General features: G+C 66.3%; 100 protein-coding genes and 3 pseudogenes (2 of these 103 only partly in view). 64 read left to right on the forward strand and 39 right to left on the reverse strand.

All coding sequences use genetic code 11. The features are described 5' to 3' along the window. The 7 genes from J8I33_RS20575 to J8I33_RS20605 all read right to left on the reverse strand — a co-directional run. A protein-coding gene (locus J8I33_RS20575; protein ID WP_209938991.1) for an LWXIA domain-containing protein crosses the window boundary here: on the reverse strand, window positions 1-2,078 show its start. 11,443 nt of this gene lie to the left of the window's left edge; the window shows 2,078 of its 13,521 coding nt (coding positions 1-2,078); it begins with the start codon at window positions 2,076-2,078; its stop codon lies off the left edge, out of view. A gap of 252 nt (window positions 2,079-2,330) precedes the next feature. Next, window positions 2,331-3,119, reverse strand: a complete 789-nt coding sequence (locus tag J8I33_RS20580; protein WP_124556005.1) for a lytic transglycosylase domain-containing protein — start codon at window positions 3,117-3,119, stop codon at window positions 2,331-2,333. After that, complete coding sequence (gene sctR / locus J8I33_RS20585) at window positions 3,119-3,793, reverse strand: type III secretion system export apparatus subunit SctR (protein WP_006480865.1); 675 nt, start codon at window positions 3,791-3,793, stop codon at window positions 3,119-3,121. Before sctR ends, J8I33_RS20580 begins: the two co-directional genes overlap by 1 nt. A 3-nt stretch (window positions 3,794-3,796) precedes the next feature. Then, window positions 3,797-4,951, reverse strand: coding sequence for a type III secretion system cytoplasmic ring protein SctQ (gene sctQ, locus J8I33_RS20590; RefSeq protein WP_124556004.1), 1,155 nt, complete (start codon window positions 4,949-4,951; stop codon window positions 3,797-3,799). Window positions 4,952-5,363: 412 nt separating this feature from the next. Beyond that, the gene (locus J8I33_RS20595) at window positions 5,364-5,762 is read right to left on the reverse strand and encodes a winged helix-turn-helix domain-containing protein (protein WP_050015044.1); all 399 of its coding nucleotides are present in this window, start codon (window positions 5,760-5,762) and stop codon (window positions 5,364-5,366) included. A gap of 446 nt (window positions 5,763-6,208) precedes the next feature. Continuing rightward, entirely contained in the window at window positions 6,209-8,419 is a 2,211-nt protein-coding gene (locus J8I33_RS20600) for a xanthine dehydrogenase family protein molybdopterin-binding subunit (RefSeq protein WP_209938992.1), read from the reverse strand. A 2-nt stretch (window positions 8,420-8,421) separates the two neighbouring features. Next, a complete protein-coding gene (locus tag J8I33_RS20605; protein ID WP_209938993.1) occupies window positions 8,422-8,883 on the reverse strand; it encodes a (2Fe-2S)-binding protein in 462 nt (153 codons plus the stop codon). 181 nt (window positions 8,884-9,064) lie between these two features. Between J8I33_RS20605 and J8I33_RS20610 the strand changes: the two genes are divergently transcribed. From J8I33_RS20610 to J8I33_RS20645, 8 genes are all read left to right on the forward strand, one after another. Further along, the gene (locus J8I33_RS20610; RefSeq protein ID WP_050015052.1) at window positions 9,065-9,991 is read left to right on the forward strand and encodes an AraC family transcriptional regulator; all 927 of its coding nucleotides are present in this window, start codon (window positions 9,065-9,067) and stop codon (window positions 9,989-9,991) included. A gap of 1,772 nt (window positions 9,992-11,763) precedes the next feature. Further along, window positions 11,764-12,087: a hypothetical protein gene (locus tag J8I33_RS20615; RefSeq protein ID WP_050015054.1), complete on the forward strand. Its 324-nt coding sequence runs from the start codon at window positions 11,764-11,766 to the stop codon at window positions 12,085-12,087. A 111-nt stretch (window positions 12,088-12,198) separates the two neighbouring features. Continuing rightward, window positions 12,199-12,789, forward strand: coding sequence for a hypothetical protein (locus J8I33_RS20620; protein WP_050015056.1), 591 nt, complete (start codon window positions 12,199-12,201; stop codon window positions 12,787-12,789). Between the two features lie 72 nt (window positions 12,790-12,861). Further along, entirely contained in the window at window positions 12,862-13,143 is a 282-nt protein-coding gene (locus J8I33_RS20625) for a hypothetical protein (protein ID WP_050015058.1), read from the forward strand. 44 nt (window positions 13,144-13,187) lie between these two features. Then, window positions 13,188-14,726 (forward strand): chemotaxis protein CheA, encoded by a 1,539-nt coding sequence (locus J8I33_RS20630; protein WP_209938994.1) that lies wholly within the window; start codon window positions 13,188-13,190, stop codon window positions 14,724-14,726. Between the two features lie 153 nt (window positions 14,727-14,879). Continuing rightward, complete coding sequence (locus J8I33_RS20635) at window positions 14,880-15,464, forward strand: hypothetical protein (RefSeq protein ID WP_124595230.1); 585 nt, start codon at window positions 14,880-14,882, stop codon at window positions 15,462-15,464. A gap of 135 nt (window positions 15,465-15,599) precedes the next feature. After that, on the forward strand, window positions 15,600-16,997 hold the full coding sequence (locus tag J8I33_RS20640) for a sigma-54 dependent transcriptional regulator (RefSeq protein WP_209939022.1): 1,398 nt from the start codon (window positions 15,600-15,602) through the stop codon (window positions 16,995-16,997). A gap of 129 nt (window positions 16,998-17,126) precedes the next feature. Next, window positions 17,127-17,633 carry a hypothetical protein gene (locus J8I33_RS20645; RefSeq protein ID WP_124555998.1) on the forward strand — a complete coding sequence of 169 codons (507 nt, stop codon included), beginning with the start codon at window positions 17,127-17,129 and terminating at the stop codon, window positions 17,631-17,633. A gap of 71 nt (window positions 17,634-17,704) precedes the next feature. On the opposite strand, the gene J8I33_RS20650 is transcribed toward J8I33_RS20645, so the two are convergent. Further along, on the reverse strand, window positions 17,705-18,196 hold the full coding sequence (locus J8I33_RS20650; RefSeq protein WP_011547320.1) for a hypothetical protein: 492 nt from the start codon (window positions 18,194-18,196) through the stop codon (window positions 17,705-17,707). Between the two features lie 376 nt (window positions 18,197-18,572). Between J8I33_RS20650 and J8I33_RS20655 the strand changes: the two genes are divergently transcribed. Then, complete coding sequence (locus tag J8I33_RS20655) at window positions 18,573-19,250, forward strand: response regulator transcription factor (protein ID WP_050015069.1); 678 nt, start codon at window positions 18,573-18,575, stop codon at window positions 19,248-19,250. Between the two features lie 19 nt (window positions 19,251-19,269). Here the strand turns inward: J8I33_RS20655 and J8I33_RS20660 are convergent, their stop codons facing one another. Next, window positions 19,270-20,823 carry a methyl-accepting chemotaxis protein gene (locus J8I33_RS20660; RefSeq protein WP_089489539.1) on the reverse strand — a complete coding sequence of 518 codons (1,554 nt, stop codon included), beginning with the start codon at window positions 20,821-20,823 and terminating at the stop codon, window positions 19,270-19,272. 213 nt (window positions 20,824-21,036) lie between these two features. Here J8I33_RS20660 and J8I33_RS20665 point away from each other — a divergent pair, with 213 nt between their 5' ends. The 13 genes and pseudogenes from J8I33_RS20665 to J8I33_RS20725 all read left to right on the forward strand — a co-directional run bounded on the left by J8I33_RS20665 (window position 21,037) and on the right by J8I33_RS20725 (window position 37,611). After that, window positions 21,037-21,180 (forward strand): hypothetical protein, encoded by a 144-nt coding sequence (locus J8I33_RS20665; RefSeq protein WP_209938995.1) that lies wholly within the window; start codon window positions 21,037-21,039, stop codon window positions 21,178-21,180. A 150-nt stretch (window positions 21,181-21,330) separates the two neighbouring features. Next, window positions 21,331-24,083: pseudogene (locus J8I33_RS20670) on the forward strand (type VI secretion system Vgr family protein). 18 nt (window positions 24,084-24,101) lie between these two features. Continuing rightward, a pseudogene (locus J8I33_RS20675) lies at window positions 24,102-26,416 on the forward strand (hypothetical protein). Further along, window positions 26,413-27,894: a virulence factor gene (locus J8I33_RS20680; RefSeq protein WP_245172263.1), complete on the forward strand. Its 1,482-nt coding sequence runs from the start codon at window positions 26,413-26,415 to the stop codon at window positions 27,892-27,894. Before J8I33_RS20675 ends, J8I33_RS20680 begins: the two are co-directional and overlap by 4 nt. Before the next feature lie 60 nt (window positions 27,895-27,954). Next, window positions 27,955-28,212: a PAAR domain-containing protein gene (locus J8I33_RS20685; RefSeq protein ID WP_209939024.1), complete on the forward strand. Its 258-nt coding sequence runs from the start codon at window positions 27,955-27,957 to the stop codon at window positions 28,210-28,212. A gap of 134 nt (window positions 28,213-28,346) precedes the next feature. Continuing rightward, window positions 28,347-29,294: a 2-dehydropantoate 2-reductase gene (gene panE / locus J8I33_RS20690; protein ID WP_209938996.1), complete on the forward strand. Its 948-nt coding sequence runs from the start codon at window positions 28,347-28,349 to the stop codon at window positions 29,292-29,294. 237 nt (window positions 29,295-29,531) lie between these two features. Further along, window positions 29,532-30,491, forward strand: a complete 960-nt coding sequence (locus tag J8I33_RS20695; protein ID WP_209924809.1) for an AraC family transcriptional regulator — start codon at window positions 29,532-29,534, stop codon at window positions 30,489-30,491. Between the two features lie 128 nt (window positions 30,492-30,619). Then, window positions 30,620-31,561, forward strand: coding sequence for a substrate-binding domain-containing protein (locus J8I33_RS20700; protein WP_006485848.1), 942 nt, complete (start codon window positions 30,620-30,622; stop codon window positions 31,559-31,561). A gap of 62 nt (window positions 31,562-31,623) precedes the next feature. Beyond that, on the forward strand, window positions 31,624-33,144 hold the full coding sequence (locus J8I33_RS20705) for a sugar ABC transporter ATP-binding protein (RefSeq protein ID WP_089489766.1): 1,521 nt from the start codon (window positions 31,624-31,626) through the stop codon (window positions 33,142-33,144). Then, complete coding sequence (locus tag J8I33_RS20710) at window positions 33,131-34,144, forward strand: ABC transporter permease (protein WP_034175227.1); 1,014 nt, start codon at window positions 33,131-33,133, stop codon at window positions 34,142-34,144. The genes J8I33_RS20705 and J8I33_RS20710 overlap by 14 nt, the downstream gene beginning before the upstream one ends. A 46-nt stretch (window positions 34,145-34,190) precedes the next feature. Further along, the gene (locus J8I33_RS20715; protein ID WP_209938997.1) at window positions 34,191-35,279 is read left to right on the forward strand and encodes an alcohol dehydrogenase catalytic domain-containing protein; all 1,089 of its coding nucleotides are present in this window, start codon (window positions 34,191-34,193) and stop codon (window positions 35,277-35,279) included. 29 nt (window positions 35,280-35,308) lie between these two features. Then, window positions 35,309-36,856, forward strand: coding sequence for an FGGY-family carbohydrate kinase (locus J8I33_RS20720; RefSeq protein WP_209938998.1), 1,548 nt, complete (start codon window positions 35,309-35,311; stop codon window positions 36,854-36,856). Then, entirely contained in the window at window positions 36,853-37,611 is a 759-nt protein-coding gene (locus J8I33_RS20725; RefSeq protein WP_209924813.1) for an SDR family oxidoreductase, read from the forward strand. The genes J8I33_RS20720 and J8I33_RS20725 overlap by 4 nt, the downstream gene beginning before the upstream one ends. Window positions 37,612-37,661: 50 nt before the next feature. On the opposite strand, the gene J8I33_RS20730 is transcribed toward J8I33_RS20725, so the two are convergent. The 8 genes from J8I33_RS20730 to J8I33_RS20765 form a co-directional block, all read right to left on the reverse strand. After that, the gene (locus J8I33_RS20730; RefSeq protein WP_012339712.1) at window positions 37,662-37,802 is read right to left on the reverse strand and encodes a hypothetical protein; all 141 of its coding nucleotides are present in this window, start codon (window positions 37,800-37,802) and stop codon (window positions 37,662-37,664) included. A gap of 172 nt (window positions 37,803-37,974) precedes the next feature. Beyond that, window positions 37,975-38,559, reverse strand: coding sequence for a nucleotidyltransferase family protein (locus J8I33_RS20735; protein WP_124679392.1), 585 nt, complete (start codon window positions 38,557-38,559; stop codon window positions 37,975-37,977). Between the two features lie 102 nt (window positions 38,560-38,661). Continuing rightward, window positions 38,662-38,904 carry a M15 family metallopeptidase gene (locus J8I33_RS34545; protein ID WP_175976379.1) on the reverse strand — a complete coding sequence of 81 codons (243 nt, stop codon included), beginning with the start codon at window positions 38,902-38,904 and terminating at the stop codon, window positions 38,662-38,664. 108 nt (window positions 38,905-39,012) lie between these two features. Further along, window positions 39,013-39,408, reverse strand: coding sequence for a type II toxin-antitoxin system VapC family toxin (locus tag J8I33_RS20745; RefSeq protein WP_089489765.1), 396 nt, complete (start codon window positions 39,406-39,408; stop codon window positions 39,013-39,015). Then, window positions 39,405-39,644 (reverse strand): type II toxin-antitoxin system Phd/YefM family antitoxin, encoded by a 240-nt coding sequence (locus tag J8I33_RS20750; protein WP_021158157.1) that lies wholly within the window; start codon window positions 39,642-39,644, stop codon window positions 39,405-39,407. Before J8I33_RS20750 ends, J8I33_RS20745 begins: the two co-directional genes overlap by 4 nt. Window positions 39,645-39,729: 85 nt before the next feature. Further along, the gene (locus J8I33_RS20755) at window positions 39,730-40,413 is read right to left on the reverse strand and encodes a Fe2+-dependent dioxygenase (RefSeq protein WP_209924814.1); all 684 of its coding nucleotides are present in this window, start codon (window positions 40,411-40,413) and stop codon (window positions 39,730-39,732) included. Further along, window positions 40,410-41,165 carry a tetratricopeptide repeat protein gene (locus J8I33_RS20760; RefSeq protein ID WP_124555986.1) on the reverse strand — a complete coding sequence of 252 codons (756 nt, stop codon included), beginning with the start codon at window positions 41,163-41,165 and terminating at the stop codon, window positions 40,410-40,412. Before J8I33_RS20760 ends, J8I33_RS20755 begins: the two co-directional genes overlap by 4 nt. Before the next feature lie 3 nt (window positions 41,166-41,168). After that, the gene (locus tag J8I33_RS20765) at window positions 41,169-43,412 is read right to left on the reverse strand and encodes a TonB-dependent siderophore receptor (protein ID WP_209924816.1); all 2,244 of its coding nucleotides are present in this window, start codon (window positions 43,410-43,412) and stop codon (window positions 41,169-41,171) included. A 321-nt stretch (window positions 43,413-43,733) separates the two neighbouring features. Here J8I33_RS20765 and J8I33_RS20770 point away from each other — a divergent pair, with 321 nt between their 5' ends. Together J8I33_RS20770 and J8I33_RS20775 are read left to right on the forward strand one after the other, a co-directional pair. Further along, window positions 43,734-43,973: an Arc family DNA-binding protein gene (locus J8I33_RS20770; protein WP_060733370.1), complete on the forward strand. Its 240-nt coding sequence runs from the start codon at window positions 43,734-43,736 to the stop codon at window positions 43,971-43,973. Further along, on the forward strand, window positions 43,970-44,389 hold the full coding sequence (locus J8I33_RS20775; protein ID WP_124630709.1) for a type II toxin-antitoxin system VapC family toxin: 420 nt from the start codon (window positions 43,970-43,972) through the stop codon (window positions 44,387-44,389). Before J8I33_RS20770 ends, J8I33_RS20775 begins: the two co-directional genes overlap by 4 nt. A gap of 139 nt (window positions 44,390-44,528) precedes the next feature. On the opposite strand, the gene J8I33_RS20780 is transcribed toward J8I33_RS20775, so the two are convergent. Beyond that, window positions 44,529-45,824, reverse strand: a complete 1,296-nt coding sequence (locus tag J8I33_RS20780) for an aspartate carbamoyltransferase (protein ID WP_209924817.1) — start codon at window positions 45,822-45,824, stop codon at window positions 44,529-44,531. A 214-nt stretch (window positions 45,825-46,038) separates the two neighbouring features. On the opposite strand from J8I33_RS20780, the gene J8I33_RS20785 reads away from it, so the two are divergent. After that, window positions 46,039-46,173: an entericidin A/B family lipoprotein gene (locus tag J8I33_RS20785; protein WP_209924818.1), complete on the forward strand. Its 135-nt coding sequence runs from the start codon at window positions 46,039-46,041 to the stop codon at window positions 46,171-46,173. 94 nt (window positions 46,174-46,267) lie between these two features. Here J8I33_RS20785 and J8I33_RS20790 read toward each other — a convergent pair whose 3' ends face one another. From J8I33_RS20790 to J8I33_RS20800, 3 genes are all read right to left on the reverse strand, one after another. Next, window positions 46,268-46,816, reverse strand: coding sequence for a permease (locus J8I33_RS20790; protein WP_209938999.1), 549 nt, complete (start codon window positions 46,814-46,816; stop codon window positions 46,268-46,270). A 201-nt stretch (window positions 46,817-47,017) separates the two neighbouring features. Further along, window positions 47,018-47,950, reverse strand: a complete 933-nt coding sequence (locus J8I33_RS20795) for a DMT family transporter (protein ID WP_050017420.1) — start codon at window positions 47,948-47,950, stop codon at window positions 47,018-47,020. Between the two features lie 183 nt (window positions 47,951-48,133). After that, window positions 48,134-48,928 (reverse strand): AraC family transcriptional regulator, encoded by a 795-nt coding sequence (locus J8I33_RS20800; RefSeq protein WP_209939000.1) that lies wholly within the window; start codon window positions 48,926-48,928, stop codon window positions 48,134-48,136. A 170-nt stretch (window positions 48,929-49,098) separates the two neighbouring features. Between J8I33_RS20800 and J8I33_RS20805 the strand changes: the two genes are divergently transcribed. Both J8I33_RS20805 and J8I33_RS20810 read left to right on the forward strand, forming a co-directional pair. Beyond that, window positions 49,099-49,932 carry a molybdenum cofactor biosynthesis F family protein gene (locus tag J8I33_RS20805; protein ID WP_124652327.1) on the forward strand — a complete coding sequence of 278 codons (834 nt, stop codon included), beginning with the start codon at window positions 49,099-49,101 and terminating at the stop codon, window positions 49,930-49,932. Continuing rightward, complete coding sequence (locus tag J8I33_RS20810) at window positions 49,929-50,738, forward strand: SDR family oxidoreductase (protein ID WP_209939001.1); 810 nt, start codon at window positions 49,929-49,931, stop codon at window positions 50,736-50,738. The genes J8I33_RS20805 and J8I33_RS20810 overlap by 4 nt, the downstream gene beginning before the upstream one ends. A gap of 116 nt (window positions 50,739-50,854) precedes the next feature. Here the strand turns inward: J8I33_RS20810 and J8I33_RS20815 are convergent, their stop codons facing one another. Then, on the reverse strand, window positions 50,855-51,547 hold the full coding sequence (locus tag J8I33_RS20815; protein WP_124679386.1) for a dihydrodipicolinate reductase C-terminal domain-containing protein: 693 nt from the start codon (window positions 51,545-51,547) through the stop codon (window positions 50,855-50,857). Between the two features lie 379 nt (window positions 51,548-51,926). On the opposite strand from J8I33_RS20815, the gene J8I33_RS20820 reads away from it, so the two are divergent. The 5 genes from J8I33_RS20820 (at window position 51,927) to J8I33_RS20840 (ending at window position 56,740) form a co-directional block, all read left to right on the forward strand. Next, window positions 51,927-52,640, forward strand: a complete 714-nt coding sequence (locus J8I33_RS20820; RefSeq protein ID WP_124555980.1) for an SDR family NAD(P)-dependent oxidoreductase — start codon at window positions 51,927-51,929, stop codon at window positions 52,638-52,640. Window positions 52,641-52,729: 89 nt separating this feature from the next. Further along, window positions 52,730-53,443 (forward strand): two-component system response regulator CreB, encoded by a 714-nt coding sequence (gene creB / locus J8I33_RS20825; RefSeq protein WP_209924821.1) that lies wholly within the window; start codon window positions 52,730-52,732, stop codon window positions 53,441-53,443. A 15-nt stretch (window positions 53,444-53,458) separates the two neighbouring features. Continuing rightward, window positions 53,459-54,919 (forward strand): two-component system sensor histidine kinase CreC, encoded by a 1,461-nt coding sequence (gene creC, locus J8I33_RS20830; RefSeq protein ID WP_209939002.1) that lies wholly within the window; start codon window positions 53,459-53,461, stop codon window positions 54,917-54,919. A gap of 105 nt (window positions 54,920-55,024) precedes the next feature. Next, the gene (creD, locus tag J8I33_RS20835) at window positions 55,025-56,413 is read left to right on the forward strand and encodes a cell envelope integrity protein CreD (RefSeq protein WP_209939003.1); all 1,389 of its coding nucleotides are present in this window, start codon (window positions 55,025-55,027) and stop codon (window positions 56,411-56,413) included. A gap of 129 nt (window positions 56,414-56,542) precedes the next feature. After that, complete coding sequence (locus tag J8I33_RS20840) at window positions 56,543-56,740, forward strand: oxidoreductase-like domain-containing protein (protein ID WP_080334376.1); 198 nt, start codon at window positions 56,543-56,545, stop codon at window positions 56,738-56,740. A gap of 90 nt (window positions 56,741-56,830) precedes the next feature. On the opposite strand, the gene J8I33_RS20845 is transcribed toward J8I33_RS20840, so the two are convergent. Beyond that, complete coding sequence (locus J8I33_RS20845) at window positions 56,831-58,291, reverse strand: MFS transporter (protein ID WP_209939004.1); 1,461 nt, start codon at window positions 58,289-58,291, stop codon at window positions 56,831-56,833. Between the two features lie 147 nt (window positions 58,292-58,438). On the opposite strand from J8I33_RS20845, the gene J8I33_RS20850 reads away from it, so the two are divergent. Both J8I33_RS20850 and J8I33_RS20855 read left to right on the forward strand, forming a co-directional pair. Continuing rightward, window positions 58,439-59,311 (forward strand): LysR family transcriptional regulator, encoded by an 873-nt coding sequence (locus J8I33_RS20850; protein ID WP_209924824.1) that lies wholly within the window; start codon window positions 58,439-58,441, stop codon window positions 59,309-59,311. A gap of 59 nt (window positions 59,312-59,370) precedes the next feature. Beyond that, entirely contained in the window at window positions 59,371-59,691 is a 321-nt protein-coding gene (locus J8I33_RS20855) for a hypothetical protein (protein WP_050017431.1), read from the forward strand. A 32-nt stretch (window positions 59,692-59,723) separates the two neighbouring features. On the opposite strand, the gene J8I33_RS20860 is transcribed toward J8I33_RS20855, so the two are convergent. Further along, window positions 59,724-60,626: a LysR family transcriptional regulator gene (locus J8I33_RS20860; RefSeq protein ID WP_050017432.1), complete on the reverse strand. Its 903-nt coding sequence runs from the start codon at window positions 60,624-60,626 to the stop codon at window positions 59,724-59,726. 99 nt (window positions 60,627-60,725) lie between these two features. Between J8I33_RS20860 and J8I33_RS20865 the strand changes: the two are divergent. After that, window positions 60,726-61,703, forward strand: a pseudogene (locus J8I33_RS20865) (NAD-dependent epimerase/dehydratase family protein). A 131-nt stretch (window positions 61,704-61,834) separates the two neighbouring features. Further along, a complete protein-coding gene (locus tag J8I33_RS20870) occupies window positions 61,835-63,226 on the forward strand; it encodes an RtcB family protein (RefSeq protein WP_050017434.1) in 1,392 nt (463 codons plus the stop codon). Window positions 63,227-63,642: 416 nt separating this feature from the next. On the opposite strand, the gene J8I33_RS20875 is transcribed toward J8I33_RS20870, so the two are convergent. The 5 genes from J8I33_RS20875 to J8I33_RS20895 form a co-directional block, all read right to left on the reverse strand. Beyond that, the gene (locus tag J8I33_RS20875; protein ID WP_124638460.1) at window positions 63,643-64,344 is read right to left on the reverse strand and encodes a DUF2848 domain-containing protein; all 702 of its coding nucleotides are present in this window, start codon (window positions 64,342-64,344) and stop codon (window positions 63,643-63,645) included. A gap of 49 nt (window positions 64,345-64,393) precedes the next feature. Continuing rightward, window positions 64,394-65,713: an MFS transporter gene (locus J8I33_RS20880; protein WP_089489528.1), complete on the reverse strand. Its 1,320-nt coding sequence runs from the start codon at window positions 65,711-65,713 to the stop codon at window positions 64,394-64,396. A 57-nt stretch (window positions 65,714-65,770) separates the two neighbouring features. Continuing rightward, on the reverse strand, window positions 65,771-66,454 hold the full coding sequence (locus J8I33_RS20885; protein WP_209939005.1) for a DUF4286 family protein: 684 nt from the start codon (window positions 66,452-66,454) through the stop codon (window positions 65,771-65,773). A gap of 99 nt (window positions 66,455-66,553) precedes the next feature. Continuing rightward, a complete protein-coding gene (locus J8I33_RS20890) occupies window positions 66,554-67,597 on the reverse strand; it encodes a LysR family transcriptional regulator (protein WP_050017438.1) in 1,044 nt (347 codons plus the stop codon). A gap of 100 nt (window positions 67,598-67,697) precedes the next feature. Then, the gene (locus J8I33_RS20895; protein WP_209939006.1) at window positions 67,698-68,489 is read right to left on the reverse strand and encodes an SDR family oxidoreductase; all 792 of its coding nucleotides are present in this window, start codon (window positions 68,487-68,489) and stop codon (window positions 67,698-67,700) included. 416 nt (window positions 68,490-68,905) lie between these two features. Between J8I33_RS20895 and J8I33_RS20900 the strand changes: the two genes are divergently transcribed. From J8I33_RS20900 to J8I33_RS20950, 11 genes are all read left to right on the forward strand, one after another. Beyond that, window positions 68,906-69,787 (forward strand): neutral zinc metallopeptidase, encoded by an 882-nt coding sequence (locus J8I33_RS20900; RefSeq protein WP_124630717.1) that lies wholly within the window; start codon window positions 68,906-68,908, stop codon window positions 69,785-69,787. Window positions 69,788-69,949: 162 nt separating this feature from the next. Continuing rightward, window positions 69,950-70,678, forward strand: a complete 729-nt coding sequence (locus tag J8I33_RS20905; RefSeq protein WP_124555969.1) for a LuxR C-terminal-related transcriptional regulator — start codon at window positions 69,950-69,952, stop codon at window positions 70,676-70,678. A gap of 150 nt (window positions 70,679-70,828) precedes the next feature. Next, window positions 70,829-72,331, forward strand: a complete 1,503-nt coding sequence (locus tag J8I33_RS20910) for an aldehyde dehydrogenase family protein (protein ID WP_209939007.1) — start codon at window positions 70,829-70,831, stop codon at window positions 72,329-72,331. Between the two features lie 52 nt (window positions 72,332-72,383). Beyond that, complete coding sequence (locus tag J8I33_RS20915; RefSeq protein ID WP_124592955.1) at window positions 72,384-73,724, forward strand: aspartate aminotransferase family protein; 1,341 nt, start codon at window positions 72,384-72,386, stop codon at window positions 73,722-73,724. 238 nt (window positions 73,725-73,962) lie between these two features. Then, window positions 73,963-75,465 (forward strand): APC family permease, encoded by a 1,503-nt coding sequence (locus tag J8I33_RS20920; RefSeq protein WP_209939008.1) that lies wholly within the window; start codon window positions 73,963-73,965, stop codon window positions 75,463-75,465. Then, window positions 75,462-76,061, forward strand: coding sequence for a DUF3156 family protein (locus J8I33_RS20925; RefSeq protein WP_209924830.1), 600 nt, complete (start codon window positions 75,462-75,464; stop codon window positions 76,059-76,061). The genes J8I33_RS20920 and J8I33_RS20925 overlap by 4 nt, the downstream gene beginning before the upstream one ends. A gap of 70 nt (window positions 76,062-76,131) precedes the next feature. Continuing rightward, window positions 76,132-77,070, forward strand: a complete 939-nt coding sequence (locus J8I33_RS20930; protein WP_050017444.1) for a helix-turn-helix domain-containing protein — start codon at window positions 76,132-76,134, stop codon at window positions 77,068-77,070. Window positions 77,071-77,238: 168 nt separating this feature from the next. Further along, window positions 77,239-78,447 carry a porin gene (locus J8I33_RS20935; protein WP_209939009.1) on the forward strand — a complete coding sequence of 403 codons (1,209 nt, stop codon included), beginning with the start codon at window positions 77,239-77,241 and terminating at the stop codon, window positions 78,445-78,447. A 313-nt stretch (window positions 78,448-78,760) separates the two neighbouring features. Continuing rightward, window positions 78,761-80,005, forward strand: coding sequence for an ABC transporter substrate-binding protein (locus tag J8I33_RS20940; protein ID WP_124630720.1), 1,245 nt, complete (start codon window positions 78,761-78,763; stop codon window positions 80,003-80,005). A 40-nt stretch (window positions 80,006-80,045) separates the two neighbouring features. Beyond that, the gene (locus tag J8I33_RS20945) at window positions 80,046-80,915 is read left to right on the forward strand and encodes a sugar ABC transporter permease (protein ID WP_124555964.1); all 870 of its coding nucleotides are present in this window, start codon (window positions 80,046-80,048) and stop codon (window positions 80,913-80,915) included. After that, complete coding sequence (locus J8I33_RS20950) at window positions 80,912-81,772, forward strand: carbohydrate ABC transporter permease (RefSeq protein ID WP_050017508.1); 861 nt, start codon at window positions 80,912-80,914, stop codon at window positions 81,770-81,772. Before J8I33_RS20945 ends, J8I33_RS20950 begins: the two co-directional genes overlap by 4 nt. A gap of 32 nt (window positions 81,773-81,804) precedes the next feature. Here the strand turns inward: J8I33_RS20950 and J8I33_RS20955 are convergent, their stop codons facing one another. Further along, window positions 81,805-82,827 (reverse strand): LacI family DNA-binding transcriptional regulator, encoded by a 1,023-nt coding sequence (locus tag J8I33_RS20955; RefSeq protein ID WP_050017448.1) that lies wholly within the window; start codon window positions 82,825-82,827, stop codon window positions 81,805-81,807. A gap of 6 nt (window positions 82,828-82,833) precedes the next feature. Between J8I33_RS20955 and J8I33_RS20960 the strand changes: the two genes are divergently transcribed. Beyond that, window positions 82,834-83,754 (forward strand): phosphatidylinositol-specific phospholipase C, encoded by a 921-nt coding sequence (locus J8I33_RS20960; protein WP_160300530.1) that lies wholly within the window; start codon window positions 82,834-82,836, stop codon window positions 83,752-83,754. Between the two features lie 21 nt (window positions 83,755-83,775). Here J8I33_RS20960 and J8I33_RS20965 read toward each other — a convergent pair whose 3' ends face one another. Further along, complete coding sequence (locus J8I33_RS20965; RefSeq protein ID WP_050017450.1) at window positions 83,776-84,387, reverse strand: LysE family translocator; 612 nt, start codon at window positions 84,385-84,387, stop codon at window positions 83,776-83,778. Between the two features lie 102 nt (window positions 84,388-84,489). On the opposite strand from J8I33_RS20965, the gene J8I33_RS20970 reads away from it, so the two are divergent. Beyond that, complete coding sequence (locus J8I33_RS20970; protein ID WP_209939010.1) at window positions 84,490-85,017, forward strand: GNAT family N-acetyltransferase; 528 nt, start codon at window positions 84,490-84,492, stop codon at window positions 85,015-85,017. 18 nt (window positions 85,018-85,035) lie between these two features. On the opposite strand, the gene J8I33_RS20975 is transcribed toward J8I33_RS20970, so the two are convergent. Both J8I33_RS20975 and J8I33_RS20980 read right to left on the reverse strand, forming a co-directional pair. After that, window positions 85,036-86,097, reverse strand: coding sequence for an alkene reductase (locus J8I33_RS20975; protein WP_124638467.1), 1,062 nt, complete (start codon window positions 86,095-86,097; stop codon window positions 85,036-85,038). An 81-nt stretch (window positions 86,098-86,178) separates the two neighbouring features. After that, complete coding sequence (locus tag J8I33_RS20980; RefSeq protein ID WP_050017453.1) at window positions 86,179-86,487, reverse strand: helix-turn-helix transcriptional regulator; 309 nt, start codon at window positions 86,485-86,487, stop codon at window positions 86,179-86,181. Window positions 86,488-86,837: 350 nt separating this feature from the next. Between J8I33_RS20980 and J8I33_RS20985 the strand changes: the two genes are divergently transcribed. Both J8I33_RS20985 and J8I33_RS20990 read left to right on the forward strand, forming a co-directional pair. Then, the gene (locus J8I33_RS20985) at window positions 86,838-88,043 is read left to right on the forward strand and encodes an alpha/beta hydrolase (RefSeq protein ID WP_245172267.1); all 1,206 of its coding nucleotides are present in this window, start codon (window positions 86,838-86,840) and stop codon (window positions 88,041-88,043) included. A gap of 58 nt (window positions 88,044-88,101) precedes the next feature. Further along, entirely contained in the window at window positions 88,102-88,413 is a 312-nt protein-coding gene (locus J8I33_RS20990) for a 3-phosphoglycerate dehydrogenase (RefSeq protein ID WP_209924835.1), read from the forward strand. A 40-nt stretch (window positions 88,414-88,453) separates the two neighbouring features. Here J8I33_RS20990 and J8I33_RS20995 read toward each other — a convergent pair whose 3' ends face one another. The 3 genes from J8I33_RS20995 to J8I33_RS21005 form a co-directional block, all read right to left on the reverse strand. Continuing rightward, on the reverse strand, window positions 88,454-89,593 hold the full coding sequence (locus tag J8I33_RS20995; protein ID WP_209939011.1) for a patatin-like phospholipase family protein: 1,140 nt from the start codon (window positions 89,591-89,593) through the stop codon (window positions 88,454-88,456). Between the two features lie 150 nt (window positions 89,594-89,743). Next, window positions 89,744-90,085, reverse strand: coding sequence for a cupredoxin family copper-binding protein (locus J8I33_RS21000; protein WP_175976419.1), 342 nt, complete (start codon window positions 90,083-90,085; stop codon window positions 89,744-89,746). A gap of 19 nt (window positions 90,086-90,104) precedes the next feature. Next, window positions 90,105-91,049, reverse strand: coding sequence for a metallophosphoesterase (locus tag J8I33_RS21005; protein WP_209939012.1), 945 nt, complete (start codon window positions 91,047-91,049; stop codon window positions 90,105-90,107). Between the two features lie 254 nt (window positions 91,050-91,303). Here J8I33_RS21005 and J8I33_RS21010 point away from each other — a divergent pair, with 254 nt between their 5' ends. The 11 genes from J8I33_RS21010 (at window position 91,304) to tssJ (ending at window position 108,213) form a co-directional block, all read left to right on the forward strand. Further along, entirely contained in the window at window positions 91,304-91,489 is a 186-nt protein-coding gene (locus J8I33_RS21010; RefSeq protein ID WP_209939013.1) for a phosphate transporter, read from the forward strand. Between the two features lie 85 nt (window positions 91,490-91,574). Further along, window positions 91,575-93,329, forward strand: coding sequence for an ABC transporter permease subunit (locus J8I33_RS21015; protein ID WP_209924840.1), 1,755 nt, complete (start codon window positions 91,575-91,577; stop codon window positions 93,327-93,329). 11 nt (window positions 93,330-93,340) lie between these two features. Continuing rightward, window positions 93,341-94,687: a nitrate/sulfonate/bicarbonate ABC transporter ATP-binding protein gene (locus J8I33_RS21020; protein WP_209924841.1), complete on the forward strand. Its 1,347-nt coding sequence runs from the start codon at window positions 93,341-93,343 to the stop codon at window positions 94,685-94,687. 537 nt (window positions 94,688-95,224) lie between these two features. Then, the gene (locus tag J8I33_RS21025; RefSeq protein WP_209939014.1) at window positions 95,225-97,579 is read left to right on the forward strand and encodes a type VI secretion system tip protein VgrG; all 2,355 of its coding nucleotides are present in this window, start codon (window positions 95,225-95,227) and stop codon (window positions 97,577-97,579) included. A 76-nt stretch (window positions 97,580-97,655) separates the two neighbouring features. Then, complete coding sequence (locus J8I33_RS21030; protein WP_348522253.1) at window positions 97,656-100,025, forward strand: hypothetical protein; 2,370 nt, start codon at window positions 97,656-97,658, stop codon at window positions 100,023-100,025. Beyond that, a complete protein-coding gene (locus J8I33_RS21035) occupies window positions 100,022-100,654 on the forward strand; it encodes a hypothetical protein (protein ID WP_209939015.1) in 633 nt (210 codons plus the stop codon). Before J8I33_RS21030 ends, J8I33_RS21035 begins: the two co-directional genes overlap by 4 nt. Before the next feature lie 88 nt (window positions 100,655-100,742). Further along, a complete protein-coding gene (locus J8I33_RS21040) occupies window positions 100,743-101,003 on the forward strand; it encodes a PAAR domain-containing protein (RefSeq protein ID WP_209924845.1) in 261 nt (86 codons plus the stop codon). Further along, window positions 101,003-102,307 carry a hypothetical protein gene (locus J8I33_RS21045; protein WP_209924944.1) on the forward strand — a complete coding sequence of 435 codons (1,305 nt, stop codon included), beginning with the start codon at window positions 101,003-101,005 and terminating at the stop codon, window positions 102,305-102,307. Before J8I33_RS21040 ends, J8I33_RS21045 begins: the two co-directional genes overlap by 1 nt. Beyond that, window positions 102,255-105,839 carry an ImcF-related family protein gene (locus J8I33_RS21050; protein WP_245170140.1) on the forward strand — a complete coding sequence of 1,195 codons (3,585 nt, stop codon included), beginning with the start codon at window positions 102,255-102,257 and terminating at the stop codon, window positions 105,837-105,839. Before J8I33_RS21045 ends, J8I33_RS21050 begins: the two co-directional genes overlap by 53 nt. Further along, window positions 105,836-107,686 carry a type VI secretion system baseplate subunit TssF gene (gene tssF, locus J8I33_RS21055; protein WP_209924846.1) on the forward strand — a complete coding sequence of 617 codons (1,851 nt, stop codon included), beginning with the start codon at window positions 105,836-105,838 and terminating at the stop codon, window positions 107,684-107,686. Before J8I33_RS21050 ends, tssF begins: the two co-directional genes overlap by 4 nt. Before the next feature lie 17 nt (window positions 107,687-107,703). Next, window positions 107,704-108,213, forward strand: coding sequence for a type VI secretion system lipoprotein TssJ (gene tssJ, locus J8I33_RS21060; RefSeq protein WP_176015801.1), 510 nt, complete (start codon window positions 107,704-107,706; stop codon window positions 108,211-108,213). Window positions 108,214-108,333: 120 nt separating this feature from the next. Here the strand turns inward: tssJ and J8I33_RS21065 are convergent, their stop codons facing one another. Beyond that, complete coding sequence (locus tag J8I33_RS21065) at window positions 108,334-109,212, reverse strand: MurR/RpiR family transcriptional regulator (RefSeq protein ID WP_209924847.1); 879 nt, start codon at window positions 109,210-109,212, stop codon at window positions 108,334-108,336. A 367-nt stretch (window positions 109,213-109,579) separates the two neighbouring features. Between J8I33_RS21065 and ggt the strand changes: the two genes are divergently transcribed. Next, window positions 109,580-111,331 (forward strand): gamma-glutamyltransferase, encoded by a 1,752-nt coding sequence (gene ggt, locus J8I33_RS21070; RefSeq protein ID WP_050012003.1) that lies wholly within the window; start codon window positions 109,580-109,582, stop codon window positions 111,329-111,331. Window positions 111,332-111,484: 153 nt separating this feature from the next. Continuing rightward, window positions 111,485-112,813, forward strand: a complete 1,329-nt coding sequence (locus tag J8I33_RS21075; RefSeq protein ID WP_209924849.1) for a dicarboxylate/amino acid:cation symporter — start codon at window positions 111,485-111,487, stop codon at window positions 112,811-112,813. Window positions 112,814-112,816: 3 nt separating this feature from the next. Here J8I33_RS21075 and J8I33_RS21080 read toward each other — a convergent pair whose 3' ends face one another. Both J8I33_RS21080 and J8I33_RS21085 read right to left on the reverse strand, forming a co-directional pair. Then, complete coding sequence (locus tag J8I33_RS21080; protein ID WP_209939016.1) at window positions 112,817-113,206, reverse strand: DUF3331 domain-containing protein; 390 nt, start codon at window positions 113,204-113,206, stop codon at window positions 112,817-112,819. Between the two features lie 44 nt (window positions 113,207-113,250). Then, on the reverse strand, window positions 113,251-114,223 hold the 3' portion of the coding sequence (locus J8I33_RS21085; protein WP_209939017.1) for an NAD(P)/FAD-dependent oxidoreductase. Its footprint extends 320 nt past the window's final position; only the last 973 of its 1,293 coding nucleotides appear in the window; its start codon lies beyond the right edge, outside the window; its stop codon occupies window positions 113,251-113,253.

Here is a 114,223-nt window from a genome sequence, read left to right on the forward strand (position 1 = left end):
AACCCGTCCATCAGCACCTGCTGGTGCGACGTTTCGCTCAGCAGTTGCAGACGCTGTACCGCGTTGTCGGCCTGCGTGACGGCCGCCTTCGCCTTGTCGAGCTCGTCCTGATACAGGTTCGGACGCGGCGCCGACGGCGCCGGGATCATGTCGTCGCCCGAGACGGTGCGAAAGCGCATGGGCGGCGGATTCGCGGCTGCCCAGTCGTCGTACTTTTTCTGCACCGACTCGAGCGTGCTCTTCGCCTGCGTCTGCTTGATGTGCGCCTGCGACAGCGCGAGTTGGGTCGCGCGCTCGTTGACCGAATCCGACATCCGGCTGTCGGCCGCGCGGATCGCGCCCGCGACGGTCTGCATGCGCTTTACGTGGAGCATCGTCGGGCCGGCCTGTGCGGCGGTCGGGCCCGACGACTGCGGCAGCAGGAACGGGCGGTCGAGCAGCGGCGACGCGGGCAGCGACGATGCGTCATTGGACCCGGGTAACGTCGGCGAGGCCTGCGGCGACGCGCTGGGCAGCGTCGGCGTGCCGGTGGGGGCGGCCGACGTCGCCGTTGACAACGACGATGCCGGCACACCCGGCAGGCCGTTCGCGGTCGACAGCGACGGCGTCAGCAGCGGCGTTTGAAGCGTGGGTTTCGTGAAGATCGATTGCGCGTTCACCCGCGCCTTGAGCTGCGACGCCTGATCGTCGTACTGCTGCGCGAGCGTCGCGCCGTACGCGACGACGAAGCCGTCGTGCGCGATGCTCGCCTGCTGCTTCGCCTGATCGAGCTTCGCATACGCATCGCCGAGGTCCAGGTCGACCTGCGGATCCTTGATCATCGCGTGCGGATTGTCCTTGTGCCACGCGCTGGATGCGTCCTGCTTCTTCGTATAGTCGGCCTGCAGCGTGTCGACCTGCCGCTGCGCGGACAGCATCTGCAGATAGCCGCCGCTCGTGTTCGCGGCCGTCTGCGCGCGGGCGAGCGCGGTCTTCGCGTCCGACACCTCGTTCGCGACGACCACCGTCGGTCCTTCCTTGCCGCTGGCCGAATCGTAGCGCTGCTGCGCGTTCGTGAGCGCCAGGCTGTCGTTGGCCGCGCCGTACGCGGCGTTCGCATAGTTCGCATCCTTCGCGGCGGACGTGACGGCCTGCTGCGCGGCATCCTGCGAAGCGGGCGCATCGGGCATCGTGACCTGCAGCTCCAGCGGCTGCAACGCGTCGTTCAGCCGCCCGACGCCCGCATCGAGCGCGGCCTTGTAGTCCGGATCGGCCAGGTACGACTGGAACTGCGTATACGCGAGATTGGAATTCGCGACGTCCGCGAAGTATTTCGACGCACCCACGGCCGCCTTCGCGCTCGCGGTCTGCCAATTGTCGTAGAGCCGGATCTGCAGCGGGTTCTTGCAGTCGCCCGGTTGCGGCACCCAGTTCGGATCGTTCGCATGATCGGGGAAGGCGTCGAGCAGCGTCTTGAACTGCTGGTCGGCCGCGTGCTGCGCGTCGCCGGGGTCCGTCACCTTGCCGGAATCGTCGATCTTCATCCCGGCCGGCATGTCGGCGTTCGCCTGTTCGCCGTACAGGATCATGTAGCCGGCGTCGGTCGTCACGTTCAGCTCGCGCTGCGCGGTGTCGGCCGTCGTGCGCGCCTTCGCGTAGTCGGCCTGCGCGGTCTTGCGGTCGTCGGCCGTCGACTCGGGATCGCGGTTGACCAGATGCAGCACGTTCTGCGCGCCTTGCAGCGTCTGCGACGCGTTGTCGTATTTCGTCTGCGCGTCCTGGATCGCTTTCTGTACCGCGCGCGTCTTGTCGTTCTCGACCGTGATGTCGGGCGGCGGCGCCGTATATTGCGCGGCCATGCTCTGGATCAGCGACGTCGCGGACTGGATCTCGGCGTTGGTCGGCTTCGACGGATCGGTGGCCAGCGATGCGGTGACGGGAATCGGCGGCGCGGCGGTCGGGTTCGCGGGCCCGGCGGCCGGATCGTCCTTCTTCGGCGGAGGCGGGGGCGGGGGCGGCGGTGCAACGACCGGATTCAGCGTTTCCGACAGGAAGCGCTGCCAGTTGACACCCAGTCCCAATCCGTCGATCAACAGCATGCTCGTCTCCGTTGAGCCGCGCGATGCGCGGCACGCGCGGCGTCCTGCACGCCGCGACGTGATCGTTCGAGTGTACGGACGCACCCGGCGGCGGGAACGCCGCTGTTTCGTAGCGGCAGGAAGCGCTCGGCGCCCCGGCGTCGCGCGGGCTACGAGATGCGCGCGGCGTGCGGCAGCCATGCCGCGCGGCGTCGTTCGGACCCCTGAAAGCGGCGCGGACGCGCGCGCCCGGCGCCGCGCGCGATCATGCGATTACTGATCGAGACACCGCACGCACAGCCGCTTCGCCTGGCTCGCCGGCAAGCCGCGGCACATCATCACGACCGGGCGCGCATGGCACGACGGGGCGTCGGCGGACGCGGCCGGCAACGGCAGCCGGCGCGCGCGGTCGGGCGGCGTGGTCGCGGCCGCCTCCATGCGTCGCTGCCGCGCCGGCGGCGGCACGTCGCGCACGACCGGGATCGGCTCGATGCCGCCTTCGTGCGCGTTGCGCTGCGCGCTCGCGACGACGCGGCTCACGTAGCCGCTCGAGAAGCCGGTCGTGAAGTTGCCGCTGTAATAGCACGACAGCGCCGCGCGCAACGCGGCCTGCGTCGCGCGGCCGGTGCCCGACGAGCGCGCGAAGCATTCGGTCAGGATCGCGCCGCCGGCCCGCAGATTGCGGCACGGCTCGAACATCGTCGCTTCATCGAGCCCGTATTTCGCGAAATTGCGTTCGTTCACCTGCGCGAGACCGACGCTGTAGCTGAAGCCGCGCGACGACAGTGCGCGCGCGGTCGCGCGCGCCTCGTCGAGCGAGGCGGGCTGGCGCGCCAGATGCCCGCCGACCACGCCGATCGCATACGGATTGAAGCCCGACTCGGTGCGCACGAGGGCGGCGAGCGTAGCGGGGTCGACGTTCGGCGCGCACGCGCGAGCGAGTTGCGCGAAACCGGCGGCGCTGCCGGTTGCCTGCGCGACGCCGGGCTGGCCGCACGCGAGCACGAGCGCGACGAGCGCGGCAACGCACGCGGCGGCGGTTCGCAGGGCGCGTGCGCGCATCATCCGGCTCCGGCGACCCGATACGACAGCACGAGCCCGTGCACGAGCAGCGACCAGCCGTCGAGCGCGACGAACAGGAGCAGCTTGAACGGCACGGAGATCGTGGTCGGCGAGATCATCTGCATCCCTAATGCCAGCAGGATGTTCGCGACCAGCAGGTCGACGACGATGAACACGATGTAGATCACGAAGCCGATCTGGAACGCCTTCGTCAGCTCGGCGAGCGTGAAGCTCGGCACCAGCACGAGCAGGTCGTCGTCCTTGATGCCGTCCGCGCGGTTCTTTGGCCACACCGACGTCGCGGTGCGCACGAAGAATTCGCGATCGCGCTGCCGCGTATGCGAGACGAGGAAATCCTTGATCGGCGGCAGCGCGGCATCGGCGAGCGCGCCGATGTCCGACGTCGACAACTGTCCCGACGCATCGAAGTGGCGCGCCTGCAGCGCGTCGCGGATCGACATCCCGACGGGCGCCATGATGAACAGCGACAGGATCAGCGCGATGCCGTTCAGCACCAGGTTCGGCGGCACCTGCTGGATCCCGAGCGCGGAGCGCAGCAGGCCGAGCACGACCACCAGCTTCGTGTAGCTCGTCACCATCAGCGCCGCGAACGGCGCGATGCCGAGCGCGGCGATCACCGCGATCAGCGCGACCGGATTCGGCAGGTTGCCCATCGTTCAGCGCTCGCGCGGCGCGGGTTGCGTCAGCGTGACGACGCGTACGCCGAGCTTCTGGCCGACCGCGATCAGATGGCCGGTGCCGATCAGCATCCCGTTCGCGACGAGATGGATCACGCTCTGGTTGATGCCCTGCTGCAGCTCGATCACGGCGCCCGGCTGCAGCGCGCTCAGTTCGCCGAGCGGCATCGACGTGGGCGGCAGCTCGAAGCGCAGGTCGACCGCGAGGCCGTCGAGCGAGCGCGGTGCGTCGGCGGGCGGCGCGTCGTGCGTCGTCGTCGGCGCGGAGTCGGTGCGGGTCGGTTCCAAAGGCATCTCCCTGATTCGTTCGACGGTCAGCCGGTTGCCCGACGGCCGTCCGGTGATCTCCCACGCCGGCGCGGCCGGCAGCCGCGCGACGCACAGCAGGTTCTGCTCGTGCGCCTGCCAGCGCTCGATCGCGATGATGTCGCCGCCGACGACGTCGGCCAGTTCGGCCGTCGTCAGCTCGGTGCGGCCGATCTCGAACACGAGCGGCACGGGCAGGCTCGCGTAGGCCGCGCGCGCGTCGGCGAGCGCGGCCGGCGCGGCCGCGAAGAATACGGCCAGCGCATCCGGCGCGTCGAACAGCAGCGCGCCGTGGCAGCGCCACGCGGCGTCGGCGCGCCGCAGCTCGAACCGCAGCGCGGACGGCAACGCGTGCCAGGCCGGCGCGTTGTCCGCCGGCGGCAGCAGTTCCACACGCTGCCGCGTCGCCGTCTGCAGCACGGCCGCGAGCGGCGCGGCGAGATCGGCGAGCAGCGCCGCGCGGATCACGGCCGGAACCGCCGGATCGGCCGCATCGCCGAGCCATTCGGTTTCCGCGATCGGGTCGATCCACAGCGTGCCGGCGGCCGGGCCGACGACGAAACGGTACGCATGTGCATCGGCGGCAGGCTCGGCGTCGACGCGCCAGCGCACCTCGTACGCGTGCTCGCCTAGCGTGACCGGGACGGCGCCCGTCGCGCAATACGCATGCGACAGCCCACGCGCGGCGGCGGCGGACAGGCGCGGCAGGTAGGGCGACGCGTCGAGCGCGACCGCGGCCGGCGCGGCGGCGGGCGGCGGGGAAGCGGCGGGCATGGCCCGGTTCGCGGCGTCGCCGGCGTCGGCATTCGTCAGGAACAGCGCAGGCACGGCGGGATCGGGGCGGATTCGGCGTCGGTTCGACGGGTTGTTCTGATGCCGGCGGCGCCGAGGGGCGCGCGGCTGCTGCGTCGATTGTAGGGACGGCGCTGGCCGCGTGCCGCGCCGGAATCCGTAGTCGCGACCAGCGCGCGCAGACGGCGGGAGCGCGGCGCTACGAAGCGTGACGAAGTGCGGCAGGGTGCAGCGGGGTGCGGCGGCGGGCGATGAAGCGGGCGGCGCGACGGCTGGCGGTCAAAGGCGACCGCCGCCCGGAGGCGGCGGTCGGGACGCGACTGGCTGGCGGGGCCGGACGGCGGGCAGGCCGCATCCGGCTGGCAGGTCGCGAGGGGCTGCGGATCCGCGCAGCGCGGTGGGGAGGCGTTGCCGGCGCGCGGCGAACGGGCGGCGCGCGGGCGAAGCGTTACGCGTAGTCGGCGGACATCGCCGGCTGCGGCGCCGCGCGCATGATCGGCGCCGCGTCGTGGCGCTCGACGTGCGTCATCGCCGCACCGAACAGCACGAGACGATAGCCGACCGCGTAGATCGGGATGATGCGCAGGTTCTTGTCGTGTTCGAGCTGCAGCTTCGAACGGATTCGCGAGATATGAGTGTCGAGCGTGCGCGACGACACGCCGAGCTCGCGGCCCCATACGGCTTCCTGGATTGCCTGCCGCGGCACGATCTTGTTCATGTTGTCGAGCAGGAATTCGACGACGTCGAATTCGCGCGGGGTCACGTCGACGACCTTGTTGTCGATTTCGATCGTGCGGCGGACGAAGTTGATTTTTATGTTGTCGATGTACAGGTATTTGCAATCCATGGTGGCCCTCGCATGTCCGTAAAGGAGTGTTTGCGGGGTCCTGTGCTGCAACTTCCGGGCCAGGGAGATGGTTGTCCGGCGGTGCGAGCCCGCGGCAAGGGCGCGGACGGCGGGGAAGCGTTGAATTTAAAAGAATTTTTAACGGGGAACGCCGGGCGACCGATGAAAGCGGCCGGGCAATAGTGAAGGATTGTTACGTAGCATCGGGTGGCGACGTTACGGGCGTTACGTCTGACGTAACGTGGGAGGAGGTCCGGACGCCGGGGCAGGCCGGATGAGATTGCGGATGGATAACGAACCCTACATCGAACCGTACCGGGCTGGCTCGATTATTTTTAATAATCAATAGGTTGTCGAAGATTTTTGCCGACATTGAACCCTACATCGGCGGCCGAAAAACACCGGCCGCGGCGCATACCTTGCGCCGCAGCCGGCGTCCCGGCCCATCAAGCCTTCGCGCTCTCCGCCGAATCGAACGGCAGCACGTAATGCCGCTTGCCCGTCGCCGCGAAGATCGCGTTCGCCACGGCCGGCCCGACCGGCGCGACGCCCGGCTCGCCGACCCCGGTCGGCGCCTCGGCCGACGGCACGATATGCACCTCGACCTTCGGCATCTCGGCCATCCGCAGCACGTGATAGCCGTCGAAGTTGCGTTGCTCGACCTGGCCGTCCTTCAGCGTGATCGCGCTGTGCATTGCCGCGCCGAGCCCGAAACCGATGCCGCCTTCCATCTGCGCGGCGACGATGTCGGGATTGATCGCGATCCCGCAGTCGACCGCGCACACCACGCGCTCGACCTTCACCTTGCCGTCCGCATCGACCGACACCTCGGCCACCTGCGCGACATAGCTCTTGAACGCCTCGGCCACCGCGATCCCGCGCCCGCGGCCCTTCGGCAGCGGCTTGGCCGGATCCCAGCCGGCCTTCTGCGCGGCCAGCTCCAGCACCGCGCGCATCCGCGGCTCCTTCGCGAGCAGGTCGCGGCGGAACGCGTACGGATCCTTGCCGGCCGCATGCGCGGCTTCGTCGATGAACGCCTCGACCGCGTACGCCGTGTGCGAGCTGCCGACCACGCGCCACCACAGCACCGGCAGGCCGACCTGGGTCGTGGTGAGTTCGACCGACACGTTCGGCACCGCGTACGGCAGATTCGCCGCGCCCTCGACCGACGTCGCGTCGATTCCGTTCTTGACCATGAATGCCTCGAACGGCGTGCCGGCGAGGATCGACTGGCCGACGATCCGGTGACGCCAGCCCACCAGCCGACCGTCCGCGGTCAGGCCCGCGTCGAGCTTGTGGAAGTACATCGGCCGGTAGAAGCCGCCCTGGATGTCGTCCTCGCGGGTCCATTGCAGCTTGACCGGCTTGCCGTCCGCGCCGAGCGCCTTCGCGATCGACACGGCCTCGACCACGTAATCCGACCACGCGTTCGCACGCCGGCCGAAGCTGCCGCCCGCATACAGCGTGTGGATCTTCACCTGTTCGGGCTTCAGTCCCGCGACCTTGGCCGCGTTGCTCTGGTCGACCGTCTGGAACTGGTCGCCGGCCCAGATCTCGCAGCTGTTCGCCGTCAGCTTGACGACCGCGTCGAGCGGCTCCATCGGCGCATGCGCGAGATACGGGAATTCGTACGTCGCGCTGATCTTGCGCGCCGCGCCGGCGATCGCCGCATCGGCATCGCCGTCCTTGCGCGCGGACGCGCCCGGCTTCTCGGCGAGTTGCCGGTATTCGCGCATCAGCTCGTCCGAGCCGCGCTTTTCCGCCTTCGTTTCGTCCCAGTCGATCTTCAGCGCGTCGCGGCCCTGTTTCGCGGCCCAGAAGCCCGTCGCGACGACCGCGATACCGCCCGGCACCTGCACGACCGAGACGACGCCCGGCACGGCCTTCGCGGCCGTCGCGTCGAACGATTTCACCGTCGCGCCGAAGCGCGGCGGCCGCTGCAGCAGCGCGACGCGCATGCCGGGGAACGTCGTGTCGAGCGTGAAATGCGCGGTGCCGTTCGATTTCGACGATGCGTCGACGCGCGGAATCCGATGCCCGATCAGCTTGAAATCGGCCGGCTGCTTCAGCGTGACCTTGTCCGGCACCGGCAGCTTCGACGCATCGGCGACGAGCGTGCCGTATGCGGCCGTCTTGCCGCTCTTTGCGTGCGTGACGACGCCGTTGGCGGTGGTCAGTTCGGCGGCCGGCACCTTCCAGCGGGCCGCGGCGGCCGACACGAGCATCGCGCGCGCCTTGCCGCCCGCTTCGCGCAGTTGCTGCCACGAGTTCGACATGGCCGAGCTGCCGCCCGTGCCCTGCATCGTGCCGAACGCGAGGTTCGCATAGCGCTTCGCATCGGCCGGCGCGCTTTCGACGCGCACGCTCGACCAGTCGGCGTCGAGCTCCTCGGCGACGATCGTCGCGATGCCCGTATATGCGCCCTGGCCCATTTCGACGTGCTTCGCGATCACCGTGACGGCGCCGTCGGGCGTGATGCGCAGGAAGGCGTTCGGCGCGAATTCGCCGGCCGGCGCGGTCGCGGCGAGCGCGCGGCGGCCGAGGCCGGCCCAGTCGAAGCCGATGGTCAGGCTGACGGCGGCAGCGGCGCCCGCGGCTTTCAGGAACGTGCGGCGCGACGGGCGCACCGCATCGGTGTGGTCGAGTTCGATCGTCATGGTCAGGCTCCCAGTGTCGCGGCCGCATCGTGGATCGCGGCCCGGATGCGGGCGTAGGTCGCACAGCGGCAGAGGTTGCCGTTCATCGCGGCGTCGATGTCCGCATCGGTCGGCTTCGGGTTCTGTTCGAGCAACGCGGTGGCCGACATGATCTGGCCGGACTGGCAATAGCCGCATTGCGGCACCTGCAGCTTCACCCACGCGGCCTGCACGGCCTGCGCGGGCTTGCTTTGCACGCCTTCGATCGTCGTGACGTGCTTGTCCGCGATGCCGGCGAGCGGCAGCACGCACGAGCGTACGGCCTGGCCTTCGAGATGGATCGTGCACGCGCCGCACTGCGCCATGCCGCAGCCGAATTTCGTGCCGGTCAGTCCCGCGTGTTCGCGAATCGCCCAGAGGACGGGCATCGACGGATCGGCGTCGAGCGTGACGTTCTTGCCGTTCAGGACAAACGAGGTAGGCATGTTGTATGTCTCCGTGGGGAAAACCCGCCTTACGGGCAGGTTAGCCGGGAGTGTGCGCGAGCAGCCCGAATTTGCGTCTACCCAATCCTGCAAATTTATTGAACAATCCTGCAAATCCCCGGCACGCCGCAGGCCGTTTCGCTATGCTCGCGCGACACGGGAAATCATTCGAGGATGCGTCATGGACATGACCGATATCGTCGCGTCGCGCGAATCCGGGCGACGTGAGCTGGCGTCGCTGATCGGCCGTTTCGCGCCGGCGGACGGCTCGCATTCGACGGCCGTACCGGGCCTGATGCTGCATCGGCACACGCGGCCGGTCGATCTCGGCTGCGGCGTATCGCGCGCCGCGCTGGTGATCGCCGCGCAGGGCGCGAAGCGCGTGATCGTGGCCGGCCAGGCTTACGAATACGACACCCACAATTGCCTGATTACGTCGATCGACTTGCCGATCCTCTCGCGCGTGACGCGTGCGTCGGTGGACGAACCGTATCTGTGCCTGTCGCTGACGCTCGATCCGCAGCGCATCGTCGAGCTGGCGGCCGAGATGCGGCTGCCCGAGCCCGATGCGGGCCCGGAAGGCGAGGGGATTGCGCTCGCGGAGCTGACGCCGCCGCTGCTGGACGCGGCGCTGCGGCTGCTGCGGCTGCTCGATACGCCGGCCGACATCGCGGTCGTCGCGCCGCTGATCGAAAAGGAGGTGCTGTATCGGCTGATGACGAGCGGGCAGGGCACGCGGCTGCGGCACATGGCGATCGCAGGCAGCCAGACGCACCGGATCGCACGCGCGATCGAATGGATCCGCGATCATTTCGCGGAGCCGATGCGCGTCGAATCGCTCGCGCAGGCGGTCAACATGAGCGTGTCGTCGCTGCACCATCATTTCAAGCACGTGACGACGCTCAGCCCGCTGCAGTACCAGAAGCAACTGCGGCTGCACGAGGCGCGGCGGCTGCTGTTGCTGCGGCAGGGCGGCGACGTCGGGTCGGTGGCGGCCGTCGTCGGCTACGAAAGCGCGTCGCAGTTCAGCCGCGAATACAGCCGGCTGTTCGGCGCGCCGCCGATGCGCGACGTCGTGCATCTGCGCAAGAAGGAACTGCTCGGCTGACGGGCGGCGCGCTCCGGTCTTGCGCAGTGCCGACGGTCGCGCCACGGTTCGCGACTGTAATCGTCGCCTGTCCGATGCGGGCCTTCGTCGAAATTGAACGTTTGTGTCTCACGCGCGAACCTTGGGGACTGGGAAGCACCCACGGAGATTGCTGGATCGTTACGGTTCGATGCGACGAAACGCGCGATGCATCAGGCTTTCACGAGATTGAAGACGTGAAAGCCGTCTTGAATCGAAATGTTTCAGTGATGAGAATCAAACGGATAGCCGAGTGAAGATGTCTGTTCGATGAATCGATCGTCGTCGCTTCGTGCGCGAAGGTGAATCGAACGGTGAAAAAATGAAGGCGCCCGTTTGTGTCGGAATTGGACGTTTTCATTCGTTCGGTTATTGCGACTGCAACACGCCCGATGGCACGATTTTTCGTCGCGTGATCGTGCGGGTATTTTCACGGATGAATCAAATTCCTTTTGCATTTCTGGGTGAACCCGTGTTCCGGCCGTATCGGCGGCCGTTCGGCGTGAAGCATCGAGCGACCGGCCCTGGTTCGTCGGGGTAATGGACGGCTGCTGGCATGCCGCAACACGCGGTTTGTCAGTGGAAACACACGAACCCCGAGCGGTGAGTCGAGATTCGCCTCTCAAGATTGAAACACCCGTTCACACGGGTGTCCGCCAATGCCCAGCGAGCCGGATTCTTCCATCAAATCACGATATTGCGTCACGATCTTCAATGATCGCTGTAGGGGGCGCCTCATTATCGCGATACATTCATGAAACAAAAAAACGCCGTTTCTGGAGAAATGATCAGGCCTGGCGGCCGCACGCCGCATGCAATGCTCGGTGGAATATCGCATGGCATGGGGTTTGCGATATAGGACGCACCGGCGAGCGGTCGACACGATGCAACAACGATGTGGGGGCGGCCAGTTCGTCACATGCCTGTCGGGGAAACGGCGATGAACACTATAAGCAGTGGCATGATCCGCGCATTTCTTGCGCACCAAAGGGGTAGTGGGAACGATCGGGGTAGCGCTTGCGACGCCGTGCCAGCGTCGTCGGTAGCGCGTTGCCTGTTTGCCGCCCTCCGCGCGCGCCGCGTGGTGGCGCGCTCGTCGCTTCGCGCGGCCACCCGCCGACAGCGGCGCTCCACTTCATTCAGCATTCCCGGATGCGGCCTGCTGTTCGTGCCGGACAGCGTGGCGCCGATTCCTCTTCAACCGTGCAGCGCCGTTTCGATCGCGCCGGGCCAGCCGCGGTGCCGGCCGGACTAGATCGAACGCGCGTCGGCCGGTTATCCGGAAGGCCTTTCTTCGTCAGCTCAGGGAGCAGACATGTCGTCTGGCTGCAATGCCGGCCCGTTATCGCCCGGATGAAGGGTGCCTGTCGAGCGGGCACTGCATTTTGCGGTAGTCAATACATTCGCTGATTTTTAATTCCGGAAACGGGCGCCAGTGCCGGCATTCGTTTTCGACGTGGAATTGAAAATCGCGAGCCGGAAAGATGTGCGCGTCATTTTGGTTAATTGAATCAAGGGTGTTTTTTGGTCATCTCAATGATCGTAAAAATAATAGAAAACACCTACCAATAAACTTTGGATAACTTAAAAACATAAAACTAGACTTCGGCTGGAAAAATAAAACGCCGATTTTCGATAAAGCATTGATTTATCAATTTTATAGCAATCCTTACTTTTAAGGATTGCTCGCGGCTGGAAGGTCGATGGCGTGCGATCTTCCGTGTTCATTCTCTCCACGCCGTTAGGAGTCCACCATGAAGAAGCTTCTGATTGCAGCAGCAGTTCTGGCGGTTTCGGGTGCAGCGTTTGCCGGCAGCGGCACGGTGTCGAGCAGCACTTCGTCGAGCGGTGGCCAGACGATGGCCGGGGTTGCCGGGTTCGGCCACTTCTCCGCGACCGATTCGGGCTCGGCGCTCGGCGCAGCCGGCGCAGCGGCCGGTGGCGGCAGCAGCGGTTCGATCTCGTACACGAACCACACGCAAACGTCGACGGTCGGTGGCTTCGGCTTCGGCGGCGCACAAGCGGGCGGCAGCAGCGGCGCGAACGCGGGCTCGACCGGCTGGACGTATCACCACTAAGCCGCGACGCATAGCGTTCGTCATTGGCTGGCGGGTCGGATGCCGGGTCTTGCCCCGCGAGGGCAGGCCCGGCTCCGCCACCGTCGAACTTCCTCACAGCAAGGAATTGCTATGAAAGCCAAAGTCATATTAGCGACAGCGCTCACCGTCATTTCGTCCGCTGCTTTGGCGGCCGGATCGTCCACGACCAACCAGACGCAATCCGTCGCGGCGGGTGTTTCCGGTTCGGTGCTGGTCGGTTCCGGCAGCTATACCAGCAATTCGACTTCGACGGCCGGCGCGAATGCGGGCAGTACCGTGACACCCGCCGGCTCCGCCGGCACGGCGTCCGCGTATCACAACTCGACTTCGACGGCCAGCGGTTGGGGCACGAACGGGGGCGCGTTCGCGGCAGGCGGCGGTATCGGTGCCGCGGGCTCGTTCGCTGGAAACGGCAGCACGAACGAGAACGCGAATGCGCTTTCGGGAGGGGTGACCGCCACGATCGTACTCGGCGCGAACCACTACACGGCCACGGGCGCGAACGACCACGGCAATGCCAACGCGGGTGCCGTGGGATGGACGGGCGGTGGCGGGTCGGGCGCGATCACGGGCTCGAATCACTACAACTCGTCGACCGTGTGGAGTACCGGTCCGGCCGGTTCGCCGTCCGCATCGGGCGGAAGCCAGGGCGACTCGAGCGCGACCGGGAGCAGTCATTAGTCAGGTGTGGGGGGGCCAGTTTCCCAGCGACGCTGGTCTCTTTTCCGCATCGTTGTCACGTAAGGAGTTGGCATGAAGCAGAACCTGATTGCCGCCGCTCTGATGTTCGCGTCTCTGACGGCGTATGGCGCTGACCGTGCTGCCGATGGTGGGCAATCGACTATGCAGACGTCAAACAAACCTGACCAGACAACCAAACCGTCAGAACAACACACGCTTTCGTCGGGCAGTGCCATCGGCGGACCGGACACCCAGCAGTGGCAGGGTATGTCGGCCGGCTCGTGGTCCCAGCTGGGCAGCGGCTGGAAGCAGTTCGGGGAAGCAGCGAAAACTGAAGGCATTCAGGGGAATTAGTACGGTTGCCTGGGTCGGAGGTCAAACCTCGTCCGGAGAGTGAAATGAACAGCAACAGGATCAAGGTGGCATGTGCGGCGATGTTCGCGATGACCACGATCGGTGCCCAGGCGCAAACCGCCGATTCGACGTCGAGTGCGCAATCGTCGACGTCGTCGACGGCGATCAGCCAGGGCGGTGGGTCGAGCATGAACACGAACACCACGAGTTCGCGCGGCGGTAATGCCAGCAGCAGCAGCGGCGTGCGCGGCAGCGGCAATTCGAGCGTGAACGTCAACGTGACGATGCCGTCCGGCACGGCCGGAGGCAACGTGACGCCGCAGAGCGTGAACTCGCTCCAGTCGTCCGGGGCGCCCGGCACCAACCCGTACAACACCCAGATCTCGGAAAACGTCAATTACTCGGGCACGCAGACGATCAAGACGAACCCGTCGATTCAGGCGCCGGGCCTCACGACCACGCTGTCCGATACCTGCATGGGCTCGGTGAGCGTCGGCGTGTCGTTCCCGGGGTTCGGCGCGACCGGCGGCACGACGCTGGTCGACCAGGCCTGCGTGCGGCGTCTCGATGCGCGTGAATTCCGTGCGATGGGCCTGACCGACGTGGCGCTCGCGCTGCTGTGCCAAAGCGACGCGAACCGGCGCGCGGTGGAAGCGACCGGGCACCTGTGCCCGGGTACGACCGCGCCGCTCGCGCGTTCGAACGTGGCGCCGAGCGTCGAAGCGACCGTCGCGGACGACATCAAGTATCGCGATCCGATCGTGCGCAACCGGATGGGCCTGCCGCCGCTCGGCTCGGCCGCACCCGCGCCCGCACCGACGCGCCCGATCGAGACGGCTTCGATGCGCGCTGCGCCCGTTTCGGTGCCGGTCCCGGTCCCGGTGCTCGCGCCTGTCGCCGCGGCACCGGCTGCTGCTGCCGCGCCTGCTGTCGCCGCCGCACCTGCGGCCTCGGTGGTACCGGCGGCCGCAATGGCAGCCGTGCCGGCTGCAGCCGTCATCGCCGCACCGGCTGTGGCCGACAAGGCAGCGCCGGCACCTGCCGCACCGGTTGCCGATACGAAGGCAGCGGAGCCCGCGCAGCCGGTCGCCGGCAAGGCCGCCGAGCCCGCCCCGGCGGTTGCCGACAAGACGCCCGAGCCTGCCCAGGCCGTCGCGGACAAGGCCCCCGAGCCTGCTCAGCCCGTCGCCGACAAGGCGCCGGAGCCGCTGCCGGCCGCGACCGACACGGCCCAGACCGCCGGCGAGCCGGTTGCCGAACCGATGCCGGCGGCAGCCATCGTCGCGGCGCCTGCCGCCGATGCGAAGGCGGCCGAGCCGGCACCGCAGGCAACCGCCGAAGCGCCTGCACCGGAGGCCCCGCAGCCTGCCGTCGCCGCTGCGCCTGCCGACATGCCGGCAGCGGACGCGAAAGCGCCGGACGCAGTGGACTCGGTTGGCACCGCGGCTGCACAAGCCGCCGGCATGCCTGCGCTGACCGATCCGGCGCAAGCGTTGCCGCCGGCCACGGTCGACCAGCAGGCCGCACCGGCTGCACCGATCGCGCCGGCGCCGGCCGTCATCTCGACGAGCACCTCGTCGTGAGCATGCGGGTCGGTTTGCCGTGCGACCGGCACGCTGGTCGCACGGCAGGCGCTCGGGCCGATGCCCGACAGTCTTTTCCGGTTTGACGGGTGTTGCTCCCATCCCCGAGGTCAACACCTCTTTTTGCGTGACGAGTGCAAGGAGGCCTCAATCATGAGGATCTTTTTGATCGCTTTGTTGCTGGCCAGCGTGCAAGCTGCTGCGCAGTCGGTTTTCCAGAATCCCGCGGTCTTCGTCATCCTGAACGAGCAGACCCTCGCGAACGCCGCGAGCGTCCAGCAGGCGCTGTCGACGCTTGGCCGTCCCGACAACACGGCATGCGCGCCGATGATGATGATCGGCGATCCACAGATGATCTACATGATGCCGGAAGCGGGTCACGCGCCGTCGTGGCAATCGCCGGTGTACGGCCGGGGTGCGCCGTTCGACGCGCAGAACGGGCCGAAGTCGACCGGCAAGACGGTCGGCGCGATGCAGCACGCCGAGGACATGCAGACGCAGCCGTGGAGCGACGGCAGCACGATCACGCAGCAGATCGCGGGCGAGTCGAGCGTCACGGCGGCGGACCGGGTGAACGAATGGCGGCACACCGGGCTCGACAGGATCGAGACGGCCCGCGCGTCGGACGTGACGGTGAACGGCAGGACCTACCGCGCGTATCGCGACGATCTCAACGGCTCGACGAAGCCTGTCGTCGAGCCGCAGATCTACACGCAGCGCGTCGTGTTCTGCCGATAACGCAGTATCGATTCGAGGACGGAGCGGCGTCGCGCCGCGGGACCACGGGTCCCGCCGCGCGCGATCGGGCAACGACCGCTCCGATACATACCCTTATGCGGCGAGGCGATCGTGAACCATTGCTGTCAGCTGAGCATGTCGGGCGCCCGGGATGTCGAACGGCAGGTGAGCGCGCTGCCGTTCATCGCGGTCCGGCATCCCCCCGTCGCGCCGTCGCGGCCGCTCGTCTACCTGTCGCGGCAACACGATGCCGCGCTCGTCGATGTGCTCGCGTCGCGCGGCTGGGACGTATGGCACGCCAAAACCGTGGCGGACGCGCTGAATCTCGTCAAGGCGAACCGTCCGCACGCGGGCATCGTCGATTTCGCCGGTTTCGCGGCGCCGGACGTCGCGTCGTTCGAGGCGCTGCTGCGCGACCCGCGCGTCGGCTGGGTCGCGCTCGCCGACGGCGAGCGGCTGCGCAACATCACGATCGCGCGCCTGATCCGCCATTGCTGCTTCGACTACGTGCGCGATGCGACCGCCTCCACGACGATCGGCTATCTCGTCGGCCATGCATACGGGATGCTGACGCTCGCGGACGGCGACCCGGCCGCGGAAGCGCCGCCGCCCGGCGGCGCGATGATCGGCGCGTGCGACGCGATGCGCCGGCTGTTCGCGACGATCCGCAAGGTCGCGAACACCGAGGCGACCGTGTTCATCGCCGGCGAATCCGGCACTGGCAAGGAACTGACGGCGGCGGCGATCCACCGGCAGTCGTCGCGTGCCGACGCACCGTTCGTCGCCGTGAACTGCGCGGCCATCCCGACGACGCTGCTGCAGGCCGAACTGTTCGGCCACGAGCGCGGCGCGTTCACCGGCGCGCACCAGCGCACGATCGGCCGCATCGAGGCCGCGCACGGCGGCACGCTGTTTCTCGACGAAATCGGCGACATGCCGTTCGAGAGCCAGGCGAGCCTGCTGCGGTTCCTGCAGGAGGGCAAGATCGAGCGGCTCGGCGGGCACGCGTCGATTCCGGTGGACGTGCGGATCGTGTCGGCGACCCACGTCGATCTCGAGGCCGCGATGCAGGCCGGGCGATTCCGCGCCGACCTGTACTACCGCCTGTGCGTGCTGCGTATCGACGAGCCGCCGCTGCGCATGCGCGGCCGCGACATCATGCTGCTCGCCGATCACGTGCTGCGGCGCTACCGCGGCGACGGCTCGTACCGGATTCGCGGCTTCACGCCGTGCGCGATCGCGGCGATCCACAACTATCCGTGGCCCGGCAACGTGCGCGAGCTGATCAACCGGATCCGCTTCGCGGTCGTGATGACGAACGGCCCGCTGATCTCGGCCGCCGATCTCGAGCTGCGCCCGTACACGTCGTTGCGGCCACCGACGCTCGCGCAGGCGCGCCGGCAGGCCGAGCGGCACGCGATCGAGGAAACGCTGCTGCGTCACCGCCACCAGCATGCGGATGCCGCGGCGGAGCTCGGCGTCTCGCGCGCGACGCTGTACCGGCTGATGAACACGCACGGGCTGCATGGCTGACGCGCCGCGGCGCGCGACCGCTCAAGACCGCGCGGCGGCAGCCGTTAAAACAGCAAATGGCCGCGGCCGGCGCGCGCATCGATCGGCGCGCAACCGGCACGCGGCGCATCACGTTTATCCGAGGTCATCGTGGCAGAGTGCAATCACTGCGGCAGGACGTTCCTGGTCGGCGGGCGGTCGATCGACGGCCGCCGCTATTGCAGCCCGGCATGCGCACGGGCGCATCCGGTCGTCGTCGAGGCCGAACGGGTGCCCGACGCGAAGGTGCGGCAGTACGTCGACGACTGGCGCTACGGGCCTTGCCCGATCTGCCTGCGCGAAGGGCGGCCGGTCGACGTCCACGCGTCGCATCGCGTCGTGTCGCTCGTGTTCGTCACGCGTTGGGCGACGCGGCGCCACGTGTGCTGCCGCCGTTGCGGCCGCAGAAAGCAGGCGGTCGCGCTGCTCGCGTCGGCCACGCTCGGCTGGTGGGGGCTGCCGTGGGGCATCGTGCTGACGCCGATCCAGCTCGCGCGCAACGTGCTGGGCCTGGCCGCGCGCGATCCCGAGGCCGCGACGCCGCAGTTCGAGGCGCTCGTGCGACGCAAGCTGGCCGCGCGCCGGCTCGCGCGGGCCGAGCGGGGCGCCGGCGCCTGATCGCGTGCTTCGGCGCGCCATGCGCGCTAAGGGCCAGTTCGCGCAGGGCCCGTTATTATCGTGAACAGGCCCTATGCCGGCCGGTCGAAGCCCGATGCGACCCAGCGTTCGGCGCTGGCCTTGTTGAGCTTGAACCCGGCCGACACCTTCGCGTCGGCCAGCAGCTCGCCATACGGATCGAACGCCTTGAGCTGCGCATACGGCTCGAACTCGTCCGGCACGATGTCGAGCGTCACCGACACATCCTGCCCGGCTTCGTCCTGCACCGTCACTTCCTTGTGCAGCAGCGCGCGCCGCTGCTGTTCGTGCCGCATCAGCACTTCGGTCGCGGTTTTCACGAGCGTGCGGAACGCGTTCGCGTCCATCGGCTTCGGGTTCTTCTTGTCGCGGCCCATGGTCCACGGCCCGACGAGCGCGGGCTCGGACTCGCCGTCCTTGACCATCTCGACGGCCCAGCCGTCGTCGTCTTCGTTCTTGATGATGCGGGCCGTCCAGCCGTTGTCGCGCCAGAGGCCGTCTTCGTGGATGGAGGTGTCGTCGGATTGCAGGTCGGAATCGGTCATGAGCAAAGCGGGAGGTCGGGCAAGCCGGCGAAGGGGCGGTGGCGCGCGGCCGGCATCGGCGCGTCGCTCGCCGCCGGCGGCCCGGGGTGGCATGCAAACGCGCAATTTTACCTGCTGACCGGTCGTGCGGCGCGCAATACCGGCCATCGGGCCGATGCCGCGACGGTCGATCGCCGGCCGCCGGGCGTCGAGCCGGTGCAAATATCAAACGCGTATTACGTCTTCGGCGGCCAATTCGTACGCCGTCCGATATCGCGCGCAGGCAGACATTCATAGAATCGACATTCAGGCTAAAAATAGCCTGAATGTCCTTTCAACGCCCAACCGGTCGCGCGCGTGTCGTGTGGCGCGGCCGGTGAACCACCAGGAATTGCGCATGAGGAAATTTAATGTTCGCATCGTCGTCGCGTACGACTGGCCGTTGACGCTGGCCGGTATCGAGCAGATCGCAGGCGGCGCCTGCGCGATCGAGCTCGCCGCGGTTTACCGGAGCGCGGCCGAACTGGTCGCGTCGCTCGGCGGCGTCGACTGTGACGTCGTGCTGGTCGACTATGCGATTCGCGGCGACGAGCAGATGGACGGCCTCGCGCTGTTCGACTGGCTGCGCCGCACGCGGCCGAACGTCGGGATCGTCGCGCTGGTCGCGAACGAGAACCCGCTGATCTTCCGGTCGATCGTCGCGATCGGCGGCGTGAGCGTCGTCAGCAAGCTCGACGAGGTCGGCCATATCGTCACGGCGATCCATTCGAGCTACAGCGGCGCGACCTACCTGTCCCCGTCCGTGCGCCGCGCGGTCGAAGCGCTCGGCACGCGCGGCGATACGCCCGTGAAGCTGTCGGCGCGCGAGATCGAGGTGATTCGCCTGTATCTGTCGGGCGTGCCGATCAAGACGATCGCGCAGCGCCTGAGCAAGGGCAAGCAGACGGTCAGCGCGCAGAAGATCAGCGCGATGAAGAAGCTCGGCGCGAGCAACGACGTCGAGCTGATCCAGCGCGCGGCGGGGCTGGGGCTCGGGAGCGGCGAGGCCGCGCGGCGGGCGGGCAGCGCGGCGTGAGTGCGGGGCGGGCTTGCCGTCAGGCCGGCAGCGCGAACCGCGTCACCGCGTCGCGCAGCGCCTCGGCCTGGTCGCGCAACGAATGCGCGGCGGCCGCGGCCTGTTCGACGAGTGCCGCGTTCTGCTGCGTGACCTGATCCATTTCGCCCACCGCGCGGTTGACCTGCTCGATCCCGGCGCTCTGCTCGCGCGATGCGTGGCTGATTTCGTCGAGGATCTCGTTCACGCGCCGCACCGACTGCACGATCTCGGTCATCGTCTCGCCCGCGTGCGTGACGAGCGTCGCGCCGTGCTGGACCGTCTCGTTCGACGACACGATCAGCGACTTGATCTCCTTGGCCGCCGTCGCCGAGCGTTGCGCGAGCGACCGCACTTCGGCCGCGACCACCGCGAAGCCGCGGCCCTGTTCGCCGGCCCGCGCCGCTTCGACGGCCGCGTTCAGCGCGAGGATGTTGGTCTGGAACGCGATCCCGTCGATCACGCCGATGATGTCGCCGATCTTGTGCGAGCGATCGGTGATCTCGTTCATCGTGCGCACGACGTCGTCGACCACTTCGCTGCCGCGCGTCGCGACCTGCGCGGCCTGGCCGGCGAGCGACGCGGCCTGCGCCGCGCTGTCCGCGTTCTGTTTTACGTTCGCGGTCATCTCGTCCATGCTCGACGCGGTCTGCACGAGCGCGGCCGCCTGTTCCTCGGTGCGCTGCGACAGGTCGGTGTTGCCGGATGCGATCTCGCTCGCGCCGACGTTGATGTTCTCGGTGCCCATCCGCACGCGCGACACCATGTCGATCAGCCCGCCCTGCATCGTATGCAGCGCATGCAGCAGGCTGCCGCGATCGTCGTGCTTCACGGTCACGCGCGCGGTCAGGTCGCCCTGCGCGATGCGCTGCGCGGCGTCGAGCGCCGCTTCGAGCTCGCCGCCGAGGCTCGCGCGCACGCTTTTCAGCACCAGCACCATCACGGCCGTCGCGATCGCGCCGAGCACGGCCGTCATCGCGAACCAGCGGCCGACGCTCGCGAGCACCGCCGAGCGCACGTCGTCCATGTACATGCCGGTCACCAGATACCAGTCCCACGGCGCGAAGCGCTGCACGGCGCTGGTCTTGTCCTGCGGCTTGTCCGCGCCCGGCTTCGGCCACAGATATTCGACGAAACCCTTGCCGCCTGCCGCGTTGCCGGCCTTCACGATCTCGACGAACAGGTGCTGGCCGTTCGGATCGGTGAAGTTCGACACGTCCTTGCCGTTGAGCTCGGCCTTGATCGGATGCATCACGATCACCGGCTTCGAATCGTTGACCGACACATAGCCGTCGGCGCCGTGGCGCATCGCGGCGATCGCCTCGAGCGCCTTCTGCTTCGCATCGGCTTCCGGCAGCGCGTTCTGCTGCGACAGCTTGTAGTAGTGATCGGTCACGCTCGCGGCCTGCGCAACCAGCGACGCAAGCTGGTCGCGGCGGTCCGCGATCATCGACGCGCGGGTCTGCCATGCGCCGAGCCCGGCGATCACGAGCAGGCCGAGCCACAGGATGACGATCATCGAGGCGAGTTTCTGATTCAGGGAGAGATTGCGCATGGTATGAGGTCGGTCAGTCGTGGAAGCTCGCCGGGTCGGCGTGACGGGATACATGTTTTGACGGCGTGAAACGCGCGGCGCTGTAGGCGGGAAATCCCTTAGAACGTGTCGCGAAATTGAACGGGCGCCGTGTTGGACCTTTTCAGCAAGTCAAGCGGCAAGGGTCTGGAAGGGGCGGATGTCAACGGGGATGAATAAACGACGGGAGCAGCAATGAAAGTCGAGATGATTGAGTTACCGGAAAGTATGGCGATCCATGTCGAGAAATTGGGCGAATTGCCTGCCAAGGCTCATATGGGAAGCTCGGTGGGCCACGTCATCGGCGCGACGCCGCGTCAGCCACGGCTGACGAATTAATCGAGTAAATGCATATCTCAAAATATGTCGCTGCTGAATGATTTTGTAACTTTGGTATGCTAGCGGCCAAATTCCGAGTTTCGCGGCGTGGTCCCCCTGACCACCCGCCTAAAAGACCAAGTCACGAATAAGAACGATGAGAGCGCGGGTATGTCGATAGCTGAAACCCTTCGAAGTTTTTCGTCCGGTCTGGTTGACTGGAACCAGCGGCCCGTCGCCCTCAATTTCGGGCAAGCGCAAAGCGCGGTCGGTCATCGACTGGCGCTTCATCACGCGGATATCCACGAAGGGTTGCTGACCGGTATCGACGGCTATCTGAACTGCGTTTCGACACACGACAACCTGTCTCCCAAGCTGCTTCTCGGTCTGCCGGTGTCGGTGCGCCTCACGACCGACCGGGGCGGCAGACGATCAACGCGATCGTTCGCGATGTGCAGGTGGGCCAATCGGACGGCGAATTGACCGTCTATCGATTAAACGTTTGCGACGCTTTGTCGCTGATGGACCGCCGCACGAACTCCCGCATATTCCGTTCGCGCAACGTTATCGACATTCTCGCGACGCTGATGAACGAATGGCGGCAACGGAGTGCGGCGCTGGCCCGCGCATTCGAATTTGACCTGTCCGGCCTGCGTCGTGAACGCTACCCGGCGCGCGAACTCACGCGACAGGTCAACGAGTCGGATGCACGATTTGTCCGCCGGCTACTGCGGCGCGAAGGAATTACCGTCTTCGCCAAGGCCGGACCAGCCGGTGGAACGCGCAGCATGACCGACGAGCGGCCGATTCACACACTCATCTTTTGCGATGACCCGATGCGGCTGGCCGAAGCGCCGGCTGGTGCCGTGCGTCTTCACCCTCGCGATGCCGGAACCGAACAACGCGATACGGTAACGCTATTCGCGCACTATCAGAGCCTGTCGTCCGGCATCGCGAGCCGGCCGTCGTGGGACTACAAGAAAGCCCGTGTGGACAATTCCGCCGTCGCTACCAGCATCGACCAGGGGGAATCGGGTAACGACCTTGCACAGCTGTTGACCGATGTTGCGATCGACATTCCGCACGTCGGCGATTCGTGGAACGATCACGAACGCATTACGCGCGACCGGATGCTGGCTCACCAGTTCGCAGCGGAGCGGTACGACGGTATCAGCAGCGTCCGCGATATGCCGGTTGGTTCATGGTTCACGTTGACGGGAGACCCCGAACTCGACATGAAGCCGGTCGATCAGCGACAGTTCGTCGTTACGTCAGTTCGTCACGATATCTGGAACAACCTTCCGAAAGACCTGACTGGCCGCGTGATCGCGCTATTCGCAGCGAGCCGAAACATTGCGCAGACCGCGCTACCCGCGCCGGCCGATGTGTCGGAACGGAAAGACACGCGCTACGAAAACAGTTTCACGTGCGTCCGGCGCGGCGTGCCACTCAAGCCGTCCTACGATCCGAAGATCGACTTGCCGCCGGTCCACCTGCTGACCGGCACGATAGTAGGAACAGAAGGTGAGGAAGTGTTTTGCGACGCAGATGGCCGCGTTCGCGTGCAGATTCACGGTATCGATCCGGCGGATCACGCCCACGCTCAAGGTGTCGGCACGAACGGGTTGGCCGGCGACAGTGCACCTATCCGCGTCGGTGCAAGTTTGGCGGGCGGCAACTTCGGTGCCCTTTTCCTGCCCCGTGTCGGTATGGAAGTCCTATTGGGCTGTCTATCTGGCGACCCAGACCGTTTGGTCATCATCGGGGTTTTGAGCAACGGCGCGAACCCGCCTGCGACGTTCACCCATACCGGCGCGCTGCCGGGCAACCGGTACGTGTCCGGGATCAAGACGAAGGAGATTAAAGGGCGACGTTATAACCAACTACGTCTTGACGATACCCCCTCGCAAATTTCCGCACAGCTAGCGAGCGAACATGCGTATACGCAATTGAACTTGGGGTATCTCACGCAGCCCCGGAAGGACGGACACGGGACCGACCGGGGCGAAGGCGCGGAACTGCGCACCGACGCTGCCGCCGCGCTGCGCGCCGCCCAAGGCATTCTGTTGACAACTTACGCGCGCTCGCAGGCAAGCGGCGGCCAGCTCGATCGCGACGAACTCGTTAGCTTGCTCGGCCAGTGCACGGAGCTCTTCAAATCGCTTGGCGACTATGCCGGCCAGCACGGTGGGCAAGCCGCCGACACGGCCGGGCAAGCGACCATCGCCGATGCGTTCAAGAACTGGAAGCCCGGCGGCTCGGCGGGCGACGCATCCGCACTGATGGCCTTTGGCGCGCAAGCCGGATCGGTCAACCTCACGCCGAAAACGCACGTGACCTATGCCGGTGTGAACATCGATCAGGTCGCACAGCAACACGTGCAACTCACCAGCGGCGAGCGGATCAACCTGCACGGCGGACATGGCGTCGCGATGTTCGCGCACAGCGAAGGCGTGTCGGCCATCGCGAATCAAGGCAAGGTCACGATTCAATCTCGGAGCGACGATACGCAAGTCGATTCGGCGAAGAACATCCAACTCACTGCGGCCGGCGGCAAGCTCGCCGGCATGGCGAGCGATCAGGTGGTGTTCGTTACGTCGGGCGGCGCATATCTCAAGCTGCACGGCGGCGATATCGAACTCGGTTGCCCTGGCACCTTCACCGTGAAATCGGCCGGCCATTCGTGGGACGGTCCTGCCAGCATGTCCGCTGACATGCCGAAATTCGATCATGCGCCGCTCGGCCGCGTGCCGAAGCTTGTTCGTGCCACGGACGGCAACGCGGCGGCAGGGTTCGACGGCCAGGTACAAAAGGCGTCGGGGGCGCTGTCGAATCTGAAGACCGATGCGGCCGGCGAACTGCCGGCGGTGCATGCCGACCAGTTCGAAAAGCTGGCGGTGCAGTTCGTCAAGAAGAACGTATAAGCAAGGGCCGGAGTTTTGATGACCAATTCTTTTCTCGATCCTCGACCGGTCGCCGACGCGCGCACCGACGAACCGACCACAAAATCCGATGCGGCGGGCGCAACTGCATCGCGCGGAGAACCGCCGCCTATTGTGGTGGGTCGTGCCGAAGGGCCGACCTTGTTCGACAAGGACAAGCGGCTTATCTGCATCAAGCAAATGCCGCTGCCCGGCATCGTCATCTTCGTGCATGGCGTGAATTCGGAAGGAGAATGGTTCGAAGCGGCGGAGGAAGGACTGTGCAAGGGCCTCAATCGTCGGCTCGGCCGTCTTGTGATCAATTGAAGTACACCGGCATCGATGCCGGTCAATTGACGCCTGCGAAGTACACCGAAAGCTTGACGCCGGACGGGTTTCTGAATCCAAAGTTGCTTGCGGACAACTACATCAAGCCCGATCCGTCGTTCTCGAACGTGATTCACTTCCGGTGGGGTTATCGGGCGACCGCCGAAGAATTGAAGGAATACGGAGACAAGATTTTCCTGAACGAACAGGACTATTGGGGCGGCGGTCCGTTCACGAATGGATGCTCGAGTCTTCCCGATCTTTGGCATGGCGGACTTGATGATCGTGCATTCGGTTGGACAAGCGTGCAGGCCATCAACCCGACCAATCGGCCCCTGTATCGCGCGCCGCCCCGCGCGTATGGCGCCCTTGCCGCCTTGCGCCTTGCCAAGCTGATCGAGTCGATCCGCCGCATGCAGGCCACCGTACCGATTACCGTCGTATGTCACAGTCAAGGCAACATTGTGGGCCTCACGGCGGCGTTCTTCGGCGATGCACTGCCCGACGTTGAAGACCCGTGGGGACGCAAGGGGCGATGCGTGGCGGATGCCTACGTGTTGGCAAACGCACCATACAGCTTTGCGAAGGGGGAAGGCCCGTATAAATCTTCCACGGGAATGGATACGTGGTCGCAACGTGAGACGAAAGACCCGCACGGGAATCGCGGACGGCAGACCTACGCAGCGCGCACGCAGACGTTTGGCAAGTTTCTGTCGATCATCGGCACGCGCAAAGCCTACGAACTTCCTGCCGACAAGATCGATGAAGACATGGGGAACAGTCGGGTATCGCCGACGAGCAACAAGTCGTATGCAGCACAGGAAGACCGTGTGCGTCACGGTCTGAATGAATCGACATATGGCCGCGTCACGGCGTACTGTTGTCCGCATGATCAGGTGATTTCGGCGGTGACGGTTCAAGGGATTGGCTGGCGCGGTATCAGCAAGCTTGAAATCAACGATATCGGTGTTCCCGGCGTACTGACGCAGCGTGTCTTCGCATCGGGTTTCGATGTCGGCGTGCAGAAAGACTATCGATATTGGGAAGACGACTGGCGGCATGTACAGAAAGGGACGACTCCGGGATTCTGGTATCCGCCATCGCCGCCGGCAAAATTCGGTCTGGTTGGTGCGCTCAAAGGAAACGAGTCGGTCTGGGGGATGATGGGGACATTAATTACCGCCCCCCTCATGTACGCGGGAACTGCTGCGACTGCTGCACTGAAGATGTTCCGCGTGAATGAAGACCCGCCGAAGGGCTGGACCGTAACTGCGGATGCCCCCGCGCTGGATCAACCGTTCCCGCCGAAGGCGAAGCGATTCGGCAAGCCGATCGCGCCGACAGAAGATGGACCAGCCAAAAGCGACTTCAACGAAGGCAACGATCCGCCGTCCGCATGGCGCGACGCGAGCAAGGCCGATGCGGACAAGCGGGCCGACGATCCCTACGACCTTTACAAGTCGAAGAACAAGGACGGTGACGCCCAAGGTACGGCTGAGAGTGAAACCGGACAACGCTATGAGGATCGCGCGCTGATGCGTTTGGAAGCACGACGTACGATGAACTCCGATTGGGTTGATAAGGACGGTCACGTGATCGGTGAGGATGGGAAAAGCGACGTGCCCGAAGGCTATACGGATTGGCGCAACAAGCAGATCACGGACGGGATGGACCGTGGCCAGACCAATAACCCGACAAACCACTCAACAACGATGACCAATGCGGATCATGCCGAATATGCGCTTGCGTATGATGTGGCGGTTGGCCTGTGCTATCTGACGGAAAAGCAAATCAAGGCGCTGCGCATTGAAGCAGATTGGCGGATGGGGGATGGTATTCCGGAAGGCAATCCAAACAGAAAATATGCCAAGTATTTTAGATCTGGCATTCTCGATGACCTCCCGATGCATAAATGGGTCCACAAAAAGAACGGTGAAGGCAACATGCCCGGCAAGATTGCCGACGAGCGCGAAGGTCAGGCTCATTTGAAGGTCGGAGGCGTAGTATGAAGGCGCTGATCGCTACATGGCCTCGACGTGTCGCTGTCGCTGCTTTGGTATGGATGGTCGCGGCCCTACTCATGGCGACGCTGATGGCGCACGTGGAGCAACCGGACCCGGGACACTTGGAAATAGGAGATTGGATGAAACGATTCGTAATCGCGCCTGGCTTGCTGACGCTTGTGGTGTTTTTGTTCACCACGGCCATGATGCGGCCTGCACAGGCCGCCCCCGCCCAGACACCCACCGGCAAGGCAGCGCCAGTAGCGGAAGAACCGGCGAAGCCATTTGTCGCGCAGGTCGTCGGACTGATTTGGTTGAATCCGCTCGAACGCAAGGACTATCCGACCGAATGGCAATTGTTGTGGACGCAAGGACTCGCCGCACCGAACAAGAACGATGACATGGTTCGTACCGATCCGAAATCGTTCTCGACGCTCAAATCAATCGGGGCATTGGTGTACGGTAACGAAGGTGAAGAAACATTCAAGGGCTTCTATCATAAATACATGGAAGCCTTTTTGGATTTGCTGCGTAACCGCTACGCGATGAATCCGTCGTACTTCTATACAGTGCAGCCCGACAATCCAAAGAGTTGGCGTGAACTTGCTGGAATTCGTGTTGAATTGGCAATTCCCAAGCGGCTCGACATCACCGAGTCTAGAGAATTCTTGACCAAGGAGATCAGGGAAACTTTCTTGATCGGAAACCCGAATTTCCCGAAAGTATGGAGCCGCGACACGCCCCCTGATGTGCAGATCACACAAGGCGGTGCAAACGCCGGTTTCACGTCGCTGAACAAGGCGTTGAACTACTTGCAGACGAACCCCGACAAGAGCGTGTGGGTCATGAATTGGGATGCGCCGAGTTTCCCACCCACGGACGCGCAGATTAACGAGAATCTTGTTGTACTGTTCCTCGCCGGCCCGACCTTCAACACGGAGCGTGAACCGCTCGCATGGATCGGCAAGGCGGCGACGGGCGACACGAAGGACTTTTCGCCGAAGGTTGGCACAACACGCACTGTGCAGGCGTGGAAGGCGACTATAGACCACGCGGCACGCAATGCCGGCGTCGCGGTTACTGACCTGAAATACATCGTTCACGATGCAGGTAAAGGCAGTGACGCGGCTTCGAACCGCCTTGTCGGCCTGTCGCAAACGCTCACCGAAATCCTGCCGGAATACGACCACAAGAAGCAGACGTTCAACACGGCGGCCCTGCTTGGCGACATGGGAACCGGTAGTGCGTTGACCGACGTTGCGCTCGCGATCGGCCGAATCAATCACTTCGGCGGTAACGCACTGGTTGCCGGCACAACCGATGCCGAGCATCCGGTTGCGGTTGTCATCCTGCCGCCGTCAAAGTTGACGACGATCGATCCAAACAAGGATTGGTTCCGCGCGCGTGGCGGAAACAATGCTTACCTGCCGTGGTGGGGTCGCCGACACGATACCGATTACGGTCAGCAGGGATATTCGTGGTGATGTAGTCGGCGCGGCGCGCAGATGATGCGCGTCGCGCCGGATCATTCGGAGACTGAAGGTATGCGGGGAATTGTCCGGGTAGACGACGCCCATACCCATGGCGGCCGGGTCGAAACCGGAGCCGGTACGAGCAAGGTAATGGGCCGCGCGGTCGCTCGCATCGGCGACACGTGTTCATGTCCGATTCACGGTGCTTGCGTAATCGTCGAAGGTGACCCGGAATTCAAGGTCGAAGGCCAAGCCGCCGCGTTCGACGGCCACAAGACCTCATGCGGTGCCGAATTGATTTCATCCCTTCCGACTTCCGGACGTGTTTGAATGCGGAAGACTCATGCATGACCGCCGAGCAGTTCCGCGGATCAAGCCGTTGAACCAGTGAGCGTTGCATGAGATATGCGTCCGGCGCCCTGGGCAGCGGCGCGGACGCCGAACGAAACCGAAAGGAGGCAACGATGCGGATTCTGGTGGTAGGGGCCGGCGCGGTCGGCGGATACTTCGGCGGCCGGCTGGCCGCGGCGGGGCGCGACGTGACGTTCCTGGTGCGCGACGGCCGCGCGGCCGCGCTCGCGCGCGACGGGCTGCTGATTCGCAGCCCGCGCGGCGACCTGACGCTCGCGAACGTGCAGACCATCCGCGCGGGCGACGCGGGCGCCGGCGTCGCGCCGTTCGATCTCGTGCTGCTGAGCTGCAAGGCGTACAGCCTCGACGACGCGATTGCATCGTTCGCGCCGTTCGTCGGCCCGCAGACGCTGATCCTGCCGATGCTCAACGGAATGCGCCACCTCGACGTGCTGCGCGAGCGCTTCGGCGCCGCGCAGGTGCTCGGCGGGTTGTGCGTGATCGCGGCGACGCTCGATCGCGAGCAGCGCATCGTGCACCTGAACGACACGCACGGCGTGTCGTTCGGCGAGCTGGCCGGCGGCGAATCGCCGCGCGTGCGCGCGGTGGCCGACGTGCTCGGCGGCGCGGGCTTCGACGCGACGCTCAGCGACGACATCACCGCGCGGATGTGGGACAAGTGGGTGTTTCTCGCGACGCTCGCCGCGAGCACGTCGCTGTTTCGCGGGTCGATCGGCGACATTCTCGCCGCGCCGGACGGCCGCCGCCTGCTCGAAACGATGCGCGCCGAATGCAGCGCGATCGCCGAATACAACGGCCACCGGCCCGACCCGGCGGCCAGCGAGCGGATGCAGCGGATGGTGCTGACGCCGTCACCGCTGACCGCGTCGATGCTGCGCGACGTCGAGAACCATGCGCGCGTCGAAGCCGATCACGTGATCGGCGACCTGCTCGCGCGACGCGACCCGCAGGCGGCCGATACGCTGTCGCTGCTGCGGATCGCGTACAACCACCTGAAGGCGTACGAGGTGCGCACGGCGCGCGAGCACGCGGCGGCGTAAGCCGGCGAGGGCGGCCGCCGCGCCGTTCCGCGCTGCAACAAATTTGCCGTCCGACGCCATTCCCGCGCGCGGGCGGCAAAAAAGTATCGAAAATCAGGCGTAAAGTTGGTGGAGCCGCGCGCTCGATCGACCTACATTGCTTCCCATGCGACCGGTCGCATCGCCGCGCGAGACACGCGGCGCTGCACGCCCAGCCGAACAGGCCGGCCAGCAATATATGGGAATGGAGACGCCAACATGATGCACCCCGATCTCGAAGTGGTCGAAGTGCGACGCGACGAGTCGTTCAAGGTCTGGTCGCACGGCTATCCGTATCGCACGATCCGCTGGCATTTCCATCCCGAATTCGAGCTGCACCTGATCGTCGCGACGCACGGCAAGTATTTCGTCGGCGATCACATCGGCTCGTTCGGCCCGGGCCATCTCGTGCTGCTCGGCCCGAACCTGCCGCACAACTGGGTCAGCGACATGGCCGAAGGCGAAACCGTCGAGCGCCGCAATCTCGTGATCCAGTTCGATCCGTCGTTCGTGCGTCGCTGCCTGGACGCATTCCCCGAATGCCGCGACGCGCAGGCGCTGCTCGACGACGCGCGGCGCGGAGTCGGCTTCGACACCGCGACGAGCGCCGCGATCGCGCCGTTGTTCGACGAACTGCTGACCGCGCGCGGCATGCGCCGCATCGCGCTGTTCATGACGATCCTCGAGCGGCTGTGCGGCGCGGCCGAACGCACGCTGCTCGCGAGCCCCGCGTACGACCAGGCCGATGTCACGCCGACGCGGCTCAGCCATGCGCTGTCGTATATCGGCAAGAACCTCGCATCCGAGCTGCGCGAGTCCGATCTCGCACAACTGACCGGGCAGAGCGTCAGCGCGTTCTCGCGCGCGTTCCATCGCCATACGGGCATGCCGTTCGTCCAGTACGTGAATCGTCTGCGGATTGAATCCGCGTGCCAGATGCTGCTCGCCGACGACGCAAGCATCACCGACATCTGTTTCCAGGCCGGCTTCAATAACGTGTCGAACTTCAACCGCCAGTTCCGCGCGGTGAAGGGAATGGCGCCGTCCGAATTCCGCGCGCTGCAGCGCCTGAACGTGCGCAGCCGCGAGCTGGCGCTGCACGCGGCGCCGACCGGTAACCCGCTGCCGCCGCGCGTGCTGACGCCCGGTGCGCCCGAACTCATGCCGCAGCCCGGATGATCGCCGGGCCGCCGCCCGCCCGAGTTTTACCCGCCGTTTCACCGTTTCACCCAGCCGATCGCGTCGCTCACGTCGCGAGGGGCGCATTCACCCACGAAAAAGCCGCACACAATTCTGGAGACACCGTCATGACGCACGCATCGCCCGCTTCATCCCCCCGTCGCGCCGCCCGCCTGGCGGCCGTTGCCGCGCTCGCCGTCGCGGCGCTGTTGCCCGCCGCCGCGCACGCCGCGCCGCTGCGGATCGGCATGACGTTCCAGGAACTGAACAACCCGTACTTCGTGACGATGCAAAAGGCGCTGAACGACGCGGCCGCGTCGATCGGCGCGCAGGTCGTCGTCACCGATGCGCATCACGACGTCAGCAAGCAGGTGAGCGACGTCGAGGACATGCTGCAGAAGAAGATCGACATCCTGCTCGTGAACCCGACCGATTCGACCGGCATCCAGTCGGCGATCACGCAGGCGAAGAAGGCCGGCGCGGTGGTCGTGGCCGTCGACGCGAACGCGAACGGCCCGGTCGATTCGTTCGTCGGCTCGAAGAATTACGACGCGGGCGTGATGTCGTGCGAATACCTCGCGAAGGCGATCGGCGGCAGCGGCGAGGTCGCGATCCTCGACGGCATTCCGGTCGTGCCGATTCTCGAACGCGTGCGCGGCTGCAAGGCCGGACTCGCGAAATTCCCGAACGTGAAGCTCGTCGATACGCAGAACGGCAAGCAGGAGCGCGCGACCGCGCTGTCGGTCACCGAGAACATGATCTCCGCGCATCCGAACCTGAAGGGCCTCTTCAGCGTGAACGACGGCGGCTCGATGGGCGCGCTCGCCGCGATCGAGGGGTCCGGCAAGGACATCAAGCTGACGAGCGTCGACGGCGCGCCCGAGGCGATCGCCGCGATCCAGAAGCCGAACTCGAAGTTCATCGAGACGACCGCGCAGTTCCCGGCCGACCAGGTGCGCATCGCGCTCGGTATCGCGATCGCGCGCAAGTGGGGCGCGACGGTGCCGAAGGCGATTCCCGTCGACGTGAAGGTCGTCGATCGCGGCAACGCGAAGGGTTTCAGCTGGTGAACGACGTGCGACGCGACGCGAAGGGCGGCGGCGCGGCCGACGCCCTTCGCACGGAGAAGCCGATGGACACGATACTCAGGCTCAGCCACATCACGAAAAGCTTTCCCGGCGTGAAGGCGCTGTCCGACATTCATCTGGAGATCGCGCGCGGCGAGATCCATGCGCTGCTCGGCGAGAACGGCGCGGGCAAGTCGACGCTGATGAAGATCCTGTGCGGCATCCACCAGCCGGATGCCGGCACGATCGAGATCGACGGCGCCGCGCGCCATTTCGCGGACTATCACGACGCGGTCGCGGCCGGCGTCGGCATCGTGTTCCAGGAGTTCAGCCTGATTCCGCACCTCGATGCCGTCGACAACCTGTTCCTCGGCCGCGAGCTGCGCAACCGCTGGGGCGCGCGCGACCGCAAGCGGATGCGCGCCGCGGCGGCGAGCATCTTCGCGCGGCTCGGCGTGGCGATCGATCTCGATGCGCCGATCCGCACGCTGTCGGTCGCGCAGCAGCAGTTCGTCGAGATCGGCAAGGCGCTGTCGCTCGACGCGCGCATCCTGATCCTCGACGAACCGACCGCGACGCTCACGCCGGCCGAGGCCGAGCACCTGTTCGCGATCATGCGCGAGCTGAAGCGGCAGGGCGTCGCGATGATCTTCATCTCGCATCACCTCGACGAGATCTTCGCGGTGTGCGACCGGATCACGGTGCTGCGCGACGGCCAGTACGTCGCGACGACCGAGGTCGCGCACACCGACGTCGAGCAACTGGTGCGCATGATGGTCGGCCGCCGGATCGAGAGCAGCTTTCCGCCGAAGCCGGTCTTGCCGGCCGACGCGCCGGCCGTGCTCGAAGTCGATGCGCTGCAGATCGAGCGCGACGGCCCGGTGAACCGCTTTGCGTTGCGTGAAGGCGAGATCCTGGGTTTCGCGGGCCTGGTCGGCTCGGGCCGCACGGAAACCGCGCTCGCGGTGATCGGCGCGACGCGTGCGCATCGCAAGGCACTGCGCGTGCGCGGCGCGGCGGCGAAGCTCGCCGATCCGGCCGACGCACTGCGTGCGGGCATCGGCATCCTGCCGGAAAGCCGCAAGACGGAAGGGCTCGTCACGTCGTTCTCGATTCGCGACAACATCTCGCTGAACAACCTCGGCAAGTACCGGTCGATGCGCTGGCTGATCGACCGGCGCGGCGAGGCGCGCACCACGCACGACGTGATGCGGCGCGTCGGCGTGAAGGCGCCGTCGATCCACACCGAGGTCGCGACGCTGTCCGGCGGCAACCAGCAGAAGGTCGTGATCGCGCGCTGGCTGAACCATCACACGTCGGTGCTGATCTTCGACGAGCCGACGCGCGGCATCGACGTCGGCGCGAAAGCCGAAATCTACGGGCTGATGCGCGAACTCACCGCGCGCGGCTACGCCATCATCATGATCTCGTCCGAATTGCCGGAAATCGTCGGCATGTGCGATCGCGTCGCCGTGTTCCGGCAGGGCCGCATCGAAGCGACGCTCGCCGGCGACGAGATCGATCCCGACACGGTCATGACCTATGCCACGACCGGCACGCGAGGAGCGACCCATGAACCTGCCTGATTCTTCTTCCACGCGTTCGACGACGCTCGCGGCCACCGCCGGAAACGGCGATGCGCCGCCGCCCCGCGCGATGTGGGCGCAGCTACGCCGCTCGACGCTGTTCTATCCGCTCGTCGGCCTGATCGTCGTATGCATCGCGATGATGATCGCGAGCCCGAGCTTCCTGTCGGCCGCGAACCTCGAGAACGTGCTGCGCCAGGTGTCGATCAACGCGATCATCGCGGTCGGCATGACCTGCGTGATCCTGACGGGCGGGATCGACCTGTCGGTCGGCTCGGTGATGGCGCTGTCGGGCACGCTCGCGGCCGGGCTGATGGTCGCGGGCGTCAACGCGGTCGCCGCGCTCGCGATCGGCATCGCGGTCGGGCTCGGCTTCGGCTTCCTGAACGGCGTGTTCGTCGCGTTCGCGGGGATGCCGCCGATCATCGTCACGCTTGCGACGATGGGCATCGCGCGCGGCCTCGCGCTGATCTATACGGGCGGCTATCCGATCGACGGGCTGCCCGACTGGGTCGCGTTCTTCGGCAGCGGCAAGGTGCTCGGCATCCAGGCGCCGGTGCTGATCATGCTGGTGGTCTATGCGATCGCATGGCTGCTGCTCGACCGGATGCCGTTCGGCCGCTACGTGTACGCGATCGGCGGCAACGAGCAGGCGACGCGGCTCACCGGCGTGCGGGTCGCACGCGTGAAGCTGATCGTCTACACGCTGGCCGGGCTCACGTCGGCGCTCGCCGCGATCGTGCTGACCGGGCGCTTGATGAGCGGGCAGCCGAACGCGGGCGTGGGCTTCGAGCTCGACGCGATCGCGGCCGTCGTGATGGGCGGCACGTCGATCTCCGGCGGGCGCGGCGCGATCCTCGGCACGCTGGTCGGCGCGCTGCTGCTCGGCGTGCTCAACAACGGGCTGAACATGATCGGCGTGAACCCGTACGTGCAGAACGTGATCAAGGGCGGAATCATTCTGCTCGCGATCTACATCAGCCGCGAGCGATCGCGGTAACGCTTGATTCATCCGCCATCCGAATCATTCAGGAAAGAGACAACTCATGACGACACCCGAAGCCCAGCCGCGCATGACCGCGGTCGTCTGCCACGGCCCCGAGGACTATCGCGTCGAACAGGTCGCGATGCCGCGCGCCGGTACGAACGAGCTCGTGATCCGCATCGCCGCGTGCGGGATTTGCGCGAGCGACTGCAAGTGCTACACCGGCGCCAAGATGTTCTGGGGCGGACCGAGCCCGTGGGTGAAGGCGCCGGTGATTCCCGGCCATGAATTCTTCGGCTATGTCGAGGCGCTCGGCGACGGCGCGGCCGAGCATTTCGGCGTCGCGTTGGGCGACCGCGTGATCGCCGAGCAGATCGTGCCGTGCGGCAAGTGCCGCTATTGCAAGTCGGGCCAGTACTGGATGTGCGAGGTGCACAACATCTTCGGCTTCCAGCGCGAGGTCGCCGACGGCGGGATGGCCGAGTACATGCGCATTCCGCCGACCGCGATCGTCCACAAGATTCCGCTTGGCGTATCGCTCGAGGATGCGGCGATCATCGAGCCGCTGTCGTGCGCGATTCATACGGTGAACCGCGGCGACGTCCAGCTCGACGACGTCGTCGTGATCGCCGGCGCGGGCCCACTCGGGCTGATGATGACGCAGGTCGCGCACCTGAAGACGCCGAAGAAGCTCGTCGTGATCGACCTGATCGACGAACGGCTCGAACTCGCGCGCCAGTACGGCGCCGACGTGACGATCAACCCGCAGCGCGACGACGCGCGCGAGATCGTCCGCGCGCTGACCGACGGCTACGGCTGCGACGTGTACATCGAGACGACCGGCGCGCCGGTCGGCGTGAACCAGGGGCTCGACCTGATCCGCAAGCTCGGCCGCTTCGTCGAATTCAGCGTGTTCGGCGAGGACGCGACCGTCGACTGGTCGATCATCGGGGACCGCAAGGAACTCGACGTACGCGGCGCGCACCTCGGGCCCTACTGCTATCCGGTCGCGATCGACCTGCTCGCGCGCGGGCTCGTCACATCGAAGGGCGTCGTCACGCACGGTTTCGCGCTCGAGGACTGGGACGACGCGATCCGCGTCGCGAAATCGCCCGAATCGATCAAGGTGCTGCTGAAGCCGGCCCGCTGACGGCCGGCGTGCGCCTCACCGGAGACATCATGGAATACGTGATAGGCGTCGACATCGGCACGCAGAGCACCAAGGCGCTGCTGGTCGACCGGCACGGCACGATCGTCGCGCGGCGCTCGGCCGGCTACCAGCCCGATACGCCGCGCCCGCTGTGGGCCGAGCAGTGGCCGCAGGTGTGGTTCGACGCGGTGCGCGACTGCATCGCCGGCTGCGTGAGCGATGCGCGCGCGCAGGGCGTGCCGGCCGATGCGATCCGGGCGGTGTGCGTGAGCAGCCTGTACGGCGGCTCGGGCATCCCGGTCGACATCGACATGCGGCCGCTGCATCCGTGCCTGATCTGGATGGACCGGCGCGCGACCGCGGAAGTCGACTGGGTCAACGCACACGTGAACGTCGAGCGGCTGCGCGTGATCACCGGCAACGGCGTCGACAGTTACTACGGCTTCACCAAGATGCTGTGGCTGCGCGACCGGCGGCCGGACGTGTGGGCGAACGTGCGCTATTTCCTGCCGCCGAACGCGTACGTGATCTACCTGCTGACCGGCGAAGTCGCGGTCGATCACAGTTCGGCCGGCAATATCGGCGGCGTGTACGACGTCGCGCGCCGCGAGTGGTCCGACGATGCGCTCGACATGCTCGGCATTCCGGCGACGATGATGCCGGAACGGCTGGTCGATTCGACGGACGTCGTCGGCGGGTTGCTGTCGCAATGGACCGCGCCACTCGGGCTGCCGGCCGGCACGCCCGTCGTCGCGGGCGGCGTCGATGCGGCGGTCGCGACCTTCGCGGCCGGCGCGACGCGTACCGGGCAGCACGTCGCGATGATCGGCACCAGCATGTGCTGGGGCTACGTGAACCGGCACGTCGATGCGCGGCACGGCCTCGTCAGCATGCCACACGTGTTCGACGGGCAGCGCGACCTGTACGTGTTCGGCGGCGCGATTACGGCTGGCGCGTCGGTCGCGTGGTTTCGCGACCAGTTCTGTCACGCGGAAATCGATGCGGCGCGGCTGCTGCCGCACGGCGATCCGCACGTGCTGCTCGAGGAGGCGGCCGAGCGCGTGCCGGCCGGCGCGGACGGCGTGCTGTTCCTGCCGTATCTGATGGGCGAGCGCAGCCCGGTGTGGGATGCGAAGGCGAGCGGCGCGTTCGTCGGGCTGAGTCTTGCGCACACGCGTGTGCATCTTTATCGTGCGGTGCTCGAAGGCGTCGCGTTCGCGTTGCGTCACAACATCGAGGCCGGCCGCCGTGGCGCGGTGGCGCTGGACGATCGACTGATCGTCGTCGGCGGGGCCGCGCATTCGGCGCTGTGGATGCAGATCATCGCGGACGTGACGGGTTTTCCGGTGTGGACGATCGAGCAGGACGTCGAAGCCGCGATGGGCGCCGCGTTGCTGGCGGGTGTGGGTGTGGGGCTGGTGTCGCGCGATGACGCGCAGGGCGGCTGGGTCACGCTCGTCGAGCGCGCGCGGCCCGATGCCGAGCGCGCGAAAACGTATGACGCGCGTTTTGCGCTCTACACGGCGCTGTATCCGGCGCTCAAGCCGATCATGCACAAGCTGGGCACGTCATCATGAACACACGATTCGATTTCAGCGGGTCAACGGTGCTCGTCACGGGCGCATCGAGCGGCATCGGCCGCGCGTGCGCGATCGCGCTGGCGCACGCAGGCGCGCGCGTCGTCGCTGCAGCGCGAGACATGGCCGCGCTCGACGCGCTCGCCGGCGAGATTGCGTGCGATACGTTGCGCATGGATGTCGGCGGCGACCAACACGCGATCGATGCCGCGCTCGATGCGTACGATGCATTCGACGGCCTCGTCAATTGCGCGGGAATCGCGTCGCTCGAACCGGCGCTCGATGTCGACGCCGCGCATTTCGATCGCGTGATGGCCGTCAACGCGCGCGGCGCGGCGCTCGTCGCGCGGGCGGTGGCGCGCAAGATGATCGAGCGCGACGGACGCGGCGCGGCGAACGCACGGGGCAGCATCGTCAACGTGTCGAGTCAGGCGGCGCTCGTCGGCCTGCCCGCGCATCTGAGCTATTGCGCGTCGAAGGCGGCGATGGACGCGGTCACGCGCGTGCTGTGCATCGAACTCGGGCCGTACGGCATTCGTGTGAACAGCGTGAACCCGACCGTCACGCTCACGCCGATGGCGCAGTTCGCGTGGAGCGAACCGGAGAAGCGCGCGCCGATGCTGGCCGCGATTCCGCTCGGCCGGTTCGCGCAGCCGAACGAAGTCGTCGAGCCGATCCTGTTTTTGCTGAGCGACGCGGCGTCGATGATCAGCGGTGTGTCGTTGCCGATCGACGGCGGGTATACCGCACGCTAGACCGCGTCACGGCAGTCGCGGGTCGAGTGCGCGGCGCGGCCGGCGCGCGGCTAGACCGGATCCTTGCTCGGCGGACCGTCCGGCTGCTGCGGGTTGTCGTGATGGCCGGGCGGCGACGAGAACGGATCGTCTTCCGGATCGCGGTTCGGGTCGGCCGGTGGTTCGGGCGTCGGGGTCGTGTGGTCGCTCATGGAGAACTCGTGCAGTGCGTGACGGTGGTGGCGCGGCGGACGTGCCTCGTCTTCGTTATAGCCAATCGGTCGCGCGTTTGCAGCGGGATTCTTGCGATGGCTTGTCGATCGTCGGAGAAATCCGCCTATTGGCAGGGTTCGTGCGGGAACGTGCGGGCCCGCGCAATCAATGTCAGCGCAAATCCGCCGGTGTATCGATGTCGCGCAGGATGCCGGGATCGTCGACGTCGAGCAGGGCCACCGGCGCGCTGGCGAACAGTGCGCGAGCGCCCGCGTCGCCGTCGAGAGTGGCGAGCGCCTCGAAGTGGTGCGCGGCGAAACCGACCGGATGGCCGCGCACGCCGCGATGCGCGGGTGCGACGATCGACGCGCCGTCGGCGTCGAGCGCGCGTGTGACCGTTTCGTAAGTGGAAGCCGCGATCCACGGCATGTCGCCGAGCGCGACGAGCCAGCCGCTCGCATCGGGCGCGGTGCGGACGCCGGCCGCGAGGCTCGCGCCCATGCCGCGCAACGCGTCGGGGGCATAGACGACCTGACAGCCGGCTTCGTTCAGCAGGATCGCGAGCTTTTCGGCGCCGGGGCGCACCACGGCGATCACGTCGGCGGTGGCCGCCGCGAGACGGCGGGCGGCGGCGACCGCCACCGGTGTGCCGTCGGGAAGCCGGGCGAGCAGCTTGCTGTGCAGGCCGCTCGGGTCGAAGCGTTGACCAAGGCCGCCGGCGAGCAGGACGCCGGTCGCGAGTGACGCATAGGACATCGGCGCGCGGAGAGTGAGACAGGTGTTGCGATTGTGCGGGAGCACACGGGGATCGGCAAGTGAGGATGTTACCGAGTCACCTGTGTCGGATCGGGAAAACCGTCATCGCGATGCTTCGTCGAGCATGCTTTCGTCGACAGGACCGTAAATTGCGTGCGATTCGTTCTGCATGACGGCCCAATAGCGATCGCCGAACGACCAGTGCCACCATTCGGACGGGTAATTCGTGAAGCCGGCGCGGGACAGCGCGTCGATCAGGATCTTGCGGTTCGCTGCGGCCGGGCGGCTGATGAACGGGTTGTGCGTGTAGCACGAGCAAGTGGCGCGACGACGGTTGCGGGCCACGAGCCGATATTGAATGAAGCGGTCGTGGTCGTTTTGGTCAGACGAATCGCCGATATGCCAGAGTCTGGCGGAAGAGGCGCCGCCGTTCGACCCACGGGCGCGCGACGCTTACCAGAGCGTCTTGACGTGCGCGTACGCGCGGATTTTTTCGTCGCGGGTGACGAGCGGCGCGCCGAGCCGCCGCGCGGTCGCGACGATCATGCGATCGGCCGGATCCTTGTGGAACGTGCCGGGCAGGTCGGTGGATTTCGCGGCGATGTCGGCATCGACCGGCACGAACCGCATGCCGTCGATTTGCGCGACGGTGGCGAGCCACGCGTCGACATCCATTGTCAGGGCGAGGCGGTCGTTGCGCACCAGCATCGCGATTTCCCACGCGGAGATGGCCGATGCGACGAGCGTGCCTTCGCCCCGTGCGCGATCGATCGCGCTTCGCGCTTTCTTGCTGAGCGCAGGGTCGCCCGCCACCCACCACACCAATGCATGCGTATCCAGCACGATCACCGCGACGCCTCCCAATCATCTTCCGCAATCGGATCGAGAGGATTGTCGTAGCGCATGACCGAACCGCGCAATATGTCCAACGGCTGAGCTTCGCGCGAGCGATACGGGCGGATCTCGAGCGTCGGTTTGCCGTGGTCGGTGACGATCAGGCTTTCGCCCGACGCCTCGACGAGCCGGAAGTATTCGAGTGCGCGAGCCTTGAATTCGGATTTCGATACGGGAGCGTGCGGCATCATGATTTGAGCATGGTCATATGACGATGGTCATTTTAGACCCGCGTTTCGACGCCGCGCAAGCGCGGTGGAGCGTGCCCGGCCCACGCTATGCATCCGCCCACTTCCTCAACAGGTTGTGATAAATCCCCGTCAGCGAAATGACCACCGGGTCCTTCGCGCCTTTTTCCGCGGAAAGCGCCTGAATTTGCGTATCGAGCTGAAACAGCAGCGTGCGATCGCCATCGTCGCGCACCATGCTCTGAATCCAGAAGAACGATGCCACACGTTCACCGCGCGTCACCGGCGTCACATGATGCAAGCTCGACGCCGGATACAGCACGAGGTCGCCTGCCGGCAGCTTCGCGCGATGCACGCCGTACGTGTCCTCGACGCATAGTTCGCCGCCGTCGTATGCGTGGGGTTCCTCGAGGAACAGCGTCGCGGACAGGTCGCTGCGCACGCGGAAATCCGTGCCGCGCAGCAGCCGGATCGCGTTGTCGACGTGCGTGCCGAACGTCTCGCCGCCTGCATAGCGATTGAACAGCGGGGGAAACACCTTCAGCGGCAGCGCCGCCGAAAAGAACAGCGGATGGTGGGCGAGCGCATCCTGGATTGCGTCGCCGACGGTACGCGCGACCGGCGAACCTTCCGGCAATTGCCGATTGCGTTTCGCGAGCGCCGACTGCGCGCCGGACGTCGCATTCCCATCGACCCATTCGGCGGCATCGAGCAGGTCGCGGCATTGCGCGACTTGCGCTTGGGTCAGTACGCCGGGGATATGAAGCATCATGATGCGGTTTCCATTGCGTGCGGCGCCAGCTGCATGGCCGCCGAACGAAAAGCGTCGAGCGGCGACGACACGAGATACGCACGCATCTTCGCGATGAACGCGGGTGTCGCGGTGGCCGGCACGCGCGCGAGCCAGGCGAGCGCTTCGTCGACGCGCCCGCGTTCGGCGAGCAGCCGCGCATAGTTGAACTGGCCACGAAAATCGCCGGCGTCGGCCGCACGGCGATAGTGGTCGAACGCGGCGTCGATATCGACCGATACGACCCAGCCGTCCTCGTAGAAGCCGCCGATCAGGTTGATCGATTTCGCGTGACCGAGCGCGGCCGCGCGGCGGAACCAGTCGAGCGCGTCGGCGCGGTTCTCGTCGACGCCGTTGCCGAGGGCAAGTGCGGTTGCGTAGTTGTACATGCCCCAGTCGAGGCCTGCCTGCGCGGCGAGCCGATACCAGTACACGGCGACCGGCGCGCACGCGGCCGTGCCCCAGCCGAACTCGTAGCAGCGCCCGAGCATGTTCATCGCCATCGGGTGGCCGGCCCGCGCCGCGTGCCGGAACCAGTTGAACGCGGCCGCCGGATCGCGCGCGACGCCGTGCCCGTCGAGCAGGTATTGTCCGTACACGGCCTGCGCGTCGACGATACCGTGGTCGGCCGCGGCCGCGACCCACGCGGCGGCGCGCTCGGGCGGCCCGGCCAGGATGTCGGCGAACTCGCGCGGCGATACCGACGCGAGCGCCTTCAGCGATACGGCCTCCATCGATCAGTAGCGCGCGTTCAGCGTGACGAACGCCGAGCGGCCCGGCGCGATCGACGCATAGTGCGCCGGATACGCCTGATCGAAGTACGTGCGGTTGAACAGGTTGTTCACGTTCAGTTGCAGGTCGAGCTTCTTGTTGATCCGGTACTGCGCCATCGCGTCGAAGCGCCAGTACGACGGCACCGCGCGCAGGTTCGCGGGATCGCCGAACACTTCCGACATGTAGAACGCGCCGCCGCCGACCGTGAACTTCGGCGTGACGTCGTAGTTCGACCACATCGTGAGGCTGTGCTTCGGCGTGTTCGGGAAGCGGTTGCCGTTGTTCGCGGCGTCCTTGCCGTTGTCGCGCAACGCGCTCTTCATGTACGTGTAGCCGCCGAACACCTGCCATTGCTTCGTGATCTGGCCGGCGAGGCCGAGCTCGAGGCCCTGCACGCGCTTGTTGCCGACCATCGCGTACTGGTTGTTCGGCAGCGTCACGCGCGCGTTCGTCGTATCGATCTGGAACAGCGCGGCCGTCAGCGACAGCTGGTCGTTCAGCACGTTCCATTTCGTGCCGAGTTCGATGCTGCGGTTCTTCTCGGGCGCCATCTGGTCGGCGTTCGGGCCGACGCCGCCGCGGCCCGGCGTCAGCGACTGCGTTTCGCTGCCTTCGCCGAGCAGCATGCCGGCCGGCGTCGACGACGTCGCATACGACGCGTAGATGCTGCCGTTCCGTGCGGGCTTGAACACGAGGCCGGCCTGCCAGTTGAAGAGGGTATCGTCGCGCGTGTAGGTCTTGCCGCCGTTGGCCTTGGTGTCGGTGAAGCGGGTCGAATAGTCGTCGACGCGCACGCCGGCGTTCACCTGCCAGCGCGGCGTGAGCTCGATCGTGTCGAAGCCGTAGATCGACTTCGTCGTGGTGCGCGCATGCGCATAGTCGTTGTTGCGCGTGATCGAACCGGCCCACGGATCGTTCGGGTTCGGCGACCACAGGCTCGTGCAGTTGTAGCCCGACGGCGCACCGATGCCTTTCTGGCAGATCGTGCCCTTGTCGGTTGCCACCGTGTACGAATCGCGCTTGCCCCATTCGCGGGACAGCTCGATGCCGGTCGTGAAGCTGTGCTTGAACGGGCCCGTGCGGAATTCGCCGAACAGCTCGGTCAGGTTCGCGAGGCTGTTGATCGAGCTGTCGCGGTTGTTGTTGCGGCGCCAGACCTTGCCGTTCACCACGTTGCCCTGGCTGTCGTCCGGCTGCGTCCAGATGTAGTCCTGCGTCGATTCCGTGTAGCGCGTGGTGTTGCGCACCGTCAGGTTCGGCGTGATGTCGTGCTCGATCTTGATCGTGCTGATGTCCGACGTGGTCTTGCGGAAGTCGCGGTCGATCAGGCCGTAGAAGTTGTGGCGATCGACGGGCGCCGGATAGATCGTGCCGACGTTCGCGGGCTTGTTCGACGTCGTGTAGAAGTACGGGATCCCGCCGTCGGGCATGTCGTCGGTCGACAGGTGGTAGTAGCTCGCGGTCACGCGCGTCGGCGTGCCGAGGCCGAACGCGATCGACGGCGCGACGCCCCAGCGCTCGTTGTTGACGGCGTCGCGGCCGGCGACGTCGTTGTTGTGACTCATCAGGTTCAGGCGGAACGCGGCGTGATCGGCGAACTGCCAGTTGCCGTCGGCGGTGAAGCGGCGATAGCGGTCGGTGCCCAGGCCCGCGCTCGCGGCGGCCGTCGTGCCGAGATGCGGGGCCTTCGTGATCAGGTTGATGCTGCCGCCGGCACCGCCGCGGCCGCCGTACGCGCCGTCGGAGCCTTTCGTGATCTCGACGCGCTCGGTGTTGAAGATCTCGCGCGTGGTGGCGCCCGTGTCGCGCATGCCGTCGACGAACATGCTGCCCTGCGTGTCGTAGCCGCGGATGAACGGACGGTCGCCGAGCGGGTTGCCGCCTTCGCCGGCGCCGAACGTGATGCCGGGCACCGTGCGCAGCGCTTCGGTCAGCGTCGCCGCGCCGCTGCTCTGGATCAGTTCCTGCGGGATCACGGTGACGGATTTCGGCGTGTCGACGAGCGGCGCGGTGAATTTCGCGGAAGCGGAAAAGTCGGCCTTGAAGCTGTGCTCGGTCTTGCCCTGGATCTCGATCGGTGCGAGGTGGCCCTCGGTGCTGACGGGCGCCGCGGGCGGCGTGCCGTCGGCGAACGCGGGGCTCGCGGCGAGCACGCTGCACAGGGTGGTGAATTTACCGAGCTTCAGCTCGTCGGGACGGGACTTCATGGTGCGCTTCGACCTCGCGGTGTGGCCCCGGGGCGGTGCGTTGCGAAAACGTGCATGCCGCCGGGAATTATTACGATTTGTTTTCAGGCGGCATTCTATGTAATTTCTTGTTGAATGAGAAGCGTTCTTGTTCGCGTTTGTGCGGGGATTGTTGACGAATGTTGCAGAGGGCTTGTGGGGGATTGCGGGGCGGGAGGATGGCCGAACGGCCGAATGGGAGAGGCGCGGCGGGCGGCTTACAGTGGCCGAATCTTCTTTCGGCTCAAATGACTGCAAGGTGTTAGTATGACTGCATTGCAAGCAAATGTAGTGAGGCGCATCATGCCCATGATCACCGTTCGAAATTTGCCCGACGAAGTGCATCGCGCGCTTCGAATCCGGGCTGCGCAACATGGCCGCAGTACCGAGGCCGAGGTGCGAGACATCCTCGAGCAAGCCGTTCGGCCGGGAGGGCGGCTGAGACTGGGAACGTTGCTCGCTGAAATCGGGCGAGAGGCTGGCGGCATCGATTTCGAAGTTCAGCGTGATAAGACGCCAACCGATCCCATGAGCTTCGAATGATCCTGGTCGATACCAACGTCATTTCCGAGCCGCTGCGGCGCGAGCCGAGCGCAGCCGTGATCGAATGGCTCGACGCGCAGAACGTCGACACGTTGTTTGTAGCCGCAATCAGTCTGGCGGAGATTCGGTTCGGCGTGGCCGTGTTGCCGGTGGGGCGCAGGCGGGACTGGCTCGAGCAAAGCATCGAGCAGCGCGTCGTGCCGTTGTTTCGCGGCCGGATCCTGCCGTTCGACGATGCGGCCAGCAAGGCGTATGCGAGCCTTCGCGCCAAGGCGCGTGGTACGGGCAACGCGATGGCGTCTGCCGATGGCTTCATCGCGGCAACCGCCGCCGCGAACGGTTTGATCGTGGCCACGCGCGACGTCGCGCCGTTCGAGGCAGCGGGCTTGCGTGTGATCGATCCCTGGGCCAACTGACGCCGGCTCGGCCGCCGTCACGTTACCGACGTCGAAAATGACAACGCGCCGTGCAAGCCGGCGCGTTGGGTGCGTGCCGGCTGCGCGCGGCACTTGAACCGGGGCAATCTCGGTTCAGCCGCGCGACACCGGCTGCAGGTCAGTCGATTCCGTGAAACACCGCATCCTCCGGGCCGAGGTACGCTGGCGGACGCCACGTCGCATCGCGCATCGAGTGCTGGACGAGATTCTCGACACCCAGCAGCACCGCGAAGATCGCCATTCGCACCGGAATGCCGTTGTCGGTCTGCCGGAAGATCGCGAGACGCGGGTCGCGGTTCAGGTCGACCGACAGGTCGTTTGCGCCCGGCCGGCTATCGCGCGGCAGCGGGTGCATGATCAGCGTGTCGGGCTTGCATACCGAATCGACGAGCGCCTGGTTGATCTGGAAATCCGGCGTATAGCCTTCGAACGACTCGTCGGTGAAGCGCTCTTTCTGAATCCGCGTCGCGTAGACGACATCCGCGCCGCGCAGCCCGGCCGCGAGGTCGTTCGTTTGCTCGACCACATGGCCGTTCGTCGAAATCTGGTCGACGATGTACGCCGGCATCTCGAGCGTCGGCGGCGATACGAGCGTGAACTTCAGCCCGCGGTACAGCGCGAGCAGCTTGACGAGCGAGTGCACGGTGCGGCCGTATTTCAGGTCGCCGACCAGCGCGATGTGCGCGCCGTCGACGATCTTGCCGAGCCGCGAGAATTCGCGCTGGATCGTATACAGGTCGAGCAGTGCCTGGCTCGGGTGCTCGCCGGGGCCGTCGCCGCCGTTGATCACCGGCAGGTTGGTCGCGCGTGCGAATTCGGCCACCGAGCCTTTGTCCGGATGGCGGATCACGAGCGCGTCGACGTAGCCGGCCATCACGCGGCTCGTGTCGTAGATCGATTCGCCCTTGGCCATCGACGAGAACGTGAAGCCCGTCGTGTCGCACACCGAGCCGCCGAGCCGGCAGAAGGCCGCGCCGAACGACACGCGCGTGCGCGTGCTGGCCTCGAAGAACAGGTTGCCGAGCACCGCGCCTTCGAGCACGCGCGAAATCTTGTGGCGTCGCGCGATCGGCTGCATGACGTCGGCCACGCGGAACAGCGCCTCGACCGAATCCCGCGAGAACTGCTCGACCGAGATCAATTGCGGCTTGCCTTCGAACAGGAACTGCTTCGCGAGCCCTTGTTTATCTACGCTTTGCGTATAGCTCTCGCCGTCCGGCGCTGGGCGTTCGACGATTTCCGACACGAAGCGCTCGACGATCTCGGGCATCCCGCGCGATTCCTGCGAATCGTCCGGCAGCAGCCAGGTATCCAGCGCGCGCCGGCTGACGCCGATGCGATTCGCGAATGCCTCGCGGGTCATGTTGAGGCGGCGCATCGCGTCGCGGAGGAAGGCTTGCTGGGGAACGGTCATCGGCGGCTCCTGGGCGGGAAATATACGCGGTGCGTATATTAGTTCCTCGCGCAATGAAGTCAAGAAAAATCTGTGCGCACGCGCGGCCGGGCCGTACTGGCGCGCGGCGCGGCTCTCCGTATAATCAGGTCAGGCCCCGTGTCCGGCAGCCTGCCGGGCGCCACGCCACACACGATTCGCCCGGTCGGGCTTGTTGATTCCAAGGAGAATGAGAATGACGCGTACGATTGCTGCAATGCTGCTGGTGCTGACCGCCGCGCTCGCCGGTTGCAATACGGTCGCCGGCGTGGGCCAGGATATTTCGAGGGGCGGCCAGGCGATCAGCGATTCGGCTGAAAAGGCCAAGTAAGCCGACCGGTTCAGGCATGCAGAAGGCGCCGGGCCTTCCCGCGATGGCGGGGCGGCCCGGCGCCTTTTTCGTGCGCGGATCGATGCCGGCGGCGTCAGGCGTGTTCCACGAACGCGTAACGGCCTTCGACCTTGCGCGGCGTGAACCAGCCGTAGTCGGGGAACAACCGGTTGCGGACGAACCACACGTAACCGACCAGCACGACCGTGATCGCGAGGCTCGGCAGCGCGGCCGCCGGATCGCGCCCGAGGTCGGCGACGGTCTTCGGCATCTGCAGCAGCGACAGCAGGATGAACGCGTGATACGCGCCGACACGTTGGGTCGCAAAGCCCCAGATGAACAGCAGCGATAGCGGCACGGTCAACGCGAGGAATACGGTGACGAGGACGGTGCCGGCGCCGGATGCGAAGAAGTAGTACGCAAGCATCAGGCTGATGACCAGTTGGGCGATGCCGAGCGCGATCAGGATCCGGACGTGCACCTTGTTCTTGCGGCAGCGTTCGGGGTCCGGGCGCGACGCGATCAGGTGCGCGAGCACGCGATCCTTGAGCCCCTGTCCGGACAGTTCGGCCAGCGCGTCGGCCTTCCTCGTTCCTGCGGACAGCAGCACCGCGATTCTCGTTTTGGCTTCCTTCCTGTTCATTGCTTGGCGGATTGTTGTTCGAGGGTGGTCAAAGGGGCCGGCCACGCGAATATTGCATCTCGCGCAGCCGTGCGCAACGGTTTTGCGGAGCGCGGACACATTCCTACAGTCGCCGGCTGCATCGTGGCGAAGGCGGGGAGCGGCAGGCGATGCGACGGCAGGGCGCCGCCGCCGTTTCCGCCGGGACGCGATGAGCGCGAGTCAGTCGATGGCGGTTCGCGCAGCGATCGTCGTGCGTGATTCGGCGGGCGGCTCGCGCCGTCGCGTCGCGCCGACCAGCATGCCGGCGACGACGAGCGCGATGCCGGCGACACGCGTGCCGGTCAGCGCTTCGCCGAACAGCGCGACCGCGAACAGCACGGCCGAAACCGGCGCGACCGCGGTGAACAGGGCGGCCTCGGTGCCGCTCGTGCGCGCCGAACCCGCATACCAGCACAGGTAGCCGAGCACGGTCGGGATCAGCGCGTAGTACGCGATCGCCGACACGGCGCCGACGGTCCAGCCGCTCGCCACCGCGCGCCATTCGAACGCGGCCGGCACGAGTGCGAGCACGAAGCCGAGGCCCGACATCGCGGTGGAAAGCGCAAGCGGCGGCAACGGCGCGGCAAGCCGCCGGTTGAGCAGGATGAAAACCGCTTCGCATGCGACGGCCGCCAGTACCAGCGCATCGCCGGCAAGCGTCTGCAGCGACGGCATCGCATGGCCCGGCGCGAACGTGACGAACAGCACACCGGCGGTGGCGAGCGCGGCGGCCAGCCAGTCGCGCGGCGTCTGCCGCTCGTGCAGCACGACGGCCGCGATCAACGTCGACATGGCCGGCAGCGTGCCGAGCATCACGCCCGCATCGAGCGGCGACGACAGCTTCGTCCCGCTGATCAGCAGCACCGTATAGCCGACGCCGCCCGCCGCCGCCTGGATGACGAGCAGCACGGCGTCGCGTGCGCAAATGCGCGGCCAGCGCATGCGCTGCGCGCGCATCAGCGCGAACAGCAGCGGGGTCGCGATCAGGAAGCGCAGCGCGGTGGCCGCGAATGGCGACAGGCCGCCGGCCGCGAGACGGCTCGCGATGACGGTGCTGCCGACGCCCGCCATCGCGGCGGCGAGATAGAGATAACCAATCAGTCGTGTCTTCATGCGCCGCATCGTCGCGTACCGGGCACGGGGCGTCTTGAACGAAATTGCAGCAGAGGGAGGCGTTGAATACGGTGCGCCGTCGACATGTCCGGACGCAATGGGGCGCGGCCGCCGTCGAGGTGGCAACCGCATTTCGAATGAAGTGCGCCCGGCGGCCTCGCGCGGCGCGGGCGACAGCGCGACTTAACCCGCCTGCGTGAACCGCCCCGGCGTGATCCCGAACTGGCGCGCGAACGCGCGCGTCAGGTGGCTCTGATCGGCGAAGCCGGCTTCAGCCGCGGCATCGGCGATCGGCAAACCGCTGGCCAGCAACGCGCGCGCGCGCCGCGTGCGCGACTGAACCAGATAGGCATGCGGCGTGATGCCGAGCTCGCGCGCGAAGCCGCGCAGCAACTGGAAGCGGCTGACGCCGCTCAGGTCGGCCAGCTCGGCGAGCGACACGGGTGCGGCCGGCGCCGCGTCGAGCCGCTCGCGGGCGACGCGGACCGCCGGTGCGACGCCGGCCGCCGGCAGCGTGCGGTTTGCGTGCCGGGCAAGCAAACCGGCGACGAGCATCACGAGCGCTTCGTCGCGGGCCAGCGGCTGGGTTTCGCCTGCGACGATGCGTGCATGCAGCCGGCCGACGGCGGCCGCGAGGCGCGCGTCGCGCACGGCCGGATGCGCGAGCTCGACGCCGCCGACGCCTTCTTCCGCCGCGACGCCCGCGACCAGCGCGGGCGCGAGGTACAGCATCCGCCAGCGCCGGCCGGTGCCGGCCTCGAGCGGCGAACCGTCGTGCATCTCGCCCGGGTTGACCATGATCGTGTCGCCGGCCAGCGCGTCGACCTGCCCGCGGCCGCTCCACGACCGGTGCGCACCGCTGACGATCACGCCGACCCCGAATTCGTCGTGCGCGTGGCGCGGAAATGTGCGATCGGATTCGAGGCTGATCGTCTCGATGCCTTCGCCGGTGCGTCGGTAGTGGGTGACACGGTGCATGTGCGCTCCTCGCGCCGGTGGCGGCGCGGATCACGTGCACTTTAGCGCGTTCCGGCGCCGCGCGCCCTTCATCCGTTTGGCGGATACCGCGCGGCGCGCGCAGCCCGCACCATGTGCACATGAGCAGCGTACACGGCCCGCCGGGCCTGAAGCTGCGCGGGAGAGGGCAGGTGGAACGACAGGATCCGGTATTCATTCAGGTGGGTGCGCTCGCGGACGGCTTCGCGCCGGACGCGAACGTCCTCGCCCCCGTCGACGCACTCGTCGGGCGGACGCTGACGCTCGACGACGCATCGGGCGCGTGGCGTATCTATACGTTCGAGCCGGGCGCGCTGCAGTGGCGCGATGCGGCGACCGGTACGAACGGCCGCGCGGCGTGCCGCGTGACGCGGCTGCGCGACGGGCTGTACTTCGTCGACTACATCGATGCGACCGCTCGGGCGACGTCGGTGAGCCTCGTGATCGATCTCGACACCGGTGTGTGGACGGCGGTCGTCGGTACGCTGCCGACGGAAGCGGACACGCGCATCGATGCATTCACGCGCGTCGCGCACGGGCTGCCGCTGACGGCCGTCGATGCGCAATTCCGACACGGTACGCTGGGCGGCCACGCCCGGCCGGGGCCGCTGCATGCGCCCACGCGCGAGTTGATCGGCAAGCGGACGATGTACCGCTACAGCCCGACCGAATGCTACGAGCACATCTACCTGAACGAGAATTTCTACGCGTGGCAGTGCCTGCAGGGCGTCGAAGGCGGGCTGGCCGATGTCGACCGCTGTCATTACTTCAGGATTGCAGACGAGCTTTACTTGTTCGTGTGGCGTGAGAAGGTGGTGCCGACGCTCGGCGTCGTGCTGATCGACTTCGCGCAGCGCAAGACCGACGGCAAGATCTTCGGCTATCAGGGCAGCGATTTCGGCACGTTGTCGAATTTCCAGATCGGCGCATACGCGCAGGTGCTGAACGAAACCGTGCATCCGCTCGGCGACGAGGCGCGGCGATGACTACCGTGCTCGGCAGCGGCCGCTTGCGTGCGGATTTCAGCGGTCGCGTCGTGCTCGTCACGGGCGCCGCGCAAGGGATCGGCGCGGCGATCGCGCGCCGTTTCGCGGAATCCGATGCGTTCGTCGCGGTCGCCGACCTGAACGGCGATGCGGCCGCCGCGCAGGCCGACGCGCTGGCCGGCGCGGGCGGCGACGCACGCGCGTACCGGGTCGATGCCGCGAGCCGGGCCGAACTGGATGCGCTCGTCGCCGCAGTCGAGCGCGACGGCGGCCGGCTCGATGTCGTCATCCACAATGCCGCGTATTTTCCGTTGACGCCATTCGCGCGGATCGACGAGCCGACGCTCGAGCGGACGCTGTCGGTCAACCTGTCGGCGCTGTTCTGGCTTGCGCAGGCCGCGTTGCCGGCATTCGAGCGCGCGGGGGCCGGGCGGCTGCTCGTCACGTCGTCGGTGACGGGGCCGCGCGTCGCGTATCCGGGGCTCGCGCATTACGCGGCGTCGAAGGCCGGCGTGAACGGCTTCATTCGGGCGGCGGCGCTGGAGCTCGCGCGCCGCAACGTGACGGTCAACGGCGTCGAACCGGGGATGATCCGCACGCCGGCGGCCGGCAATCTCGGCGACGCGTCGGTCGCGGCGCAGATCGCGCGCGACATTCCGCTGGCACGGATGGGCGAGCCGGAGGATATCGCGAACGCGATGCTGTTTCTCGCGTCGGCCGACGCGGCGTACATCACCGGGCAGACGATCGTCGTCGACGGTGGCGCGACGTTGCCGGAGAGCGGGGCGGTGCTGGGAGACGGGTAGCGGTGAGCTAGCGAGGCCGGCCGTGGCGGCGGCCGCGGGCCGTGCGGGCATAGGAGGGTATTTGCGGGCATAGGCCGGCCCACGCCATGGGGCCGTGCCGCACGCCAGCGCCGCGACTACAACCAGCCGTTGCGGATGAATTCGACGATCGAATAGCGACGATGCTCGAGATCGTGCTGCCGCACGGCCTCGACGATCCGCGATACGCCATCCGCATAGGGCGTATCGCCGGATACGCGCGATTCGAACTGGAGGCTGCATGCGCCATCGTCGATGCGTATCCGGTGAACCGCATGGCGGCCGAGCTGATCGTCCGGGATGCCGAATTCGCTGCGCTGCGCCGCCGGGTCGCGCACGGAGCGAATGGTTTCCGGCCGCACGCCGAGCGACCGGGCGATGCCGACGGCCGTGCCGGGGACGGACGTCTTGCCGGCCTGATGCGACTCGGTCACGCTGATCTCGCAGTCGCGGAACAGGTGGCCGCTGGTTTCCAGCATGCTCATGAACTTGAGCATCAGGATGTTCGTGTTCGGACACAGCACGACCGGAAAGTCGTACGTCCCGGTTTCGAGGTCGGAGCCGGTCGACAACTCGACGAGCGGCGACGCGGTGGCCTGGCAGAACGCGATCGCCGCGGCGAGTTCGCGGCCGGAACCGGCATGGACGACGATCGAGCGGGCGTCGCTACGCCGCGCGTCGGTTCGCGTGGCGTCCGACCACGGCATCACGCGACAGCTGGCCGGGTCGAGCTTGTGCGAGCCGAGCAACTCGTTGGCGAGCTTGCCGGTTCCGATGACGAGTACTTGCATGGGATGGACGGGTTGAGGTTCGGGATGCGAGACGGTGATGGGCGCGGGTCTTCGGGCAGGCCAGCCCGGCCGCCTTGCCGCGCGCCATGGGTGCCGGGCATCGCGCATTATGCCCGGCCGTCCGACCGCGTGCTCGTCGACTCGCGCAGGCATCGCACCGTCTCGCGACGGATAGGTCGCGCTCTGTTTCGCGATGCCGCCGCCGAATGGCCGCCAGCTTCCCGTCGACCTTTCGCCGAGCTCCCTCCCTCCCGGCCAGCCGCGGTCCACCGACGGACGAACCGCGCGACCGCACCCTCATCCCGTGCGCACGAACGCGTGAACGGCGCTACGCTGTCGGCATTTCATCCCATTACCCTCGATCCAGGAGAACACATCGATGGAACACGACCTGAAAGGCAAGGCAGTCGCGATTACCGGCGGCTTCGGTCATCTGGGCGTCGCGACGGCCGCGTGGCTCGGCGAGCGCGGCGCACGCGTCGCGCTGATCGGCCGCGGCGCGGCCCCGGCGGCGCAGGCGCTGCCCGGCGTGCCGGCCGATGCGCTGCGCATCGGCGGCATCGATCTCGTCGATCCGCAGGCCGCCGTGCAGGCGCTCGACGCGGTCAACCGCGAATTCGGCCGGGTCGACGCGCTGCTGAACATCGCGGGCGCATTCGTGTGGCAGACGATCGCCGACGGCGATGCCGCCACGTGGGACCGCATGTATGAACTGAACGTGAAGACAGCGCTGAACGCGTCGAAGGCCGCACTGCCGTACCTGGTCGCGAGCCAGGCCGGCCGCATCGTCAACATCGGCGCGGGCGCGGCGTTCAAGGCCGGCGCGGGAATGGGCGCGTATGCGGCCGCGAAGGCGGGCGTCGCGCGGCTCACCGAGGCGTTGGCGGCGGAACTGCTCGATCGCGGCGTGACCGTGAACGCGCTGCTGCCGAGCATCATCGACACGCCGCCGAACCGCAAGGACATGCCCGACGCCGACTTCTCGCGCTGGGTCCGGCCCGAACAGCTCGCGGCGACGATCGGATTCCTGCTGTCGGCCGACGCGCAGGCGATCACCGGTGCGTCGATTCCGGTGAGCGGCCGCGTCGCGTAGTGCGCTGCGGGCAGGGCTCGCCGGGGCCGGCCGTGCGTACAATGTCGCACCGGATTGCGCGACCCGGACCCGAGACCGAACCCGACACCATGACTCAGCCCACCATCCTGATCGTCGAAGACGAACAGGCGATCGCGGACACGATCGTCTATGCCCTCGGCACCGACGGCATGCAGACCGTCCACTGCACGCTCGGGCAGGCGGCGCTCGACCGCCTGCGCGACACGCGTGTGGATCTCGTGGTGCTCGACGTCGGCTTGCCGGACCTCAGCGGCTTCGAGGTATGCCGGCGGCTGCGCACGTTCACCGATATTCCGGTGATTTTCCTGACCGCGCGGCACGACGAGATCGACCGGATCGTCGGACTCGAGATCGGCGCCGACGATTACGTCGTCAAGCCGTTTTCGCCGCGCGAGCTGGCCGCACGGGTGCGCGTGATCCTGCGCCGCTTCCGCCGGGCGGCCACACCGGAGCCGGCGCCCGCACCCGCGCCGGCCGACGCGCCTGCACCGGTCGCCGCCGGCTTCACGCTCGATGCCGACGGCGCGCGCGTGGCGTGGCTCGGCCACGCGCTGGACCTCACGCGCTACGAATTCGGACTGCTCGCGTTGCTGGTCCGGCATCCGGGCCGCATCTACTCGCGCGAACAATTGATGGATCTCGTGTGGCACGAGGCGCTCGATTCGGCCGACCGCACGGTCGACACGCATATCAAGACGCTGCGCGCCAAGCTGCGCGCGATCGATCCCGAGCGCGACCCGATCCGCACGCATCGCGGAATGGGTTATTCGCTGCAACCGTAACGACCGGCACCGCCCATGCATATCGGCCTGCGCATCTTCTTCGGCTTTTTCCTGATCGTCGGCCTGGCCGCGCTGATCACGCTGCGCGTGTTCGTGCAGGAGGTGAAGCCCGGCGTGCGCGAAGCGATGGAGGACACGCTCGTCGATACCGCGCAGGTGCTGGCGACGCTGGCGGCCGACGACATGGCGAACGGCCATATCGCCGACGGCACATTCGCACGGCAGCTCGGGAAACTGCACGAGCGCCCGGTTAGCGCCAACGTGTGGGGCATCCAGAAGAACGCGATCGGCTACCGCCTCTACATCACCGATGCGCACGGCATCGTCCGCTACGACTCGTCCGGCAGCGCGGTCGGGCAGGACTATTCGCGCTGGAACGACGTGTACCGGACGCTGCGCGGCGAATACGGCGCGCGCAGCACGCGCAGCGATCCGAACGACGACAGCAGCACCGTGATGCACGTGGCGGCGCCGATCCGGCGCGGCAACGAGATCATCGGCGTGCTGACGATCGCGAAGCCGAACCAGACGGTCGCGCCGTTCATCGCGCGCAGCCAGCGCAAGATCATGCTGTACGGCGCGTTGCTGATGGGTGGCGCGATCCTGATCGGCGCCGCGTGCACGTGGTGGCTGGTGCTCGGGCTGCGGCGCCTGCAGCGCTATGCGCGCGCGATCGCGGCCGGCGAGCGCGCGTCGATGCCGCTGCAGGGCGCGAACGAGCTGGCCGAACTCGGGCGCGCGGTCGAAAGCATGCATCAGCGGCTGGAAGACCGGCAGTACGTCGAAACCTACATCCACACGCTCACGCACGAGATGAAGAGCCCGCTGGCCGCGATCAGCGGCGCGGCCGAGCTGTTGCAGGAAGACATGCCGGTCGCGAACCGCCGCCGCTTCACCGAGAACATCCGCCGCCAGGCCCGCCGCCTCGAACAGATGATCCGCAAGCTGCTCGCGCTGGCCGAGGTCGAGCAGAAGCAGCGGCTGTCGGTGCACGAGCCGGTCGCGCTGCGGCCGGTGCTCGAACAACTCGTCGACGATATCGAACCGCGCGCGCGGCAGCGCGGCGTGAGCCTGCGGATCGACGCGAACGATGCGGCCGAGGGAGCCGATGCGCCGGTCGTCGACGGCGATCCGTTCCTGCTGCGGCAGGCGCTCGGCAACCTGCTCGACAACGCGCTGGATTTCGCGCCGCAGGGCAGCACGATTCGGATCGCGCTCGAGCGGCAGCCGGCGGGCAGGGCGCACGTCGCCGTGGTGCGCGTCGCCGACGACGGCCCCGGCGTGCCCGACTATGCGCTGTCGCGCGTGTTCGAACGCTTCTATTCGCTGCCGCGTCCCGATGGGCAGGATCGCAGCACGGGCCTCGGGCTGTGTTTCGTCCGCGAGGTCGCGATGCTGCACCACGGCCAGGTCGCGCTCGCGAACCGTGCGGAAGGTGGCGCATGCGCGACGCTCACGCTGCCGTCGGCGGGCTGACCGCGCGCTTCACGTTCGCCACACATTCGCTTCACGCCGGCTTCAATCGCCCTTCACCGGGGCCGCGCATGCTGACCGTACCTTCCACTCCGGTACCTGCCAGCAATGAATCGAGTCCTGTTGTTCAAGTCCATGATCACCGCGTTTCTCGCGCTGGCGATCCTGATCCCGCTGCAGATGGTCCAGAGCATCGTGCGGGAACGCGCCGACTATCGGCAGAACGCGCTGCAGAGCATCTGGGCGAGCTACGCGGGGCCGCAGACGGTGACGGGACCGGTGCTCGTCGTCCGTTACACGGAAGTCACGCGCGTGAGCGACGACGTGCGCACCGGCGGCAAGGCGAAAACCAGCCTGAAAAGCGAGACGAAACGGCTGCTCGTGTTTCCGAAGACGCTGAACGTCGACGGCACGCTGTCGGTCAGCGTGCGCTATCGCGGCATCCACAAGGCGCTCGTGTACGGGCTCGACAGCCGGATGACGGGCACGCTGCCGCTGCCGGACCTGAAGAAGCTGCCGCAGGCCGACGGCCACGTGAGCTTCAAGATCGACGGCGCGTATGTCGCGCTCGGCATCGGCGACCTTCGCGGCTTGAAGGCGCAGCCCGACCTGCGCATCGGCGGCAAGCGGATCGACGTGGAGCAGGGCACGCGGCTCGAGAGCCTGCGCCAGGGCGTGCATGCGAACCTCGATCTCGCGGCGCTGGCGGACGCAAACGCAGGCGCGACGGTCGTGCCGTTCAGCATCGGCCTGCCGCTCGCGGGCGCCGAATCGGTCGCGTTCGCGCCGGTGGGCGACCAGAACGACTTCTCGCTGAAATCGACGTGGCCGCATCCGAGCTTCGGCGGCGAATTCCTGCCGGCCGACCGCGCGATCGACGCGCGCGGCTTCGTCAGCAACTGGCACGTGACGTCGTTCAACACGAAGGCGCGCGAGCAAGTGGCGTCCGGCACCGGCGACGGCGAGATCGAGATGGCGTCGGTATCGGTGATCGAGCCCGTGAACGTCTATCTGCAGGCCGAGCGCGCGACGAAATACGGCGCGTTGTTCGTGATGCTCACGTTCGCGAGCTTCTTCATGTACGAGCTCGTGAAGCGGCTGCGCATTCACCCGATCCAGTACACGCTGGTCGGCCTGTCGCTCGCGCTGTTCTTCCTGCTGCTGCTGAGCCTGTCCGAGCATATTGCGTTCGGCTATGCGTATCTCGCGGCGAGCGGCGCATGCATCGGGCTGCTGGGCTTCTACCTGTCGTTCGTGCTGCACAGCGTGAAGCGCGGCGCGACGTTCACGGCGCTGCTCGCGATGCTGTACGCGGCGCTCTACGGGCTGCTGCTGTCGGAAGACAATGCGCTGATGCTCGGTTCGCTGCTGCTGTTCGCGATCCTCGCCGGCATCATGACGCTCACGCGCCGCGTCGACTGGTATTCGCTCGGCGCCGCGTGGCAGCCGCTGGCCGACAAGCCGGCGGCGGTGAAGCCGGGCGCGCCGGCGAAGTAGGCGAGCAAGCGGGCGGGCTCGGCGATCGCGCAGTGACGGACGCGTTCATCGTCGGCCGGCCCGGCCTGCCGAAAGCGGCGGCGGCCCGGATCGCCCTATACTGAGCACTCCACATTACCGGACCACGCCGTGCCGAACCCAGTTTCAGGAGATCCGTCCATCGACGATCCCCGTCCGACCCCGCCCATCCAACCCGAACTGGAAGACTGCTGCAACAGCGGCTGCTCGCCGTGCGTCTTCGATCTGTACGACGAAGCGCTCGCGCGCTATCGCGTCGAACTGGCCGAATGGGAGGCGCGGCAGGCACAGCGCGAGCATCGCAAATAAACCGGACGCCGGCGAGCGGCCATGCGTTGCATGCACCGCATCTGTCGCCGACGTCGGACTGACGAGGCCAATTCCGTCGCGCGTCAGGCGTCACGCATCCGCATGCAGCCGCCGATGCAGCGGCCCGAGCGCCATCGACAATGCAATGCAGCCCACCAACACGATCGTCAGCGTGAACATCGACGCTCTGAACCCCTGCACGTAGTCGAGCGCGGCCGGATGCACGCCGAGCCGCGCGAAGAACACGCCGCCGATCGTCGCGGCGCCGACCGCCGCGCCGATCTGCAGCATCGCGCTGACCATCCCCGACGCGACGCCCGCGCGGGCCGCGTCGACTTCCGCGAGCACGATCCGCACGACCGACGGCAGCACGAGCCCTTGCCCGATGCCGATCGCCGCGATGCCCGCATAGAAGCCGGGCCCCGGCGCGCCGTCGCGGGCCAGCGCGGCGGCGCTCGCGACGCCGGCCGCGAGCATCGCGAAGCCGAGCGTGAGCACGCGATACCCGCCGAAGCGGGCGACGAGGCGCGTCGTCAGCAGCGGGCTCGCGAGGAAGCCGAGCCCGAGCGGCAGGATCGCGAAGCCGGACGCGAGCGGCGACCAGTTCAGGCAGCCCTGCAGATAGATCCCGTAGCTCAGGAAGAACGCGCTCAGCATGTAGAACAGGAACGCGAGCAGGAGCCCGAGCGCGACGACCGGGTTGCGGAACAGCCGTACGTCGAGCAGCGGATCGTGGCCGCGCGCGAGCCGGCGCGCTTCGACCGCCAGCAGCGCGCCGAGCATCGGCAGCGCGCCGATGCCGCACGCGATCATCCACAGCGGCCAGCCGGCTTCCCGACCGTGCGTGAGCGGGTACACGATCATCAGCAGGAACAGCGACATCAGCACCGTGCCCGGCACGTCGATGCGCTGGCCGCGCGGCGCGCGGTTTTCCGGGATGAAGCGCCAGCTGCCGATCAGCGCCAGGATGCCGATCGGCAGATTGACGAGAAAGATCGCGCGCCAGCCGAGCCCGAACGGATGCAGGCTGATCAGCGCGCCGCCGCCGAGCTGGCCGATCACGGCCGCGAGGCCGAACGCGAACCCGTAGAAGCCCATCACGCGCACCTGTTCCTGCGGGCTGAATACGCTGCGGATCGTCGCGAGCACCTGCGGCGCGAGGATCGCGGCGAACAGGCCCTGCAGCACGCGGCCGCCGACCAGCACCGTGCCGTTGCCGGCGAGCCCGCACAGCGTCGACGCGAGCACGAAGCCGGCCATGCCGATCATGAACATGCGCTTGCGACCGTACAGGTCGCCGAGGCGTCCGCCGGTGATCTGTACGACCGCGTTCGCGCACGCATAGGCCGACACGACGAGCTGCAACTCGGCCTGGCGCGCGCCAATGCCGTCGCGAATGGCCGGCAGCGCGAGGTTCACGATGAAGTAGTCGAGCGGCGGCAGAATGGCGCCGACCAGCAGGACCACGAGCGCCCAGCCGTGATGGCTGCGCGGCGTCGCCGCGGCAGCCGCGCCGGCCGGCGCGCAGGGGGCGAGGGTGTGGTTCGTCATGATGAAAGCAGATCCAAAGAATGAGGGCCCGATAGGCGATCGACGCAAGCAGGCCGTTGACTCCTTATTCTGGCCATCGCCCATAATTCGGAAAAGCGGGAAAGAGTGGTAGCATCCATCGGGTTATTCGATGGATGGAGGGTGGCGATGCGCGGTTTCGACCTGGACCAATTGCGCACTTTCGCGGCGGTCGCGGACGCCGGCAGCCTGACGGCCGCCGCGCCGCTGCTGCACCTGTCGCAATCGACGGTCAGCGAGCAGGTGCGCAAGCTCGAATCGCGCGCCGGCGTGCCGTTGTTCGTGCGCAGCAAGCGCGGCGTCGAGCCGACGCCGGCCGGCTCGCGGCTGCTGCAGCACGCGCGGCGCATCGTCGCGCTGAACGAGGCCGCGTTCGACGAGCTGCGCGGGCAGGCGATCAAGGGCGAGTTGCGCGTCGCGATCACCGACTACTACCGCACGAATGAAGTGGCGGGCATGCTGGCGCGGCTGCGCGAGTGCTACCCGCAGTTGAGCCTGCACGTGAGCGCGATGAAGAGCGCGGAGATCGAAGCGGCGCACGCGCGCGGGCAGGTCGATCTCGGCGTGGTGATGAACATGTCGAGCGGGCCGTTCCGGCCGGTGTCGGCCGACACGCGCTGGGTGCTGCGGCGCGAACCGCTGTCGTGGGTCGCGTCGCCGGCGCTCGCCGAGCAATTGCCCGAGCCGCTGCCGCTGGTGCTGCTGCCGGACGACTGCATGATGCATCAGGTCGCGGTGCGCTCGCTCGACGAGCAGCACACGCCGTACGTGCTCGTGCACAGCGCGTCGGGTGTCGCGGGGTTGCAGTCGATGCTCGCGGCGGGGCTTGGGGTCGGCTGCCTGTGCGCGTCGGCGATCGGCGACGGCCTGATGCGGCTCGGCACCAAATACCGGCTGCCGCCGCTGCCGGACGCGGTGTTTTCGTTGACGCCGCCGCTGCCGGGCGAGCGCGAGACCGTCACCCAGGCGCGCGAGGTGCTGTCGCGTCAACTGCTGATGTAAAACCATGCCGCGCGACACGCGGCGGCGCGTCATCGAGAGACGCGCCAAGGGGCACAGGCATGAACGACGAACTGAAGCGCGAGATGGCCGCGAAGCTGCAGGATGCGCTGGAGCGCGTGGTCGACGAGCGTTCGCTGATCCACTTCCTGCGCGTGCTCGGCCATGACTGGCATACGGAGCGGCAGCTCGAGGCCGACTCGCCGCTGTCGCCGTACGCGCACGCGGTGCTCGGCTGGGAAAACCGTTCGATCGGCGAATACCTGGAAGCGATGATCGACTGGGCCGAGGCGTCGGAAGAGGGGCTGCGCTTCTATGACGTGCCCGACAATCCTTGGCGGCGCATCGCCGATATCCTGTTCGCCGGGAAAATCTACGAATAGCGCGCGGCCGCGCTATTCGTGCCCACGGCTTTCTACTCGGTGACCTCACCGTCCGCATACGCACGCAGCCCGTTGGCCAGTGCATCGAACACGGCGCGGCAGCGCGGGCTCGTCCGCAGGTCTTCGTGCATCACGACCCAGGTTTCCAGCCGCATCGCCGGCCCGTCGGGCAGCACGCGCACGAGCCGCGCGTCGCGTTTCGCGAGCGCCGTCTGGCAGAAGCCGATCCCGTAGCCGGCGCGGATCATCGCGAGCTGCGCGAGATTGCTGTCGGTGCGCAGCGCGAACGCTTCGCGCTTCCAGAGCGGCATGCCACGCGCCGCCGAGCGGATGAACGGCGTGACCGTATCGAAGCCGATCAGCGCGTGATGCGCGAGCGCGTCGATCGTCGCCGGCGCGCCGTGGTGCGCGAGGTAATCGTCGCGCGCATACAGCCCGACCTCGATGTCGCCGACGCGCCGCGCGACGAGTGCGTCCTGCGTGGGCGGCGCCATTCGGACCGCGATGTCGGCCTCGCGTTTCAGCACGTCCTGGATGCGGTCCGTCGGCACCAGTTCGATCACGAGCCCCGGATGGTCGCGCCGGAGCTGCGCGAGCATCGGCGGCAGCACCTCGACGGCGATCACGTCGCTGGCCGAGATCCGCACGATGCCGCGCACGCCGGCGCCGTGGCTGGCCGCCGCGCGCTCGAACGCCGCCGCCGCGCTGCGCAGTGCCTCCGCATGGCCGCGCAGCGCGAGCGCGGCCTCGGTCGGCAGCAGGCCCGACGGCGAACGCGTGAACAGCGTCTGGCCGAACGCGGCTTCGAGCGCCGCGACATGGCGGCCGGCCGTCGGCTGCGTAATGCCGAGCGCGCGCGCCGCGCCGGACAGCGAGCCTTCCGTCAGCACCGCGAGGAAGGTGCGGTAGCGTTCCCAGTTCAGATCGGTGGTCATGCATAAATGTATAGCTGATCCGACAGGTTCGGCAATTCCTTGATAGCGACCGGCGCGCCAGAATGCGTGTCGTGATGGCGCCATTCAAGGAGAGCGGCAATGTTGTCAAATGCAGGCGGGACGCAACGGCAGGCACTCGTGCTGGGCGCGAGCGGCGGGATCGGCGGGGAAGTCGCGCGGCAGTTGCGCGATGCGGGCTGGCAGGTGCGCGCGCTCAAGCGCGGGCTCGATGCCGAGGTCGTGGAGCGCGACGGCATCGCATGGGTGCGCGGCGACGCGCTGGATCGCGCTGCGGTGGTGCGCGCCGCGCGCGGCTGCAGCGTGATCGTGCATGCGGTGAACCCGCCCGGATACCGGAACTGGGCGACGCAGGTGCTGCCGATGATCGACAACACGATCGCGGCGGCCCGGACCGTGCAGGCCACCGTCGTGCTGCCGGGCACGGTCTACAACTTCGGCGTCGATGCGTTTCCGGTGCTGCGGGAAGATGCGCCGCAGCATCCGGCGACGCGCAAGGGCGCGATCCGCGTCGAACTGGAGCGCCGGCTGCAGGACGCCAGCGTGCACGGCGTGCGTTCGATCGTCGTGCGTGCCGGTGATTTCTTCGGACCGCAGCTAGGCAACAGCTGATTCTCGCAGGGGCTGATCAAGCCGGGGCGGCCCGTTTCGGCCATCAGCGTGCCGAGCCGCGGCGTCGGCCATCAATGGTCGTATGTGCCGGACGTGGCCCGCACGATGCTCGAGCTGATCGAGCGCCGCCAGACGCTGGAGCCGTTCGCGCGTTTTCATCTGGGCGGGCATTGGGATGAAGACGGCATGCAGATGGCGCAGGCCGTGCAACGCATCGCGCAACGGCACGGCATGCGGCCGGCGCTGCGCGATTTCCCGTGGTGGCTCGTGTGGGTGGCCGCGCCGTTCGTCACGACGATGCGCGAATTGCTCGAGATGCGTTACCTGTGGCGCGAACCGATCCGGATGGACAACGCGCGTGTGACCGCGGTGCTCGGCCGCGAGCCGGTGACGCCGCTCGAGACGGCGGTGGAGGCGACGCTGGCGGGGCTCGGGTGTCTCGGGTGAGCAACGGTCGTCGCGGATGTCGCGCGGCTCTGCTATGATCCGCGCTTCCTTCCTCGACGCTGCTGCAGGAAGGTACCCACGACCGCCGGAATGCCGGAGGTCGCGTCGTACCTTTTTCATTTCCAGCAGCGATGTCTACTTTCCCTCGTCTGAAAAAAGCCTTGCAGCGGCAAGGCATCCATGTCGACCATCAGGCCGGCATCTACCATTTGCGCAATGAACAGTCGCAGGCTTCCGTGCTGCTGCCCGATTCGCTCCCGCTCGAGGAGAAGGCCGTGCAGCAACTGCTCGCGTTCGCCGCGGTCAGGTCGCCTGATGGCCACCACGGCGTCTGCAAGGCATGCGCGACGCCCGATTTCCATCCGGGCGGCGTCGCGCCGGTCGGCTCGATCGTCGCGACCGACGACGCGTTCGTGATTCCGGCCGCGATCGGCACCGACATCAACTGCGGGATGCGCCTCGTCACGACGGGTCTCAAGCGCTCGGCCCTCGCACCATTCGAAGCGGCGCTCGTCGAGCGGCTGACCCGTGCGATTCTCGCGGATCGCCGGGACGTGCCGGTCGGTGGCGACGCATTTCGCGCGCTGTTCGACGCGGGCCCGGCGGCATTCATCGACCGCGTGGCGCGGCAGGGGCTGTGGCAGCAGGTCGACCGCGACCGGCTGGCCGCTGAACTGTCGTCGTGCATCGGTCTCGCCGGGTTCGACGGCAGCGCGAAGTATGCGCCGGACGCGCACGTCGGCTCGCGCGACATGTTTCGCGACCCGAGCCTGGGCACGCCGGGCTCGGGCAACCATTTCGTCGAACTCCAGATCGTCGACGCGGTGTTCGACCGGCATGTGGCGTACCGCGCCGGGATCGCGAAGGACGATGTCGTCGTGATGATTCACAGCGGCTCGCGCGATGTCGGCTTCTACGTCGGGCGGCGCTGGATGGATCGCGCGCGTGCCGCATGGCCGGCCGGCGTCAGGCATCCGGAGAGCGGCCTGTACGGTCTGTCCGGCGAACTGGCGCGCGAATACCTCGTCGCGATGGGCACGGCCGCGCGCTATGCATGGCTGAACCGCGTCGTCCTCGCGGAAATGGTGCGCAAGGAGCTGGCGGAACTGACCGGCGCGACCGGTTCGGCGCTCGTGGTCGATGTGCCGCACAATGTCGTGCTGCGCGAGAACGGCATGAACATCCACCGCAAGGGCGCGACACCCGCGCGCGATGGCGATCTCGCGCTGATTCCCGGCTCGATGGGCGACGCGTCGTTTCTGGCCACCGGGCTCGGCCATCCCGACTGGCTGTGGTCATGCAGCCACGGCGCGGGCCGGAGCGTGCGCCGTCAGGCGTTGCGAAGGATGCGTGCCGAGCAGGCGCCCGGTACATGGCGATGCGTGACGTTGCGCGACGAACGCCGGATCGAGGAGGCGCCGGACGCCTACAAGCCGATCGGGCCGGTGATCGACGCGCAGGAGCAGGCCGGGCTGATCCGCAGTGCGGTCCGGCTGAAACCGTGGATCACGTTCAAGGCGTGACGGGCGGCGGCGCGTGCGCGTTGCGTCGCCGCCATTTTCTGCGCCAGGCGCAGCCATGCACCTCGACCGCTTTCCGGTGCATCGGGCCATGCCCGACACCGGAGGGCGTCAGACAGAATCGAAGCACCCGCGGGACAACAATTTTCCACATACCCGCATGCATCCGATGAGCATCATGTCGTCAACGTCGATCAACGGGAAACGGGGGCGAGATGTTGCACGTTGGCTGGAAAGCGTCGGTTGCGGGAGCAATCATGTTCACATTGAGCGGGTGTACCAACCTGGCCGGTGTGCTGTACTGCGGCAACTCGCAGTTCAACTTCCCGGACTATCACTGCTTTGAGTCGTACAGGTAGGAACAGGCGTCACGACCGACAGCCGTGGTGCCCGCGTCCCGTGCGGTTTTCCGCTCGCCGTCAAGCCACGACCGGCAATGCCTCGACCGCATAACGATGCGCGAGACTGCGTCCGAGCACCGGATCGTGCAGCTCCATCTCGAACGCATCGCCGTCACCCATCGTCGCGATCGTGCCGTGCACGGCGACCGTGCCGCCAAACATCGCGCAGCGCGCGGGCATCGCGCGGCGATCGCCGAACCGCTGCCACAGCGCGTCGGGGGCGAGCAGGCCGCTGACCGCGCCGTGCTGGTACGCCGTCCGCTCGCCGTCGCGCGTAATCAGCCACGAACGCATCTCGAGCGCATCCCAGTGATCGGCGACCTCCGCATGGCGCCACGCGTCGCGGCCGAGCGGCTTCGCGCACACCTGCTTCGACACGGCGACGCCGTACGCCTCGACTTCGCGATCCGTGTGATCGGAGCCGACCGTGACCAGCGTGCCGGCCGGGCTGTCGACCAGCACGCATTCGATCTCGCCGCCCGAGCGCGCGCCGAGCACGCCGATCGACGGCGCCTGCGTGAGCAGCGCCGACGACACGCGATAGAAGCACGGCGTGGTCGATGGCGGCGCGACGCCGAGCGCCGCGAGCTCGTCGATGTGCGCGCGGATCGCGGCCGGGTCGCGGCCGGCCCAGCCGGCGATCACGACGCGCTCGACGTCGACGTCGACGGCGGCCGGCGCGCGTTGCAGGGAAATCACGTTGAACGACAGGGTGGGCATGCGAATATCCGTTTGAAGTGCGAAGGAACGATTCGGCTCGCGGCGACGCTCAATCCTCGAGCGGCCGGTGCGCGGTCTCGCGCGCGGCGACGAGCGCGATCGACGTGACGACGAGCGCGGCGGTGACGTACAGCGACACGGCGGTCGTCGTGCCCGTCTGCCGGAACAGCGCGGCGATCACGAGCGGCGCGAAGCCGCCGCCGACGATGCCGGCGAGCGTGTACGCGAGCGACGAACCCGCATAGCGCACGCGCGTCGGGAACTGTTCGGTCACGAATGCGCCCTGCGGGCCGTACATCACCGCATGGATCACGAGGCCGATCGCGACGGCCGCGACGATCGCCGCCGGGCGCGCCGAATCGAGCAGCGTGAAAAACACGAACGCCCACACGATCCCGGCCATTGCGCCGACGAGATACACGGGCCGGCGGCCGAAACGATCCGACAGCGCGCCGAAGAACGGCACCGCGAGCGCGTTGCACGCGGTGCCGATCATCACGGCCGTCAGCGCGACGGGGCGCGACAGGTGCAGCACGGTCGTCACGTAGGTCAGCGTGAACACGACGATCAGCGCATACAGCACATCCGAACCGATTCGCGAGCCGCCCGCGATCAGCAGGCGCTTCCAGTGGTACTTCAGCACGTCGGCGACGGGTACTTCGGCGGTCGCGTGCGATTCGGCGAGCTGCTCGAACTGCGGCGTTTCGTCGACGCCGCGACGCACCCAGAAGCCGAACGCGACGAGCAGCGCGCTGGCCGCGAACGGCACGCGCCAGCCCCACGACAGGAAATTGTCGGACGTGGTCGACAGCGTGACGAGCGCGATGCAGCCGGTGCCGAGCAGCGTGCCGAACGACGGGCCGATCTGCGTCCACGACGCGGACAGCCCGCGTCGTTTCTGGTCGCCGTGCTCGACCGACAGCAGCACCGCGCCGGCCCATTCGCCGCCGAGCGCGACGCCCTGCACGAAACGCAGCGCGACGAGCAGGATCGGGCTCAGGATGCCGGCCTGCGCATAGGTCGGCAGCGCGCCCATCAGCGCGGTCGTCACGCCCATCAGCACGAGCGTGAGCATCAGCACCGCGCGGCGGCCGATGCGGTCGCCGAGGTTGCCGAACACGAAGCCGCCGAGCGGGCGCGACACGTAGCCGACCGCATAGGTCGAGAATGCGAGGATCGTGCCGGCCAGCGGATCGACCGACGGGAAGAACAGGTGGTTGAAAACGAGCGCGGCGAGCGTGTTGTAGATCGTGAAGTCGTACCACTCGAGCGACGTGCCGATCATGCTCGCGGTCGCGAGTCGGCTGTTGCGGACACGGCGGGGCGCGTGGGCGGCGGGCTGGGCGAGAGTGCTCATGGTATCGGGCAGGTCGTGACGGGTGACGGGGTGAAGCGCGGGGCCGGCGTGGGTGTCGGCGTCGAGCGTTCAGGCTGGCAGCGCGGCAGCGGCGGCCGGTTCGGTTTCGCGTCGCCGGGCGGGCAGCGGTGCGGCGGCGCGCCACAGCAGGTCGAAGGTGCGCACGTCGTCGTGTGCGGCGAGCGTGGCGGCCACGCGGCGCGTGGCGGCTGCGTCGCTGCCTTCGAGCAGCACCAGCGCATCGGCGGCCGGACGGGCGGCTGCCGCGGCGCCGATCGGCGCGGACAGGTCCGGTGACGTGCGGAAGAGCCGCGCGGCGTGGATGCCCGGTTCTTGCAGCGCAGCGTCGAAACGCTCGCGCAGTTGCGGCACGTCGATGCGATCCGGCGGCAGCACGAACAGCGCGAGATGCGCGCCTTCGCCGTCGCCGGCCTCGATCGTCAGCTCGCCGACGCGCCGCTGCGTGCCCGTCATGCGTTCGAAGTTCGCGAGCGACCACGCGGTCTGCTGCGTGAATGCGCGCCGGTACGCATCGCCGTGGAACACGTCGAGCGCGTCCGTCACATACAGCGCGAGGTATCGGCGCGGACCGCCGTCGGTCGCGCGAAACCGCCGCGCATGCGTGAAGCCGGGAATCGCGACACGCTCCTGCATGTGCTCGCGGTCGTACCACGCGTTGAAATCGGCTTCGTGCGCGGGGTCGATATCCGTCCAGACGCAGAGTTGGCCGTGCGGAAGGGAAAGGCGGGTCATCGCGGGGTTCCTCGTGACGGGGATGCCAGGAACCCCAGTGTCCCGAAGAGGGCCCGCGCCCGTCCAACAAGAAAACAAATTCGCGGTGAACAGGTTTTCTTATGAGCGGCGCGGAGGGCGTTTTGCAGCGGGCGCGGCAGACGAGGCGGCTTTCGTCGTGCGCTTCGGCTTCGTTTTCGCACGCGTAGTCGTCTTTGTCGCGGTTGCGCTGCGCGCGGGCGTTGCGTCGACGCGATCGGCGGCGGCCGGCTTCGCGAGGTTCGCGGCAGCCGCCGTCGCACGCGCGACTTCGCTCGCGAGTTCCGCGATGCGCGCGGCGACCGGCAGCCCCTGGCTGCGGTACGTCGCGACGAGCGGCAGCGCCGGGAATTCCGGTTCGACGTCGAGCAGTTCGAGCGTGCCTTCGTGCAGTTCGCGCCCGATGATCGCAGGCGGCAGCGCAGCCACGCCGAGCCCGTCGGCAACGAGGCGGATCATCGCGGCGACCGACGTGATGCAGTTGATGCTGGCCGGCCGTTCGACCGCCGCGAACAGCCGCTCGATCGTCGCGTGCGGCGCCGAGTGGCGCGAGAAGCTGATGATCGGAAACCCGGCCAGGCGCGCGACGTCGAGCGGCTGGCCGCCGAGCCCGAGGCGCGGGCTCGCGGCCCAGCGCACCGGGAATTCGCCCAGCGGCAGGTTCGTGAAGTCCGGGCCCGGCACCGGATCGGTCTGCAGGATCAGGTCGACGCCGTCGGTGCTGAGCAGCCGGATCAGGTGCAGCGTCGTGTCGCTCGTGATCTCGACGTCGAGGCGCGGATAGCGCTCGCGCAGTTGCGCCATCAGCGCGGGGAACCAGCTGTGCACGATCGATTCGATCACGCCGATCCGGATCAGGCCGGCGTCGCTCGCCGCATCGATGTCGCGCCGCATTTCGCCGTCGAGCCGCACGATCCGCTCCGCGTAGGCCAGCATGCGCCGGCCCGCGGGCGTGAGCGTGGCCGAGCGCGTGTTGCGGTCGAACAGGCGCACGTCGAATGCTTCCTCGAGCGAGGCGATGCGGCTCGACACGGCGGCCTGCGTCGTGTGCAGTTTCTCGGCCGTGAGCCGGAAGTTTTCCAGCTTCGCGAGCCAGACGAAGGTTTCCAGAAACCGGATGTTCATCGAATCCCGAACGGTGAGGCGGTGCCGCGCCAGGCGGCGGATCGGGACGATGTTAATGGATTCGGAAGCGAGCAGGCACGCGTGACGCCTTCGGGTGGCGTCAAAGCCGGTCGAACGCGAGCGTCGGCACGTCGACGACCATCGCGCCGCCGTCCGCGACGAGCGTCGCGCCGGTCACGAACGACGCGTCCGGCGACGCCAGGAACGCGCAGACGGCCGCGATCTCGTCGGGATCGGCCGCGCGCCGCAGCGGCACGTCGGCGCTCGCGCGGGCGTACGCATCGTCGAGCGAATCGCCGTGCGCGGCCATCAGCGGTTCCATTTCCGCATCGGCCATCGGCGTGCGGACCCAGCCCGGGCAGACGGCGTTCGCGCGCACGCCGTGCGGGCCGTAGTCGCGTGCGAGCGATCGCGCCAGCCCGAGCAGCGCGTGCTTGCCGACCGTGTAGCCGCATACGCCGGGCCCGGCCGCGAGCGCGGCGATCGACGCGACCAGCACGATATTGCCGCGCTGCGCGATCAGGTCGGGCAGGCATGCGCGTGCGCTGACGAATGCGGTATCGAGGTTCGCGTGCATCGCGTCGCGCCACTGCGCGTCGTCGGTTTCGCCCGCGCGGCCGATGCCATGGCCGCCCGCGCATGCGACGAGCGCGTCGACGCGGCCGAAGCGTTCGGCGATGCGCGGCAGGAAGCCGGCCCAGTCGGCGGGGCTGGCGGCGTCGCCGGCCAGCGCGAGCCCGCCCGTTTCGGCAGCCAGTGCGTCGAGCGGTGCCGGACGGCGACCGATCAGCACGACGCGGTCGCCACGGCGGGCAAAGCGGCGCGCGCACGCGGCGCCGATGCCGGTGCCTGCGCCGGTAATCGCGATCGTGCGGGGTGGCGGGTGCGTCATGTCGTTCTCCGGGAGGATGCGTTCCAGCCACTTTAGGCGGCGCCGGCGCGCGCCGGTATCCGCCGAAAGGATGAACGCGGGTCGTCCGGACGGCCGAGCCCAGCCGGCCGAGGCCCATTTTGCAAAGGCTGACGATGTCCGCCGCCGAATCGCTCTATCCTCCACATTTTTGCGATAAGCCGCGAAAGCCCGGCAAAATAGCGTGAGCGGGCGCGTGCAACGACGCGCGGCGCGTCGGCCGGCCGATTCCGTCGTACCAAAGGCGCAGCCCGCAAGGGCGCGGCACGCGGGATCGATGCGAGCGGGCGTTCGATGCACAGCTATCACATCCGCCGACGGCTCGTGTCGCCACGGCGTATCGCCCGGTTGCGCGCTGGCGCGGCCGGACCATCGACAAGAACAGGGAGGGGCCGGCAATGAGGCTGGACGACGAAAGAGAAAGCATGAACGTCGAGGATCGCCGCGGCGCCGGCGGTTTCGGCGGCGGGCGCGGCGCGACGATCGGCATCGGCACGATCGTGGTCGCGCTGGCCGCATCGTATTTCTTCGGGATCGACCCGCGCGTCGTGCTCGAGGGCGCGTCGGCGCTGCAGGGCAGGCAGCAGCAGGCGCAACCCGCGCCGACCCAGCATCAGGGCGCGCCGGCGAACGATCCCGGCGCGGTGTTTACGCGCAAGGTGCTCGGCAATATCGAACGCACGTGGACGGGCGTGTTCAACACGCAACTGCACGCACAGTACCAACCGCCGAAGCTCGTGATGTTCACGAACTCGACGCCGACCGCGTGCGGCACCGGCCAGACCGCGATGGGGCCGTTTTACTGCCCGGGTGACCGCAACGTGTATATCGATCTCGGCTTCTACGACGAACTGCGCAAGCGTTTCGGCGCGGGCGGCGATTTCGCGCAGGCCTACGTGATCGCGCACGAAGTCGGCCACCACGTGCAGAACCTGCTCGGCATCGCCGACAAGGTCGACGCCGCGCGCCGGCGGTCGAGCCAGTCGCGTGCGAATGCGCTGTCGGTACGGATGGAACTCCAGGCCGACTGCTTTGCCGGCGTGTGGGCGAACAACGCGCAGCGCGCGAACCAGCGGCTGATGGAGCCCGGCGATTTCGAGCAGGGGCTGAAGGCGGCGGCCGCGATCGGCGACGACCGGCTGCAGCAGCAAGGGCAAGGCTACGTCGTGCCCGAAAGCTTCACGCACGGCACGAGCGAGCAGCGCGTGTACTGGCTGCGGCGCGGGATGGAGTCGGGTGAGGTGAGCGCCTGCGACACGTTCGCCGCGAACGCGCGCTGAACCAAGGCGCGCGCCCCTTCGCGCGCCCGTATCGTCCCGGTTGAACCGGCCGCCCTGGCCGGCCCGGGACGAATTGCCGATTTGTGCTCACCGGCGCTTTTCGGCGTCGGTACGCTGGCCCGGACGTCGAGATTCGATGCATTCGCGCGCCAGCCGATTCCCATGCCTACCTTGTCCGCCCCCACCGACCACGCTCCCGCCGATTGGCGACGCGCGCTGCGCGCATGCGTGGACGCGTTCGACGCGTTCGCGAGCCCGTCGGCGATCGTGTTCTACCGGCTCGACCAGAGCGGCGAGCCGGCCGATTTCGAACTGTTCGGGATGCCGGAATCGATGCACCGCACCTATATTGCCCGCTACCGGATGCTCGATCCGCTGCATCCGTCGCGCTGCGCGGCGGGCGAATGCGCGGTCGTCACGCTCGCGTCCCAACTGCCCGACGAACGACGCGCTGCGTCCGCGTACTGGACCCGTTTTCTGCGGCGGCACGACGTGGCCGACGTCGTCGAGATCTGGCTGCGGGACGCGGGCCGGACGGTCGGCGCGTTCTCGCTGCTGCGCTTCGGCATCGGCGATGCGAACGGCAACGGCACCGCACGACGGTTCGCGCCCGGCGAGATCGACGCGCTCGCGCGGCTGCAGCCGGTCGCTGAAGCCGCGCTGAGCCCGCTGCTGCGTGCACGGCGCGGGATTCATCAGATCGCCTGCGAGGAGCGGCTTACCTACCGAGAGGAACAAATCGCGCGGCTCGTGCGAGACGGCCGCTCGAATAAGGAGATCGCGCGCGATCTCGCGCTCGGGCCGCCGACGATCAAGACGCACCTGATGCGGATGTACCGCAAGCTCGGCGTGTCGAATCGCACGGAGCTGGTCGGGGCGTTGTTCCTGTAATCGGGATCGCGCGGCACGCTGTGCGATCGTCTTGCCGATCACGCGCTGCCAATTTGCGCTCACCGGGCGTGAATCCTCGTCGATACAGTGGTCCGACACCCGCGTGCCTCACCGGCCCGCGGTCCAGCCACGACAATCAACGAGACGCCCATGAGCAACACGAACTTCGTCGCCGTCAGCGACACCGTGCGCACCTTCGTTGCGCGCGACTTCGGCCTCTTCATCGACGGTGCCATGCAGCCCGCGCACGCGGCTGCCCGGCTCGACGTGTACGACCCCGCCACGGGCGAGCGGCTCGCGACCGTCGCCGATGCAGATGAACACGACGTCGACCGCGCGGTCGCCAGCGCGAAACACGCGTTCGACGCGCGCGTGTGGAGCGGGCTGCGGCCGGCCGACCGCGAACGCATCCTGCTGAAACTCGCGGACCTGATCGAAGCCGACGCCGAAACGCTCGCGCAACTCGAAACACTGAACCAGGGCAAGTCGATTCACGTGTCGCGCGCGGTCGAAGTCGGCGCGAGCGTCGAATACGTGCGCTACATGGCCGGCTGGGCGACCAAGATCACCGGCCAGACGCTCGACGTGTCGATCCCGTTCCCGCCCGGCGCGCGCTATACGGCCTATACGCGCAAGGAGCCCGTCGGCGTGGTCGCCGCGATCGTGCCGTGGAATTTCCCGCTGATGATCGCGGTGTGGAAGCTGATTCCCGCGCTCGCGGCCGGCTGCACGATCGTGCTGAAGCCGTCGCCGGAAACGCCGCTCACCGCGCTGCGCCTCGCCGAACTCGTGCGTGAAGCCGGCGTGCCGCCCGGCGTGTTCAACGTGGTCACGGGCGGGCGCGTCTGCGGTTCGGCGCTCGCGAGCCACCCGTCGATCGCGAAGATCTCGTTTACGGGGTCGACCGCGACCGGCAAGCTGGTTGGCGCGGCGGCCGTGCAGAACATGACGCGCTTCTCGCTCGAACTCGGCGGCAAGAACCCGATCGTGATGCTCGACGACGTCGACGTCGCGCAGGCGCTCGATGGCGTCGCCGCCGGCGCGTTCTTCAACCAGGGGCAGGTGTGCGCGGCCGCGTCCCGCATCTATGTGCATCGCAGCAAGTTCGCGCAACTCGCGGACGGGCTCGCCGGCGTCGCGCAGTCGATGAAGCTCGGTGCGGGCCTCGATACGACCGCGCAGATCAATCCGCTGGTATCCGCGCACCATCGCGACAAGGTCGTCCAGCATATCGAGGGCGCGCGCCGGGCGGGCCTCACGTTCCTCGCGGGCGGCACGCCGGCCGACGATCTGCCCGGCTACTACGTGAAGCCGGCCGTGATCGCCGATCCGCACCCGGACAGCGCGATCGTCCACGACGAGGTGTTCGGCCCGGTGATCGTCGTCGTGCCGTTCGACGACGCGGCCGATGCGATACGCCTCGCGAATGCGTCGCCGTACGGCCTCGCGGCGAGCATCTGGAGCAACGACCTGAAGCGCGTGATGAACCTCGTGCCGCGGATCGAGGCCGGCACCGTGTGGGTGAACTGCCATATCCCGCTCGATCCGTCGATGCCGTTCGGCGGCTACAAGCAATCGGGCATCGGCCGCGAATTCGGCCAGTACGCGATCGAAGGCTTCACCGAAACCAAATCCGTCTGCATCGCGCATTGACGCGCGGGCCCATCCAAAAACCGCAAAAACCGATCCGACAGTGGAGATTGCAATGAGCTACAACGAAGCGAAATTCTGGCATCCGATGCTGCACCCGAACGAAATGAAACAGCGCAAGCCGATCCGCATCGTGCGCGGCGACGGCTGCTACGTGTTCGACGAACAGGGGCGCAAGCTCGTCGACGGCGTCGCGGGCCTGTGGAACGTGAACGTCGGCCACAACCGCCAGGAAGTGAAGGACGCGATCGTGCGTCAGCTCGACGAGCTCGAATACTTCCAGCTGTTCGACGGCATTTCGCATCCGCGTGCGGAGGAGCTGTCGAAGAAGGTGATCGACATGCTCGAACCGGAAGGGATGCGCCGCGTGCTGTACAGCTCGGGCGGGTCGGACTCGATCGAGACTGCGCTGAAGATCGCGCGCCAGTACTGGAAGGTGCGCGGCCAGGCCGATCGCACGAAGTTCATCTCGCTGAAGCAGGGGTATCACGGCACGCATTTCGGCGGCGCGTCGGTGAACGGCAATACGGTGTTCCGCCGCAACTACGAGCCGAACCTGCCCGGCTGCTTCCACGTCGAGACGCCGTGGCTGTACCGCAACCCGTTCACGCAGGACCCGGAGGAACTCGGCCGGATCTGCGCGGAAATGCTCGAACGCGAGATCCAGTTCCAGAGCCCGGACACCGTCGCCGCGTTCATCGCGGAACCGATCCAGGGCGCAGGCGGCGTGATCGTGCCGCCGGCCAATTACTGGCCGCTGGTGCGCGAGGTGTGCGACCGCTACGGCGTGCTGCTGATCGCCGACGAAGTCGTGACGGGCTTCGGCCGCAGCGGCAGTCTGTTCGGCAGTCGCGGCTGGGGCGTGCGCCCGGACATCATGTGTCTCGCGAAGGGGATTTCGTCGGGCTACGTGCCGCTCGGCGCGACGGTCGTGAACGCGCGGATCGAGGACGCGTTTGCCGCGAATGCCGATTTCGGCGGCGCGATCATGCACGGCTACACGTACGCCGGCCACCCGGTCGCATGCGCGGCCGCGATCGCGAGCCTCGACATCGTCGTGAAGGAAGACCTGCCGGCGAATGCGGCGAAGCAGGGCGCGTATCTGCTCGAAGCGCTGCAGTCGTTCGCGGAACGCTTCGCGGCGGTCGGCGAGGTGCGCGGCAAGGGGCTGATGCTCGCGCTCGATCTCGTCGCGAACAAGGACACGCGCGAGCCGATCGATCCGCTGTCGGGCTATGCGAATGCGGTCGCGGAAGTTGCGCGCGAGAACGGCGTGCTGGTGCGCCCGGTCGGCACGAAGATCATCCTGTCGCCGCCGCTCGTGATCCAGCGCGAACAGCTCGACCGGATCGTCGACGCGCTCGCGGCCGGCTTCGAGGCCGTGCCGTTCGCGTGACGGCGTGAGCGCATGGCGGCCAGCCCGCGGCGGCGGGTAAACGCCAGCGCGGGTTTGCCGATTTGCGCTATGACCGGATTATTTTGCCTGCGTATTTTTTCGACATCGGATCACGCCGTGATCGACGAGGGGCCCCGGGAATCGACGCGCTGAAGCACCGCCCGGGGCCGACCGCACAGCATCTGGCCCCGGCCGCCGACGAAGCGCCGGTTCGGGCCAACCCACGAAGGAGACAACGATGTCGGGATGGTCGGGAATGACCGGCGCCGCGGGCGATACGTCCGCCGGCTCGCCGGCTGAAGCAGGCGGCGGCGCCGCATTGAAGGCCGGGGCGGTCGGTTTTCCGACCGCGCTGGCGAGCGCGGTCGGGCTCATCATGGCGAGCCCGGTGATCCTCACCGCGACGTCGGGCTTCGGGATGGGCGGCTGGGCGTTCGCGGTCGCGATGATCATCGCGTTCGTGATGATGCAGGCGCAGGCCACCACGTTCTCCGAAGCCGCCGCGATGCTGCCGACGGCCGGCTCGGTTTACGATTACCTGTCGTGCGGGCTCGGCCGCTTCTGGGCGATCACCGGCACGATTTCCGCGTATTTCCTCGTGCACGTGTTCGCCGGCACCGCGGAGACGATCCTGAGCGGGATCATGGCGCTCGTGAACTTCGAATCGCTGAACGCCGCGTTCGAGAAGCACAACAGTTCGTGGCTCGTCGGCGTCGGCCTCGTGGTCACGTTCGCGATCACCAACATCATCGGCATCAAGGTGTTCAGCAAGCTCGAGATCGTGCTGACGGCCGGCATGTGGCTGTCGCTGATGATCTTCGGGATCCTCGGGCTCGCGGCCGCGCCGGCCGTGCATCTCGACGGCTGGTTCGGCGGGTCGGAAATCGGCACGTCGATCCCGGCCGTGCTGTCGCTGGTCGGGATGGCGATGTTCATGTTCGTCGGCTGCGAGTTCGTCACGCCGCTCGCGCCGGAAATGAAGGCGCCGGGCCGCACGATCCCGCGCGCGATGGCGCTCGGCCTCGTCGGCGTCGCGATCTGCATGTTCCTGTACGGCGCGGCGATCCGCCGCCAGGTCCCGAACGTGCCGGTGAGCCCCGACGGCCTTACGCATTTGCTCGACACGCCGGGCGCGATTCCCGCGTTCGCGCTGCAGGTGCTCGGGCCGTTCGGGCGGATCTGGTTCGGCATCGCGTTCCTGTGCGCGGGCGCCGCGACGATCAACACGCTGATGGCCGGGCTGCCGCGCATCCTGTACGGGATGGCGATCGACGGCGCGCTGCCGCGCTGCTTCGCGTACCTGCATCCGCGTTTCAAGACGCCGGTGGTCGGTATCGTCGCGTCGGCGATCGTGCCGATCTTCCATGCGTGGCTGATCAACGGCAATCTCGACAGCATCCTGCATCTCGTGCTCGCCGCGACCTGCGCATGGGGCACCGCGTACCTGCTCGTCACCGCGTCGGTCGTGATGCTGCGCATCCGCCGGCCGGACTTGCCGCGGCCGTACCGTTCGCCGCTGTTCCCGCTGCCGCAGATCGTGTCGAGCGTCGGGATCGTGCTCGCGATCTGGTACATCACGCCGCCCGGCATGAACGCGCGCGACATCTACGTGCCGTTCGGCGCGATGCTGGGGCTCACCGCGCTGTACGCGCTGTTCTGGACGCTCGTCGTGCAGCGCCGGCATCCGTTCAGGCCGGTGCCGGTCGAGGACGTGCTGCGCAACGAGCACGTCGCATCGTGAAGGCCGCGCTCGCCCGGTGGCGCGCGGTGCCCGATGCGCCGCCGCCTGGCCATCGGCCCGGCGTGATCGCCGCGCGCGTGCTCGCCGATCTGCGGGCCGTGCGCGATGCCGGTGGTGCCGGGGGTGGAGTCGGCGGCGTCACGGCGCGGCTGCCGAACGGCGTGCGCGTCAGCATCGACGAGCGCGTCGAGCGCCAGTTCCTGATGCATACGGTCAGCGTGAAGGTGACGGCGGCCGCCCGAGGCCCGGCCGCGCAAGGCAGCGCGCGCGTGCGGCAGACCGGCTGGCTGCGCTGCACGGGCATCGATGCCGCGCCCATGTCCGGATGCGACCCCGTATTCATCGACACGCTGGCCGCGCTGCTTGCCGAGCCGTCGCTGGCCGACGCGCTGCGGCCGCTGCACTTCACCGACTGCGCGATCGACGCGCGCGACGGCCGCTGGACGCTCGCGATCGTGCCGTTCGGCGGCAGCGAGGTCGTGAACCGGATGCCGTCGTTTCGCCGCTATGTCAGGCTGATCGACGCGCAGGCCGCCGCGCTGTCGGGGGCCTGTCTTGCATTCGAAACCGCACTACGCAGGAATTTGCGAGGGTAAGCTGTGGCGATGCGTGCCGTGCGAACCCGGCGGCCGCATCCAGCACCCCAGGGTTTTACCGGAGACGCCGATGCTGTTCCAGTCCCGCTCACACGAAGACGTGCACGATCACGGGCTCGCGATCGCGGGCTGGCATCAGGTCTACCGTCAGATGACGCCGGGCCGCTTCAAGGGCACCGTCACGCAGGTGCTGTACGACGATTTCCACTTCTTCCGCGAGACGACCAACCGCCGCGTTGCGCAAACCGGGCTTGCGCCGGTCGGGCGCACGTCGCTCGCGGTGCCGCTGTCCGTGCCGCTCGCGGGTACGTTCCAGGGCCAGCCCGTCGACGGCTATGCGCTGCTCGCGCTGCGCGCCGGCGAGGATTTCGAATTCCATACGCCGGAAGGGATGGGGCTCGTCGGGATCAGCGCGGCGTCCGACATGATCGACGAGCTGTGCGAAGCCGAATTCGGCGCGGCCGCCGCGCGCAGGCTGCGGCACGTGACGCGGCTGTCCGACGCGCAGGGCGTCGCGCTCGGCGTGCGGCTGTCGGCGCTGATCGACGATGCGCAGCGCAACCCGGGCTGCCTCGAATATGCGGCGACCCGCAAGATGTTTCGCGACGCGATGCTCGGCATGTTCCTCGACGCGCTCGAACAGGGCATCGGCGTCGAGCGTCGCGACATCACGCATGCGACCTACAGCGATATCGTAAGCCGCTGCGAGAAGCATCTGCGCGAGCGGCCCGAAGAACCCGTCACCGTGCTCGAACTGTGCCGCGCGCTGCGCTGCAGCCGCCGCACGCTGCAAACGAGCTTCCAGCGCGTGGCCGACGTCACGCCGGTCGGCTACCTGCGCACGATCCGGCTGAACGCGGTGCGTCGCCTGCTGCGCACGACGCCGGTGCAGCAGCTCGGCGTCGGCGAAGCCGCCGCGAGCTGGGGTTTCACGCATCTCGGCTATTTCGCGCGCGAGTATCGCGACCTGTTCGGCGAGTTGCCTTCCCAGACGACGCGTCCCGCATGACGTACGCGCATTGTGACGGCACCCCCCGGGCGCCGTCGCGAGCCGCACCCTCCACCATTTGCTGATTTGGGATAGAGGTCCGGAATTTTCGCTGGATAAAGTCCTGCCACCCATATCGACAACACCATCGGTTTGCACTGCGAACCGATGACCATTGAGGGGCGGGACATGAAGAACGGACGACGACTGACCGCAGCCGCGGCCATGCTGGGTTGCATGCACGCACACGCGCAAACCTCCGGCAGCGTGACGCTGTACGGCACCGTGGATACCGGCATCATCTATTCGACGAACCAGCAGTTCACGCGCGCCGACGGCAGCACGGGCGGCGGCCATGCATGGCAGATGGGCGGCGGCAACCTCGTGCCGTCCCGCTTCGGCTTCCAGGGCGCCGAGCCGCTCGGCGGCGGGCTCAGCGCGGTGTTCTCGCTCGAGCAGCAGTTTCTGTCCGCGAACGGGCAGGCGCTGCAAGGCGGCACGGCGTTCAGCCGGCAGGCATGGGTCGGGCTGCGCCAGGATTCGATCGGCACGCTCGGCCTCGGCCGGCAATACGACTCGTACACCGACATGCTCGGCGCGTATGTGTCGAGCAACAACTGGGCGACGCCGTACGGCTCGCATCTCGGCGACGTCGACAACCTGAATGCCGCATTCAACTTCAACAACGCGGTGAAGTTCACCAGCGCCGATTTCAACGGCCTCACGTTCGGCGGCACGTTCAGCTTCGGCGGGCAAGCCGGGGATTTTTCCGCGAAGCGCGGCTATGCGGTAGCCGCGACGTACACGCGTGCGCCGGTGGCGTTCTCGGTCGGCTACCTCGACCTGCATCAGCCGCTCGACGCGGCGCTCGGCGGCGCGAGCGGCTATATTGGCGATTTCGCGTGCAGCAACCCGGGCGCGATGTATTGCCTGCTGCAGGATGCGGGCTCGATGCGCGCGTTCGGCGCGGGCGGGTCGGTCACGTTCGGCGCGGCGACGGTCGCGCTGACCTATACGCATACGCGTCTCGGCGACAGCCGCTATTTCTCGACCGCCGCGCAGCCGCACACGCAGGCGTTCACGTTCGACATCGGCGAACTGAACGTCACGTACATGTTCACGCCGGCGCTGCAGGGCGGCGTTGCGTACATCTTCAATGCCGCCCATACGGACGGGCGCGGCACGACGCGCTTCCACCAACTGAACGTCGGCACGAACTACAGCCTGTCGAAGCGCACCGCGCTGTATGCGGTCGCGATCGGCCAGATCGCGAGCGGCACGGGGCTCGGCACCGATGCGGACGGCAACGCGGCGAACTACGCGCAGATTCCGGTGCTCGCGAACAGCAATTCGAGCCGGCAACTGGCAGTGATGGCCGGGATTCGTGTGAATTTTTGATGCTGGATGCGGCTGGCGGCGGCACGTCGGTCGCGTGCCGCCGTGCTGCCTTCGCGCGCATGGTCCGGCGCCGGTCGATTGCTGGAAAGCGATGCTTGAAAAAAACCGTCCGTATGCTTGACTGAATGGACCCGGATTGACGGAACGCGCGCGTCAGGTCGCCCGGCTTTGCGCGTTGCCACAATACCTTCACGGTCTGCGTGAACAATGGCGACGCTTCACGCGACCCGACGTGTCGCCGGCGTTGCACACGTGTGCAACGCATGACCGTTCCGTTCCATACCCGCTCCATACGCCGATCGAGAGAGACCACATGACCCTGCTGAGCCGCCTGCGCGCGCTGTCCGCCGCCGTTGCGCTGTCCTTCGCCGCCACGCACGCTTTCGCGGCGGATCTCGTCATCGCGGGACGCGACGACATCTACGGCAAGGGGCTCGCCGACGCCGTCGCCGGTTTCACCAAGCTGCATCCGGGCACCGAGATCGAGCTGCTCAAGCTGCCGAACGCGAACCTGTACCAGAAGCTGAAGCTGTCGATGCGCGAAGGCACCGGCGCGTACGACCTCGTGATGATGGACGATACGTGGGCGCCCGAATTCATCGGCAACGGCTGGCTGAAGCCGCTGCCCGCATCGCTCGCCGATGCCGATCTCGTGCCGTCCGCCGTCGCGCTCGGCCGCAATGCGGCCGGCGCGCTGTACGCGCTGCCGATCGTCGGCAACGTCGAGATGTTCGCGTATCGCAAGGACCTGCTCGCGAAGTACAAGCTGCAGCCGCCGCGCAACTGGGACGACGTGCTGAAGATCGCACAGACCGTCGGCGGCGCGGACAAGAGCGTGTCGGGCGTCGTGTTCCGCGGCACGAAGGGCAACCCGGTCGTCACGGGCTTCCTGCCGATCCTGTGGGCATACGGCGGCGACGTGTTCGACCGTGCCGGCAACGTGACGATCGATTCGCGCGAAGCGCAGGCCGCGCTGAAGACGTTCCTCGCGCTGAAGGCGTTCGCGCCGAAGGACGTCGACGTGTACGGCGCGGCCGAAGTGCGCGACGCGCTGCAACGCGGCACGGCCGCGCAGTCGATCGAGGTATGGCCCGCGTGGGTGCCGGCGCTCGACGACGCGAAGCAGTCGCGCGTGGTCGGGCAGATCGCGCTGCAGCCGCCGCCGGGGCAGACCGCGGGCCCGGCCCCGATGCTCGGCATCTGGCAGATGGGTATTCCGAAGGACGCGCCGCACGCGAAGCTCGCGCAGGACTTCCTCGCTTACCTGACCGCACGCGATACGCAGACGCGCCTCGCCGGCATCGGCATTCCGCCGACCCGCCGCAGCGTGTTCAACGATCCGGCGCTGGTGCGCCAGTACCGCTGGTATCCCGATCAACTGAAGGCGCTCGAGGCCGGCCGTGCGCGGCCGCGCGTGACGGACTGGCAGCAGGTCGAGAGCATTCTCGGCGACCAGTTGCAGCTTGCGCTGACGGGGCAGGCCGCGCCCGACGCCGCGCTGCGCCAGGCGCAGCAGAAGATCGCGCAGGCGACGGCCGCGGCCGCGGCCGGCAAGTGACCGCGCACGTCAACGTCGACCCGACGACCGGAGGCCGCGGATGAAAGCGTTCGGTCGCAGCCTGCCGTTCGTCGCGCTGCTCGGGCCCGCGCTGCTGGTGCTCGCCGCGCTGGCGTTGTATCCGGTCGCGCAGGTACTGATCGACTCGTTCTGCCGGGTCGACTATTCGGCGGGCCATCGCGCGTTCGCGGGGCTCGCGAACTATCGCGCGGTGCTCGGCGACGACGCGTTTACCGCCGGCTTCGGCAACACGCTGCGCTTCACGATCGTTGCGTCGCTCGCCGAAGTCGCGCTCGGCTTCGGCCTCGCGCTGCTGTTCGTGCGCGCGTTTCCCGGGCGGCGCATCGCGCTGCCGCTCGCGATCCTGCCGATGATGCTGTCCACGCTCGTGTGCTCGGCGATCTGGCGCAACTGGCTGAACTTCGACGGCTTCCTGAACGCGCTGCTCGCGGCGTTCGGCATCGAAGGCGTGCGCTGGCTGTCCGATCCGCATCTCGCGCTGTGGTCGCTCGCGCTCGTCGACGTGTGGCAGTGGACGCCGATGGCGTTCCTGATCGTGCTGGCCGGGCTGCAGTCGATCCCGCAGGAACTGTACGAAGCCGCGCGCACCGACGGCGCGAGCGAATGGCAGTGCCTGCGCGACGTCACGCTGCCGCTCGCGGCGCCGCAGATCGGCCTCGCGCTGCTGCTGCGCTCGATCGACACGTTCAAGCTGTTCGACAAGGTCTATGCGCTGACGGGCGGCGGCCCCGGCAATGCGACGCAGACGCTGTCGACCTATATCTACGACACGGGCTTCCGTTTCTTCAACGTCGGGCCGGCGAGCGCCGCGTCGGTGCTGATGCTCGCGGCGTCCGCGCTGCTGGTCTCGGGGTACGTATGGCAGACGGTTCGCAAGCGGCGCGCATGACGACGCGATCGGCGGGCATCCCGCGCGCACGAGCGAGCGCCGCATTCGGTCACGCGATGCCGTGGACGCTGCGCGTCCTCGCGCTCGCGCTGTTGCTGCTGCCGTGCCTGTGGATGGCCGGCGCGGCCTTCATGCCGACGCTCGAACGTTTCGATCATCCGTTGCGGATCTGGCCGGCCGCGCCGACCTTCTCGCATTTTGCGTCGGTGTGGTCGAACGGCATCGGCGCGCCGCTGTTTAATTCGCTGCTGGTCGGCTTCGGCACGACGCTGCTCGCGCTGGCGCTCGCGTTTCCGGCCGCGTATGCGCTCGTGCGGCTACGGTTTCCGGCGCGGCTCGACCTGCTGTTCCTGATGCTCGTGCTGGCGTTGAAGCTGATGCCGCCGATCACGATCGCGGTGCCGCTATTCGCGCTCGCGAAGCGGCTGCACCTGCTCGATTCGACGCTCGGCCTGATGCTCGCGTACCAGATCTACGCATTGCCGATGGCGATCTGGATGCTGCTCGCGTTCGTGCGCGACGTGCCGATCGAATACGAGGAAGCGGCGTGCATCGACGGGGCGGGGCTCGCGCGGCGGCTCGTGCAGATCGTGCTGCCGCTGTGCGCGCCGGGGCTGATCGCGACCGCGATCTTCGTGTTCATCGCGGCGTGGAACGAATTCCTGATCGCGCTGCTGTTCGTGTCGACGCCGAGCCGCTTCACGCTGCCGCTCGCGATTGCCGGCTATGTGACGGAGAACGGCATCGACTGGGGCGACCTGATGAGCGCGGGGCTGATGGCGTCGCTGCCGACGCTGGCCGTGGCCGGCTATGTGCAGCGCTACCTGCTGCGCGGGTTCGCGGGCGGGTTGAAGTGACGCGTGGCGTGGCCGCGCGCGTTCGTGCGTCGTCACGCGCAGCTGTCGCGCACCACCTGCGTGACCGGCACGACACATGTGCGCGACGGCCCGTCGAACGTCTGCATCCGGTCGGCGAGCAGGTCGATCGCCGCGTGCGCGAGGCCGCGCGTGTCCTGCCGCAGCGTCGTCAGCCGATACGCATCGTATTCGGCGGCGGGGATATCGTCGAAGCCGATCACGCGCAGGTCGTCCGGCACGCGCAAGCCGAATTCGCGGCGCGCGACGTCGATCACGCCGAGCGCAAGCAGGTCGGACGAGCAGAACACGCCGTCGGGCCGCTCGCCGGTCGCGAACAGTTGCCGCGTGGCGTCGATTCCGCAGGCGTGGGTGTCGGACGGCGTGTCGAGCACGCATACGAGCGTCGCGTCGGACGCGTCGCGTGGCCCGAGCGCCTGCTCGAACGCCGCGGCGCGCGACCGCGCGCTGTAGCTCGTGCCGCGCGGCCCGACGAACGCGAGGCGGCGCGCGCCGGCCTGCATGAGCCGCTGCGCGGCGTGGGTGGCGCCCGCCGCGTTGTCGCTGACGACCACATCCGCGCCCGGCAGGTTCGCTTCGCGGTTGATCATCACGACCGGAATCCGGTGTTCGAGATACTGCTGCGCGACCGACAGCGGCGGCGACGCGGACGTCATCACGAGCCCCGCGATCCGGTAGCTGAGCAGTTGCTCGAGCGATTGCCGGACCTGGCGCGGATCTTCCGCATTGGTCACGAGCGGCGTGAGCGCGCGCTGCCCGAGCGCGGCCATCAGGTCCGACAGCAGCCGCGCGCGAAACGGGTTCTCGAACCCGGCCGTCACGACGCCGATCATGCTGCTGCGCTGCGTGATCATGTCGCGCGCGATCAGGTTGACCTGGTAGCCCAGCGCACGCGCGGCGACCATCACGCGTTCGCGCGTTTGCGGCGCGATGCTTGCCGTCGGCGAGAACGCGCGCGACACTGCCGAGCGCGAGACGCCGGCCCGCGCCGCGACATCCGACGCCGTTACCCACGGTTTTCTTTCCTTGTCATTCATCGATTCATGATCCCTTCGCGCCACGATACGCGCATGCCGCCTGCCGACTGGATGTCCGCGCTCGACGACGCGCGGCCGCTGCATACGCTGACCCTACCGGGCAGCCATGACACCTGTGCGTATACGGTCGACGATTCGCTGGTGCGCACGCAGCGTGCGCCGCTCGATGCGCAGCTCGCGCATGGCGTACGGCTGCTCGACATCCGCTGCCGGCACGTGCGCGATGCGTTCGACATCCATCACGGCGGCATCGCGCTCGGCATGACGTTCGACGACGTGCTGGCAAGCTGCACGCGCTTTCTCGATGCGCATCCGCGCGAATGCATCGTGATGTCGGTGAAGGACGAGTGGCCGGCGCATGCGTGCACGCGCAGTTTCGATGCGACGTTCGATGCGCATCGCGCGCGGCACCCGCGGCTGCGCTGGCATGCCGGCGGCACGCTGCCCGCGCTCGGCGACGTGCGCGGCGCGATCGTGCTGTTGCGGCGTTTCCGCAGCGGCCGGCCGCTCGGCATCGACCTGACCGCATGGCCCGACAACGCGACGTTCACGATCGATCATCCGGACGGCGCGTTCGTGATCCAGGACGAGTATCGCGTGCCGGTGGCCGCGTCGATCGCGTGGAAGTGGCGCGCGATCGACGCGCTGCTGACGCATCTGCCGCTGCCGGACAGCGGCCGCTGGGCGCTCAATTTTTGCAGCGGAACGGGGATGGGCGCGAATCCGTCGGTGGTCGCACACGGCGATGGCCGCGTGCAGGGCATTCATGCGCGGCTCGCCGAGCGCTTGCGCGAGCAGCCCGGCCCGTACGGCGCGATGCTGCTCGATTTCTGCGATGACGACGACTGGGCGCTGGTGCGTGCGCTGATCGAATGCAACGATCACACGCCGCAGCAGGGCGTGTGGCGCAAGGCGTTTCGCTGTTAGCGGCCGGCGCGTCGCCGGGGACTACCGCGTCGCGATCGCGACTGCCGCACCGGCCATCGCGGTCGCGCTCGTGCGGTTCGCGATCCGCTTCGCGCGCGCCGACGTCAGGAAGGCCCGTGCCCGGGACGCGAGCAGCGACCAGAAGCAGTCGGCCAGGATCAACACCGCGAGCATCGTCCCGACCAGTTCGGCCCATGCGGCGACGCCGACGTGCGTGAGGTCGACGATGGTCGGCAGCAGCGCGAGATAGAAGATCATGATTTTCGGATTGCCGAGCGTGACCAGCATCCCGGCGACGAACATGCGCCACGGCGACTGGCCGCGCGGCAGGTCGTCCGCGCCCGTGCCGGTCGGCGCGGTCCACATCTTCCACGCGAGGAACAGCAGGTACGCGACGCCGAGCAGCTTCAGCACGATCAGGCCGGTCGCGAACGTGTGCGCGAACGCGGACAGCCCCGCGACCGCGAGCGTGAGCCACAGCGCCTCGCCGAGCCACATGGCCGCGAGGAACGGCAGCACGTCGCGCACGCCGTTCGTCAGCACGCGCGCGACGAGCGCGGCGACGCTCGGGCCGGGCGTGCCGGCGGTGACGAGCAGGGCGAAGGCGAAGACGGCGAGTGCGGACAGCGTCATGACGGACCTCGTGGATCGGGCGTTCGAAATCGTTCGAAACGATACGTATGAAGTTTCGATTATAGTGACGGCCGTTCCAGACTGCCTGCCCGAAATGCCGTCATGCCTGCCTCGATCCTGATTCGCCCCGCCACGCGGGAAGACGCGGCCGCGATGGCCGCCGTGGAAGTCGCCGCCGCGCAGCGGTTTCGCGAGATCGGCATGGCCGACATCGCCGATGCCGAGCCGACCGATGCGGCCGCCGTGCTCGAGCGGATCGACGACGGTCGCGCGTACGTCGCGGTCGGTCCGCAACGCACGTGCGTGGGATTCGCGTTCTATCGGCTGCTCGATGCGCGGCGGCTGTATCTGGAGGAACTGGATGTCGCGCCGTCGCATGCCGGGCAGCGGATCGGCGCGTGTCTCATCGAGCAGGTGATCGCGCGCGCGGCGCGGCAGCACGTCGAGCAGGTGGTGCTGTCGACGTTTCGCGATGCGCCGTGGAATGCGCCGTACTACGCGCGTCTCGGGTTCCGGATCATCGACGATGCGGCGCTCGACGACGCGCTGCGCGCGATCCGCGCGCACCACGTCGCGCTCGGCCTCGACGAAACGCGGCGCGTGTTCATGCGTGCGGACGTGCCCGCCTGAACCCGCGCCGTTCCACCGTCAGGCCGCGTCGCTCAGCGCCGGGTAGTCGGTGTAGCCCGTTTCGCCTTCCGCGTAGAACGTCTCCGGCACCGGCTGGTTGAGCGGCGCGCCGATTTCGAGGCGGCGCGGCAGGTCCGGGTTCGCGATGAACAGCTTGCCCCAGGCGATCGCGTCGGCGCTGCCGTTCGCGAGCGCGGCCTGCGCGGTGTCGAGCGTGAACTGCTCGTTCGCGATCAGCGGGCCGCCGAACGCTTCCTTCAGGCGCGGGCTCAACTGGTCGCCCGAATACGATTCACGCGTGAAGATGAACGCGATCTTGCGGCGGCCGAGTTCGCGCGCGACATAACCGAACGTTGCCGCCGGATCGGAATCGCCCATCGTATGCGCGTCGCCGCGCGGGGCGAGGTGCACGCCGACCCGGCCGGCGCCCCACACGTCGATCGCCGCGTCGACCACTTCGAGCAGCAGGCGCGCGCGATGCTCGATCGGGCCGCCGTATGCGTCGGTGCGGCGATTGGTGCTGTCCTGCAGGAACTGGTCGAGCAGGTAGCCGTTCGCGCCGTGGATCTCCACGCCGTCGAAGCCCGCCGCCTTCGCGTTCTCGGCGCCCTTGCGGTACGCGGCGACGATGCCCGGAATTTCGTCGAGTTCGAGTGCACGCGGCGTCACGAACGGACGCGGCGGACGCACGAGGCTCACGGTGCCGCCCGCGGCGATCGCGCTCGGTGCGACCGGCAGCTCGCCGTCCAGGAACATCGGATCGGAGATCCGGCCGACGTGCCACAGTTGCAGCACGATGCGCCCGCCGGCCGCGTGCACGGCCTGCGTGATCTGCTTCCAGCCTTCGACCTGCTCGTCGGACCAGATGCCCGGCGTGTCGGCATAGCCGACGCCTTGCGGCGTGACCGACGTCGCTTCGGTAATGATCAGGCCGGCCGATGCGCGCTCGGCGTAGTAGCGCGCCATCAGCGCGTTCGGCACGCGCGCCGCGCCCGCACGGGAGCGGGTGAGCGGCGCCATCACGATGCGGTTCGGCAGGGTCAGGTCGCCGAGCGTAACGGGATCGAACAACGTGGGCATGGCAGATAACCTCTTCACGAAAGGCGGGGAAGCGTGCGCGTCGTGCGCGACGGCGCCCCGGATGGCCGGTTCGGCCGTTGGCTAGAGTTCGCGGCGCAGGGCGTCGTGAAATGCGTCGATGACGGCCTCGTTGCGACGGAAGAACGCCCACTGGCCGATCCGCGTCGACGTCACGAGCCCCGCGCGCTGCAGCGTCGCGAGGTGCGCGGAGACGGTCGACTGCGACAGCCCGCAGCGCGCGTCGATCTGGCCCGCGCAGACGCCGTGTTCGTACGGCAGCGTCTGCTGCGGAAAATGCTCGCCTGGCGTTTTCAGCCAGACGAGGATCTCCCGGCGCACGGGGTTCGAGAGCGCTTTCAGGATCGCGTCGATGTCGAGTTCGGTCGGCATGGAAAGGTGGGTGTTTCGATCGGGCAAACAAGTATCGTCGATGGGCGAATCTTATATCGTATTTTGACGATATGCTTGAAAGCACTGTCGGCAATGGGGTTGATAGGGAATCGTAATCTTGGGGTCGCATGGGCCGCGCCGTGAACCGCTCTCGATGAACTCGCTCGTTTTAGTTCGTCTTGTCGGCAATCTCATACCGCCGCGCGCGAGCCGCTCCGGCCAACGGTGCATCGATGCGGAACGCGGTGCGCAACCGGCCGGCTGATCGGTTGTTCGCAACGGCCCGGCGGCGCGCGACGGATTCTGCGACCATCGCCGTTCAAGTCATATCTGCCTCCCGAGCCGCCGCCATGTCCGTCCTTTCCGTCGCGTTTGCCAGTCTCCGACGCTCGTGTGCGCTGCCGGCCGCGCGCGCCTTGTCATACGCCGTCCCGCTCGCGGTCGCCTGCGCCGCCGCCGGCACGCTGGCCGGCGCGCTGCCGGCCGAAGCCGCCACGCCCGCGCAGCGCGAACGGCTCGAAGCGCCGGTCAAGGCCGTCGCCGACCAGCGCATGGTCGTCGATACGCCGCAGGGCAGCGCGATGCTGCCGGTCTACGCCGATCATCCGCTCGACCGGGCCGCGCCCGACGTCACGCGCGTGTTCATCGTGATTCACGGCACGCTGCGTAATGCCGACGCGTACTACGCATCGGGGCGCACAGTCGTCGAAAAGGCCGGTGCGGCGGGCGCGGGCACGATGATCGTCGCGCCGCAATTCCTGACACGCGCCGACGTGCGCGCGTTTTCGCTACCCGCATCGACGCTCGCGTGGACGCAGGAAGGATGGAAGGGCGGCGAACCCGCGCGCCAGCCGGGTCCGATCAGCTCCTTCTCGGCGCTCGACGCATTGCTCGCGCATTTCGCCGACCGCGGCCTGTACCCGTCGTTGTCGACGGTTGTCTTGATTGGCCACTCTGCCGGCGCGCAGTTGCTGCAGCGTTATGCGGTCGCAGGGCGCGAAGGGGACGCGCTCGCGCGTACCGGCATTGCGGTGCGCTATGTGGTCGCGAACCCGTCGAGTTACCTGTATTTCGACGACGCGCGACCGAATGCCGATGCGCTTGCCGGCGGCGTATGCCCGCGCGCGACCGAATGGAAGTACGGGCTGAAGTCGGCGCCGCCTTACGTTGCGTCGCAGGACGTGCGCGATCTCGAAACGCGCTACGTCGCGCGTCATGTCGTGTACCTGCTCGGGCAGGCCGACACGAGTCCCTATACGCATTTCATCGACCGTTCATGCGCGGCGATGGCGCAGGGGCCGTACCGGCTGGCGCGCGGGCTCGCCTATTTCGATTACCTGAAAAAGCGGCATCCGGGCGATCTCGCGCAGCAGGTCGTCGAAGTGCCGGGTGTCGGGCATGACGGTCTCGGCATGTTCACGTCCGCGTGCGGGCTGGCCGTGCTGTTCGGGCACGCATTGCCGCAGTCGTGTCCGGTCGTGGTCGGCACCGCGGCGGACTGGCGTACGCCCGACGAAAATCGATCGAGCAGAAAAATGCAGGAATCGGCAAGATAAATTCATTTCCCCGCGCGGCCTTCGCGGATCAGGATGACGGTGTTCCCAAGAGCTCCCCATGAACATCACGATCGTCGACGATTACCGTAAGCCGGATGGGCCGCCGATCCACGCAGCCCCCCCGGACGTACCCGAGCGTGAAGCGGCATCGATCGAGCCGTTGATTCTCGACCTGCTCGAATGGATCGGGCCCGGCGCGCGGCCGTACGACGAGGTGATCGACGCGTGGCGCACGTCGTGCCCGCGCCTGCCGGTGTGGGAGGAGGCCTGCGCACGCGGCTATCTGGTCCGCCATCATGCGCCGGGCGGCGTGGCCGAGGTCGAAGTGAGCGACGCCGGCCGCGCGCATATCCGGGCCGCGCGCGCCTGACCCTGCGGGGCACTCGGCGCGAGGCGGTGCCTGCCGCGCGTCACGCCGTTTTTTCCGCGACCGGCGCGGCGTCCGGATCGAACACCGTCAAGCCTTCCGTCGGGTCCATCGGCAGTTCCCATGGCCGCGCGGCAATGGCCCGTTTCGCCGCGTCGTAGCCAGCCTCCCGGCGGGCCGCGATGCCGGCAGGCGTGAAATCGATGTCCTTCCACTGATTGTCGCTGTCGAGTCGCGGCGCGGCGAGCTTGATCAGGTGCATCGTGGTCTCGCATCCCCACGCGGCGAGCTGGCGCACGGCCGGCGACGCGCGGTCGGCTTCCGGCACGTGCCGGACCAGTTCGCGGATCACGTGACGCAACCGGTGAATCTGCTGCTGGCGCGCGATGTGGCTGTCGGTGCGGCTCGCGTACTGGATGTCCTTTTGTCGTTCCGACACCTGCCAGATGCTCTCGGGCTCCGGGCCGGCCGGATTCCACATCTGCACCGAGAAGATGACCGCGCTGCGGCGCGGGTTGTCGTCGAGCACGACCTCGACCGGCGTATTCGAATACACGCCGCCGTCCCAGTACGGCGCGCCGTCGATCCGTATCGCCGGGAACGCGGGCGGCAGCGCGCCCGAGCTCATGATGTGGTCGATTCCGAGCGGCGTATCGCGCGAATCGAAATAGCGCATCGTCCCCGTGCAGGCGTTGACCGCGCTGACGGTCAGCCGCGGATGGCCGGCGTTCAGCAGGTCGGGATCGACCAGCGACGCCAGCGTGTCGCGCAGCGGCGTGATCCGGTAGTACGACGCGCGATCGACGCCGAGCCGCACCATCGGCCCGAGCCACGACGCCGGATTGGGCTGGAAGAATCCCGTGATGCCGCCGCCGATGATCATCAGCTCGGCCAGCGCCCGGTCCCAGCCGGGCAGCAGCGGCGGGACGTCGAAGCGGGTGCGCTCCGTCACGCGATGCCAGAATGCCGACAACTGGTCGTAGCGCCGTTCGGGCGGATTCCCCGCGATCAACGCCGCGTTGATCGCGCCGATCGACGTGCCGACCACCCAGTCGGGCCGGATTCCGGCCTCGTCCATTGCCTGGAATACACCCAGCTGGAACGCGCCCAGGGCGCCGCCGCCCTGGAGCACGAGCACGACTTGCCCGGGGAGGTCCATGCGTGCCGGCTGGCTCGCGGTCATGGCTTGCCTCGCTGCGTGTGACGGTGGGTCGGAACCGAACAGTTCGATTCAGTTTAGGCGATCGACAGCGCGGGGGCGCCCGCTGCGCAATGGCGGCTTGTGTTTTTTGCTGCCGCCCGTCGTTCCCGGCGCGTTGCGTGGCGAGCCGCGTCATTCGACGGTGATCGTCTCCTTCATATACGGATGAATTCCGCAGAACACCTTGTAGACGCCCGGCTTGTCGAAGCGGAACGAATACGTCTCGTCCTGGTCGAGCGCCTTCGAATGGAAGATGCCGGCGTCGTTGACGACGGTATGCGGCTCCGCGTCGAGGTTCTTCCACGTGATCGTCGTGCCGGCCTTGATCGTGGTCGACATCGGCGAGAACATGAAATTGCGGATTGTCACGAGCGGGCCGTTCGGGCCCTGCGCGAACGCGGCCAGCGGCGTACCGGCAGCCGCGCCGAACAGCATCAGCACGGCGATGATTCGGGATGGTTTGAAGCGGATCATGTCGGTCTCCTTATTTTTGTCACGCGAGCGTCGCATCGTGCAGCGACGACGCGACCGGATGGCCGGCGAACTCGACGGTCGTCACGCCGAGCATCGACGGCAGCCGGTCGTGCGGCACCGTGAGCGGCACGGGGCCCGGCCCGTTGCCGGCCGTCGGCTGCGGGAACGCGGTCGAGCGGGCGGTATGGAACGTCACGTTGCCCTCGACCTTCGACACGATCTGATGGATGTGCCCGTTCAGCACGGTGACCGAGCCGAAGCGGCGCAGCAGCGCCATCGTCTGCGGCGCGTCGCCGGTGCCCCAGCCCCATGGTTCGTAGATGGTCCACATCGGCATGTGCGAGAACACGACGATCGGCGTGCTCGACGAGCGGCCTCTCAGGTCCTGCGCGAGCCACGCGAGCTGTTCGTCGCCGAAGCTGCCGAGCCCGTTCGGCTTGAAGTGCATCACGTTGACGAGCCCGATGAAGTGCACGCCCGCGTGATCGAAGCTGTAATAGCCGCGGCTGTCCGACGCCTTGCCGAACCGGCCGAAATATTCGGCGCCCGAACCGTCGGTGACGTCGTGCTCGCCGGGCACCGTGTGCAGTTCCGGCACGCGCAGCGCGGACAGCAACTGCGACGCGTGGTCGAATTCCTCGGGCTTGGACAGATGCGTGATGTCGCCGGTGTGGATCGCCAGTGCGGGCAGCGCAGGCATCCCGTTGACGAGATCGATCGTCTGCTTCAGCGTGGCCGACACGTCGGGATTCGCGTCCTTGTTGAAACCGATGTGCGTATCGCTGATCTGCACGAACAGCGGCCGCCCCGCGTCGGCCGGGTGCGCGTCGCCGGTCTGCGCGAGCGCGAGGTCGAACGGCGTGAGGATGCCGCCCGACAGCGTGAACAGCGTGCCGAGGCCGCCGAAGGCCATGCATTGCAAGGCCTTGCGGCGCGACGGGCGGGTGGGGGTCGATGAAGACATGTAAGCCTCGCATTCGTGTGACGAAACCGGACGGCCGGATCGTCCTGGAATAAGCCGGCGCCTTCGCATGCGATACCGGCGAGGCGGCGGATTTATTCCCGCGCGTTGCGAGATCGAGCCCCCGTGTGCGCGCCCGGCGGCGGGATGCGCGCCGCCCGCCGGATGACCCGTCAATGTCCTGTAAGTGACATGTCACATTTGCGTCACGGCCGCCCGATAGCCTCCCACTCCGAATACCCTCTCCGGAGCCCTTCATGCCGAACCTCGCGGCAACGGAAACGGGCGGTGCGGTCGGTCACCGCATGCGCCCCGCCAGCTTCGCGCTGTTTTCTTCGATCATTGCCGGCGGCATCGTCGATGCCGGCACTCATCTCGGCGTCGATCCACGCTTCGTCAAGGAAGGCTCGGCGCTGCCGTTCGCACTGCACGGGCTGTCCTGATTCGCCCCGCGGCTGCGAGCGGGCTGCGCGGCATGCGTCCGGACCCATCGATTTTTAATTCAACACAAGACACAAGACGCTACCGATGGATATCCGTTTCTTCGATCCGAATCGCACCGCCAACGCGTCGGCGTGGCGCGTGCTGCCCAACCGCTGGGACGCGGTCGCGTTTCCGTTGATCATCGGCATGCTCGCGATGGCGATCGTCGGCTTTCACGAGACGATGGCGCCGATCGGCGTGCTGCAGACGCAGAAGATCTCGCTCGATCCGTCGAACCTGCCTGAATACGCGTTGCGCACCACGCTGCGGATGCTCGCCGCGATGGTCGCGTCGCTCGCGTTCACGCTCGTCTACGGCACGCTCGCCGCGAAAAGCCGCCGCGCGGGCATGGTGCTGATCCCGATCCTCGACATCCTGCAGTCGGTGCCGGTGCTCGGCTACATCTCGTTTACGGTCACGTTCTTCCTCGCGCTGTTTCCGGGCCGCGTGCTCGGTGCGGAGCTGGCCGCGATCTTCGCGATCTTCACGAGCCAGGCATGGAACATGACGTTCAGCTTCTATCAATCGCTGCGCACGGTGCCGCGCGACCTGAGCGAAGTGTCGCGCGGCTTTCATCTGACGTCGTGGCAGCGCTTCTGGAAGCTCGAAGTGCCGTTCTCGATGCCGGGCCTGATCTGGAACATGATGATGTCGATGTCGGGTGGCTGGTTCTTCGTCGTCGCGTCGGAGGCGATCACGGTCGGCAACCAGACGATCACGCTGCCGGGCATCGGCGCGTATCTCGCGCAGGCGATCGCGGACAAGAATCTCGGCGCGGTCGGCTGGGTGATCGTCGCGATGTCGGTCGTGATCCTTGCCTACGACCAGTTCCTGTTCCGCCCGCTCGTCGCGTGGGCCGACAAGTTCCGGATGGAGAACACCGCGTCGGGCGATGCGCCGCAGTCGTGGCTGCTCGACATGATGCGTCGCACGCACCTGATCCATCAGTTGCTCGTGCCGGCCGGCTGGCTGCTGTCGCAGGCCGCGCGGATTCCGCTGCGCGTGCCGTCGCTGACGGGCACGCGCGTGCGCGGCGCATCCGCGCACCGTTCGTCGCGCATCGGCGACATCGTGTGGGCCGCGTTCGTGATCGTGCTGACGGCGTACGTCGCATGGCGCGTCGTCAGCTTCGTCGCGACCGGCGTGACGATGGCCGAGGTCGGCCACGTGCTCGTGCTCGGGCTCATCACGCTGCTGCGCGTGCTGGTGCTGATCGCGATCGCATCGGTGATCTGGGTGCCGCTCGGCGTGCTGATCGGGCTGCGCCCGAAGCTGGCCGAGAAGATCCAGCCGCTCGCGCAGTTCCTCGCCGCGTTCCCGGCGAACCTGCTGTTTCCGGTGTTCGTGATCGTCATCGTCCATTTCCACCTGAACGCAGACATCTGGCTGTCGCCGCTGATCGTGCTCGGCACGCAGTGGTACATCCTGTTCAACGTGATCGCGGGCGCGATGTCCTATCCGAACGATTACAAGGAAGCGACGAAGAATTTCCGCATCCGCGGCTGGCAGTGGTGGCGCCAGGCGATGCTGCCCGGCATCTTCCCGTACTACGTGACGGGCGCGATCACCGCGTCGGGCGGTGCGTGGAACGCGAGCATCGTGTCGGAGTTCGTGCAGTGGGGCGACACGAAGGTCGTCGCGCACGGCCTCGGCGCGTATATCGCACAGACCACCGCCGCCGGGGATTTCCCGAAGATCATCCTGGGCATCGCCGTGATGTCCCTGTTCGTTACCTTGTTCAACCGCCTGCTGTGGCGTCCGATGTACGCCTATGCGGAATCCCGGCTCCGTCTCGATTGAGAGTAAGCGCGATGCAAAATTCGACCGTTGTCAACGCCCCCGTCAAGACGTCTCAACCGCTGCAGCCGCCGCGGCTCGGCGAAGAAATCCTGCGCGTCGAGCACGTGAACCGCGGCTTCAACAAGACGCAGGGCGAACTGCTCGTGCTCGACGACGCGAACCTGTCGCTGCGCGAAGGCGAGATCGTCGGCCTGCTCGGCCGCTCGGGCTCGGGCAAGTCGACGCTGCTGCGGATCATCGCCGGGCTGATCGAGCCGACCGGCGGCGAAGTGACCTATCTCGGCAAGCCGCTGCGCGGCCCGGCCGAAGGCGTCGCGATGGTGTTCCAGACTTTCGCGCTGTTCCCGTGGCTCACCGTGTTGCAGAACGTGGAAGCCGGGTTGGAGGCGCTCGGCGTCGGCGCGCGCGAGCGGCGCGAACGCGCGCTGGCCGCGATCGACCTGATCGGTCTCGACGGCTTCGAGAACGCGTACCCGCGAGAACTGTCGGGCGGCATGCGTCAGCGCGTCGGTTTTGCACGCGCACTGGTCGTCGATCCGACCATTCTGCTGATGGACGAGCCGTTCTCCGCACTCGACGTGCTGACGGCCGAAACGCTGCGTACCGATTTGCTCGATCTGTGGACGCAAGGCCGCATGCCGATCAAGTCGGTGCTGATCGTCACGCACAACATCGAGGAAGCGGTGTTCATGTGCGATCGCATTCTCGTGCTGTCGTCGAACCCGGGCCGCGTGATCGCCGAGATCAAGGTGCCGTTCAAGCACCCGCGCAACCGGCTCGACACCGATTTCCGCAAGCTCGTCGACGACATCTACGCGAAGATGACCGCCCGTCAGACCGGCGAAGCGACGAAGAAGGGGCTGGAACTGGGCAGCTGGATGCCGCGCGTGTCGACCAACCTGATGGCCGGCCTGATCGAGACGCTCGCGATGGCGCCGTACCACGGTCGTGCGGACATGCCGGAAATCGCGCGTTCGCTGCATCTGGAAGTCGACGAACTGTTTCCGATCGCGGAAGTGCTGCAGCACCTCGGGTTCGCCGACGTGCGTGAGGGCGACGTGTTCCTGACGCCGCCCGCGCGCGTGTTCGCGGAATTCGGCACGCAGGAGCGCAAGCTGATGTTCGCGGATCACCTGCTGAAGCACGTGCCGCTCGCTGCGCGGATCCGGAAGGTGCTGAACGAGCGCCCGGGCCATCGCGCGCCGCGCGTGCGCTTCGAGCAGGAGCTGGAGGATTTCCTGTCCGACGAAGCGGCGGAGGAAACGCTCGATGCGGTGATCGACTGGGGGCGGTACGGGGAGGTCTTTTCGTACAACGACAAGACGGAAGTGTTCAGTCTGGAGGATGTCGAGTCGTAAAGTCGGAAAGTGGATCTGTGGGGCGCGACATCCATCCGTCACCGATGTCGCGCCGACGTTGGAGTGTGACAATTTTCTACATTTCGAAAATTCGATTATGTATCAGATAGATGGATTGATATCGTTCGGCATGTCGAGGATTTATAGGGGATTTTTTAGGATATTATAATTTATGAAATATGCTTTCATTTTGATAGAATTGACTTTCTCGTATGATGGCCGAGAGCCCTTTTTGTATCCCATGATGACCTATATTTCCTATTCAGTTGTTTGATTTTAGCGATGCTTTTGGGGGTCGCGGTTTGAGGTAATAAGGGATAGTAAAAAATAGAAAGTTAATTAATAGTAAATAAAAATTTATAAAATAGATAAGTGATTTATGTGATTCTGTAAAAATTCCGCATTGCCAGATCTGTGGCCGGTGCGTGTTCATTTTCGTGAACACATGCTTCACTGGCGAGAGCGTTGTGGCACTGCGTCCCTGAATGCGTGAATGGGAGAACGTGCCGGCGTAAAACCTCTCGTTCAACGGCAACCATGCGAACCATTCAGGATGTACTGAAACACCCCAATTCGGTCGTCACCCAACCGCTGCATCTCGAGATCGCGGCGCTCGATGCGCCGGTCTCCGTTCTGTCATTCGTTCTGACCGAGGAAATGAATACGCGATTCCTCGCGGACATCATCGTGACCTCGCAGGACAAGCGGATCAACGGCGCGACGATTGTGGGCCAGCCGGCAGTCTTCACGATCGAGGAACACGCTTCCGTGCCGTCGATGGCGGATGTGATCCATCCGGTTCGGCATGCAGCGCGTACCGTGCACGGCGTCGTAACACAATGGACTCGCGTCAGAACGTCTCGCGACGAAGCCACCTACCAAGTCCATCTGAAGCCGCGTTTCTCGCTGCTTGAAGAGGTGCACGATTCGGCCGTATTGCTGGACAGGTCGTTGCGCGAGCTGCTGAGCGACATGATCGTCGATCGCGACTTGTTCCAATCCTTCGACGTCGAGTTCGAGCTGGAAGGGCTCGACGGGAAGTTCGAGCAAACCGTGATGTACGAAGAGACGGTCGCGAACTTTATCGACCGGCACTGCCGGCGCGTGGGAGTCTATTACTACTTCAAGCAGGCGAAGAAGGAGGACGGCCCGCAACGCGACACGTTGGTGTTCGGCAATACGCCTCGAGGCTATATGCGAGCGCTCGAGGTGCCGGTGATGCCGCATTCCGGTCTGACGAGCTGGCACGAGGCGATTCTGACGCTGGAAGTCACGCGCGCGCTGGTGCCGCAGACGGTTCGCGAATGGGATCGCAACTACCGCATACCTGACGATCCGCTGCAGGTCGAATCGATCGTGGCCTATGACGATCGCTCGGTATACGGGAGCGTGAACCGCAGCGTCGAGCATTTCCATTCGGTCGAGGAAGGGCAGGCGCTGGCTGACGCGCGGCGTGACGAACTGCTCACGCGGCAAGTGCGGCTCAACGGCACGAGTAACGTCATCGGCATGACGCCTGGCATGGTGGTGCGGATCACCAATGACGAGGTGCACGAGGCGCCGCACGGGATGGTGATCACGAAGCTCGTCACGACCGGTAGCCGGAGCCAGTCGGTGGTCAACACCTTTGAAGCGATCCCCGCGCATCAGACCTACCGGCCCGAATACGTTCCTGAAAAGCATTGGCGATGGATCGCCGGCATGCTGATCGGTGTGGTCGAGTCAGGCGATGACGAGCCGTACGCATGGATGGACGAATATGGCCGCTATCGCGTCAGACTCCTGTTCACTCGGCACAGCGGCAAGCGCGGCACGAACAGCATGCCGTTGCGCGCGCTGCGTACGTCGGCGTCGTATCAGGGCGGCCTGCACATCCCCTTGCTGCCGCGGTCCGAAGTACGCGTCGTCGCGACCCAGGGAAATTGCGACCGCCTGCTGATCGCAGGGGCGCTGCATGACCATGCGCGTCGCGACCTCGTCCACGGCAAGGAAGGGTGGTACAGCCGCGCCGTATTCCGCTCGCCCTTGCTCGGCAACAAGTTGCGCTTCGAGGATCTGAAAGACCACGAGGGTATCCGGTTGGCGACGGTGTTCGGGCAGTCGTCGCTCAACATGGGCCATCTGGTCGACAGGGACAAGAACAAGCGCGGCCAGGGCTTCGAATTGACCACGCAGAACTGGGGCACGTTGCGCGCGCCGAAGGGGCTGTTCGTTTCGGCAGACGCAGCAGGTGGATCCGAGACACCGCATCTCGACATGCCCGCCGCTATCGCGCAACTCAAGACAGCATTGCAGCGTGTAACGGACCTCGCGGCTGCGACGACGCAAGCCAAGGCCGACCCTGCGGACCGTGCGACGCAGGCGGCGCTGCTCGACGGCCTCGATCAGCTCCGCGACGCGGGGCTGCTTGCGAGTGCTCCCGGCGGCATCGCGTTCGTGACACCGAAATCACTGCAGCAATCGACGGGCGAGAACGTGATTGTCACCGCAGGCCGGGACATGGACGTGAGCATCGTCAGGCGGCTGCGCATGGTGGCGGGTGACCTGATCTCGCTGTGCGCGCACAAGCTTGGGCTGAATTTTGTCGCAGCGAAGGGCAAGGTCATGATGGCGGCGCTTACGGACGGGATGGACTTGTTCTCGAAGCAGCAGTTGCGCGTCGCGAGCCAAAGTGCGGACGTCCAAGTGTCGGCCAAGTCGAAGATCACACTCAACAGCGGTGGAGCTTCGCTCGTAATCGAGAACGGCAACATGACATTTCACTGTCCCGGCGCCTTCACGATAAAGGCGGCGTCATTCTCGTTTCACGGGCCGAACAACGTCACGACACCATTGCCGTCGCTACCGCAGGCCAACCTGAAGATTTCTGACCGGTACTCGTCGTCCCACTGAAGCCATGATCATCAGCCCTCCCTTCCTTCCCGTATCGGGCGCGACGTCTAGTGATGCGTCAAAGACGGACCCTATGATGGACGTCGTCGATCAGTTCGAGATTGGTCATCATGGGGTCTATCCCGTTGCCTTCGACCGGCGCTTTCACTGTGGCATTCACCTGGATCCGGGCGAGCAGCACGAACCGGTGCGGGCAATTGCTGACGGCGAGGTGGTCGCGTATCGCGTTTGCAAAAGCGCTCTGTCTGATGGCGCGAAAGATCCGACTGGACAACCGGCGCTGAACTCGAATGCGGGATTCGTCTTACTCAGACATAAGACAGAGACAGGACATGGGCGAACGATCACGTTCTACTCACTATATATGCATTTGCTGGACATGACCGAACAGGAGTGGCTTGCTCCCCAGCCAACCGATCCGCCGGCCGAGGGATCGATGAGTGCCCTCCCCAAATGGCTGCTCGATACGGCGGGCGGCAAAGACGGAATCGTTCAGCCGGGCGGCGCAAAGAAGGTGTACCGCAAGGACATGCTCGGATACGTCGGTCAGCATCAGGGGGTGCGGCATCTGCATTTCGAAGTTTTCATGTCGGATGCTGACTTTACAGCCTGGTTTGATCAGGACGGCCACCACGTTCAACTGGGTGAGAAAGATCTTGTTCAGCCTGCGTCGAGCGACTACTGGGGACATTCCTATTTCATCATTAAGGGTCCACAGGATTTTGTCGCGCAGCCGGCGGGTATGACGGACGACTGGTTTCCGCGACTGCCAGGCGGCTCAATTGGTGAGCAAGACATCCTTTATGTGGAAGCGTGGTTCAACAAGGGGCGGCGCTATACATGCGCGTGGATCGACCGTGGCAGCAGCGGCGACGTTATCCTGCTTACACAGGTTCCGGTTGCTGACCCGTACGACGGAGAAACGGAACAGTATGAATATGATCTGTATGATCGAGCGGTAGCACTCTATTCAGAGTGTCCGAGTGATGGCTATGAAATGCTGCGCTTTGGGCGAATTCTTTCAAGTGCGGTGGTGCCGGGAGAAGCTCCTGCTACTTGGGTCGCAGTGCCCATCGATGAGAATGGCACGCAAGGATATGTCAACATCGCTGCTGACGAGATCATCAAATTGTCGGACGCCGACTTTCCATTCTTCAAGGGCTGGCAAAAAGTTGACGAAAGCAATACGCCGTTTAATCAGGACGGGTTATGCGGATACGATGAGCTTTGCCGTCTGACCGGCGTTGCTGATCCACAGGCAACGTCCGGAATGATCCAGCCGCTCGAATACGACAATAACAACGACGATAATGCCAACCAGTTGCTCGCAGGCTATGTGCGGAATGCAGAGGGTGTGCGCACAAAGCTCAGAGGGTTGGTGTTCAACGCGCGCAGCGAGTGGGATCCCTTGTACAACGACGATCGCTATAAAGGTCTGAATGGACCAGATGGATTCTTTGGCAAGCAGAAAGATACCAACCCAGATGGCTATGCCTCGTTTATTAAGTTCCTCGGGAATTTTCAGTTTCTGGACAAGTTGCCGTCCGAATCGTCGCTAGCAGATCAGAAGTTCTGGTATTTTCATCCGCTTGAATTTATTCGGCACTTCAGGAAGTGCGGGTGGCTCAGTAAGAAGGAGATGATTCAGCTTATACCGGATCGCGTTATTAGAAAGCCCGGGTCGCATAATTCGCCCTCTCAGGGAGTATGGGAATCGCCAAATCCAGATTATGCTTCATCTTTGCTTGATAGATTTGGACTGGGTTTGAACAATTCGATGAGGAAGTTCAAGCTTGATACCCCTAGTCGACAGGCGTGTTTTATGGCAAATGCCACACAGGAAACAGGATGGTTCCGCTATCTTGCGGAAGGGAATCGCAACGATGGTGCGACAGATCTGCACGGTGGTTGGTTTGGTCGGGGTTTTCTGCAGTTGACAAATCCTAACGGAAATATGGGTGGCGGAAATAATAATTATTATAAATATTTTAAATTTATTGGTCGAAACCCGCGTTTGCCACCAGGGGAGCAGGAGGTGCGGTGGCGAAATGAGATTGCAAGAGATGTTTGTCATGCGAGTCATAGTGCAGGCGCTTATTGGGTTTGGTCCGGAAAATCAATGCCAACGGCGAACAATCCGGCGCGACCACGGGTGGATAGTGCGAATAAATATGCGGACGAGATGAGTGTGAATGAAAGAAGGACAATCCGAACAAATGCCGGTGTTAAGGTGTGGTATTACAACCAGTCCTTTGCGAATTGTGCTGCGGCAGTGAATTATCCGGGGGCTACAGGCAGGAATCCACCAAACATGAATGGTCTAGTAGATCGGTCGACGTCGTTCATTAATGCGCTAATGGTTCTGACTGATATTGTGGTTTTCAAGGGCCCAAATCAAGAGGATCTAACGTGGCCGGAAAATTTCACAAGGCGGAAATTGTCGTGAGAAATGTATTTTTAGCGTTGGTGGCATTTTTTTGGCTCGATGGGGCTGCGATAGCTGAGTTGGCTTCTAATGGTCGATCCAATTATAGAGATAATATATTTCTTTTGGAGAGTCGGTGTGGGTACATTCTCGGTGAAAATATATCGTCAAAAACGGTTGATTCGTCTATGAATGTAAATAATGGAATTGTGTCATTTGATTTTTATCTTGTGATGAAGCTGGATGGGGCTGCTATACGCGGTAAGCTATCGTTTAGTTGCTTTGTGGCTGGGTCGGGTGTGTCAAGTTCGAGTGTTGCGAATAAAACTACCGCAGTCGACGAAATTGCTTTGGAAGATTCTGGCGGACGATATGTGCGCAATATCGTATGGCAAAGGAAATACGAAGGAAAGGGGTGGGATGGAACTGTTGCCTATGTTAATTCGGTATATGGAGATCAGGAAAGAATGCGTGTTCCTGATTATTTTTTAATATGTCCTAATGCAATATATTTTCCGTGTTTCTCGTTTGAGGTTGTGGGGAGGGGGCTCGAAAAAAAGGAAAGCGATCGAATTCCTGTGGTGCTTGGCGGAATTGAAGTTGTTGCCTTGCGATCGACAGTTCCTGAAACAAACGAAAGGGATCGATAGACTTTAATTCTCCATTAATTTGTCCGTGCGCCTGGGTGCGCGGTGTGCCGGGAATTCAAAAAACCCTACTCAACTAGATAGCCGATATATGCAATCTCCCATTCGCAAAGGTGACAAGCTCGAACATGGCGGCGAAGTCACCAGCGGCTCGCCATGGACGATGTTCATGGACAGGCCGCTTGCACGTAAAGGCGATAATGCGACCTGCGACTTGCATGGTCCGACCGTCATTGACGAGGGCGCCGACAAGTATTCCGATCGCGACGGGGAGCTGTTCGCGCTGGACGGCCATCGATGTGCATGTGGTTGTCGATTGATTTCGTCGCTACCGAACGTCCACTTCGAGTAATGCCGGTCGATCTTTCTCCCGCCGGACGCCCCAGCGCGTATCCGCTCAGGATGCGCTTCTGGCCGTGGGCATTAACTTGGTTTGTCTGTAATGTGTTCGGTCCGCTGGTTGTTTTGCTGACGTGGCCGAAAAGCGAACCCGCGAGTGGCCTTAGGTTTTGGGGCTTGATTATTGGGGTGCCGAACGGACTGTTTCTGGTCCTGCTCGGCTTTGGTCGCGCAGGCTACGAGGGGCTGTGGTACCGCGCATACTGGCGCAACCATCATCGTGACCGCTGGCTTGCGAAGAAGATCGGGTTCGCGCAGCGACCGCTCTATGTACTCGGAGCAGGCTATTGCCTGCCTCTTGGCGGGACATCTTTGTTCGACGTTCTGAGAGGGAAACGCTCCATCATGAAGGTGCAAGCCCCACGGCACGGCTCAGGAAAAGTTTTGTGCAATCGCTTTGAGGACAACGACCCGCTACTGGACGGCCCGTCCAATGAGCCGCCACTGGACGCTTCATTCATGGCGGATGAAGAGGAAACCCCAACTGACAATGCTGCCGTACCGAAGAAGGCCGATCCAGTTGTGCAGATGATCCGCGTTGCGCTTGAGCCTCTCGCTGGAAGCATTCACGCATTAACTCGATACGAAAGGGCATATTGGCCCCAAGTACGCGTATTGACCGAGTCGGACGTCGCGAACATGCGTTTGACCCAGGTTCGCGCTGCGATGCATCTGGCGGCGCTTCCGCCCTTGGAAGTCCGGGCCGTTCCGGCTACCGACGGGTTGCTTGTGGCCGATGCATGGCTCGATGCGCATGAATCCCGTCCGCTCCTCGTCATCGCTACGGCGTGGTACGACGATGATATCGATGAGAGCCTCGCCGAGGGATGTGTGGCTGCGTTGTTCGATGCCGGCTGTTTCGGGCTCCCGCATGAGGTCAGCAGAAAGGCTGCGCTACATAGGCCCGTTGCAGGTGATTCCGCTGAATCAGAATATGGTTTCGCGAACGCCGCCATCTGGGGCAAAGCCGATGCCGCGTCGGTGACGCGCGCGTGGATAACGCGGCCGGTTGAAAACTGCGCCCCCGCTTTGAACGCTGCAGGGTTTGTGATTGCAGCAAAAGACGCCGCGCAGACTCGGCTGGATCGTATCGTTGGCGACATGCGGGCAGCGAACGGTCTGCTGGCGATCGCTGCGGCGATCGAGTCCGGTGCCAGTGACGGACCGCAACTCGTCGTCGATGGCTCGCACTCGGCCATCCTCCATGTCTTACCCCAAGATCAAACGGCTTCAACGCATGTCGATATCCAAAAATAACCTGCATAACGCGCAGCCTCAAGCGGCGTTAACCGAAGAAGCTCACAGCCGGGTCGCAGTCTGGGGGCTGCCTCTTGCCGCGTTGGTTATTGCTGTTGCAGCGCTTGTGCTGGCTTGGTTCCAGGGCGAGCGCCTCGGCGTTCCCGATGGCACGCCTCGCACACTGGCATTAATCGGTATTCCGGTATTGCTGGTTGTCATCGTGATCATTCATCTGATTGCGATATCGACTGGCGCATATGTGGGCGCTGCCAAACTGTTTCGTCTGCAAACCGGCGAGAAGGAGGCTGCTTCAACGACGGGACAGCAGATCAAACGCGATGCCCGTCTGCAACGCCTGTTCGAGGAACTACGGGTATCGCAGGGCCGGCGCTGGCGATACCGCTTACCGTGGCTGATGGTGACCGGTGCGGACACATTGCTCGATCAGGTCGCGCCGGGACTGAAGCGCGCGGGCGCAATGCCGGTTGGCAACGCGATCCTCGTACACGCAGCACCTGACGGCGTCGACGCGGGCGTGTGGCGCCGGCAGATCCGTAAGCTGCGCAGCAGACGCCCGGTCGACGGCCTTGTGCACGTCACGCACGTGGACGAGCGCGATATCGAATTGCCGTGCGTCCTCGCCGCGCTGGCCGCCGACATCGGCTGGGACGCACCTGTCACGTTGCTGCACGCCGTGCCCGCGCAGGGCGATCGACCCGAGACGTTCGAAGTGATCGGTGCATTTCCGCGGGCGGCATACAAAGGGGGGCCGCCGGCGCTGGACTTGCGCGATCAGCTTGCCGCGATTGAGCGCTGTACGGCGGACGCGGGCGTGCAGCAATGTACAGCGCCCACGCGGGTCAGCTATCTAGCCGAAATCTCGCAATACATCGGGACACGGCTCGAACACATCGTTACCGGCTGGCAAGCGCTCTTGGCATCGCAATGGCTGCGCGCGCCGCTAGCAGGTGTGATGTTCGCTCCGGTATTTGAGGCGACAGCGGCGATGCCGACGCCGGTGCCGATCGCCGCGGACGCGAGCACAAGGGTGACGAACATCCCGATCGAGTTCCCGCCGCAACCGGCTGCACTGTTACCCGCGTGGCGCGCTATCGCCAACCGGCGACGCATTGGCCGGCGGGTCGGATTCTACTGGCCGGATGTGCTAGCGATGGGCGTGACCATTGCGGCGATAGCGTGGTGTGCATGGATGACCGCATCGTTCATCGGCAACCAGCGACTCATGCGCGAAGCGCAGGCGGCAGCGCGCGCAGCGGTCGATGCGCGGCCGCAGACCACAGCCGCCTGGCGCGCGCAACTGGCGTTACAACAGTTGATGGAAAGGCTCGAATACCGGCAGCAGCATGGCGCCCCGTGGTACCTGCGGGCCGGCTTGTCGCGAAATGACGATGTTCTCGGCAGTCTCTGGCAACCGTACCGACTCGCTGCGACGCGTAACTTGCAGGTGCCCGTGGTGCAAACGATCGGGGAAGTGTTGAAGGCAGCAGATCAGGCACGCGCCGATAGCCTGCAATCGCAGGACACGCGACGTAGTACCTACAACGCGCTCAAGACTTATCTGATGCTCGGCGAGCCATCGCGCACCGAGCCCGCATTTCTGAAGCGTACGCTCGTCACCCTATGGGCGCGGCCGGACGAGATGCCGCTCGGCGAGCGTGACGATACCGGCAGGCGGCTTGCAGGCTTCTACGCCGAGCACCTGAAAGCGCATCCCGAATGGCGGATAGCGACGGACGATCGCATCGTGACCTCGACCCGCAACATGCTGGTCACGCAAATGGGACTCGCGTCGGCGGAGGACACGGTGTACCAACGTATCCTCGACGAAGTCAAAAACAAATACGCCGACGCGTCGCTCGAAACGCTGCTGAATGGCGCAGATGCGCATGGAATGTTCAAGGCATCACAGACCGTCCCGGGGGTCTATACGCGTGCGGCGTGGGACGGCATGGTCGCCTCGGCAATCGACAAGGCGTCGCATGAACGCCGGATCAGCGGTGACTGGGTGTTGTCCGGCTCGCAGATTTCGCAGAGGATCGGCAATACGCTCGCGAACGGTATGACCCAAACCACGGCGATCGACGACGAGAAACGCGCAGCCGAGGAACTGAAGCAGCGATTGACGGCCCGGTATTTTGGCGAGTACACGGCGGCATGGCAGCGCATGCTCAATAGCCTGCAGTGGCAACCGACGTCCAACCTCGGTGGCGCGATCGAGCAGCTTTCCAGACTGGCGGACGCTCAGACGTCACCGTTGATCGCGCTGATGAAATCCGTGCAGTATCAGGCGCAAGCGGGGCGGCCGTCGCAGGCGCTGGCCGAGACCCTGGTGAGAAAGGCGCAGAACCTGATCGGGGCCGACGAACAGGCGGGGGCAACCGTCATCAACCCGCTCGACAAGCCGTTTGGTCCACTGCTGGTGCTGATGGGCGATACGGGCACGTCGTCTGCCGCGGAAAACGGGAAGCGCGCCACGCCAGCCGACATCGCGCTAAGCGGTGTCAGCTTGTCGCGCTACCTGACGGCAGTCACGACGATGCGGCTGAAGCTGCAGCAGATCGCAGGCAGTCCGGACGCTCAGGTAATGGCGCGCTCGCTCGCCCAGGCCGTGTTTCAAGGCAAGTTGTCGGAATTGTCCCAGGCGCGCAACGACGCGGCGCTCACGGCCGCGAGCCTGGGTACGGCGTGGGCGGGCTTCGGCGATACGGTGTTTGCGCAGCCGCTCGAAACCGCATGGCAGACGATCCTGAAACCGGCTGCCGCGAGCCTGAATGACGCATGGCGGGCCGGTGTTGCCGCACCGTTCAACGCAGCGATGAGCGGCCGTTATCCGTTCTTCGATACGCAGGCCGATGCGTCCTTCGCCGAGTTCGGCCGCTATGTACGACCCGATACCGGATTGATTTCGCGCTTCATCACGACGCAACTGGCCGGCGTGATGAAACTCGAGGGTGACTATTGGGCGCGCAGCGAGCTCGCACCGCAGGCGTTGCAGTTCGACCCGACATTCCTGAGCGCCGTCCGGCAGTTGTCGACGGTTGGGGTACAGCTTTACCCGCAGGCCGATGCGGGGCAGAAATTCGAAATGATGGCGTTGCCGACGCCGAACGTGACGCGATCGGAACTGTCGGTCGACGGCATGCGGATCGTCTATTTCAATCAGCAGGAGCGCTGGACCCCACTGGCATGGCCCGGCAACGGCCTGAACGGGCACGCGAGGCTCACATGGCAGACGCGCGACGCAGGCCTGCGACAGGCATTTGATTCGGCCGGCGATTGGGCATTCCTGCGTCTGCTGAGCGAGGCCGACATCAAGCCGCTCGATGGCACGCGCTATCGGCTTACATGGAACACGGGGAGCAGCGAGCCGTTGTCGTACGTATTGCGTACGCGGGTCGGCGCCGGGCCGATCGACCTGCTGAAACTGCGCGGGTTCCGCATGCCGGATCGCATTTTCGTCGTCGGCAAGGCGGGTGCCGTGCCGACGATGCCGCTTCTGCCGCCGCTGCCACCGGATTTCCAGCCATGAGTGAAGACAAGAACAATCCGACGAAGCCTGCAGGAAGCGGTGTCGGTGCGGATGACGATCGATACCTGCGCTACTTCGATGCGGAGATGCGTTATCTGCGCGAGGCGGGGAAGGAGTTCGCGAGGTCCCAGCCACAAGGCGCCCGCCGTGTGGGAATGACGATGCCTGGCGCGCGCCACGACAGTGTCGAGCAGACCTACGAGGGTTTCGCGTTTCTCACGAGCCGGCTGCGGATGAAGCTCGATGACGCGGCACCGGAAATCACCGATCCACTGCTCGATCATCTGTGGCCGCATACAGGCCGCACGATTCCGTCGCTGACCATCCTCGAGTGCGTGCCGCGCACCGGCGAGGCGCGGATACTCGATACGTTACCGCCTGGGTTGCAGGTACGTTCGACACCGGTCGGGCCGGACGGGACGATATGTGTCTATCGAACCACTCGGGCGATACACTTGCTACCGCTCAACGTGCGCGAGGCGGGCGCGCGCATGCGCGAGGACGGCCGTACGGTAATCCGGCTCGCGTTCGACCTGCTGCACCGCGAGCAGCGGTTGGTGGACGACCTGTCGCGTATCCGGCTATACCTGCATGGCGACCGGCCGACTGCATCGGCGCTGTACGCGGTTTTCACGCGCCAGGTGGAGTCGATCGGCGTGCGCATGCCGCGCCTGCTAGACGGCCAGCTACAACTGCGCCCGGCGATGACGATCGAGGCGGCGGGCTTCGGCGCGCACGCGCGACTGTGGCCGACCGACCTCGATGTACGCGACGTCGATCTCGACCGCGAGCAGACGATGCTCGAATATTTCGCATTCCCCGAAAAGTTCCACTTCGTGGATTTGTGCGGTTTCGACGCGGCCAGCGTGCCGCCGGGCGAAACACGTCTTGAATTCGAAATCGTGATTCGAGACCGGATCCCCGGTGACGCCACGTTCTGTGCGGACAACATCCGGTTGTTCTGCACGCCGGTGATCAATCTGCTCGAACTGGACGCGCAGGCAATCCGTCCCAATGCGCATGACCGCGACTATCCGGTGCGCGCCCCGGCCTCCGCAGGCGAGCACGTCGAGCCGTACGATGTATTGTCGGTGGTGGCGACCGATCCGCGCACCGCCAGGCAATACCCGTATCAATCGATCAAGGCATTCCGGCACCGCGGCGGGATGATGCGGCACGAGTCGCCGGATCGGTACTACCACGCTTCGATTCGGCAGGGCGTAACGGGCCAACGCGAGATGGTCGTGACGTTGGGCGGGCATCTGTGGGCGGAACCGGGCAGCTTGCCGGACGGACACGTAACGGTCCGGGTGTTGGCAAACAACGGGCGCCTGCCGCGTATGGCGCTGCGTGAATCGATGGTTACCACGCCTGCTTCGACCTTCAATGGTGTCGAGCGCGTGCACAACTTGACGGCCCCGACGATGCCGCTGTATCCGCCGCGCCGCGGCGATTATGACTGGCGGGTGATTTCTCACTTCAATGGCGCGGGCACAACCGAGCTGAACATGATGGACGCGAATGTGCTGCGCGGCGCGCTGTCGTTGTACGACTGGACGCGAGAGGACGATAACCGGCGACGCATCGACGCGATTCGTCACGTTTGGCTCGATGAGGAAACGGAACGGGTGGGGGCGCGTGTCGACCGTATCGTGAATGTGAACGTGGGTATCGAGCCGTCGGGTTTTGCCGGGTCCGGCGACGTCGCGCTGTTCGGCGACGTACTCAGTCGCTTCGTCGGCCGCTATGCGTGCTTCCATTTTGCGGTGCGGCTCGTGCTGTATGAAGGCGTGGGCGGCCCGAGCCGGCGCTATCCATGCACGATCAAGACGGGAGACTGGCTGTGACACCGCGAGCACATCCGATGATGCGAAGCATTCGATTGGCGGCTGCTATTGCGATGACGGCCGCGTTGCTGTCTGGCTGCGGTATGTGGCAATCGACGAAAGAGACGATCGGCGGCATGACACGCGCGATTTTCGTCACGAAGGTCAAGCAGATGAACCTCGTGATCGAAAGCCGTGCCGCACTCAACGAGAACGAGCAGGGACAATCGCTACCGGTCGTGATGCGCGTCTATCAGTTGAAGGATGCGAAGGTCTTCGAAAACACAGCTTACGTTTCGCTGCTCAATGACGACAGTGCGTTACTGAAGGCCGAGCTGCTCGACAGCATGGAGATCACGCTCGTGCCTGATGCCTCGATGGCTCTGTCTGTGCCAATGGCAGCCGACGCGCAAGCTGTGGGCGTGGCGGGGTTCTTCCGCGATGGGCGCGGTGCCGAGTGGCAACTGGTGATTCCGAAGTCGCAGTGGAAGAAGACGGATCCCGTCAAGTTGGTCGTGACCGGCAATCGGATGGAACTGGTGCCCTGAACGAGGGAACGCGACGGGGGCTGGCATGGCGCGTTACATGTGGGGTTTGCCGTTTGGGATTCGAATTGCACACGCCGCGAGGCCGAGCGCTGACGCCCGCGCCTGAATGGCAATACGCCATCACTCCGGCAAATCCCGCTGACTTACATCCCACTCGATCCCGCCCGCATTGAGCAGCTCGATCTTCTCCATCCGCTGCCGCGCCAGCTCCGGCAGCCGGTTCGTCACGCCGATCACCAGCGCTTCGGCGAGCGCCAGCGCCGGCACGTTGGTCTGCAGCATCGCGAAAGGGCGGCCCTGGATTCGCAGCACGATCTCCGCGAACTCGCCGATCGGCGAGCGCCATTCGTCGGTGATCAGCAGGATCCGCGCGCCGAGCCGGTGCGCGGCCTGCGCGAAGCGGATGCTGTCCTTCTGGTAGCGACGAAAGTCGAAGATCACGAGCACGTCGTTGCGCCCCATGTCGGCCAGCGCGACGGACGCGAGATTCACGTTCGGCTCGACGGACTGCACATGCGGCCGCGCATAGGCGAGCGTGAACGAGAACAGCGATGCGAGCGGCGCCGTATAGCGCCCGCCGCCGCAGAACACGCGCACGTCCGGATCGGCCAGCACCGCCACGGCTGCGTCGAACGCGGCCGCGTCGAGCCCTTCGATCGTGGTCGCGAGCGATTCGGACAGCCGCTGGAAAATCGCCGCATGGCTGTCGCGCATGCCCGTTTCCGAATGAAACGCATCCATCCGCGCGAGCGGCGAATTCATCGCGGTGTCGATCTCGTCGTGCAGCGCCTGCTGGAACGACGAATAGTTCGGGAAGCCGATCCGGACGACGAAGCGGAACACGGTCGGGTCGCTGACTTCTGCCTGCTTCGCAAACTGCGCGATCGGGCCCAGCCCGAGACTGGGATAGCGATCCAGCAACGCGTGCGCGACCTTCTGTTCCGACGGCGTGAAGCTATCCATCTGGGATAACAACAACGCCCTGATGCTCGTCCCCATCGGCACTCCGGCTCTCTATCTGAATGGATTGACCAAACGGCAAGCGGGCGCCTGCCGGCAACTGCACGCATGTTAGCCGATTGACGTGCGGCAACTCGCGTGTGGCCCGAAATTAGAGGGACGCATCGCCCGGTCATCGAATAGGTTCATATGTGTAATAAATCAAACATACATCGGTGCGTATGGCGACGTCCATTCGCGATGAATTCAGTGGTTACCCTAGTTTTTGGAGCAAAAAAGTGAGTGTTATGATCGCGGCCTCGCTGAAATGTATCGTTTATTACACGTCGGATGGGCAGTGTCGATACGCAGTAATGGACCGATGCATCCCGGCATGGCCCGGTTTATTCGTCTGGAGGATCCCGTCATGAGGCGGCTGGTAATACTCACCCTGTTGTCGGCGATGAGCGTGTGCGCGTTCGCCGCGTCGGACCCGGCGGTCGAAGCGAAGAACGGCATGGTCGTGTCGTCGCAGCACTTCGCGTCGCAGATCGGCGTCGACATCCTGAAGGCAGGCGGCAACGCGGTGGACGCGGCAGTGGCCGTCGGCTATGCGCAGGCCGTGACCAACGCGTGCTGCGGCAACATCGGCGGCGGCGGTTTCATGACGATCCACCTGGCCGACGGCCGCGACCGCTTCATCAATTTCCGCGAGACCGCGCCGGCCGCGGCGTCCGCGAACATGTATCTGGATGCGTCGGGTAACGTGATTCCGGAGCAGAGCCTGTACGGCTATCGCGCGGTCGGCGTGCCGGGCACCGTGGCCGGCCTCGATCTCGCGCAGCGCAAGTACGGGAAGCTGACGCGCAAGCAGGTGATGGCGCCGGCGATCCGGCTCGCGCGCGACGGCTTCGTGCTGACGCGCGGCGATACGGACATCCTCGATACGACGGTCGAGCGCTTCAAGAAGGATCCGGAAGCCGCGCGCATCTTCCTGCGCCCGGACGGCACCGCGTTGCAGCCGGGCGATCGCCTGGTGCAGAAGGACCTGGCCCGCACGCTCGAGCGCATCGCGGAGCAGGGGCCCGACGCGTTCTATCACGGCGAGATCCCGAAGATCGTGGAGGCAGCGGCCAAGCGCGGCGGCGGCGTGATCACGGCGGCCGATTTCGCGTCCTATCGCGCGCAGGACATGTCGCCGCTGACGTGCACGTATCGCGGCTACGAGTTCGTGTCGGCGCCGCCGCCGAGCTCGGGCGGCGTGACGATGTGCGAGACGCTGAACATCCTCGAAGGGTATGACCTGCGCAAGCTCGGCTACCACTCGGCCGCGGCGGTCCACTACATGACCGAAGCGATGCGCCATGCGTACGAAGACCGCAACACGCTGCTCGGCGATCCGGACTTCATCGACAACCCGATCGCGAAGCTCACGAGCAAGGAATACGCGGCGCAGATCCGCAAGAGCATCCATGCCGATACGGCGACGCCGTCGGTCGACGTGCAGCCCGGCGTCGGCGTGCACGAGAAGCCGGAAACGACGCATTACTCGATCGTCGACCACGACGGCAACGCGGTGTCGACGACCTATACGGTCAACGGCCGCTTCGGCGCCGTGGTCATCGCGCCGGGCACGGGTTTCTTCCTGAACGACGAGATGGACGATTTCACCGTGAAGGTCGGCGCGCAGAACCTGTTCGGCCTCGTGCAGGGCACGCGCAACTCGATCGCGCCCGGCAAGCGTCCGCTGTCGTCGATGGCGCCGACGATCGTGAAGAAGGACGGCAAGGTGTTCATGGTGGTCGGTTCGCCGGGCGGCTCGCGCATCATCACGATCACGCTGCAGACCGTGCTGAACGTGATCGACTACGGGATGACGCCGCAGGATGCGGTCGCCGCGCCGCGCATCCATCACCAGTGGCTGCCCGATGCGGTCTATTACGAAACCTACGGCCTGTCGCCCGACACGCTCGCGATCCTGCGCAACATGGGCTACAAGATGGTCGAGCAGACGCCGTGGGGCGCCGCCGAGCTGATCATGGTCGGCCTGCCGGGCACCGAAGCGGCGAGCCGCCAGAGCTCCGGGAACGATTCGTCCGTGTCCGGCAACGTGCGGGTCGGCTTCATCTACGGCTACAACGACCCGCGCCGTCCGGCGGGCGCCGCGATCGGCTACTGACCGATCGTTTCATGCCGAATCGCTGCCGCCGGCGTTCGCGTTGCCGCGAATGCCGGTGCGCGGCGGCGGCGCGTCCGTCGGCGGACATCCGCCAGCCTGAGCGGCCCGCGCGCCTTTTTCCGTCAACTCGATCGCCATGCGGCGAATTCCCTCATGAACAAACGAATGTCTGCGGCAGGCTGGATCCTGCTCGCGATGGCAGCCGGCATCCTGATCGGCTACCTGATCTATACGCAGCTTCCGGACAAGCAGTCGGCCGCGGAAATCGCCGGCTACATCTCGCTCGTGTCCGACGTGTTCCTGCGGCTCATCAAGATGGTGATCGGCCCGCTGGTGTTCTCGACGCTGGTCGTCGGCATTGCGCACATGGGCGACGCGTCGTCGGTCGGGCGCGTGTTCGTGAAGGCGCTCGGCTGGTTCGTCACCGCGTCGCTGATCTCGCTGCTGCTCGGCCTGCTGATGGCGAACCTGCTGCGGCCCGGCGAGAACCTCGGCCTGCCGCTGCCGGACATCGGCGCGTCCGCGCATCTGGCGACGTCCAAGTTCACGCTGAAGGATTTCGTCGGCCACATGGTGCCGAAATCGATCGCCGAGGCGATGGCGAACAACGAGATCCTGCAGATCGTCGTGTTCTCGATGTTCTTCGGCGTCGCGCTGGCCGCACTCGGCGAGCGCGGCAAGATCCTCGTCGCCGCGATCGACCAGCTCGCGCACGTGATGCTGAAGATCACCGGCTACGTGATGAAGCTCGCGCCGCTGGCGGTGATGGCCGCGATGGCGTCGACCGTCGCGGTCAACGGGTTGTCGATCCTGCTGAAGTTCGCGGTGTTCATGGGCGACTTCTACGTGAGCCTCGTGCTGCTGTGGGCCACGCTCGTCGCGGCCGGGCTGCTGTTCCTCGGCCGCCGCGTGTTCAAGCTGCTCCTGCTGATCAAGGAAGCATTCATGCTGTCGTTCGCGACCGCCAGCTCGGAAGCCGCATATCCGAAGATCCTCGACGCGCTCGACCGTTTTGGCGTGCGCCGCAAGATCTCCAGCTTCGTGATGCCGATGGGCTATTCGTTCAACCTCGACGGCTCGATGATGTACTGCACGTTCGCGTCGCTGTTCATCGCGCAGGCGTACAACATCCACCTGTCGCTCGGTACGCAGATCACGATGCTGCTGATCCTGATGCTGACGTCGAAGGGGATGGCCGGCGTGCCGCGCGCGTCGCTCGTCGTGATCGCCGCGACGCTGCACCAGTTCGACATCCCGGAAGCCGGACTGCTGCTGATTCTCGGCGTCGACACGTTCCTCGACATGGGCCGCTCGGCCACGAACGCGGTAGGCAACTCGATCGCCAGCGCGGTGGTCGCGAAGTGGGAAGGCGAGCTGATGTCGGAGTCCGAAGCGAACGCGCATGCCGCGCATCTCGATGCCGAACTCGAACGGCAGAACCGCGCTCCGGCCTATGGCGCCGGTCAGACCACGTCGACCTGATGCTCAACCCGCCAACGCGTCGTCGATGCACGCCGCGAGCACCATCGCGGCGGCGTTGCCGGGCGTCGAGCCGAGCAGTTGCGGCGCATAGACGCTGTCGCCGATCGCGATCGGTCGCCCCGACAGCGCGCACACGCCGCGCTTGCGCGTCGTGAACAGGCGCCACTTCTGGTAGCCGTAGTGTCCGGTGCAGGCGTCGCACCACGAAATCATCACGGTGTCGGCCGTGGGCCGTTCGAGCACGCTGATGGTCGGCTTGCTCGTCGCGTCCCACGACGGCAGCCGGTCGCGCGTGACGCTGCGCCGCCGCGGCTCGCCCCACGAGACGGACGGCATGTCGAAGCTGCCGATTGCGGCGACGGTCATGAGCCAGGGCATTGCACGGTTGTTCATGTTTCTGTTCCTCGAAACGTTACGCGGTGCCGCGACGCGCGGCATCACGACAGGCGGATGCGCGGCTGCACCCAGCCGTTGATCCGTTCGGCGATCCACAGCAAGGTCGCCTTGGAGAAGCCGTGCAGCGCCTGCTGGTGCCGCCGATAGAGCATCAGGTGGCTGAACTGCGCGAAACGCCCCTGGATGAAGCCACCGCGGAAGAACCCGAACTGCCCGAGCGTGCCGAACGCGTCGTAATCGCTGATCGACACCAGCGCGCCGAAATCGTGGAACGCGAACGGCGGAATCGGCGTGCCGTCGAGCCACGCGGGCAGGTGCTTCGCGAGATGCTCGGCCTGTTGCGTCGCGACCTGCGCGGTCGGCGGCAGCGGCCGTTCCTGGCCCTCGAGCTGCAGGCTCGCGCAATCGCCGATCGCGAACACGTGTTCGTCGCCGCTCGCCTGCAGCGTCGGGCCGACGACGATCTGGTTCGCGCGGTTCGTGTCGAGCCCGCCCAGCCCCTGCATGAAATCGGGCGCCTTCACGCCGGCCGCCCAGACCATCAGGTCCGCTTCGGCGAACGAGCCGTCGCCGTAGTGAAAGCCGTTCGCGTCGGCCGACGTGACGCGCGTCGACGTCAGCACGCGAAAACCGATCTGTTCGAGCCGCCGCTGGGCCGACGCGGAAATCCGCGGCGGAAACGCGTTGAGGATGCGCGGGCCGCTTTCGAGCAGCGTGAGCTGCAGCCGCTCGCGCACCGTTTCGTCACCGTACGCCTGCGCCACTTCCAGCAAACGGCTGAGTTCTGCCGCGAGTTCGACGCCCGTTGCGCCCGCGCCGACGATCGCGACGCGAAACGGCTCGTCGCGCGCGATGCTGCGGAACACGCGCATCCGCAACGCTTCGTTGAAGGTCTCCGCCTGCTGCTGGCTGTCGATGAAGTAGCAGTGCTCGCGCACGCCGGGCACGCCGAAATCGTTGGCCTGGCTGCCGAGCGCGAGGATCAGCACGTCGTAGTCGAGTTCGCGTGCGTCG

This window comes from Burkholderia sp. AcTa6-5, assembly GCF_017815075.1.
In the GTDB taxonomy this organism is placed as follows: Bacteria; Pseudomonadota; Gammaproteobacteria; order Burkholderiales; family Burkholderiaceae; genus Burkholderia; species Burkholderia sola.

What these genes read in the sequence shown, in the direction of transcription:
- J8I33_RS20580 (WP_124556005.1), bottom strand. Translation starts at nt 3,119, where the DNA reads ATGCGCGCACGCGCCCTGCGAACCGCCGCCGCGTGCGTTGCCGCGCTC.
- sctR (WP_006480865.1), bottom strand. Translation starts at nt 3,793, where the DNA reads ATGGGCAACCTGCCGAATCCGGTCGCGCTGATCGCGGTGATCGCCGCG.
- J8I33_RS20595 (WP_050015044.1), bottom strand. Translation starts at nt 5,762, where the DNA reads ATGGATTGCAAATACCTGTACATCGACAACATAAAAATCAACTTCGTC.
- J8I33_RS20600 (WP_209938992.1), bottom strand. Translation starts at nt 8,419, where the DNA reads ATGACGATCGAACTCGACCACACCGATGCGGTGCGCCCGTCGCGCCGC.
- J8I33_RS20605 (WP_209938993.1), bottom strand. Translation starts at nt 8,883, where the DNA reads ATGCCTACCTCGTTTGTCCTGAACGGCAAGAACGTCACGCTCGACGCC.
- J8I33_RS20610 (WP_050015052.1), top strand. Translation starts at nt 9,065, where the DNA reads ATGGACATGACCGATATCGTCGCGTCGCGCGAATCCGGGCGACGTGAG.
- J8I33_RS20615 (WP_050015054.1), top strand. Translation starts at nt 11,764, where the DNA reads ATGAAGAAGCTTCTGATTGCAGCAGCAGTTCTGGCGGTTTCGGGTGCA.
- J8I33_RS20620 (WP_050015056.1), top strand. Translation starts at nt 12,199, where the DNA reads ATGAAAGCCAAAGTCATATTAGCGACAGCGCTCACCGTCATTTCGTCC.
- J8I33_RS20625 (WP_050015058.1), top strand. Translation starts at nt 12,862, where the DNA reads ATGAAGCAGAACCTGATTGCCGCCGCTCTGATGTTCGCGTCTCTGACG.
- J8I33_RS20630 (WP_209938994.1), top strand. Translation starts at nt 13,188, where the DNA reads ATGAACAGCAACAGGATCAAGGTGGCATGTGCGGCGATGTTCGCGATG.
- J8I33_RS20635 (WP_124595230.1), top strand. Translation starts at nt 14,880, where the DNA reads ATGAGGATCTTTTTGATCGCTTTGTTGCTGGCCAGCGTGCAAGCTGCT.
- J8I33_RS20640 (WP_209939022.1), top strand. Translation starts at nt 15,600, where the DNA reads ATGTCGGGCGCCCGGGATGTCGAACGGCAGGTGAGCGCGCTGCCGTTC.
- J8I33_RS20650 (WP_011547320.1), bottom strand. Translation starts at nt 18,196, where the DNA reads ATGACCGATTCCGACCTGCAATCCGACGACACCTCCATCCACGAAGAC.
- J8I33_RS20655 (WP_050015069.1), top strand. Translation starts at nt 18,573, where the DNA reads ATGAGGAAATTTAATGTTCGCATCGTCGTCGCGTACGACTGGCCGTTG.
- J8I33_RS20660 (WP_089489539.1), bottom strand. Translation starts at nt 20,823, where the DNA reads ATGCGCAATCTCTCCCTGAATCAGAAACTCGCCTCGATGATCGTCATC.
- J8I33_RS20665 (WP_209938995.1), top strand. Translation starts at nt 21,037, where the DNA reads ATGAAAGTCGAGATGATTGAGTTACCGGAAAGTATGGCGATCCATGTC.
- J8I33_RS20680 (WP_245172263.1), top strand. Translation starts at nt 26,413, where the DNA reads ATGAAGGCGCTGATCGCTACATGGCCTCGACGTGTCGCTGTCGCTGCT.
- J8I33_RS20685 (WP_209939024.1), top strand. Translation starts at nt 27,955, where the DNA reads ATGCGGGGAATTGTCCGGGTAGACGACGCCCATACCCATGGCGGCCGG.
- panE (WP_209938996.1), top strand. Translation starts at nt 28,347, where the DNA reads ATGCGGATTCTGGTGGTAGGGGCCGGCGCGGTCGGCGGATACTTCGGC.
- J8I33_RS20695 (WP_209924809.1), top strand. Translation starts at nt 29,532, where the DNA reads ATGATGCACCCCGATCTCGAAGTGGTCGAAGTGCGACGCGACGAGTCG.
- J8I33_RS20700 (WP_006485848.1), top strand. Translation starts at nt 30,620, where the DNA reads ATGACGCACGCATCGCCCGCTTCATCCCCCCGTCGCGCCGCCCGCCTG.
- J8I33_RS20705 (WP_089489766.1), top strand. Translation starts at nt 31,624, where the DNA reads ATGGACACGATACTCAGGCTCAGCCACATCACGAAAAGCTTTCCCGGC.
- J8I33_RS20710 (WP_034175227.1), top strand. Translation starts at nt 33,131, where the DNA reads ATGAACCTGCCTGATTCTTCTTCCACGCGTTCGACGACGCTCGCGGCC.
- J8I33_RS20715 (WP_209938997.1), top strand. Translation starts at nt 34,191, where the DNA reads ATGACGACACCCGAAGCCCAGCCGCGCATGACCGCGGTCGTCTGCCAC.
- J8I33_RS20720 (WP_209938998.1), top strand. Translation starts at nt 35,309, where the DNA reads ATGGAATACGTGATAGGCGTCGACATCGGCACGCAGAGCACCAAGGCG.
- J8I33_RS20725 (WP_209924813.1), top strand. Translation starts at nt 36,853, where the DNA reads ATGAACACACGATTCGATTTCAGCGGGTCAACGGTGCTCGTCACGGGC.
- J8I33_RS20730 (WP_012339712.1), bottom strand. Translation starts at nt 37,802, where the DNA reads ATGAGCGACCACACGACCCCGACGCCCGAACCACCGGCCGACCCGAAC.
- J8I33_RS20735 (WP_124679392.1), bottom strand. Translation starts at nt 38,559, where the DNA reads ATGTCCTATGCGTCACTCGCGACCGGCGTCCTGCTCGCCGGCGGCCTT.
- J8I33_RS20750 (WP_021158157.1), bottom strand. Translation starts at nt 39,644, where the DNA reads ATGATGCCGCACGCTCCCGTATCGAAATCCGAATTCAAGGCTCGCGCA.
- J8I33_RS20755 (WP_209924814.1), bottom strand. Translation starts at nt 40,413, where the DNA reads ATGATGCTTCATATCCCCGGCGTACTGACCCAAGCGCAAGTCGCGCAA.
- J8I33_RS20760 (WP_124555986.1), bottom strand. Translation starts at nt 41,165, where the DNA reads ATGGAGGCCGTATCGCTGAAGGCGCTCGCGTCGGTATCGCCGCGCGAG.
- J8I33_RS20765 (WP_209924816.1), bottom strand. Translation starts at nt 43,412, where the DNA reads ATGAAGTCCCGTCCCGACGAGCTGAAGCTCGGTAAATTCACCACCCTG.
- J8I33_RS20770 (WP_060733370.1), top strand. Translation starts at nt 43,734, where the DNA reads ATGCCCATGATCACCGTTCGAAATTTGCCCGACGAAGTGCATCGCGCG.
- J8I33_RS20775 (WP_124630709.1), top strand. Translation starts at nt 43,970, where the DNA reads ATGATCCTGGTCGATACCAACGTCATTTCCGAGCCGCTGCGGCGCGAG.
- J8I33_RS20780 (WP_209924817.1), bottom strand. Translation starts at nt 45,824, where the DNA reads ATGACCGTTCCCCAGCAAGCCTTCCTCCGCGACGCGATGCGCCGCCTC.
- J8I33_RS20785 (WP_209924818.1), top strand. Translation starts at nt 46,039, where the DNA reads ATGACGCGTACGATTGCTGCAATGCTGCTGGTGCTGACCGCCGCGCTC.
- J8I33_RS20790 (WP_209938999.1), bottom strand. Translation starts at nt 46,816, where the DNA reads ATGAACAGGAAGGAAGCCAAAACGAGAATCGCGGTGCTGCTGTCCGCA.
- J8I33_RS20795 (WP_050017420.1), bottom strand. Translation starts at nt 47,950, where the DNA reads ATGAAGACACGACTGATTGGTTATCTCTATCTCGCCGCCGCGATGGCG.
- J8I33_RS20800 (WP_209939000.1), bottom strand. Translation starts at nt 48,928, where the DNA reads ATGCACCGTGTCACCCACTACCGACGCACCGGCGAAGGCATCGAGACG.
- J8I33_RS20810 (WP_209939001.1), top strand. Translation starts at nt 49,929, where the DNA reads ATGACTACCGTGCTCGGCAGCGGCCGCTTGCGTGCGGATTTCAGCGGT.
- J8I33_RS20815 (WP_124679386.1), bottom strand. Translation starts at nt 51,547, where the DNA reads ATGCAAGTACTCGTCATCGGAACCGGCAAGCTCGCCAACGAGTTGCTC.
- J8I33_RS20820 (WP_124555980.1), top strand. Translation starts at nt 51,927, where the DNA reads ATGGAACACGACCTGAAAGGCAAGGCAGTCGCGATTACCGGCGGCTTC.
- creB (WP_209924821.1), top strand. Translation starts at nt 52,730, where the DNA reads ATGACTCAGCCCACCATCCTGATCGTCGAAGACGAACAGGCGATCGCG.
- creC (WP_209939002.1), top strand. Translation starts at nt 53,459, where the DNA reads ATGCATATCGGCCTGCGCATCTTCTTCGGCTTTTTCCTGATCGTCGGC.
- creD (WP_209939003.1), top strand. Translation starts at nt 55,025, where the DNA reads ATGAATCGAGTCCTGTTGTTCAAGTCCATGATCACCGCGTTTCTCGCG.
- J8I33_RS20845 (WP_209939004.1), bottom strand. Translation starts at nt 58,291, where the DNA reads ATGACGAACCACACCCTCGCCCCCTGCGCGCCGGCCGGCGCGGCTGCC.
- J8I33_RS20850 (WP_209924824.1), top strand. Translation starts at nt 58,439, where the DNA reads ATGCGCGGTTTCGACCTGGACCAATTGCGCACTTTCGCGGCGGTCGCG.
- J8I33_RS20855 (WP_050017431.1), top strand. Translation starts at nt 59,371, where the DNA reads ATGAACGACGAACTGAAGCGCGAGATGGCCGCGAAGCTGCAGGATGCG.
- J8I33_RS20860 (WP_050017432.1), bottom strand. Translation starts at nt 60,626, where the DNA reads ATGACCACCGATCTGAACTGGGAACGCTACCGCACCTTCCTCGCGGTG.
- J8I33_RS20870 (WP_050017434.1), top strand. Translation starts at nt 61,835, where the DNA reads ATGTCTACTTTCCCTCGTCTGAAAAAAGCCTTGCAGCGGCAAGGCATC.
- J8I33_RS20875 (WP_124638460.1), bottom strand. Translation starts at nt 64,344, where the DNA reads ATGCCCACCCTGTCGTTCAACGTGATTTCCCTGCAACGCGCGCCGGCC.
- J8I33_RS20885 (WP_209939005.1), bottom strand. Translation starts at nt 66,454, where the DNA reads ATGACCCGCCTTTCCCTTCCGCACGGCCAACTCTGCGTCTGGACGGAT.
- J8I33_RS20890 (WP_050017438.1), bottom strand. Translation starts at nt 67,597, where the DNA reads ATGAACATCCGGTTTCTGGAAACCTTCGTCTGGCTCGCGAAGCTGGAA.
- J8I33_RS20895 (WP_209939006.1), bottom strand. Translation starts at nt 68,489, where the DNA reads ATGACGCACCCGCCACCCCGCACGATCGCGATTACCGGCGCAGGCACC.
- J8I33_RS20900 (WP_124630717.1), top strand. Translation starts at nt 68,906, where the DNA reads ATGAGGCTGGACGACGAAAGAGAAAGCATGAACGTCGAGGATCGCCGC.
- J8I33_RS20905 (WP_124555969.1), top strand. Translation starts at nt 69,950, where the DNA reads ATGCCTACCTTGTCCGCCCCCACCGACCACGCTCCCGCCGATTGGCGA.
- J8I33_RS20910 (WP_209939007.1), top strand. Translation starts at nt 70,829, where the DNA reads ATGAGCAACACGAACTTCGTCGCCGTCAGCGACACCGTGCGCACCTTC.
- J8I33_RS20915 (WP_124592955.1), top strand. Translation starts at nt 72,384, where the DNA reads ATGAGCTACAACGAAGCGAAATTCTGGCATCCGATGCTGCACCCGAAC.
- J8I33_RS20920 (WP_209939008.1), top strand. Translation starts at nt 73,963, where the DNA reads ATGTCGGGATGGTCGGGAATGACCGGCGCCGCGGGCGATACGTCCGCC.
- J8I33_RS20930 (WP_050017444.1), top strand. Translation starts at nt 76,132, where the DNA reads ATGCTGTTCCAGTCCCGCTCACACGAAGACGTGCACGATCACGGGCTC.
- J8I33_RS20935 (WP_209939009.1), top strand. Translation starts at nt 77,239, where the DNA reads ATGAAGAACGGACGACGACTGACCGCAGCCGCGGCCATGCTGGGTTGC.
- J8I33_RS20940 (WP_124630720.1), top strand. Translation starts at nt 78,761, where the DNA reads ATGACCCTGCTGAGCCGCCTGCGCGCGCTGTCCGCCGCCGTTGCGCTG.
- J8I33_RS20945 (WP_124555964.1), top strand. Translation starts at nt 80,046, where the DNA reads ATGAAAGCGTTCGGTCGCAGCCTGCCGTTCGTCGCGCTGCTCGGGCCC.
- J8I33_RS20950 (WP_050017508.1), top strand. Translation starts at nt 80,912, where the DNA reads ATGACGACGCGATCGGCGGGCATCCCGCGCGCACGAGCGAGCGCCGCA.
- J8I33_RS20955 (WP_050017448.1), bottom strand. Translation starts at nt 82,827, where the DNA reads ATGAATGACAAGGAAAGAAAACCGTGGGTAACGGCGTCGGATGTCGCG.
- J8I33_RS20960 (WP_160300530.1), top strand. Translation starts at nt 82,834, where the DNA reads ATGATCCCTTCGCGCCACGATACGCGCATGCCGCCTGCCGACTGGATG.
- J8I33_RS20965 (WP_050017450.1), bottom strand. Translation starts at nt 84,387, where the DNA reads ATGACGCTGTCCGCACTCGCCGTCTTCGCCTTCGCCCTGCTCGTCACC.
- J8I33_RS20970 (WP_209939010.1), top strand. Translation starts at nt 84,490, where the DNA reads ATGCCTGCCTCGATCCTGATTCGCCCCGCCACGCGGGAAGACGCGGCC.
- J8I33_RS20975 (WP_124638467.1), bottom strand. Translation starts at nt 86,097, where the DNA reads ATGCCCACGTTGTTCGATCCCGTTACGCTCGGCGACCTGACCCTGCCG.
- J8I33_RS20980 (WP_050017453.1), bottom strand. Translation starts at nt 86,487, where the DNA reads ATGCCGACCGAACTCGACATCGACGCGATCCTGAAAGCGCTCTCGAAC.
- J8I33_RS20985 (WP_245172267.1), top strand. Translation starts at nt 86,838, where the DNA reads ATGTCCGTCCTTTCCGTCGCGTTTGCCAGTCTCCGACGCTCGTGTGCG.
- J8I33_RS20990 (WP_209924835.1), top strand. Translation starts at nt 88,102, where the DNA reads ATGAACATCACGATCGTCGACGATTACCGTAAGCCGGATGGGCCGCCG.
- J8I33_RS20995 (WP_209939011.1), bottom strand. Translation starts at nt 89,593, where the DNA reads ATGACCGCGAGCCAGCCGGCACGCATGGACCTCCCCGGGCAAGTCGTG.
- J8I33_RS21000 (WP_175976419.1), bottom strand. Translation starts at nt 90,085, where the DNA reads ATGATCCGCTTCAAACCATCCCGAATCATCGCCGTGCTGATGCTGTTC.
- J8I33_RS21005 (WP_209939012.1), bottom strand. Translation starts at nt 91,049, where the DNA reads ATGTCTTCATCGACCCCCACCCGCCCGTCGCGCCGCAAGGCCTTGCAA.
- J8I33_RS21010 (WP_209939013.1), top strand. Translation starts at nt 91,304, where the DNA reads ATGCCGAACCTCGCGGCAACGGAAACGGGCGGTGCGGTCGGTCACCGC.
- J8I33_RS21015 (WP_209924840.1), top strand. Translation starts at nt 91,575, where the DNA reads ATGGATATCCGTTTCTTCGATCCGAATCGCACCGCCAACGCGTCGGCG.
- J8I33_RS21020 (WP_209924841.1), top strand. Translation starts at nt 93,341, where the DNA reads ATGCAAAATTCGACCGTTGTCAACGCCCCCGTCAAGACGTCTCAACCG.
- J8I33_RS21025 (WP_209939014.1), top strand. Translation starts at nt 95,225, where the DNA reads ATGCGAACCATTCAGGATGTACTGAAACACCCCAATTCGGTCGTCACC.
- J8I33_RS21030 (WP_348522253.1), top strand. Translation starts at nt 97,656, where the DNA reads ATGGACGTCGTCGATCAGTTCGAGATTGGTCATCATGGGGTCTATCCC.
- J8I33_RS21040 (WP_209924845.1), top strand. Translation starts at nt 100,743, where the DNA reads ATGCAATCTCCCATTCGCAAAGGTGACAAGCTCGAACATGGCGGCGAA.
- J8I33_RS21045 (WP_209924944.1), top strand. Translation starts at nt 101,003, where the DNA reads ATGCCGGTCGATCTTTCTCCCGCCGGACGCCCCAGCGCGTATCCGCTC.
- J8I33_RS21050 (WP_245170140.1), top strand. Translation starts at nt 102,255, where the DNA reads ATGTCTTACCCCAAGATCAAACGGCTTCAACGCATGTCGATATCCAAA.
- tssF (WP_209924846.1), top strand. Translation starts at nt 105,836, where the DNA reads ATGAGTGAAGACAAGAACAATCCGACGAAGCCTGCAGGAAGCGGTGTC.
- tssJ (WP_176015801.1), top strand. Translation starts at nt 107,704, where the DNA reads ATGATGCGAAGCATTCGATTGGCGGCTGCTATTGCGATGACGGCCGCG.
- J8I33_RS21065 (WP_209924847.1), bottom strand. Translation starts at nt 109,212, where the DNA reads ATGGGGACGAGCATCAGGGCGTTGTTGTTATCCCAGATGGATAGCTTC.
- ggt (WP_050012003.1), top strand. Translation starts at nt 109,580, where the DNA reads ATGAGGCGGCTGGTAATACTCACCCTGTTGTCGGCGATGAGCGTGTGC.
- J8I33_RS21075 (WP_209924849.1), top strand. Translation starts at nt 111,485, where the DNA reads ATGAACAAACGAATGTCTGCGGCAGGCTGGATCCTGCTCGCGATGGCA.
- J8I33_RS21080 (WP_209939016.1), bottom strand. Translation starts at nt 113,206, where the DNA reads ATGAACAACCGTGCAATGCCCTGGCTCATGACCGTCGCCGCAATCGGC.